This is a genomic window from Pseudomonas sp. FW300-N2A2, from assembly GCF_017351735.1.
GTDB classification, from domain to species: domain Bacteria; phylum Pseudomonadota; class Gammaproteobacteria; order Pseudomonadales; family Pseudomonadaceae; genus Aquipseudomonas; species Aquipseudomonas migulae.
Genome location: NZ_JACNDU010000020.1, coordinates 1 through 95,301, shown reverse-complemented (window position 1 = coordinate 95,301; position 95,301 = coordinate 1). Strand labels below are relative to the sequence as shown.

The following is a 95,301-nucleotide window of genomic DNA, read 5'->3' as shown; positions in this document are numbered from 1 at the left end:
TTACTTCACCACTTTCAAACTTGGCCGACCGCTTGGGCGCGGCGGCTCACTGTCCGGCGGCGGAAGATCATCATCCGGCTCGATCTCTTCCTCGTCTTCCATAGGCGATTCCAGATCGAACACCATGCCCTGACCGTTCTCCCGGGCGTAAATGCCCAGGATCGATGCGATAGGCACGTACAGGGTGTGCGGCACGCCACCGAAGCGCCCCTCGAAGCTGACCGCTTCGTTATCCATGTGCAGATGACGCACGGCGGCCGGCGATACGTTCAGGACAATCTGTCCGTCACTGGCAAAACCCTGAGGCACCTGCACCGACGGATACTCGGAATTGACCAGCATGTGCGGGGTGCAATCGTTGTCCACAATCCACTCGTAGAGCGCGCGGACCAGATAAGGTCGACTGGAGTTCATAGCGGCTCCTTAAGCCTTAGCGCATATCGCGTTCGACGCCAGACAGACTTGCCTGGAAAGCCTCACGCGCAAACGAGCGCTCCATATAATCAAGCAACGGCTTGGCGGGCCGTGGCAGTTCAATACCCAAAATCGGCAAGCGCCAGAGTATTGGTAGTAGGCAGCAATCCACCAGACTTTGTTCCTCGCTGAGGAAAAACGGCTTGTCGGCGAACAGCGGCGACACGCCAGTCAGGCTTTCGCGCAGCTCTTTACGAGCAACGACACGGGCAGCTTCCTTGGTCCGCGAATCCAGAATCAGATCCACCAGACCACACCAGTCACGCTGAATACGATGAATCAGCAAACGGCTGTTGGCACGCGCCACTGGATAAACCGGCAGCAAAGGCGGATGCGGGTAACGCTCATCCAGATATTCCATCACCACGGTCGACTCCCACAACGCCAGGTCACGATCGACCAGGGTAGGCAGGCTTCCGTAAGGGTTCACCTCAATCAGTTTAGGCGGCTGGCGGCCAGCTTCCACGTAAATGATCTCGGCGCTGACACCCTTCTCTGCAAGTACGATGCGCACTCGGTGGGAATAGTGGTCGGCGGGGTCGGAGTAACAGGCCAACCGATTGGTCACGCCCATGGCGGTCCTCCTCGCTTGTTGAAATTATCGGAAGCGGAAAAACGAGCGCGCCCAGAGGGCGTCTCCCGTAACGCCTGGGTAAACCAGACTCGTTACACCTTCAGAGACGCCCTTGGGCGCGCGCGATTAACAGCAATTGCTTGAAACTTTATCAGTGCACATCTTTCCAGTATTCGCGCTTGAGCAAGTAGGCGAATACGAAGAAGAACGCCAGGTACAGCAAGACGTAGGTACCAATGCGCTGATGCTGCAGCTTAACCGGGTTAGCCGAGTAAGCGAGGAAGGTTACCAGATTCTTGACCTTCTCATCGAACTGCTCTTCGGTCAGAGCACCGCTCTTCGGCACGATGGTCAGCTGATCGCACGCTTCATGAGTCAGCGCGGTACCGGTCAGCGGATCATATTGCTTCTTGCCGTCTTCGACGATCTGGACCTGTTTGCAACCGACGACCTGACGACCTTGCAGGCCTACCAGGACGTTCGGCATGCCCACGTTCGGGAAGACCTTGTTGTTCACGCCCCAAGGACGCGACGGATCTTCGTAGAACGACTTCAGGTAGCCGTAGAGCCAGTCCGTACCGCGAACACGAGCCACCAGGGTCAGGTCAGGCGGTGCAGCACCGAACCAGGTCTTGGCGTCAGCCGGCTGCATGCCGATGCTCATGTGGTCGCCGATCTTGGCGCCAGTGAACACCAGCTTCGACAGCATCAGATCGTGAGGAATGCCCAGATCGTCGGCAACACGCTCATAGCGCTGGAACTTGGCGCTGTGGCAGCCCATGCAGTAGTTGGCGAATGTACGCGCGCCATCCTGCATGGCGGCCTTGTCGGAAACGTCGATGTCGACCTTTTCCAACTCAGGACCACCGTGCTCGGCAGCGAAGGACAGTACAGGCAAAGCAGCAAGAATCAGTACAGCAAATAGCTTTTTCATCAGCCAGTCACCCTTTCCGGAACCGGTTTGGTCTTCTCGAGCCTGGTGTAGAAAGGCATCAGAATGAAGTAGGCGAAGTACAGGAAAGTACACACCTGCGACAGCAACGTACGACCTGGAGTCGGCGCCAGAACACCCAGCACGCCCAGAATCACGAACGAGATGCAGAACACCCAGAGCCAGATTTTGCTCAACCAGCCTTTGTAGCGCATCGACTTGACCGGGCTACGGTCCAGCCATGGCAGGACGAACAGTACAGCGATGGCCGCACCCATGGCGATAACGCCCAGGAGCTTGTCCGGAACCGCCCGCAGAATCGCGTAGAACGGTGTGAAGTACCAGACCGGAGCAATGTGCTCTGGGGTCTTGAACGCGTTCGCCACTTCAAAGTTCGGCTTCTCGAGGAAGTAGCCGCCCATTTCCGGGAAGAAGAACACGATCGAGCAGAAGATGAACAGGAACACCACCACGCCGACGATATCTTTCACGGTGTAGTACGGGTGGAAGGCAATGCCGTCCAGCGGTACGCCGTTTTCGTCTTTGTATTTCTTGATGTCCACGCCGTCCGGGTTGTTCGAGCCGACTTCGTGCAGCGCCAGAACGTGCAGCACCACCAGACCGAGAATCACGATCGGCAGGGCAACAACGTGCAGGGCAAAGAAGCGGTTCAGCGTGATACCGGAAATCAGGTAGTCACCACGGATCCACTGAGTCAGGTCGTTACCGATGACCGGGATCGCACCGAACAGCGAGATGATCACCTGGGCACCCCAGTAGGACATCTGGCCCCACGGCAGCAGGTAACCCATGAAGGCTTCCGCCATCAGCGCCAGGTAGATCAGCATGCCGAAGACCCACACCAGCTCACGCGGCTTCTGATACGAACCGTAGAGCAAGCCACGGAACATGTGCAGATAAACCACGATGAAGAACGCCGAAGCGCCGGTGGAGTGCAGCAGACGCAGGATCGAGCCGTACTCGACGTCGCGCATGATGTATTCGACGGAAGCAAACGCTTCTTCCGCCGACGGGGTGTAGCTCATGGTCAGCCAGACACCGGTAACGATCTGGTTGACCAGAACGAGCAGCGCCAGGGAACCAAAGAAGTAGAAGAAGTTGAAGTTCTTCGGGGCGTAGTACTTGCTGAGATGGTCTTCCCACATTTTGGTCGCGGGAAAGCGCGCATCAACCCAATCCATGAACTTGCTCATCACGCTTTCTCCGTATCGACGCCAATGACAATAATCTCATTGGTCTCATAGGAATGCGGGGGAACTGGCAGGTTCAAAGGCGCAGGTTGCGACTTGTAGACGCGGCCAGCCAGATCGTAGTGGGAACCGTGGCACGGGCAGAAATAGCCGCCTACCCAGTCCTTGCCCAGATCAGCAGGTGCCACTTCGGGACGGAAGGTCGGCGAGCAACCCAAGTGCGTACAGATACCGATCAGCAGCAGAACCTCTGGCTTGATCGAACGCGTAACCGGGTCGACATAGGTCGGTTGTGTCGAGTTCTTGGAGGTCGGGTCAGCCAGCTGGCCCTCGATCTTTTTCAGATTCCCCAGGATTTCCTCGGTACGGCGGACAATGAACACCGGCTGACCGCGCCACTCAGCAATCATCTGCTGGCCTGGCTCGATTTTGCTGACATTCACTTTCACCGGTGCACCTGCGGCTTTCGCCTTGGCACTGGGAAACCATGACCCCACGAACGGGACCGCAGCCCCCACCGCTCCTGCAGCACCCACCACGGATGTGGCTGCTACCAAGAAGCGACGCCGGCCTGCATTCACGCCGTCATTGCTCATTCAGTCCTCTCCCATCAGCTTTGTGGCCTGTTAAATCAGGCATCTACTAAGTAAAACTATGTACTTATAAAAATTTTGCCGAATGGTAATGAAAAGCCCCAATTCTGACAAGGTAATTACCGAAGGGCTCCACTGCCAAGCCTTGTAGTATAGGGGCTCTGCGGATGTGGCAAGTTGTCACAGAGCAATTCTTTGATAAATCGCACACATAAAAAAACGCCCAGCTCCGTGAGGAAACTGGGCGTTCTTTTTGAACGTGAAAGCGAATTAACGCTTCGAGTACTGCGGACGCTTACGCGCTTTACGCAGACCGACTTTCTTACGTTCAACTTCACGGGCGTCGCGGGTAACGAAGCCAGCTTTGCGCAGAGCGCTACGCAGGGTTTCGTCGTAGTCCATCAGAGCGCGAGTGATGCCGTGGCGGATTGCGCCAGCTTGACCACTTACACCACCGCCGATCACGGTGACGTAGATGTCGAACTTCTCGACAGTCTCAGTCAATTCCAGCGGCTGACGAACTACCATGCGGGCAGTTTCGCGGCCGAAGAAATTATCCAGCGAACGGTTGTTGATGGAGATGTTACCAGTACCCGGACGCAGGAAAACGCGTGCGGTTGCGGTCTTGCGACGGCCAGTGCCGTAATTTTGAGTCGCCGACATAATGAACTATTCCGTTAAAACTTCAGTTCTTGGGGCTGCTGAGCAGTATGAGGGTGTACAGCGCCCGCATAGACTTTCAGCTTACGATACATGTCGCGACCCAGCGGGTTCTTAGGCAGCATGCCTTTGACCGCGGTCTCGATCACGCGCTCAGGGGCTTTAGCGATCAGCTTTTCGAAGTTGATCGACTTGATGCCGCCCGGGAAACCGGAGTGGGAGTAGTAGATTTTGTCGGTGGTTTTAGCACCGGTTACACGAATCTGCTCGGCATTGATAACGACGATGTAATCGCCGGTGTCAACGTGAGGAGTGTACTCAGCTTTATGCTTGCCACGCAGACGGCTCGCGATTTCGGTGGCCAGACGACCCAGGGTCTGACCTGCAGCGTCGACGACAAACCAGTCGCGCTGTACTGTTTCCGGTTTAGCAGTAAAAGTTTTCATTCTTTATAGCCTCAGGGGCCGCCCTGTAAATTAGACGGCGGATCTTACTGAATAGTGCGTACTTTGACAAGTCAAAGGCAGCCGGATACAGACGCTTTCGGGGGCTCGGGTCGGCGCGTCCGTTCAACGGCAAGATTCTTCGGCGGCGGCGCATCACTTCCACTGCAGAAAGAGGTGCGCAATTATGCAGATTGCGAAAAATATTTCAACCTGCTTTTATGATTGTTTTGCCCAAGGAGCACCTGATGGATTATCGACAGCTAGGCCGAACCAATCTGAACGTGAGCGCCATCTGCCTCGGAACCATGACCTGGGGCGAGCAAAACAGTGAAGCTGAAGCCTTCGCACAGATTGAACGGGCCAAAAGCGCCGGGATCAATTTCATCGACACCGCCGAGATGTACCCGGTACCACCGAAAGCCGAAACCTACGCCACCACCGAACGCTACATCGGCAATTACTTCAAAAGCCGCGGTGATCGCGCCGACTGGATCCTGGCCAGCAAGATCGCCGGCCCCGGCAACACCATCGACTACATCCGCGACAAAAACCTGCGCCACAACCGCCAGCACATCTCCGAAGCCGTGGATGCGAGCCTCAAGCGTCTGCAGACCGACTACATCGACCTCTATCAATTGCACTGGCCGGAGCGCAGCACCAATTTCTTCGGCCAACTGGGCTACAAACACAAGAGCGAAGCGAACCTGACCCCGCTGGAGGACACCCTCGAAGCGCTGGACGAACAGGTCAAGGCCGGCAAGATCCGCCACATCGGCCTGTCCAACGAAACACCGTGGGGCACCATGCGTTTCCTGGCGCTGGCCGAAGCCCGTGGCTGGCCGCGTGCAGTGTCGATCCAGAACCCGTACAACCTGCTCAACCGCAGCTTCGAAGTCGGCCTGGCGGAAATCGCCATCCGCGAACAGTGCGGCCTGCTGGCCTATTCGCCGCTGGCGTTCGGTTTCCTGTCGGGCAAGTACGAAGGTGGCGCGCGTCCGCCGAAAGGTCGCCTGAGCCTCTACAGCCGCTTCAGCCGCTATTTCAATCCACAGTCGGAAGCCGCCTGCAGCCGTTATGTGGCGCTGGCCCGCGAGCACGGTCTGGACCCGGCGCAAATGGCCTTGGCGTTTGTGACACAGCAGCCGTTCGTGACCAGCAACATCATCGGCGCGACGACGCTGGAACAGCTGGACAGCAACATTGCCAGCTTCGAGTTGAAACTTTCCGATGAAGTGCTGGCGGGGATTGAGGCAATCCACAAGGATCACCCGAATCCAGCACCGTAACCCGCACTTGTAGGAGCCGGCTTGCTGGCGATTGGGACAACGCGGTTACAGCCAAAACCGCGTCGCTTCAATCGCCGGCAAGCCGGCTCCTACAGTGACCGCGCAATAATCTCTTTCATGATTTCGTTGGTGCCAGCATAAATCCGCTGCACCCGCGCATCCGCCCACGCCCGGGCGATCGGGTATTCCCACATGAACCCGTAGCCGCCATGCAACTGCACGCACTCGTCGAGCACCTTGCATTGCAGGTCCGTGCCCCAATACTTGGCCATCGCCGCCGTCGGCACATCGAGCTTGCCTTGCAGGTGCAACTCCAGGCAACGATCGACGAAGACCCGGCCAATCTGGATCTCGGTCGCCATCTCCGCCAGCTTGAAGCGGGTGTTCTGGAAGTCGGCAATCGCCTTGCCGAACGCCTTGCGCTCGCGGGTGTATTCCAGCGTCCATTGCAGCGCAGCCTCAGCCGATGCCAGCCCGCCAACAGCAACCGTCAGACGCTCTTGCGGCAATTCCTGCATCAGATACGCGAAGCCCATCCCGGCCTGGCCCAGCAGGTTTTCTTTCGGCACGCGAACATCCTGGAAGAACAGCTCCGAGGTGTCCTGCGCTTTCATGCCGACTTTTTCCAGGCGCTTGCCCTTGGCAAAACCCGGCGTGTCGGCCTCGACCAGAAACAGGCTGGTACCCTTCGCGCCTGCCTTCGGATCGGTCTTGGCCACGACAATCACCAGGTCCGCGAGATAGCCGTTGGTGATGAATGTCTTCGAACCGTTGATCACATATTCATCGCCATCGAGCACCGCCGTGGTTTTCACCCCTTGCAGGTCGGAACCGGCACCCGGCTCGGTCATGGCAATCGCGGTGACCATCTCGCCGGACACCAGTTTTGGCAGGTATTTGTGTTTCAGCGCTTCGCTGCCGTAATGCAGGATGTACGGCGCGACGATGTCGGAATGCAGGGAAAAACCGATCCCGGTCAGCCCCAGACGCCCCACCTCTTCGATCACCACCGCACTGTAGAGAAAATCCGCTCCCAGCCCGCCGTACTCTTCCGGCAGGTGCGAACAGAGCATCCCCGCCTCCCCTGCCTTGTTCCAGAGTTGGCGGTCGATATAGCCTTGTTTTTCCCATTGCCCATGAAACGGCACGGCCTCTTTTTCGAGGAAGGTTCGCACGCTGTCGCGAAAAAGTTCGTGCTCGGAACTGAACAAGGTTCTGGGGATCATGCGGCACCTGTCGTTATTGTTAGAAGGAATAGACCTTCAGAGACTAAGCCTCGCTTCCGATACAGGACACTGGACACATCCGACAAAAAATAAGACGATCCAGCCGTCTGGTGACCACTTTCCCCTATAAGAATAAAGTTGAATTATGTCTAACCAAGTCTCCACGCCCTTGCGGCGCGTCAGCATCCTGGCTATCGACCGGGTTTTCGCTTCCACCCTCATGCAAGCCAAGGATTTCTTCCACCTGGCCAGCCTGCGTTACGGCAAACAACTGGGCCAGGGCCTGACACCGGCGTTCGAAACGCGCCTGGTCAGCCCCGACGGCAAACCGGTCAACAGCTTCAGCGACGTGATCATGCCGGTGGACGGCGGCCTGGAAAACGCTGACGTCATCATCCTCCCGGCGTTCTGGGACGATTTCGAAACCCTTTGCCAACGTTACCCACAGATCCTGCCGTGGTTGCGCCAGCAGCATGCGCGCGGCGCGGTACTGTGCGGAGAGGCCACCGGGGTGTTCTGGCTCGCCGAAGCCGGGCTGCTCGACGGCAAGGAAGCGACCACTTACTGGCGCTTCTTCAATGCCTTTGCCGAGCGTTTCCCGAGGGTTTATCTCAATCAGGACAAGCATCTGACCGACGCCGACAACCTCTATTGCGCCGGCGGCACCACGTCGGCGTGCGATCTCTATATCTATCTGATCGAGCGTTTCTGCGGCGCCAACGTGGCCCAGGCCGTGGCCCGCGACATTCTCTATGAAGTGCAACGCAGCTACTCGCCGGGACGCATCGGCTTCGGTGGCCAGAAGCTGCACCAGGACGTGATCATCCTGCAGATCCAGCACTGGCTCGAAGAGCACTTCGCCGACAAGTTCCGCTTCGAAGACGTTGCGCGCGAGCACGGCATGAGCATCCGCAACTTCATGCGCCGCTTCCAGACCGCCACCGGCGACAAGCCGCTGCATTACCTGCAACGCCTGCGCATTGAAACGGCAAAGGGCTTGCTGTCCGGCAGCCGCAAGAGCATCAAGACCATCAGTTATGAAGTCGGTTACGACGATGCGAGCTTCTTCGCGCGGCTGTTCCGCCAGCACACCGAGTTGTCGCCGAACCAGTATCGGCAGCAGTTTCAGCAAGCGGCGTAAAACCCCGCAAACCCTGTAGGAGCACAGCTCGCTGGCGATGGCGTCCTTGAGATAGCCATCGCCGGCAAGCCGTGCTCCTACAGGGGATCTGCAACGCACAAAAAAGGCCTGCAATTGCAGGCCTTTTTCATTTTCCGAAATTTCCTACGGCTTATGCGCCCGGGACAGGAATTCGTGGGATTGCATTTCCAGCAGACGGCTGAGGGTGCGCTGGAATTCGAAGTTCAGGCGACCGCCGGTGTAGAGGTCTTTGAGCTCGACTTCGGCGGAAATGATCAGCTTCACGTTACGGTCGTAGAACTCGTCGACCATGTTGATAAAGCGTCGGGCGATGTCGTCGGTGGTGACGCTCATTTGCTCGACACCGCTGAGCAGCACGGCGTGGAAGATCTTGCCCAGTTCGATGTAATCGTTCTGGCTGCGTGGGCCGTCGCAGAGCTCGCGGAAGTCAAACCAGGCCACGTCATCGCAGGTGCGCAAGGCACGGATTTCGCGGTTCTCGATGATCAGCACATCGTTCTCGATGGCCGCCGTGCATTCCGGCGTCAGCGCACGGAAGCTCTTGCGCAGGCTTTCGTGAGACGCTTCATCGAGCGGGAAGTGGAACAGTTCCGCTTGCTCGAGGTGACGCAGACGATAATCGACGCCGCTGTCGACGTTGACGATCTCGGTGTTCTGCTTGATCAGCGCGATGGCCGGCAGGAAGCGCGCACGCTGCAAGCCGTCCTTGTACAAACCGTCCGGGACGATGTTCGAAGTGGCAACCAGGGTCACACCGTTCTTGAACAGCTCTTCCATCAGCGTGCCGAGGATCATCGCGTCGGTGATGTCGGAAACGAAGAATTCATCGAAACAGATCACTCGCGACTCGTCGGAGAAGCGCTTGGCGATGATGGTCAGCGGGTTTTTCTCGCCACCGAGGGTCTTCATCTCTTCGTGCACACGCTTCATGAAGCGGTGGAAGTGAGTCCGGGTCTTTTCCTTGAACGGCAGCGCTTCGAAGAAGGTGTCGACCAGGTAAGTCTTGCCGCGACCTACGCCGCCCCAGAAATACAGGCCCTTGACCGGCGCCTGTTCTTTCTTGCCAAACAGTTTGCCGAGCAGGCCCGGTTTGTTCTGCGAGGCCGCGACCAGATCGTCGTACAGGCGCTGCAAATGGCGCACGGCGGTTTCCTGCGCGGCGTCATGGAAGAATTCCGGGCGTTTCAGATCAGCTTGATATCGTTCTAGGGGCGTCATAATTCGTTAGCAAGGCAACAAAAACGGGCCGTCACTGTAGCGATGGCCCGTGGGAATGGCAATCGGCCCTTGGTCGGACCGAGCCGTTGATTATTCCTGAACCGGCGTCAGCGCAATCCGCAAAGCGTCGATGGCAACGTCACGGGCCGCAGTGTCGGCGAACGCCGGGCTATCGGCCACGCATTCGCCTTCCAGCCAGACGCTGAAGCTCAGGTCTTGATTGCGCACGTCCAGAGGCTGGCCCGCTTGCAGTTGCTTGGTCACCTGGCCAGCGGTTTTACCGTCAGCAAAGTTGCGCGACAGCAGCAGTTGCTCGCCATCGGCCGCCAGCAGGCGGAAGCGGAAACTGCCGTCGTCTTCGCGGAAGCTGACAAAACGCGCAGCTTTCGCGGCTTTCTTCTTGGTGGTCGCCGCGACTTGCGTCTGCGCCACGAAAGAACGCAAGCCGACCGCTTCGCGCAATTCGTTAAGGAAAGGCGTCGCTACGGCACGGGCCTTTTTCGCACCGATTTGCAGGATGTCTTCCAGATCAGCCGGGCGTTCAATCAGTTGGTGATAACGCTCGCGGGACTCGCCCAGTTCACTGTCGAGCAGTTGGAACAGACGATTCTTCGCCTCGCCCCAACCCAGGCCCTGCAACAATTCGCTGCGGAATTCGTCGGACTGTGCCGGGGTGGCAAAGGCCTGGAACAGCGTGAACAGGTGCGAATTGTCTGGATCTTTGGCTTCGCCCGGCGCACGGGAGTCAGTGACGATCCGCGAGATCGCGTCTTTCATCTCTTTGGCGCTGCTGAACAACGGAATGGTGTTGTCGTAGCTCTTCGACATCTTGCGACCGTCGAGACCGGGCAGCGTCGCGACGCTTTCTTCGATCAGCGCCTCGGGCATGGTGAAAAATTCTTTGCCTTGGCCAAACAGGTGGTTAAAGCGCTGACCGATATCCCGGGCCATTTCCACGTGCTGGATCTGGTCACGACCGACCGGCACCTTGTGTGCGTTGAACATCAGGATGTCCGCGGCCATCAGCACCGGATAGCTGTACAGGCCCATGGTGATACCGGCATCCGGGTCTTCGCCGGTTTCGACGTTCTTGTCCACCGAAGCCTTGTAGGCGTGGGCGCGGTTGAGCAAGCCCTTGGCGGCAACGCAGGTCAGCAGCCAGGTCAGCTCCGGGATTTCCGGGATGTCGGATTGGCGATAGAACGTCACGCGGTCCACATCCAGGCCACCAGCCAGCCAGGTCGCGGCGATTTCCAGACGCGAGCGCTGGATGCGCAGCGGGTCATCGCATTTGATCAGGGCGTGGTAGTCGGCCAGGAAGTAGAACGAATCGGCATTGCTGTCGCGGCTGGCAAGGATCGCCGGGCGGATGGCGCCGGCGTAGTTGCCCAGGTGCGGCGTGCCGGTGGTGGTGATGCCGGTGAGAATACGGGTACGAGTCGTCATGGGTAATCGCTTGTCAGACTGCAATCAATTCGAAAGACGCGGCAGGATCAGATCCTTGAGATCGGTCAGCTTGCCATGAAAAAAGTGTCCGCATTCTGCCACTTTCAGCAGCTCATGGGGACGATCGAGTTTCTCGGACCAGTCGTAGACGGCTTGCGGGTCAATGACTTCATCGGTTTCCGGCTGGATCAGGGTCAGCGGGCAGTTCACCGGCAGCAGGTCGTAACCGTTGAGCCGGGTGACAGCAGCGGCCACCATGAACAAATGTTTGAGCTGTTCACCCTGCGCTTCCAGGCGTCCGCCGAGACTTGCTGCAACAAAACCACCGAAGGAGAAACCGAACAACGTCAGCGGCAAATCAGGATGTTTGGCGCGCAGCCATGCGGCCGCTGCCTGGGCATCGTCGACTTCGCCGGTCCCCATGTCGTGCGTACCTTCGCTGGCACCGACGCCACGGTAATTGAAACGCAAGGTAATCAAACCGGCATCGCGCGCGGTGCGCTGCAGGGTCGAGACCACTTTGTTGAGCATGGTGCCGCCCTGCACCGGGTTCGGGTGGCAGATCAGCGCGATGCCGCGCGGCTGCTCGATATCCAGGTAAAGTGCTTCCAATTGCCCGACCGGGCCGTCAATCACTACAGGGGTTTCGCGCATAAGCAAGGAAGGAACTCCGTGACCTCGAATCGGGTCGACTCGTCTAGCAAATTGTCTGTGCCGATGTATTGCGAGTGAATCGCGGTATACAGCGCAGGTTCGAGCCGTTAACGTAAAGCAAAGCCGTTTATAGAGGAAGGACTCGTGGAACACTCGCTCTTAGTTTGGTTGTTGCCGACTCTTGCCCTGGTTGTGGGTGTCGCCATTGGATTCCTGATCGCTCGCCTGGTGCCGAACGCCGCGCCGAGCAGCACCCAACGTCAGCTGGATGACATTCAGGAACGTTTTGACAGTTATCAGAACGAGGTGGTTACCCACTTCAACAGCACTGCAAACCTGGTCAAGAAACTGACTCAGAGCTATCAGGAAGTGCAGGATCACCTCGCCGAGGGTGCCAACCGCCTGGCCCTGGACGAGCAAACCCGCCAACGCCTGCTGGCTTCGCTGCACGCCGACGCGGCAGCGGCCCCACGGGAACGCCTGACGCCACCGCGCAATCAGGAGCCGCCTCGCGACTACGCCCCCAAAGCCCCGAACGCGCCGGGCATGCTTGATGAGCATTACGGCCTGAAGAAGTAATCAGGTTTCGCGCGATACACAAAAGCCCTCGGACGAGTGATTGTCCGGGGGCTTTTTTGTTGCTGATCCAATAGCCCCTTCGCGGGCAAGCCCGCTCCCACAGGGATCGCGTACCTATCAAGCGACTCGGTCACTGTGGAAGCGGGCTTGCCCGCGAAGGGGCCAGAACTTTCGACACAAAAAAACCGCCCGATCTGTTTAGGATCGGGCGGTTTTTTTTACGCCTGGGGTTCAGTCAGGTGAGTAAAGGGGCTGCGTTTACTGCTGTGGATACTCTTGACCCGGAATCGCCTTGAGGTTGACCTCGACGCGACGGTTCTGTGCCCGGCCATTGACGTCGCCGTTGCTGGCAATCGGGTTATCCGGCCCGGCGCCGCGCGCCGACAGGTTGGCACCACTGACACCTTGGGACGTCAGGTAAGTCGCCACGCTCTGCGCACGACGCTGGGACAGGTCCATGTTGTGCTGACGGCTGCCGGTGCTGTCGGTGTAGCCAACGATTTCGATCTGGTTCTGGTTGAACTCTTTGAGCGAACCGGCCAGGTTGTTCAGCGGCTGATAGAAGCTGGAAGCGATGTTCGCCGAATCGGTGGCGAACGTGATGTTGCCCGGCATGATCAGCTTGATCTGATCGCCCTGGCGCTGCACTTCAACACCGGTGTTGGCCATGCTGGCGCGCAGCTTTTTCTCTTGCTGGTCGGCGTAGTAACCGTAACCGGCAGCCGAAGCACCCACTACGGCGGCGCCGATCAGCGCACCCTTGCCACGGTTATCGTGGTTGATGGCGGCACCGGCCAACGCACCCGCCAGAGCGCCGAGGCCGCCGTACTTGGCGGTTTTGCTCATGCCCGTGGAACCACCGTCGGCCTGCCCCTGGCTGCTGTCATATGGGTTGGGCGAGGCGCAGCCTGACAGCAAGGCCACAGCCGTAGCGACAATAATCAAACGCTGCTTGGTGAACATGAAGAGCTCCTACTTTTTGCATTCTGGGATGCAACGGGTCTTAGGCATTGGTTCTTTGCGGGCGTTTGATCATTTCGGGTGCAGAAAATTCCGTCGATCCCCTTAAGCCCGCACAAAAGGGTTGTCGCGCATTTCATCACCCAGACGCGTATCCGGACCATGACCGGTCACCACCGTTGCGTCTTCATCAAGGGTGTACAGGCGCTGTTTGATCGAACGCACGATGGTCGCCTGATCGCCACCCCACAAATCCGTGCGCCCTACCCCGCGACGAAACAACGTGTCACCGGCAATCAGCAGCTTAGCCTCTGAAAACCAAAAGCTCATGGAACCCGGCGTATGACCTGGCGTGTGCAACGCCACGCCGCAACCGCAGGCGAGTTCTTCATCGTCGGCCAACCAGCGATCCGGCGATGGAACCGGCGTGTATGGCACCCCGAACATCTGGCATTGCATCTCCAGATTGTCCCAGAGGAACTGATCCTCTTTGTGCAAGTGCAGGGTCGCGCCGGTTTTCTCCTTCAACTGACCGGAGGCCAGGAAGTGATCGAGGTGCGCATGGGTATGGATGATGCTGACAACCTTCAGGCCCAGGGCATCTAGCCGGGCGAGGATCAATTCGTGATTGCCGCCCGGATCGACCACGATGGCCTTCTTCGTCACCGGATCGCCGATGATCGTGCAGTTGCACTGCAACGGGCCTACGGGGAAGGTTTCGCGGATGAGGGTCGGTAGTTGGGACATCGGGGCATGCTCGATAAAAACGGGGACGGGGGATTTTCGCACACAATTGCGTCCAGCCATTGACCGCCTGTGTATCGTCACACTACGTCAGCCCAACACTCCCAATGCCTTGGCCCTCGCCACCGCCTGCGTGCGCCGCTCAACCCCGAGCTTGCTGTTGATGTGGCTGGCGTGGGTTTTAACCGTGTGCAGGGAAATGAACAGTTGATCGCTGATTTCCTGGTTCGAGCAGCCTTGGGCAATGAGTTTCAGAACCGACAGTTCGCGGGAACTGAGTTGCTCGCAGGCTTGTGAGGGCTCCGGAGCAAGGCGTGCAGCGATAACGGGGAGTCGCTCCGACAGGCTCTGCGATACCGTCGCTTTCGCGCAGTTCTGCAGTTGCTCGCGAAGCCAGTCAGGGCATTTATTCAACAAGCCATCAAAAGGCTGCAGCGCGCCGCCACTGGCCGCTTCAAGGGCCTGAGCGAAGGACTGCCGGGCTTCAGGCTCGCGGTTGTGCGCAAGGAGCAGTTCGGTTTTTTGTGTCAGCGCCATCACACTGAGCAACTGCCGACCGGTTTGCTGACCATGCTCGAGTAACGCATTCAATCGCCCTTCGGCCAGCATCGGCTGCGCCTGAATGACCTCAAGCAAAGCCTGCTGCAACTCGATATGCAGTGGCAGTTGCGGATGGAATTCCGGCGGTGCCGCAGGCGTTTCGCCGTTGTAGGTCTGGCCCAGTCGTGCGAGCCAGGCTTCTGCCAGATCGGTGCGTCCCTGGGCCAGCCAGAGTTCGCATTTGACCAGGGTGATCATCGCCAGATAGTAAATCGGCGGGACGTCCCAGATGTGCATCAGCCGTTCGGCTTCGGCGAGTTCGGCAAAGGCCTTGGCGAACTCGCCGCTGCTGCCTTCGAGCCGGGCGATCACGCAATGGCCGATCAAAACACTGATGTCGCGACAGGCTCGGGCCTCAGTCAAACCGGCCTGCAAACGCAGCCGCGCGGTCTGTGGTTGCAGGCGCAGGGCCAGCAGAAATCCTTCGTACAAGGTCAATCGAGCGCGCACGGCATACAGCCGCTGCGGCGACAACCCTTGCAGGCGTTGCAGTCCCTGACGGACTTCGTCCAGCGAGCGCAGGATTTCCCCTCGTGCCTGCAACACGCGCGCCCGGTCATAATGGGCCAGCGCTTCGAACAACGGATTACCCACCCGTTGCGCCAGTTCAAGCGAATCGCGGTTCAAACCACGGGCACGCCACAAGTCGCCGTCGGCAATGGCCAGGTTGGAAAGGGTCGAGAGACACATCAGGCGCTGGCCGTAGCGTTTCGATGGCAGGCTTTCCAGCGCTTCGGTGCAATACAGCAGCGTCAATTCGCGGTTGCCGCGCCCGCGGGCAATGATCCCGCTCAATGCCAGCCATTGCGCCAGCATGGATTTCTGCGCTGTGGCCGACGGCGCCGGCAGGAAGCGGCTCAGATGATTGGCCAACTCTTCGGCGGCGTCGAGCTGACAGGCCAGCCCCAAGGCCCAGCTGTAAAGCACGATCAACCGTGGCGTGCTGATCAGCAGGCTGTCGGGCAAGTCCATTTTCCAGCGCAGCAACATGCCGACATTCTGTTCCGCCAGCAATTGCTCTTCCGAAAGGTTCTGCACCAGGTTGGCCGCGACATCCAGATGCCCGGCGCGCAACGCCTGCTCCACCGCCTCATCGAGCAGGCCCTGGGCATTGAACCAGCGACACGCGCGCAGATGCAGGCTGGCCGCCGGCACCATCGCCTGTGAGGTTGGCCGGGTGCGCAGCAGGTCGGAAAACAGATGGTGATAGCGGTACCAGTGGCCATGTTCGTCCAGCGGTACGAGGAACACTTGGTGCGCAAGCAGAAAACGCAGGATCTCGGCACTGTCATGCGCTTCGCGAACGGCATCGCACAGCTCGCTGCAAAAACGCTCTTGAGGGGCCGTGTCATAAAGGAACGACTGCACCTCGGCGGGCAGGCAATCGATGACTTCTTCGAGCAGGTAATCGCGAATCAGCCCTTCCCCACCGTGCAGGGACTGGGGTAACGCACCGTCGGAACCCGCTTCGGAGGCCGCCAGCAACCAGAAACGCAAGCCGGCAACCCAGCCTTCACTGCGCTGGATCAGGTTTTCCAGTGCTTCGCCTCGCAACGAACTGCTGTGCCGATCGAGCAGGGTCAAGGCTTCGTCGTGGGTCAGGCGCAGATCCTGCTCATGCAACTCAAGCAATTGTCGCGACAACCGCAGCCGCGCCAGATGCCAGTCCGGACGCTGGCGACTGGTGACCATCACCAGCAAGCCGTCGGGAAGGTGATTGAGGAAAAACTGCAGGCAACGATCGAGCACCGGCCCCTGGGCCAGATGATAGTCATCAAGGACCAGCAGCAATGGCGCTGTCGGCAACAGGTGCACGGCCAACTCATCGAGCAAGCCGTCCAGCCATTCTTCAAAAGCAAACGGCTGATGCCGCTGGCGCATTTTCAGCAGCCCCAGAGACTGGCGGCCCAACTGCGGAAAAAAGTCCTGAAGGCCTTCGAGCAATCGCTCCAGAAAACGGCCTGGATCGTTGTCCCGCGGACTCAACCCCAGCCAGAGACTTTGCCAATGCGCCGGCAGCCCCTGACAGAACTCCACAGCCAATGAGCTCTTGCCAAACCCCGCCGGCGCGCTGACCAGCAGCAGCCGGCCACCGAGACCGGCACTGAGGCGCTCGCATAAACGAGGCCGCAGCACATGGCCGTCGGGCAGCGGAGGCCGATAAAAACGCCCGTCCAATGTTGCGACGGTAACGCTTGCATGGCCCGGGAGTGGGGACAGATCAGTCATGGCCGGCTCTTGTTTGAAATGCTGTTGGCGGCGTTGCAGATGTCCGCAGACTAGCGGTAAACGAAGAGGTAATGAAGGTTATTGCTACAAATGGCTACAAAAAGTCTACGAACAAAAAAAAGCCCCGAACCAGTCGGGGCTTCTTTCGAGGATGCGGCCTCTGTTCAGTTCAGGTTAACGAACCCCGGTCTGACGCAATGCCGCCGGCGTGAAGTCGCTGGTGGTGGCAGTGAAACCGAAGTTGTATGCCGACTTCTCTTCGTTCTTCATGCCCAGTGCCAGGTAACGGCCGGACTGCAGGTCGTAGAGGGCTTCCAGGGTGTACCAAGGCACTTGAACGTTGTAGTAGTTCTGGGAGTGAGCTTCCGCTACACGCCAGAGTTGATTGCGACCGTCGTAGTGATCAATGACCGCTGCTTGCCAGGTATCTTCGTCGATGTAGAAGTCACGCTTGGCGTAGATGTGACGCTGACCTTCCTTCAGGGTTGCAACCACATGCCAGACCCGACGCAGCTCGTAACGAGCCAGGTCCTGGTTGATGTGACCGGCCTTGATGATGTCGGCGTACTTCAGCTTCGGATCGTCGAGCTTGTAGCTGTCGGAGGCGATGTACATCTCTTTCTTGCCTTCGAGCTTCCAGTCGTAACGATCCGGTGCACCGTTGTACATGTCCAGGTTGTCGGAGGTACGCAGGCCGTCCGCCGCGGTACCCGGCCCGTCATAAGACACTTGCGGAGCACGACGCACACGACGCTGACCGGCGTTGTAGACCCACGCCGAACGTGGTTCCGCCACCTGATCGAGGGTTTCGTGCACCAGCAGCACACCACCGGCCAGACGTGCAGGCGCGGTCACTTCCTGCTTGAAGTAGAACAGGATGTTGCCCGGGTTCGCCGGATCGTAATCCTTCATCTTGTCGCGGAATACGAACTGATCCTGGAAGTACACCAAGCTGTACGAGCCGTTCGGCTGCGGGGTGGCCTGGGTCACCAGACGGGTCACGCTGCCACCGCGATAACGGGTGATGTGGTTCCAGATAACCTCAACGCCGCTCTTTGGAATCGGGAACGGTACGGCTGTCTCGAAGTTTTTCAGCCCGTTGCCGCCGGACACCAGCTCCGTGGCAGTGGCGTTTCTCTTGATGGCAGCGAACACGTCATCCGGCACGGTCGCGCCGCGATGGGACGGGTAAACCGGCATCTTGAAGGTTTCCGGGTAACGCTTGAACATCGCGTACTGGCCTGGAGCAAGCTTGTCCTTGTACTGATCGACGTTCTGCGCCGTGATGGTGAACAGCGGTTTTTCACTGGCGAACGGGTCGGACAGGAAACCTTTGGCGTCGGCGGTGCCGGCGTTCTTCGCCATCGGCTTCCAGGCTGGAATCGAACCGTCAGCATTGCCCGCCATCTCGGCGCCCATTGGCGTCAGGCTCTTGCCCAGCTTGTCCGCTTCGGCCGCAGGGACCGCTGCCATCACACTGGTCGCCAGCAGCGTTAGCCCCAGAACTCCAGCGTTGAACAGACTCTTTGTTGTTTTCATAGGTGTGTTCGTCCTGAAAATGCAGTGCTTAGAAGTTCACGCCGAAGCTGAGCGCAACGAAGTCGCGGTCATCCACGGTGGTGTACTTGCCGTCAAAGAAGTTGGTGTAGGCCAGGGACGCGGTGTAGGTGTTCTGGTACTCGGCATCGAGACCCAGGCTGACCGCTTTGCGACCTTCCTCGAAGTTGCCGCCAGGGCCAGGCGAGTAACCGTCGACGTCATGGGACCAGGCGATGTTCGGCTTGAAGTTCACACCGGCGATGACGTCGTTGTATTCCCAGATGGCACGAGCGCGATAGCCCCAGGAGTCAGTCGTGGTGAAGCCATCGTTTTCGCAGTAGCGGTTGACGTTGTTTTGCGGACCGCCTGCCAGGGTCGAAGCGTTCAATGCCTGGCACTGACCGTTTGGCAATGGACCTGGGCCGTAGCTCGGGTCACGCCCGTAACGGGCTTTCGAAGTGCTTTCCAGGCCGCCGACGTGAGTCCAGCCAACCTCGCCCACCAACGTCAGTCGCTCGGCACCCATCACCTGATCGAAGAAGTGAGTGAAGGTTGTCTGCAGTTGAGACACTTCCTTGCGACGATAGCCATGCTGATCCGCACCAGGCTGCCCTTGCAGCACGGAAACGCTAGGGTTCAGTGGCGTCAGGCCGGAAAAGAGGATGTCGGTGGTGTTGAGCTGTACCGGTGCGTTCGGACGGTAGCTGAACTCACCACTCCAGGCGGTGCCGGTAGGCAACGTGGTGGAGAAGCTCAGGCCATAAAGCCGAATATCTTCAGGGTATTCGATGAAGTAGCTGGAGTTACCCGCCACCACCAATGGCAGGGTTTGCGCCGCCAGTCCGTTCGCGCCACCCACGATGCCAGCCGCGGTTCCCAGCGGAATGCCCGTGCCAACCAGTGCGCCAGTCAGAGCGCCACCCAGTGCCTGTGCGTTATAGGCGCTCGCCGGAGCCCCCTTGCCGCTGAAAATCGGCGCACGGCTGTGGTAGTTCATCATGTAGGCACCGAATTCGGTGTCCAGCGGCTCGAACATGTACTTGAAGGACACGCCGAACTGGCCACTGTCACGCGCATCGCGATCCGGACCACGACGAACGATCGCGCCTTCGTCCGGGTTACCCCAGTTCACGCCCCTGGCAGCCAGCGTGTTGAGGACCGCGTTGCGCGAGGCGGCTGGCAAACGAGCGGCCGCCAACGAGTTATTGAGCCCGTTACGGGTCCGCAGCACGGCCAGGTTGTTATCGCAGCCATCGGAAATCACGTCCGGTTGCGAGAAGAACGTACCGCAGTTGTCGGTAACGGTCTGGTCCCATTCCAGTTGATAGAACGCTTCCGTGGAAAGGTTCTCGGTCAGGCTCTGGGACACGTAGAACATGTTGACCGGGATCAGGCCTTCCTTGATCTCGGCACCTGGACGGCGGAACGCGGAAACGTCGATCGGGTTGATCGAGTTGATGCCGCCGCCGATGAACGTACTCTCGCCCCAGCTGACCACTTGTTTGCCCAGACGCACGGAACCCGGCTGATCGGCAACCGAGTAGTTGTGGTAGACGAAGGCGTCGAGAATTTGCCCGCCGGAGGACTTGGCGCCTTCCTTGCGGTTGTTGTCGCTGATGTCCTTGAACGGACGGTCTTCGTCCTTGAGTTCGAAGTCATACCAGTATTTGCCCCGGACGAAGATGCCGGTGTCGCCGTATTTCAATTCAAGGTCATGGATGCCTTTGAAGATCTTCGAGAAGGTTTCCCCGCTCTTGAAGTTCAAGTGGCCGTCATCGGAGGTCTGGGACAGGCCACGACCACCGTTGTTGACGCCGATGAGGTTCTTGTTGGCGCTCTCGGTAGACCAACTGGCACCAATCGACAGGGATGAGTCGAACTGACCTTCGATTTCACCAACGTTGAAACTGACGCCGAATGCGGGCCCGGCGAGCGAAGAGGCAAGACTGACAGCCAGAGGCAGTTTTGCCCGGCGCCAGAACTGGTTTACTGATGTCATCGACGCTACTCCATGTGCATTATTGTTATGGCATTGAGTACTTTTAAAAACGCTGTGGTTGACCGGAAGCCAAGGCATTCCGAATTCACTCCAAAGTTGCATCGCCCCGTTTTGTGCGTGTGCCCCGTTCTTAAAAATCCTTGAGCGGACTATAGCCAGCAGGTAGTACTGCTTGATCCCTCTAAAGTGTGATTTGCAGCTGCCGGCCACTCTGGAACAGTCCTTTCGCCAAGCCGACACCTGTCGGCACGGGAATGATGGCTGAAAATTCTGATTTCACAAGCCAAGCGCTTGCTTGGTGGGGCTGGCGTGCCATTTCGGGCACGCCGGAAGACGCTTAAAGCGTCGAGAGGAAGGTGCTGTTGTTGGCTTGCCATTCAGTGATGTCGAGGCGAATTCGCTTCTTGTCGAGTTTGCCGACACTGGTCTTGGGAATTTCAGTAACAAGGGCGATCTGGCTCGGGATGGCCCACTTGCTCAGGTGCCCCAGTTCCACAAATGGCTTGAGGTGCTCCTTGAGTTCCCTGGCCCCGATTACATGGCCCTCGCGGATCACCAGCAAGGCAAACGGGCGCTCGCCCCACTGCGGATCGGCAATGCCCACCACTGCTACTTCGCGTACCGCTGCATGGCGACTGATCAGGTCTTCCAGGTCCAGGGAGGAAATCCATTCGCCGCCGGTCTTGATCACGTCCTTGATCCGATCGCGAATGTCGATCACGCCCATGCTGTCCAGCGTCGCCACGTCCCCGGTGTGCAGCCAGCCACCGGCCCAGAGCTCCGCGCCCTTCTGCGGCTCATTGAAATAGCCTTCGGTGAGCCACGGCGCACGCAGCACCAGTTCACCCTGGGTCTCGCCATCGGCGGGCAGGAAGTTACCGTCGGTGTCGACAATGGCCGCTTCCACCAAAGGCCCCGGCACGCCGGCCTTGATCCGGTACGTGGTGCGTTCGTCTTCGGTGCCCGCCATCAGCTCATCGTTGAGGTGCGCACAGGAAACCAGCGGGCCGGTTTCCGACATGCCGTACGCGGCGGTCAACTGAATGCCTTTGGCTTTGGCGGCTTCGTACAACGCACGATTCAATGCACTGCCGCCGATCACGATTTTCCAGCCGCCGAAGTCGGTGCCTTGCGCCGCCTTGGCGTTGAGAACCATCTGCAGGATGGTCGGTACGCAATGCGAAAAGGTGACCTTTTCCTTGCGCCACAGCTCCACCAGGTATTCGGGATCGTAGCGCCCCGGATAAACCTGTTTGAGCCCGAGCATGGTCGCCACATACGGCAAGCCCCAGGCGTGCACATGGAACATCGGGGTGATCGGCATGTACACGTCGTTGGTGCCCAACAGCCGCACGCTGTCGATGGCGCCCATGATGGTCGACACACCCATGGTGTGCAGCACCAGTTGCCGATGGGTGAAGTACACGCCTTTGGGATTGCCGGTGGTGCCGGTGGTATAGAAGGTGGTCGCGACCGAATTTTCGTCGAAATCCTGGAAGTTGTACTGCGTGCTCGCGGCCGCCAGCAACTGCTCGTATTCACCGACGAGGTTCGGCAGGTCGGCGGTTTTTTCCGGCAGGTCGGTCAGCAGCAGGGTTTTCTCGACGGTGGTCAGGTGCCCGGCAATCGCGTTGTACAGCCCGACGAATTCGCTGTTGACCAGCACGAAGCGGTCCTCGGCGTGATTCATGGTGTAGAGGATCTGTTCCGGCGACAGGCGCACGTTGATGGTGTGGATCACCGCGCCGATCATCGGAATGGCAAACATGCATTCCAGATAACGATGGCTGTCCCAGTCCATCACCGCCACGGTATCGCCGGCCTTGACGCCGGCCGCTGTCAGCACGTTGGCCAGGCGTGCGACCCGTTCGATCAGGGTCGGATAGCTGTAGCGCAATTGATCGCGGTAAATGATCTCGCGGGTTTTCTCATAGCGCGCGCCGGACATCAGCAGCCGTTTGATCAGCAGCGGATACTGGTAAGCGCCTTCGGCTGGGGGGATAACGCGAGTCTGCAACATAAGAATCCCTTTTCTGACTGCACGGTCGTGGCTGAAAGTAAGCACTCTAGTGCCCTTCCATGACAACCAAATCAGCCGAAGGAATGATTTGCAACATTCAGCAAATGCTAGCGTTGCGCCAGCATTTTCACCCGTTTGCCGAACTCTTTCCTTGTAGGAGCCAGCTTGCTGGCGAATGGGGCGACGCGGTACATCAGACACACCGCTTCGCCGGCAAGCCGGCTCCTACAAAGGGTGGTGTTCGTCGATCAATGCATTTCGGTAAACGCGAGTTTCACGCCGATGGCGATCAGCACGGCGCCCATGGTCCGGTCGAACCAGTGGCCCATGCGGGCGAAACCCGCGCGTACACGCTGCTGGCTGAACAGCATCGCCACCAGGCAGAACCAGAAAGCCGTCGCCGCCGCCAGGTAAACCCCGTAACCGGCCTGCACCGCCAATGGCGTATGCGGATTGATCACCACGGTGAACAACGACAGGAAGAACAGCGTGGCTTTCGGGTTCAGACCGTTGGTCACGAAACCCGAGGTGAAGGCGCCGCGAGCGGTGCGCTCACCCGCTTCCTTGTGCAGATCGTCAGTCACCGGCTTGGCCGGTTGCGCGCGCAGGGCCTTGAAACCGATGTACAGCAGATACGCGGCAGCCGCCCATTTCAAGGCGTTGAACAGCACGATTGACTGGGACACGATCAGGCCGATACCGAGCAGCGAATAACCGACGTGCAGGAAAATCGCCGTACCGACACCCATCGCCGTCCAGGTGCCGGCGCGACGACCGTGGGTCACGCTCTCACGCACCACCACGGCGAAATCCGGGCCGGGGCTGGCGACGGCCAGCAAGTGAATCAGGGCAACGGTCAAGAACTCTGTCCAGTACATGGGGGCTCCTCTGGGGGCTGAACGGTCGAATTATCACTTCCAGGCTGACATCGCCCTTGTGGGAGCGGGCTTGCTCGCGAAGGCGTTGTGTCAATCGACATTGATGTTGTCTGACACAACGCCTTCGCGAGCAAGCCCGCTCCCACAAGGTTCGGCGTAGGCCTGGCATTGCGTAACGATTTGTTTCATCTGGTAGGCTCGGCAGATTACGCCTTCAGTTCAATGCACAAAAGGTACAGTTGATGACGAACTCTCGCCGCGCCGTTTTCCTCGACCATCCCTCGCTGGACCTCGGCGATCTCGACCTCAGCCCATTGCGCGCCTGCTTCGATGATTTGCAACTGTTTGCGCAGACCACGCAGGATCAAGTGATCGAACGCCTCAAGGGCGCCACCGTCGCCATCAGCAACAAAATCCTGATCGACGCCGCCGCCATCGCCGCCAGCCCCGAACTGAAGCTGATCCTGATCACCGCCACCGGCACCAATAACGTCGACCTCGCCGCCGCCCGCGCCCATGGCGTGACCGTCTGCAACTGCCAGGGTTACGGCACGCCATCGGTGGCGCAGCACACGATCATGCTGCTGCTGAACCTGGCGACGCGCCTCGCCGATTATCAGAAAGCCGTCGGTGAAGGTCGCTGGCAACAGGCAAAACAGTTCTGCCTGCTGGACTACCCGATCGTCGAACTGGAAGGCAAAACCCTCGGTTTGCTCGGTCATGGCGAACTGGGCGGCGCGGTCGCACGACTGGCCGAAGCCTTCGGCATGCGCGTGCTGCTTGGGCAGATTCCGGGGCGCCCCGCCCGACCGGACCGTTTGCCGCTGGATGAACTGCTGCCGCAAATCGACGCGCTGACGTTGCACTGCCCGCTCAACGAACACACTCGCCACTTCATCGGTGCCCGCGAACTCGCCTCGATGAAACCCGGCGCTTTTGTGGTGAACACCGCCCGTGGCGGCCTGATTGATGAACAGGCGCTGGCCGACGCCTTGCGTAGCGGCCACCTCGGCGGTGCGGCCACCGACGTGTTGAGCGTCGAACCGCCGAGCGCCGGCAACCCGTTGCTCGCCGCCGACATTCCACGCCTGATCGTTACGCCGCACAACGCCTGGGGCAGTCGCGAGGCGCGGCAGCGGATCGTTGGCCAATTGACCGAAAACGCGCAGGGATACTTCAGCGGTAAGGCGCTGCGGGTCGTCAGTTGATAAACTGCGGCACTTTTTTTCAAGGAGCAGAGTATGGATCCGCGCAGTGAAGTACTGCTTCGTCAGGCCGAGTTATTCCAGGGTTCGGTGTTGCTGGCCGGTTTGCCCGCCGATGATTTGCTCGGGCGCCTGCCCGACGCCCACGGCTGGTGCTGGCACGCCGGCGATCAGGCCGCGCTGGATGCCCGTTTCACCGAGCGCAGCCATTTTGGCGTGACAGCGCCCGAGCGCGAATTCGACACCGCCGTGGTGTTTCTGCCCAAATCCAAGGACCTCACCGATTACATCCTCAACGCCCTCGCCTCGCGCCTGGCTGGGCGTGAGTTGTACCTGGTGGGTGAAAAACGCAGCGGCATCGAAGGCGCGGCCAAGCAACTGAACCCGTTTGGCAAACCGCGCAAGCTCGACAGTGCGCGTCATTGCCAGCTGTGGCTGGTCACCGTGGCCGATGCGCCGCAAGCCAAATCCCTGGAAAGCCTGGCCCAGACCTACGAATTGCCGCTGGCCGAAGGGCCACTGAAAGTCATCAGCCTGCCGGGCGTGTTCAGCCACGGTCGGCTGGATCGCGGCAGTGCGTTGTTGCTGGAACACCTGGACAAATTGCCAAGCGGCCATTTGCTGGACTTCGGTTGCGGCGCCGGTGTTTTGGGCGCGGCGGTCAAGCGTCGTTACCCGCACAATCAGGTCACGCTGCTCGACGTGGATGCGTTTGCCGCCGCCAGCAGTCGCTTGACCCTGGCTGCCAATGGTCTGGAAGCGGACGTCATTACCGGTGACGGAATCGATGCTGCACCGATGGGTTTGAGTGCGATTCTGAGCAACCCGCCGTTCCATGTCGGCGTGCACACCGATTACTTCGCCACAGAGAACTTGTTGCGAAAAGCAGCCAAACATCTGAAAAACGGCGGTGAACTTCGGCTGGTCGCGAACAGCTTCCTGAAGTACCAACCGCTGATCGAAGAGCACCTCGGCGTGTGCGCAATCAAGGCCGAAGGTCAGGGTTTCCGAATCTACCGGGCCAAACGCGGCTAGCAATTTGTACTTGCCCTATCGGATTTGCCTAGGCAGAATCCGCTCCGTCCTAGGGGAGTAGTCTCCCACGAGCGCCATGCTCGTCCGGCATACGTCAACATACTTGGTCCTCAGACCATGGCGTATGCGACCCAAGCGTCCGCATCAGACGGATCGCCAGGGTTTGACAAGACCTATGACACGAACACCTTACCCGGGGCGGGAAGGCTGTACGTGTCATAGCCGTGTCGACCCGCCCCTTAGGAAAACCCTGATGCTGGATTCACTTCTCGTTCCCACCGCAATCGTTGCCTTGGCCGAAATCGGCGACAAGACGCAACTGCTCGCGCTCATCCTTGCTGCCCGCTTTCGCAAACCGTGGCCAATCATCGCCGGCATCGTCGCCGCCACCCTGGCCAACCACGCGGCAGCCGGTGCGGTAGGTGCCTGGGTCGGCAGTTTCTTCTCGGATGCGGTGTTGCACTGGATCCTCGCCGCAAGCTTCGCTGCGACGGCATTGTGGACCCTGGTGCCGGACAAGATGGATGACGATGAAGCCAGCACCGCCCGCAAATTCGGGCCGTTCCTGACAACATTGATCGCGTTCTTCCTCGCGGAAATCGGTGACAAGACCCAGATCGCGACCGTGATGCTGGCCGCGCAATACCCGGAACTGTGGCTGGTGATTATCGGCACCACCCTGGGTATGTTGATTGCCAACGTGCCGGTGGTTTTGGCGGGTAACTTTGCGGCGGACAAATTGCCATTGACCCTGATTCGTCGACTGGCGGCGTCGGCGTTCTTCGTCCTGGCGATTGTCGCGGTGTACAAGGCGATGCAGAGCAGCGGGTGGCTGTAACGTCGTAGGTCGTTAGACCGCGTTATCGTTCATCGCGAGCAGGCTCGCTCCCACAGGTTTTTTGGCGATCACATAATTTGTGTACGGCACAAAACCTGTAGGAGCGAGGCTTGCCCGCGAAGGCGTCAGCGGCATCAACGCATATCGATCAGGACTTCCGCGCGTTCTCGTACAACGGCATCACCTTCGGAATCGCCGCCTGCAACGAAGCAATCCGACTGGACGACGCCGGGTGAGTGCTCATGAACTCCGGTGGCGAACCTTCCGAAGCCTTGCTCATCTTGTTCCACAGGGTGATCGCGGCGTTCGGGTTGTAACCGGCGCGGGCCGCCAGTTCCAGGCCGATCAGGTCCGCTTCGTTTTCGTTGGCGCGACTGTTGGGCAGCGTCATGCCGTAGTTGGCCACGGTGTCCGCCAGGGCCAGGCTGTCCTGGCCCAGACCGAGCAAGGCGCCCGCGCCCTGCTTGGCCATTTCGATGCCGTACGCCTTGGACATCGCTTCACGACCGTGCTCACGCAGGGCGTGGGCGATTTCATGGCCCATGATCGCGGCGATTTCATCGTCGGTCAGTTGCAGGCTGTCGATCAGCCCGGTGTAGAAAATGATCTTGCCGCCAGGCCCGCAGTTGGCGTTGAGCTCGTCACTCTTGATCAGGTTGACTTCCCATTTCCACTGGGCCGAATCCGGACGGAAAATCGGCGCCTGGGCGATCAGCCGATCAGCGATCACCTGGATGCGCTTGGCATCGTTGCTGGTCTTGTCCAGCACACCTTTGTTGGTCGCCTCGCCAACGGTCTTTTGATAAGACTGGGCGTACATCTGGTTGACCTCGTCCGAGGACAACATGCTGAACATGTACTGCTTGCGCTCCACGCCCACGGCTCCGCCGCTGGTGGTGTTGACCGACTGACAACCCGCGAGCAGCAGACCCGCGCTCAGAGCACACAAAACCAATCGCTTGTTCATCACAAAACTCCCTCGAAACATGCCGCGTATCCTAGGCGTCGATTTGTATCGGCGCCAGATACAACAGACATACAGACGTGGATTTCGGACAAAGCTCTCATCAACAGTAGGAAAAAATTCACATACCGCCACCCGCCACGGCCAGTCACGGCCGGCAATGATTCAATTGCGACATCGACGGCTCCAAAACAGCCATTTCGTCGCACCTCACTCATGGCCCTCGAGCCCCCTGCCGATACAGCACCGCAGAAGTCCTCTTGCGTGCGGAGCACCCATGAAATTCAAGTCCATCCAGTTTTCCGTGGCGGCCCTCGCTGGCGCCATCGTATTAAGTGTCGTGGCGGCCCTGGTGCTGTACGCGCTGTTTTCCGGCGCACGGACGCAAGACATGGTTCAGGATCGGACCCAGGCGCAATTCGAGCAAGTCATCGAGCAGCGCCTGACGTCCCTGGCGCAAACCCAGGTCAGCCAGATCCAGCGTGAACTCGAAGCGCCGCTGCTGATTGCCGGCGGACTGGTGCGGGTCAACGCCCTGATCGGCACGCCAGGCGCCGATGGCCAGCCGCAACTGAACCTGAGCCGCGAGCAATTGATCAGCCTGATCAAGGAAAACGTCGCCAAAAACCCGAAGATTCTCGGCACCTACATCGGTTGGGAAAAAAACGCCCTCGACCACAACGACGCAGCTTACGTCGACACCAAGGTCGTCGGCATCGACGCCAGCAACGGGCGTTTCCTGCCGTGGTGGTTCCGCAACGAAGACGGCAGCCTGGGCCTGGACAAACTGGTGGACGTCGACGACCAGAAAACCCTGTCTACCGGCGTGCGCGCCAGCGAGTACTACCTGTGCTCGAAAGAAACCAAAAAATCCTGCGTGATCGATCCGGCGCCCTACAAGGTCGGCGACAAAATCGTCATGCTCGCGTCCTTTATTGAACCGATCATGCTCAACGGTGCGTTCCAGGGCATCGTCGGCGCCGACCTCTCGGTGAACTTCATCCAGGAAATGCTCCTGGGCGCGAACCAGAAGTTGTACAACGGCTCGGGCGTCATGGCGCTGATCGGCGGTAATGGCCGGATCGTTGCCTACACCAAGGACCCGAGCAAATTCGGCGAGAAGGTCAGTGACATCCTCGACAGCCAGCAGATCGCCAACATGGCCAATCTGAAGCGCGGCGAAGTCACCTACACCGTCGACAAGGCCCAGGGCCGGATCGAGTTGTACCTGCCGTTCGGCATCGGCCAGACCGACGCTCGCTGGACGCTGATGCTGCAACTGCCGCTGAACGCGGTGATGGCCGACCTGCAAAAACTCCAGGCCGACCTGAACACCCAGCGCAAATCCGACACCTTCGGCATGGCCATGGTCGGTCTGCTGATCGCCGGCGTCGGCTTGCTGGTGATCTGGCTGGTGGGCCACGGCATTGCTCGCCCACTGAAACAAATGGTGGCCATGCTCGACGACATTGCCAAAGGTGAAGGCGACCTGACGCGCCGCCTGACCAGTGATCGCGCCGACGAACTGGGCTCGATCGCCAAAGGCTTCAACACTTTCCTCGCCAAGTTGCAGGCGATGATCACCCAAGTGGTGACGTCGGTGCAGAGCGTCAGCGATTCGTCGGAACACACCGCTGACATCGCCATCCGCACCAACATTGGTGTGCAAAAACAAATGGTCGAGATCGATCAGGTCGCCACGGCGGTGCATGAAATGACCGCTACCGCCCAGGACGTGGCGCGCAACGCGACCCAGGCGGCGCAAGCGGCCAGCCATGCGGATCAGGCGGCCTCTCAGGGCAAACAGATCGTGCGGGATACGTCGAACTCGATCGGCGTGCTGGCCGTGGAAATCGGCAAGGCTGTCGGCGTGGTGCAAAACCTGGCCAAGGACAGCGAGAACATCAACGCGATCCTCACCGCCATTCGCGGCATCGCCGAGCAGACCAACCTGCTGGCCTTGAACGCCGCCATTGAAGCGGCACGCGCCGGCGAGCAGGGCCGTGGTTTTGCGGTGGTGGCCGATGAGGTGCGCAACCTCGCGCAGAAAACCCAGAAGGCCACCGAAGAAATCCAGACCATGATCCAGCAGCTGCAACAAGGCACGCGCGATGTGGTGCGGGTGATGGAAGACAGCCAGAACCGCACCGACGAAAGCGTGCAGCATGCGGCGAAAGCGGCTGAAGCGCTGGATGCGATCACTCAGGCGGTGTCGGTGATCAACGACATGAACACGCAGATTGCCAGCGCAGCCGAGGAACAGAGTGCGGTGGCGGATGACATCAACCGGAACGTGATCAACATTGGGCAAGTGGCCAATGAAGTGGCGGGCGGTGCGGATGAATCAAGCGCGGCGAGTGCGGGTTTGACCAAGCTGGCTGAGCAGCAGCGGCGGTTGATCAATCAGTTCAAGGTTTAAGGATTGCCGGAAGGTCCTGCGGACCTTATCGCGAGCAGGCTCGCTCCCACAGGGGATCTGTGTAGCACACAAATTTTGTGTTCACTGAAGATCAACTGTGGGAGCGAGCCTGCTCGCGATGGGGCCAGCCCAGACAACCCATCAGCCGGGAGTCAAACACTCCGGCCCATTCAACTTCGGATCATTCACCAGATTCGCCAACACCCGCTCGCGCAACGCCGCGGGTTCACTGGCCAGTAATCCCTGCAACACATGCAACGGCGTCTCGGGATCGAGCCACGCCTCCTGTCCCGCCGCATCCAGGATCAACGGCCGACGCTGACTCGCCGCCGGTTGCGTGATCACGGCCGTGCTCAGCCACACCTGCTCCTGTACCGGATACGCCTCCCAGATCGCCGCGAAAAACAGCGTCGACCCCTCCCCCGGCGTCAGCCAATACGGACGCTTGCGGGTGCCGCCGCGCCATTCGTAAAAACCGTTGGCCGGCAACAGGCAGCGGCGCTCGCGCAGGGCCTGGCGAAACATCGGTTGCTCGGCCACGGTTTCGGCGCGGGCATGGGCCGGCGTGCGGGACAGATCGGTGAGCCACGGCGGCGTCAGCCCCCAACGGGCGCGGGCCAATTCACGCTCGCCGTCGGCGCCGGCACGCAGCATCAACACCGAATCATTGGGGGAAATATTCCACTGGGCCTGCTGATCGGCGGGGAAGCCAGGCAGGGCCGCGAAGGCGGGGTTCCAGCGAAACAGGGCATAACGTCCACACATGGGGCAACACGACTCTTGATCAAACGAACGTCAGCCTAACAGACCAGCGTACCGGGAAAGCTTTCCGGTTCATCGCCGGGCATCGGCAGCGCGGCATTGTACGCGGTGATCAACTCCCGGGCGTATTCGGCCTGATCGTTATCCACCGACAAGCCCAGCAGGCCGAAGATCGGCAATTCGCCGGTGCCGCCGAGCAAATCGCGGCCGACCAGATGCGCCTCGACGCCCTCGCTGGCCAACATGCTTTGCAGCAACTCGCCTTCCATCAGGTTTTCCGGTTCGTAGATTCGCTGCATGGACGCCCTCACTCGTTCTCGCTGAACACTTCGAGATGCCACTCCTCTCCATGAACCTGCAACACAAACTTAATTGGCCGACAACACACCTGACAGTCCTCGATATAGGTCTGATCACCCGCCGACAAATCCACAGTCGTCTCGACCTCTTCACCACAATACGGACATTCATACTCTGCAGTTTCCAGCATCGCGGTCTCCCAAGTGACTTGTGCGTATAATCGCCGGTCTATTTGCAGGGCTATTTTTGTCTGGCTAACTTTTCAGACCGTGCCCCGTTGGTTTTCGATCAAAACCTTTACTTACCCTAGCCGTTTCTAACAAGAGAGCATGATGGGCGAATTCGATGCCATCCGACCTTACGACGACAGCGAAGTCCCAGCGGTGCTGGCACGCTTGCTCGGCGACAAGGCGTTTCTAGATATCCTCACCCACTTCCGCTTCCCGCGTTTTGCCGGTGCCTTCGGCTGGATGCTCAAACCTCTTATAGCTCATCGGCTGCGCCGTGAGTTCGCCGGCATCGATTCGGTGGCCACGCTGCAGGACAAAGTCGAGTATTACGTCGACCACACCATCGAGCGCGCCACGGACGGTGTCACGTACACCGGCGTCGAGCAATTCAAGTCCGGCAGCGCCTACCTGTTCATCGCCAACCACCGCGACATCGTGATGGACCCGGCCTTCGTCAACTATGCCGTGTACCACGCAGGCCTGCCGACGCCGCGCATCGCGATTGGCGACAACCTGCTGCAAAAGCCCTTCGTCAGCGACCTGATGCGCCTGAACAAGAGCTTCATCGTGCACCGTTCGATCACCGGTCGCCGCGAGAAAATGGCGGCTTATCAGCTGTTGTCGGCGTACATCAACCACTCGATCCGCAACGATTGCGCCTCCATCTGGATCGCGCAGGCCGAAGGCCGGGCCAAGGACGGCGACGACCGGACCGAGTCGGCGATCCTCAAGATGTTCCACATGAGCCGCAAGGACGAGCCGTTCGGCGAAGTCATCCGCTCGCTGAACGTCACCCCGGTGTCGATCAGCTACGAATACGACCCGTGCGACCAGGCCAAGGCCCGCGAACTCTACATCCGCGCCACCACCGGCACCTACACCAAGGCGCCAGGCGAGGACGACGTGAGCATCGCCAAGGGCATTACCGGCTACAAGGGGCGAGTCCACGTGAACTTCGCCGCGCCGATCACCGAGCTGTTCGAAGACACCAAGCAATTGGCGGTCGAGATGGACAAGCAGATTCTCGGCGGCTACCGCTTGTTCCCGGTGCACTACCTGGCTTACGCGCAGTGGAAGGATGCCGACCCGCAGTTGCAGGTGCCGAAAGCGTCTGATGTGTTTGCTGCCGACGAACTGGCGAAAGCCCAGGAAGAATGGCAACAGCGCCTGGACGCTTGCCCGGAAGAACATCGTCCGTTCCTGGTGCTGCAATACGCCACGCCGGTGCGTAATCAGTACCGTGTGAAGGCCGGGTTGCCGCTGTAACTCCGGCCTGGATACAAACCCTGTGGGAGTGAGCCTGCTCGCGATAGCGCTGTGTCAGCCGACATCTCTGTAGCTGATACAGCGCTATCGCGAGCAGGCTCACTCCCACATTGGTTTTACGGTGTGCTCAGACCCGCGTGCTGATCCATGACACCAGCAGCGCCAACCCCAGGCAGGCGAAACCGAAGCGGTAGAAAAACCGGTTCATGCGCAAGGTCGCACCATCCAGCATCAACATTGGCTCATCGATGCGACGGCTCTGGCTCCGCGCTTCGAGGCTGGCCAACGCGCGTTGTTCGCGACGACGCGTAGCGTGCAGCAGCCAGCTGCCCGGAAAGGCCAGCAGCAAGGCGAGCAGGTTGATCAATTTGGCGGGATGGGCGGTAAACAGCGTCATCAAATGCAGCGACATCACGAACCTCGGACAAAACTGGTGTGGCGGAAGCCAGATCGACGGCCGCGGCGCGGATTCTACCGAAAGCCGTCCCTCCTGCCCGCCGCTATACGATAAATAACTCACCATTTGGCAGATTCCTGCCCTGCGTCACGGCTTCGTCATCTGAATGCGCCAATCTCTCGCCCCACCAAAACCGACATGGATACCGTCATGCTGCACGCTGAAAACCAGGATCGCCTCTATCTCATTGCTCAAAGCGACGAACAACAAACTTTGGTCGGCAGCCTTGCCTTCAACGTTCAGGATCGTCATTGGCTGGTGTATTGCGCGCTGGGCGGGCATCAACATGCGGATCTGCCGGAGGCGGATTTGCTGACAGGCGTGAGTGTGCTGGAGTTTTACTCGCAAGCCGCCTGACACCAACACCCCACCCTGTAGGAGCGAGCTTGCTCGCGAAAAACTTCAGAACAACCCGCTGAATCAGACAGCTCGCGTTATCGTTAACGTCCATCGCGAGCAGGCTCGCTCCCACAGTTGTTCGGTGTATAGGCACAAAAAAGCCCGGGGCCATTGCTGGCGCCGGGCTTTTTGATTTCAGCGAAAACTTATTCGCCGAGAATCTGACCCACGGTCGGGTCCTTGAACAGGCGCGTCAACGCATCGCTCAACACATCGCTGACCAGCTTGGTGTTGGTTTCCTGGTTCGGCGCCATGCCGAAACGCTGATCCAGGGATGCACCGTAACGACCGCTGTAGCGGCGGTTGGCGTTCTGCACGTCAGAGCGGAAGGTCGCGCCGATGGTCGCCTCGGTCACATACATGCCTTCTTTAGGCGACTGATACTTCAGCTCGGCCAGGGTCACGGTCAGTTGCGGGGCATTCGGCGCATTGTTAGTCGGGGTAAAGCCGAGCAAGCGCACGGCCGCTTCGGCCTGGGCCTGCAGCTTCGGCAGAATCTGCGCGCCCTGCACCGTGATCGCGCTGGTCTCCGGATACAGACCGCCACGGGTGCCCAGGGTTGGCGACGGACGACCGTCCACCACACGCACCACGACTGGCTGGCCATGGCCGACCGGTGCCAGCTGAGTGGTCAGCTTCGGCTCCGGACTCAGTTGTTGCGGGCTGTGGGCGCAGCCAACCAGGGTCAAACTGGTCACAGTGATCAAACCGAACAACAGGCGTTGCAACATGCTCTTCTCTCCAGAATCAGGCACAAACAGGCCGGCAGTATAGCGGTGCGCCACTGCGGGTAACTAGCGTCATGCAACGAATACCAGAATCTCAGACAAACCCCGTGGACCGCGGTTCCTGTCACACATCGTTCACCCTCCTTTCACCTGCGCGTCACGACTTGCTGACAACGTATGCGGTAAATCCCACGAGGTATTTGCCATGCGCCTTCTCGTCTCCCTGTTCACACCGCGCCCGTTGCATCGCTGCTTCGCCCTGCTCGACCGCAACGGCCATTGCCAGGCATTCAAGCAGTGCAGCCTCCAGCCGATGGGCGATGGCTGGGTCGAAATCGAAGAAATCCGCCTCAACTGGCTGCACCATCCCCTGCCCGCCAGCGCCCGTGTCAACCAGCGCCAACCCCGCGCTCGCGCTCAACAACTGCTGGCGACCTGACCAGACGCCTAATAAAAGTCATTAAACACGTCCATTTCCCCGCGTTTCTTAGATACAATCTCCCCCCGATTATAAGGACGTCTCCTGATCGGGCCTCGCAGCAATCGTCAATGCTTCGGTATTGGCACCCCGCACCGCCCACAGAGAGCCGCCCACACAGATCGAGTGAAGCTGGCGCGCTTGCTGTTCCTTGAGCAAAAACCCCACTTTTCGCGAATCTGCAGAGCTGTCATTACGCTCGGTCACTGAGCTGTTTGCCCGTTTTGCCTGTCATGTATTCCATGGCGGCGATCCATCCGGGCACGGTGCCAGGCTGGGACAGCCCTTTTTTGAGGTTCACGTCTTCAAAAGAGCGTGAAAAAAACGGGTTTTCACAACTTCACAAGAGTGTGGCGAGCAAATGAATAGTTTTGCGTCTGAACATGCACCATTAGCGTCTGAAACAGCCCAACGACACAGGACCGAGTATTCCTCGAACACCGGAGCCTGAAGCCTGTCCGCTACGGATTTGGTTGCACAAACGGATGTCTCGACCATAAGTCGAATTGCCAGTCGCGCGTTGAAATGAGTTCATTGACCTCATAAACCCGGCCGGTAGCGTCCGTCGAAGTTGCGATAAATTGCGAAGATTCGGACATGGCGACACTGCCATGGGTACCTGGGGCATCACTGACACGCCCTGAACGCCTGGCAGCCATGCCGACAATTTGGTGCTGCAGATTTTGGAGACGCGTTAAATGGCGCATAACGAAGCAGTCGACGTAGTACTGGTTGGGGCCGGCATCATGAGTGCCACCCTCGCTGTACTGCTCAAAGAGCTCGACCCCGCGATCAAGCTGGAAGTCGTCGAGCTGATGGATTCCGGTGCCGCGGAGAGTTCCAACCCGTGGAACAACGCCGGTACCGGTCACGCCGGGCTGTGTGAGCTCAATTACACGCCGCAGGCCGCCGACGGCACCGTCGACATCAAGAAAGCCGTGCACATCAACACTCAGTTTGAAGTGTCGAAGCAGTTCTGGTCCTACCTGACCAAAAAAGGCACCTTCGGCTCGTGCAAGACCTTCATCAGCCCGGTGCCGCACCTGAGCTTCGTCCAGGGCGACAGCGGGGTGTCCTTCCTCAAGGAACGCTTCAAGGTGCTGAGCAAGCACCACGCCTTCGCGGACATGGAATACACCGAAGACAAGGCAAAAATGGCCGACTGGATGCCATTGATGATGCCGGGGCGTGACGCTGGCGAAACCCTCGCCGCCACCCGTGTGATCAATGGCACCGACGTCAACTTCGGCGCGCTGACCAACCAGTTGCTCAAGCACCTGACCAGCGCACCCGATGCCCAGGTCAAGTACTGCAAGCGCGTGACCGGCCTGAAGCGCAACAACGGCGGCTGGACCGTCAGCATCAAGGACGTCAACAGCGGCAATACCCGCGAAGTCGACGCCAAATTCGTGTTCCTCGGCGCGGGCGGCGCGGCATTGCCGCTGTTGCAGGCGTCGGGCATCGAAGAAAGCAAAGGCTTCGGCGGCTTCCCGATCAGCGGCCAGTGGCTGCGTTGCGACAACCCTGAAGTGGTCAAGCATCACCAGGCCAAGGTGTACAGCCAGGCTGCCGTGGGTTCGCCACCGATGTCGGTGCCGCACCTGGACACTCGCGTGGTCGATGGCAAGAAGTCCCTGCTGTTCGGACCTTACGCCGGTTTCACCACCAAGTTCCTCAAGCACGGCTCCTTCATGGACCTGCCGATGTCGGTTCGCGCCGGCAACATCGGCCCGATGCTGGCCGTGGCGAAAAACAACATGGACCTGACCAAGTACCTGGTCAGCGAAGTGATGCAGTCGATGGAGCAGCGTCTGGATTCCCTGCGTCGCTTCTACCCTGAAGCGAAAGCCGAAGACTGGCGCCTGGAAGTGGCCGGCCAACGGGTGCAGATCATCAAGAAAGACCCGAAAAAGGGCGGCGTTCTGCAGTTCGGTACCGAACTGGTCGCGGCCAAGGACGGTTCCCTTGCTGCCCTGCTGGGCGCTTCGCCAGGCGCGTCGGTGACCGTTTCGATCATGCTGGAACTGATCGAAAAATGCTTCCCGGCCCAAGCGTCCGGCGAGTGGGCAGCCAAACTGGCGGAAATCTTCCCGGCCCGGGAAAAGGTTCTGGAAACCGATGCTGCGCTGTATCGCAAGATCAACGCGCAGAACAACATCGCGCTGGAACTGGTTGAAGAAAGCAGCGAGACACCAAGCTTCGCTTGATCGTCGCGCATAAAAAACGCCCCGTTCTCATTGAGAGCGGGGCGTTTTTTTATGCCTGTTTCACGACAAACCTGATTTTGTAGGAGCCGGCTTGCCGGCGATGGCGGTAGCTCTGACACACCGCGTTGCGCCCATCGCCAGCAAGCTGGCTCCTACAGGAACAAGGATTACTTCAGCCGCGGGCTTTTTCGATCAGTTCGATGTAGTCCGGTGCGTTGCGCTGATCCTTGATCAACGCGACGAAGTCATTGCCGTGCTCGTCCTTGCCGTCCAGATCAAAACCGGCCTCGACGAAGAACGTCAGAAACCGCTCGAAGTCGTCGATACGCAGGCCACGGTAGGCCTTGATCAGTTTGTGCAGGGACGGCGAAGTGGCGTCGACCGGTTCGAAATCGAGAAACAACTTGATCTGCTCGTCGCCGATCTCGTCACCAATCACTTGTTTCTTATCTTTACGCATTGCCGACTCCAGCTCGCAGACATTTCACGGGGCGGGCAGTTTACCCCTCACTGGCCGCCGGGCTCAACGCGGACGAACGGCCCCGGTGTGCAGATCGGCCCAGACATGACCGTTGGCGTAGCTGAGGAACTGGCAATACACCGTGTCATTGCGCAGCAAGTCGATCACCACGCGGTATTGCGCCATCGGGTAAAACAGCGTCAGGGTTTTGCTCTTGTCGTCGTAGATCGGCTTTTTCAGGCTTTTGCTTTCGCCATCGAAGTTGACCAGCACCTGATTGATGGTCGCGCCCTTGTTCAAGGATTTGCCCTTGAGGCGGATCAGCAGCGGAGACGTTACCGGGATCGGCTGTTGGGTGGACTGCCGTTGGCTGCCGACCACCACCGAATACTCGGTGACCTGCAGCAATTGTTGCTGCTCCGGTTCGGCATCACGCAGCGTCAGGTCGTCAGGCGGCAGAAACTGCCCGTGCATCAGCGCCGGCGCGGCGGCCAGCGGCAGGCTGAGGGTCAGCAACAGGGCGGCGCAGCTGCGGATCAAAAGGCTCATGACGGGCTCCGAAAGGCGGGGCCGGGCACTTTAGCATGGGTACACACCGTCCCTGTAGGAGCGTGGCTTGCCCGCGAAGGCGGTGTGTCAGTCGATAACTAAGGGACTGACACACCGCCTTCGCGGGCAAGCCTCGCTCCTACAAGGGCCGGGTATCAATCGAACTGCGCGCGCATCCAGGCCTGATACTCGGCTACGCCCGGCTCGCCTTCACGTGGCGCCCAATCAGCCAGCTCACCTTCGCCCACAGGACGATAAGGACCGGCCTTGCACTCGAACATCAGGCTGTCGGCTTCCAGCACCACCAGGCCATGAAACACACCGGTTGGCAGGTCCACGCCGACGCAGTCGCCAGCGGCCTGCAGCACTTGCTTGCGCACCACCGCGCCGGACTCGTCGAAGATCAACACGCCAAGCCGTCCCTTGAGGACCAGCAAGGTTTCAGCCTTGTTCTCCCCCAGATGCCGATGAGGCGGGATGTACGTGCCCGGCTGCAAACCCACCGCCATGCGATGGCAGGCGTCTTCCATCTGATGAAAATTGTGGTGCTGGCGTCCACGCGGATTGGCCGCTGCTTTCTCGGCCAACTCAGTGAACAGGGTTTGATCAAGAAAGCTCGGCGCGGCCATGTGCTTACATCCCTTTAACGGCAAAAATCCCGTTTGCGTTACGCCAGTAGCCTTTGTAGTCCATGCCGTAACCGAAGATGTAGCGGTCGATGCACGGCAAACCGACGAAATCGGCTTTCAGGTCCGGACGAGCCTTGCGGTCGTGGTCCTTGTCGATCAGCACAGCGGTGTGCACTTTGCGCGCGCCGGCGTGTTTGCAGAAGTCGATGATCGCGCCCAGGGTGTGACCTTCGTCGAGGATGTCGTCGATGATCAGCACGTCACGGTCGATAAACGACACTTCAGGCTTGGCTTTCCAGAAGAGGTCGCCGCCGCTGGTTTCGTTGCGATAACGGGTGGCGTGCAGGTAGGACGCTTCCAGCGGGAATTGCAGATGGGTGAGCAGCTTGCCGGCGAAGATCAGGCCGCCGTTCATCACGCAGAACACCACCGGGTTGCTGTCCGCCAGTTCTTCATTGATATGTGCACCAACGCGGGCGATGGCCGCCTCGACTTCAGCTTCGGTGTACAGGCAGTCAGCCTCTCGCATGATTTGACGGATATGCTCGAGATCAGCGGACATGGCGCTCTCCAAGGGGTGGCATTCAGGAAAAGCGGGCAAAGGTACGCATCCCGCACGGCCAGATCAAGCGTTTGTGGACTAACGTACTCTATTGTCTATAGGACAACACCCTCGGATAGATTAATCTAGGCCGGTTTTTTTGCCCGCCGCCGGAGCCTTTCCCATGCCCATCCTCGAGATCCGCCATCCGCTGATCCGTCACAAACTCGGCCTGATGCGCCGCGCAGACATCAGCACCAAGAATTTCCGCGAGCTCGCTCAGGAAGTCGGTGCCCTTTTGACCTATGAAGCCACCAAAGACCTGCCGCTGGAATCCTACGACATCGAAGGCTGGTGCGGCACCGTGTCGGTCGAGAAAATCGCCGGCAAGAAAATCACCGTGGTGCCGATCCTGCGCGCCGGCATCGGCATGCTCGAAGGCGTGCTGAGCCTGATCCCGGGCGCCAAAGTCAGCGCCGTGGGCGTGGCCCGCAATGAACAAACGCTGCAAGCCCACACGTATCTGGAAAAACTGGTTCCGGAAATCAACGAACGCCTGGCAATGATCATCGACCCGATGCTCGCCACCGGCAGTTCCATGGTTGCCACCATCGACCTGTTGAAAAAAGCCGGTTGCCGCGACATCCGCGCCATGGTGCTGGTCGCCGCGCCGGAAGGCATCGCCGCTGTGGAGAAGGCTCACCCGGACGTGACCATCTACACCGCTTCCATTGACGAGAAACTCAACGAACACGGTTACATCATCCCGGGCCTGGGCGATGCCGGCGACAAGATCTTCGGCACCAAGCAGAAGGACGCTTGAGCATGCAGCAAGAGTTCAACGATCCGCTCTGGCGCACGGTGCTGTCGGGTGCGCAGATGCTGTTCGTGGCCTTTGGCGCGCTGGTATTGATGCCGCTGATTACCGGCCTCGACCCGAACGTGGCGCTGTTCACCGCCGGTTTGGGGACGATTCTGTTCCAGATCGTCACCGGGCGTCAGGTGCCGGTGTTCCTGGCATCGAGCTTCGCCTTCATCACCCCGATCATTCTCGCCAAAGGCCAGTTCGGCCTCGCGGCGACCATGGGCGGTGTGATGGCGGCGGGTTTTGTCTACACCTTCCTCGGCCTCGCCGTGAAGATCAAAGGCACCGGTTTCATCGACCGTTTGCTGCCACCGGTGGTGATTGGTCCGGTGATCATTTCCATCGGCCTGGCCATGGCGCCAATCGCCGCCAACATGGCGATGGGCAAGGCTGGCGACGGCTCCGAACTGATTCATTACCAGACAGCCATGCTGATCTCGATGCCGGCGCTGCTGACCACGCTGATCGTTGCGGTGTTCGGCAAAGGCATTTTCCGCCTGGTACCGATCATCTCCGGCGTGCTGGTCGGTTTTGCGATGGCGTTCTATTTCGGCGTGGTTGATACCGCGAAGATTGCCGCTGCACCGTGGTTCGCGATCCCGAACTTCACTGCGCCGGAATTCAACTGGCAGGCGATTCTGTTCATCGTTCCGGTGGCATTGGCCCCGGCCATCGAGCACATCGGCGGCGTGATCGCCGTGGGCAGCGTGACCGGCCGTGACTACCTGAAGAAGCCAGGCCTGCACCGCACGCTGCTCGGCGACGGCATAGCAACCACCGCAGCCGGCCTGTTCGGCGGCCCGCCCAACACCACGTACGCCGAAGTGACCGGCGCGGTGATGCTGACCAAGAACTACAACCCGAAAATCATGACCTGGGCGGCGATCTTCGCCATCAGCCTGGCGTTCATCGGCAAGTTCGGCGCGTTGCTGCAAAGCATTCCGGTGCCGGTGATGGGCGGGATTCTGTGCCTGTTGTTCGGTTCGATTGCGGCGGTGGGGATGAACACGCTGATTCGCCACAAGATCGACCTGGGCGAGGCGCGCAACCTGGTGATCGTTTCGGTAACGCTGGTGTTCGGGATTGGCGGCGTGCTGGTCGGCACCGGCACCGGCCCGGACGACTTCGGCCTCAAAGGCATCGCGCTGTGCGCGGTGGTGGCGATTGCGCTGAACCTGTTGCTGCCGGGGAATGACAGCTGGAAGCACAAGAAGGCGGATGAGCCGTTGTTGTAAACCGTAGATTTTTGTCGCGGTTCAGGACGCTATCGCCGGCAAGCCGGCTCCTACACAGGTCGCGTGATCAACACGAATCCTGTAGGAGCCGGCTTGCCGGCGATGCTTTTAAAGCGCCAACGGCGCTCGCTCGCACAAGGCGTTCAACGCCTTCGCCCACTGCGGATCATCGTTGAGGCACGGCACCAGCACCAACTCCTCACCTCCCGCTTCGCGGAACTGTTCTTTCCCGCGATCACCGATTTCTTCCAGCGTCTCGATGCAATCGGCAACGAACGCCGGGCACATCACCAGCACCTTCCTCACGCCCATTCCCGCCAACTCATCAAGGCGCGCTTCGGTGTAGGGTTCGATCCATTTCGCCCGACCCAGCCGCGACTGAAACGACACCGACCATTTGCCGTCCGGCAGGCCCATGCGCTTGGCGAATTCCGCTGCGGTGCGCAGGCACTGGCCGCGGTAACAGGTCGCGACGACTTCCGGTGGCGCACCGGCGCAGCAATCGCCGCCACCTTCAAAACTGTGCCCCGGGTTGAGCTTCTTCAGATGCCGCTCCGGCAAGCCATGGAAGCTCAGCAACAGATGATCGAAGTCCTGCTCCAGATGCGGTTTGGCGCTGGCCACCAGGGCATCGATGTATTCCGGCTGATCGTAGAACGGCTCGAGTATCGAGAACTGCACATTGAGTTTGTGCTCGCTCACCACCCGCTTGGCTTCCTCGATCACCGTGGTCACGGTGCTGTCGGCAAACTGCGGATAAAGCGGCGCGAGGGTAATTCGCTTGTGGCCCTGGGCGGCGAGTTGCAGCAGTTTCGACTCAATCGACGGCTCGCCATAACGCATCGCCAGCTCCACCGGCCCGTGGCTCCACTGTGCACTCATGGCCTGTTGCAAGCGGCGGCTGAGCACCACCAGTGGCGAGCCCTCCTCCCACCAGATCGAGGCGTAGGCATGGGCCGACTGCTCCGGGCGTCTGATCAAAATCAGCGAGACCAGCAAACGGCGCACCGGCCATGGCAGGTCGATCACATATGGGTCCATCAGAAATTGATTGAGGTAGCTGCGCACATCCGCCACCGAGGTGGAGGCAGGTGAACCCAGGTTGACCAGAAGCAACGCGTGATCGGTCATGCAACGTCCTATTTCAGAGGCGGCTGGACAAGTCGTCCAGAGCCGCACGCAGGTCAGTGAACTGGAAGGTGAAGCCCGCTTCCAGCAAGCGCGCCGGGACAGCCTTCTGGCCACCCAGCAACAGCAATGACAACTCGCCCAGGCCCACCTTCAAGGCCAGGGCCGGCATGGGCATGAACGCCGGGCGATGCAGCACGCTGCCCAGCGTCTTGGCAAATTCGCGATTGCGCACCGGTTTGGGCGCGCAGGCATTATAAGGACCGCTGGCGCTTTTCTGATGCAGAAGAAAATCAATCAAGGCAATTTGATCCTTGATATGGATCCACGGCATCCATTGCCGACCAGTGCCCAAAGGCCCGCCCAGCCCCAGTTTGAACGGCAGCAACAGCCGCGACAAAAAGCCGCCCTCGGCCGACAGCACCAAGCCGGTGCGAACGAAGATCACGCGAATGCCCAAGGCTTCGGCACGCTGAGCGGTTTCTTCCCAGGCAATGCACAACTGACTGGCAAAATCATCGATCACCGGAGGGGAATGTTCAGTCAACTCCCGTTCGCCCCCGTCGCCATACCAGCCAATGGCAGAGCCCGAAATCAACACCTGCGGTTTCTGTTCACGGTTTTCGAGCCACGCCAGCAAGGTTTCCGTCAGGGTGATGCGGCTGCTCCACAGCAAGGCTTTACGTCGGTGGGTCCAGAGCCGGTCGGCAATCGGCGCACCCGCGAGGTTGATAATCGCATCCACCGGTTCCTGACCGAGGTCCTCGAGTCGGGCCACCGCGCGCACCTGGGCGCCACAGACTTTCGCGACTTTGGCCGGCGTCCGGCTCCAGACGGTCAGACGATGTCCCTGACTCAACCAGTGGCGGCAGAGCTGACGTCCTATCAAACCAGTACCGCCGGTCAGCAATATGTGCATGACTTCTTCCTCGCGTGGCGTTTTACCCTGATCACTAGTCTATTTTTATAAGCAGGGATCTTTGATATCGGGCAGGGTCTGTGTTTAACAATAGGCCAAGCTGTCAGAACGAGAACGCTAAAAGTTATACCGAAAAACAATATTGTACAGGTTTCAACCACGGCGTAGTCTGTACAGAAAGGTAAACGAGGCCCCTATGACTGTACCTATCGCAATCATCGGCACCGGCATTGCCGGACTCTCAGCCGCCCAGGCCCTCACGGACGCAGGGCATGTCGTTCAACTTTTCGATAAAAGCCGCGGCAGTGGCGGACGCATGTCGAGCAAGCGCAGCGATGCGGGTGCGCTGGACATGGGCGCGCAATATTTCACTGCGCGTGATCGCCGCTTTGTCACGGAAGTCCAGCGTTGGCAAGCCAAAGGCTGGGTCGCCGAATGGGCGCCGCAGCTTTATACCTACCACGGCGGCCAGCTCAACCTGTCGCCGGACGAACAGACGCGCTGGGTCGGCACGCCACGCATGAGCGCCATCACCCGTGGCCTGATTGGCGATCTGGAAGTGCATTTTGCCTGCCGCATTACCGAGGTCTATCGCGGTGAAGAACACTGGCATCTGCAGGATGCCGAAGGGTTCACTCATGGCCCGTTCAGTCACGTGATCGTCGCCACGCCAGCACCGCAAGCGACCGCCTTGCTGGCCTCCGCGCCGAAACTCGCAGGCGCCGCCGCCGGGGTCAAAATGGACCCGACCTGGGCCGTCGCACTGGCCTTCGATACTCCGCTGGATACACCCATGGAAGGCTGCTTCGTGCAAGACAGCCCACTCGACTGGCTGGCGCGCAACCGCAGCAAACCGGGGCGCGACAACACCAAGGACACCTGGGTATTGCACGCGACCAGCACCTGGAGCCGGCAACATATCGACCTGTCCAAGGAAGCCGTGATCGAGCAACTGCACGGCGCGTTCGCCGAACTGCTCCACAGCGCCATGCCTGCGCCGAGCTTCAGCCTCGCGCACCGCTGGCTCTACGCCCGCCCCGCCAGCAGCCATGAATGGGGCACGCTGGCCGATGCCGACCTGGGTCTTTACGCGTGTGGCGACTGGTGCCTGTCCGGTCGTGTCGAAGGTGCCTGGCTCAGCGGTCAGGAAGCCGCCCGCCGCCTGCACGAACACCTGCAGTGAACCGCATCAACCCGAGCAAATTGCTGCTGTCGAAATGGACAGCAGCCCACCCGCAAAACCGCGAAAAACATTTTCTGGTCATCGAGCTGTTCCGCGACGAGGAAGGCACGGTGCTGGACGTCGAATTGCAGGCAGTGCTGACCAAGCGCAATCAACGCCTGAGCTGGCAAACCCTGAAAAACAGCAACGCCTGGTTACTGGGCTGGAATTAGATCCCTGTAGGAGCCAGCTTGCTGGCGATCCAAACGCCGCGATCATTCAGGAATACCGCGTCATCGTTCATCGCCGGCAAGCCGGCTCCTACCAACACGCCAAATACTTATACAAACAATTTGACTTGTACACCTTTGAATCTATGATGAAACACATGTTGTACAGAAATTAAATCCTGTACAGGTTTGGATTCGAGGTGCTCCGATGCTCCACGCCAGCGCGAAACCGAAAATCGCCATCAGCGCCTGCCTGATGGGCGCCGAGGTGCGTTTCAATGGCGGGCACAAAGAATCGCGGCTGTGCAGCCGCACTCTCACCGAGTATTTCGATTTCGTCCCGGTGTGCCCGGAAGTCGCCATCGGCCTGGGCATTCCTCGCCAGCCCATTCGACTGGTCGGTGATGCTGAACGCCCCGAAGCCATCGGCACTGTTCACCCCGAACTGAATGTCACCCGGCCGCTGTCCGATTACGCCCGGAAGATGGCCGCCGAACTGGACGATGTCTGCGGCTACATCTTCATGCAGAAATCACCGTCGTGTGGACTGGATCGGGTCAAGGTCTACCACGCCAACGGTGCACCGGTAGACGGCGGTGGCCGTGGCATCTATGCCCAGGCTTTCTGTGCGCTGCACCCGGACCTGCCGGTGGAAGAAGACGGCCGGCTCAACGACCCGGTGCTGCGGGAAAACTTTCTCACCCGCGTGTTCGCCTACAGCGCCTGGCAACAGTTGCTGCAAGCAGGGCTGACTCGTCGCGGATTGACCGAATTTCACTCGCGCTACAAATACCTGCTGATGGCCCACAACCCGGTGCAGTACAAAACCCTGGGCAATCTGCTGGGCAACATGGGCCGGATCGACCCGAAAGAACTCGGCCCTCGCTATTTCAGCGAACTGATGGCGGCCTTGAAAAAGTGCGCCACGCGCCGCACCCACACCAACGTCCTGCAACACATCAGTGGTTACCTCAAGCAGGTCATCAGCGCTGAAGACAAACAGGAAGTGCAACACGTCATCGGCCAGTACCGCCACGGCATCGTGCCGCTGGTGGTGCCGCTGACGCTGCTCAAACATCACTTTCGCCAACACCCGGATCCATACATTGCGCAACAGGTTTACCTGCAACCGCACCCGGAAAACCTCAGCCTGCGAAACGCGATCTGATGAAAATCCCACTCGACACCAGTGCCCGCGAAGACCTCGGCGCCGACTTCAAGAAAGCCCTCGATGAAGGCTGGCTGCCAATTCGTGAAGTGGCCCGGCAGACCGGCGTCAACGCCGTCACCTTGCGCGCCTGGGAACGGCGTTACGGTTTGATCGTGCCGCAACGCACGCCCAAAGGGCATCGGCTGTTCAGCGCCGAACACGTACAACGCATCCTGACAATCCTCACCTGGCTCAATCGCGGCGTGGCCGTCAGCCAGGTCAAGCAACTGCTCGACACCCCGCAAGCCTTTGGCGAATCGGTCGAAAATGATTGGCAGGTGATGTGCAACACGCTGCTGCAAGCAGTCACTCGGCTCAACGAACGCACCCTGGATGACACAGTCAACCAGGCGATTGCGTTGTACCCGCCGCGGACTTTGTGCGAACAACTGTTGATGCCGTTGCTGGCCGAACTTGAACAACGCTGGCAAGGCCAGTTTGGCTCACAGATGGAGCGAGTGTTTTTTCACTCCTGGTTACGCAGCAAATTCGGCGCGCGCATCTACCATAACAACCGTCAACTGCGCACCGCACCGCTGCTGTTGATCAATCACTCCGACCTGCCGCTGGAACCGCATCTGTGGCTCACCGCGTGGTTGATCAGCAGCGCCGATTGCCCGGTGGAAGTGTTCGACTGGCCGTTGCCGGCGGGCGAGCTCGCACTGGCGGTCGATCACCTGCAAGCCCGTGGCGTACTGCTGTATTCCAGCAAAGCCATGAACCTTGCGCAGCTGCCGAAACTTTTCAACGGTGTCAGTTGCCCAAAAATGATTGCCGGACCAACGGTATGCATCCACCACGCCGAGTTGTCCGTAAAAACCACAGAGATTGCTGAATTGTTCCTGGCCGAAGATCCGCTATCGGCGCATCAGGACCTGGTACAGCGCGGGCTTATTTAAATGAATCGTACGGACACCACCATGCAAATGATCTGGCTGCGCAGCGACTTGCGTCTACATGACAACACAGCTCTCTCGGCCGCCGCTTCCCGGGGGCCGAGCGTGGCGGTGTACCTGTTGAGCCCGGAACAATGGCGCGAGCATGACGACGCGCCGTGCAAAGTGGATTTCTGGCTGCGCAACCTCCGTGAACTGAGCCGTGCACTTGGCGAGTTGAACATCCCGTTGCTGATTCGCACGGCCTCTCGCTGGGATGAAGCGCCGAAGGTTCTGCTCGACCTGTGCCAGCAGTTGAAGATCGACGCGGTGCACGTCAACGAGGAATACGGCATTCACGAAAGCCGTCGTGATGCGGCGGTGGCCGACGCACTGAAAACCAAAGGCGTCGACTTTTATAGCTACCTCGATCAGTTGCTGTTCAGCCCCGGCACCGTGCTGACCAAGACCGGCACCTATTTCCAGGTCTTCAGTCAGTTCCGCAAAGTCTGCTACGACCGTCTGCACCGTTCATTGCCGAGTCTCGTCAGGGCGCCAGCGCTGCAATCGAAGCTGAACATCGACAGCGATGAAATCCCTTCAAGCGTTGCAGGCTTCGACACGCCCAGCGACACCTTGCGCGCGCTCTGGCCCGCCGGTGAAGCCGAAGCCCGACGCCGTCTGGACACCTTCGCCGATGCGCAGATCGACTACTACAAAAGTGAGCGTGACTTCCCGGCCAAACCCGGCACCAGTCAGCTCTCGGCTTACCTGGCGGCCGGCGTCATTTCCCCGCGCCAGTGCTTGCATGCCGCCCTGCAAAGCAATCAGGGCGAGTTCGAAAGCGGCAAAGTCGGCGCCGTCACCTGGATCAACGAATTGCTGTGGCGCGAGTTCTACAAACACATTCTGGTGGGCTACCCGCGCGTCTCCCGTCACCGCGCCTTCCGCCCGGAAACTGAAGCCCTGGCCTGGCGCGACGCTCCTGACGAACTGGCAGCCTGGCAAGAAGCGCGCACCGGTCTGCCGATCATCGACGCGGCGATGCGCCAACTGCTTGAAACCGGCTGGATGCACAACCGCTTGCGCATGGTGGTGGCGATGTTCCTCACCAAAAACCTGCTGATCGACTGGCGTGAAGGCGAACGTTTTTTCATGCGGCACCTGATCGATGGCGATCTCGCGGCGAATAACGGTGGCTGGCAATGGAGCTCATCCACCGGCACCGATTCGGCGCCCTATTTCCGGATTTTCAACCCGCTCAGCCAATCGGAAAAATTCGACAGCGAAGGCCTGTTCATCAAGCACTGGTTGCCGGAGCTGGCCGGGCTGAACAAGAAAGACGTGCACAACCCGGCGAACCTCGGCGGGTTGTTTGGCGTGGCAGGTTATCCGTCGCCGATCGTCAATCTAAGTACATCCCGTACACGCGCACTGGCGGCGTTCAAAAACCTGCCGTCGCGACAGAACGCGGGAGGCGGTTATGAGTGATTTCCTGCGCCGCTTCGCCTGGCAGTTTGCCGAGCTGAACAAAGACAACCTGCAGCGCCTGAATGAGCTGTACGCCGACGATGTGCACTTCACCGATCCGCTGCACGAAGTACAGGGCCTCGCGCATTTGCGCAGTTATTTCAGCGAGCTCTACGCCAACGTCAGCGAGCTGCGTTTCGATTTTCACGGCTTCGACCAGATCGGCGAAGGCGAAGGTTATCTGCGCTGGGTCATGAGCTACCGCCATCCGCACCTGGCCGGCGGGCGCTTGATTCGGGTGGACGGCTGCTCGCACCTGCTCTGGAGCGACAAGGTTTATCGCCACCGGGATTACTTCGATGCCGGGGCGCTGCTTTACGAACATGTACCCGTATTGGGCCGGGCAATTGCCTGGTTGAAAAGGAGAATGGGATGAGCCTTACACCTCCACGACGATATTGGCTGACTGGCGCCAGCAGTGGCATTGGCGCCGCGCTGGCCGAGGAGATTCTGAAAACCGGCGCCCATCTGGCGGTCAGTTCACGTTCGCTGGCGCCGATGAAAGTCTTGTCGCAACGCTATCCCGGGCAAGTGCTGGTGGTGGCGGGTGACCTGACCAACAGCCAGACCGTACGCGAAATCGGCGAGCAGATCGCGCAAGACTGGGGCTCGCTGGATACGGTGATTCTCAATGCTGGCACCTGCGAATACGTCGACGTTCAGCAGTTCGATTCGTCGCTCGTCGAGCACGTGGTGCGCACCAATCTGCTGGCCAGCAGTTACTGCATCGAAGCCGCCCTGCCGCTGTTGCGCAAAGGCCTCGCGCCACATCTGGTGGGCGTCGCCAGTTCGGTGACTTACCTGCCGCTGCCACGGGCGGAGGCGTATGGCGCGTCGAAGGCCGGGCTGCGTTATCTGTTCGAATCGTTGCGCATTGACCTGGCGCCCGAAGGCATCGAAGTCACCGTAGTCAGCCCGGGGTTCGTCGAGACTCCGCTGACGGCGAAGAACGATTTCCCGATGCCGCTCAGTTGGCCGGTGGGCAAAGCGGCGCGGCACATCTTCGAAAAACTGAAGCATCGGCCACTGGAGATCGCGTTCCCGGCGCTGTTCATGGCGGCGCTCTGGCCGCTGTCGAAAATGCCCAACCGGGTGAAGCTCGCCATCGGCAAACGCATGGTCCGCAGCAGTCCGCCGATCAAGGACGTGCCGTGAACATCGCCATCATCGGCAGCGGCATCTCGGGGCTGACCAGTGCTTACCTGCTGAATCGCCGCCACGAGATCACCCTGTTCGAGGCCGATGACCGGGTCGGCGGCCACACCCACACCGTGGACGTGAAAGTCGATGGCGAGCTTCAATCCGTGGACACCGGTTTCATCGTGTTCAACGACTGGACCTACCCGAACTTCATTCGCTTGCTGGGTCAGATCGGCGTGGGTTTCAAAGCGACCGAGATGAGTTTCTCGGTCACCGATCCGGACAGCGGCCTGGAGTACAACGGCAACAACCTCAACAGCCTGTTCGCCCAGCGCCGCAACCTGCTGTCACCGGGGTTCTGGGGCATGCTGCGCGACATTGTGCGCTTCAACAAGCGCGCCCGGCTCGACCTGTCCGAGGGCCGGATCGCGGCGCACACCACGCTCGATGAATACCTCAAGGCCGGCGGTTACGGCGAGCGGTTCATCCTGCATTACATCGTGCCGATGGGCGCGGCGATCTGGTCGATGCCGATGGCCGACATGCTGAATTTTCCGCTGCAATTCTTTGTGCGGTTTTTCAAGAATCACGGTTTGCTGTCGGTCAACAATCGCCCGCAATGGCGTGTGATCGAGGGCGGCTCGAGTGCTTACATCGCACCCTTGACCGCAACCTTTAACCGGAAGATCCGCCTCAACTGCCCCGTGATGCAGGTCGAGCGCGATGCCGATGGCGTCGTGATCCACAGCAGCGCCGGCAGCGAACGCTTCGACAAAGTGGTGTTCGCCTGCCACAGCGATCAGGCGCTGAAACTGCTGGCCAAACCGAGCGATGCCGAACAGTCGATCCTCGGTGCCCTGCCCTACGCCGACAACGAAGTGGTGCTGCACACCGACACGCGCCTGCTGCCTTCGCGCACACTCGCCCGGGCCAGCTGGAATTACCGCCTCGGTGGCGCCGGCCATACGCTGGCGGCGGTCACCTACGACATGAACATCCTGCAAGGCATCCAGAGCGACACCACGTTTTGCGTCAGCCTCAACCAGAGCGCCGGCATCAGCCCGGCCATGGTGCTCGGCCGATTCACCTACGCCCATCCTCAATACAGCCTGGCGGCGGTGGCAGCGCAGGAGCGCTGGGAAGAATTGAATGGCGCGCAACACAGCTTTTATTGCGGCGCCTACTGGGCCAACGGTTTCCATGAAGATGGCGTGGTCAGCGCGTTGCGCGTGGCCCGCTCGTTCGGGGAAGTGCTGTGAACAGCGCGTTCTACAGCGGCTGGATCGCCCATCGGCGGTTTGCCCCAAGGCGCCATGAATTCCGTTACCGGATCGGCCTGCTGTACCTCGATCTCGATGAACAGGACGCCGTACTCGGGCTATCTCCGCTGTCGGGCAACCGCCGTTTCTCGCCGTTTTCGTTTCGCGAAAGCGACTACCTCAAAGCCTTCACCGGCAATGGCATGCGCCTGATCGATGCGGTGCGCGAACAGGTCCGCCAGGCCATTGGTCATGCGCCACAAGGTTCGGTCTGCCTGCTGACCCAGCCTCGCAGTTGGGGCCTGGCGTTCAACCCGGTGAGCTTTTTTTATTGTTACGAAGCCGACGGCCAACTGGCGGCAATCGTTGCCGAAGTCACCAATACCCCGTGGCGCGAGCGTTATCACTACGTGTTGCCGGCCAGGACGCCGGATGACCTGCGCGATTTCCATCAGCATTTCGCCGTGGCCAAGGCCTTTCATGTGTCGCCGTTTCTGCCACGCGATCTCGAACACCGCATGAGCTTCAGCCCCGTCGCGAAAAAACTCGGCGTGCACATGGCCGACTGGCAGGGCGAACTGAAGCTGTTCGACGCCACGCTCAACCTGAAACGCGAAGCCCTGAGTCGCGCCAGCCTGCACCGGTACCTGCGGCGCTTTCCGTGGATGACCGCAAAAACCTGCCTGGCGATTTATTGGCAAGCCCTGCGCCTGCTGTTCAAACGCGTGCCGATATTTGCTCATCAAGCTGCCGACGGCAGCTTTCAAACCGCCACCGTTCCGCCCAAGGATCGCCGCCATGAAATCCTCTAGCGTCTCGGCCAAAGCCACTCTACTCAGCACTAACGGCTTGACCGGGACGTTGCTGCGTCGCGGTGTGCTGCGGCAACTGGCGCACCTCAAGCACGGGCAACTGGTGGTGATCGAGGATGGCGAGCGGCAGGTCTTCGGCACCGCAGGCAGTCATTTGCAGGGGGAAATCCACATCCTCGACGCAGCGGCGTGGGGGCTGGTGGCGAGTAACGGTTCGATCGGCGCGGGCGAGGCATTTATCCACGGTTACTGGAGCTCGCCGGACCTGACGGCGGTGGTTCGCGTGTTTGTCAGTAACCTTGACGTACTTGATTCGCTGGAAGGTGGCCTGGCGAAACTCGGCCGGCCCTTCGTTCAAGGCCTGCACTGGCTCAATCGCAATACACGCAAGGGTTCGCAGAAAAACATCGCTGCTCACTATGACCTGGGCAACGACCTGTTCGAACAGTTTCTCGACCCGACCATGATGTATTCGGCCGCACAATTTCTAAGTCCCGAGGACAGTCTGGAACAGGCGCAGCTGAACAAACTGGAGCGGATCTGCCAGAAACTCGACCTCAAACCCAGCGATCATCTGCTGGAAATCGGCACCGGCTGGGGCAGCATGGCGCTGTACGCGGCGCAGAATTATGGCTGCAAAGTCACCACCACCACGCTGTCCAGGGAGCAGTACGCGTTTACCGCGCAACGGATCGAAACCCTCGGACTACAAGACCAGGTCACGTTGTTGCTCAAGGATTACCGCGACCTCACCGGGCAGTACGACAAACTGGTGTCGATCGAGATGATCGAAGCTGTAGGCCATCGCTTTCTGCCGACCTACTTCAAGCAGTGCGCGCACTTGCTCAAGAGCAATGGCTTGATGCTGTTGCAGGCGATCACCATCCGCGAACAGCGCTACGAGCAGGCCAAGGGCAGTGTCGACTTCATTCAGCGCTACATCTTCCCCGGCGGCGCCCTGCCCTGCGTGCAGAAAATGCTCGAGATCGTCAGCCGCGACACCGACATGAACTTGCTGCACATGGAGGATTTCGGCCTGCACTACGCGCGAACCTTGCGCCTGTGGCATGAGAATTTTCGCCGCGCCCAAGGCCGCTTGAGCGAATTGGGCTACGACGATTATTTCCTGCGGCTGTGGGAGTTTTACCTGTGCTACTGCGAAGGTGGTTTCCTGGAGCGCACCATCGGCACCGCGCAGTTGCTGCTGGCCAAACCTTCGGCGATCACCGCGCCGCTGCTCGGCCGTTTCGATGCTTGAACGCCTGGCCAACGCCGTGCTGTTCCAGCTCGGCTGGCTTGCCTGCGTGATCGGCGGCAACAGTCTGTGGTTATTGGTGGCGCTGGGCGCTTTGGTGATTCACCTGCTGTGGATAAGTCGCTGGGCGGACGAAGGCCGGCTGATTCTCAGCGTTGTGCTGCTGGGCACGACCGTCGACAGCTCATTGCGCTGGCTGGGGGTGTTCGAGTTCAACGATGTCGCGCCGCTGATTCCGCTATGGCTGATGCTGTTGTGGGCGTTGCTGGCCACGACGTTGCGCCATTGCCTGCAATGGAGCGCAACGCCCTGGTGGCTGGGCTGCTTGCTGGGCGCCGTGGGTGGGCCGTTGTCGTATTACGCGGGAGGACAACTGGCCGGGGTGCAATTCCCTTACGGCCAATTACCGACGCTGATCGGCATCGGATTACTCTGGGCGCTGCTGTTTCCCACGCTGCATTTCATGGCCCGGCGCCTGGCGTCGTCCGACACCCACGACTGAGCGTCCGTCCGGCCTTTCACACAGCACCGACCGACTGACTTACACTGCGTGCCATGAAAACCATTCCCCACACGCAAATCACCGAGCCTGCGGTCACGTGCTCGACCTGCGCGGCCTGCTGCTGCCAGCTCGAAGTGATGCTGATCACCGACACGGGCGTGCCCGAACGTTTTATCGATACCGATGATTGGGGCGGGGAAGTCATGCTGCGCCTGGACGACGGCTGGTGCGCTGCGCTGGATCGCAACACGATGATGTGCACGATCTACGAAAAACGCCCGCTGATCTGCCGGGAGTTCGAGATGGGCGCACCGGAGTGCATCGAAGAGCGCCAGGGGATTAGCACAGCGTATCGATGATCTTGAAAACACCCCGCTCCCTGTAGGAGCCGGCTTGCCGGCGATGGTGTGTCAGTCGACATCACCGTAGCTGACCCACCATCGCTGGCAAGCCAGCTCCTACAAGGGACCGCTTTTAGTCTTACAACGGCATCGTGTAGTGCAGCGCGTAACTTTCTACACCATCGTTCGGGCTGCTGAGCCCCGCATTGGAATAGTGCGTCGCACGAATCCCGACTTCATGCCCACCCGCAAAACGCAGACCAAAGCCAAAACGGTCTTCGAACTGAAAGGCACTGCCCAGTTCGTTGCCTTCAAGTTCGGTATTCGAGAACGCCGCCACGCCAACCCCGAGCTCTAGATAAGGTTTGACGTTCTGACCGGCGAACTCATAAACAAACACCGGCGAGAAAGACAGGCTGTGGTTGCTGGAAGTCTTGTCGCCTTCCCAATAGGTGTAGGCACCACTCCAGTAACCGGTCAAACGACCGACGTCACTTTGCAACCAGCTCTTGTCCCAATCGAATTGCATGCCCAATCGATAGGTCATGGTCGAATCGCTGGTCTGGCCGACCCCGAACTCCACGCCTGCCGCCTGTGCGGTAAAACTTTGCCCCATCAATGCGGCCGCAATCGCGGCCAAGCAGAATAGTCGCTTCATAGAAACATCCTTTTCCGTACGATTTCGTATGGTTTTTTTGTTGCTTACCGCAATAGAAGCCGACGCTTAATCAGAAGTTCACCCCAATTACCCATTTCCCCAAACTACCTATTGAAGCTTTGCACAACGCCAGCGGTATTCCACAGTATCGGCAAGATATTTCTGAAATGTTCCGGATCGGCACTCGTCCAGAATTGCGCTGCGCGAACTGGACCTTCAGCCAGCAATTCACGCTCGGCCAACAGCCGCTGAAGTTGTCGCGCGACGGCGGCGCCGGTATCGATCAGGCTGATGTCCTCGGGGATCATCTGCTTAAGCAACGGCTTTAGGAAGGGGTAATGCGTGCAGCCGAGAATAATCGTGTCGCAGCCTGCGGCGAGCAGCGGCCCGACATAGCGGGCCAGTAACTCACGCAGGGCGGGACTGTGCAGATCGCCGTTTTCAATCAGCTCCACCAGCCCCGGGCACGGCTGAGTGATCACCTGCACATCGGTGGCGAAACGGTCGAGCAACGCAGCGAACTTGGCGCTCTGCAAGGTGCCGGTGGTGGCGAGGACACCGACCACGCCGCTGCGGGTCGCGGCGGCGGCCGGTTTGACCGCAGGCTCCATGCCGACGATGGGCCACTCGGGGAAGTCGCGCCGCAAATCGGCAACACCGGCCACCGTCGCCGTGTTGCAGGCCAGCACCAGGGCCTTGGCGCCTTGCTGCTGAAAAAATTCGGCCATCACGCTGCAACGATGGCGAATGAATTCCGGGGTTTTCTCGCCGTAGGGAATATTGCCGCAATCGGCGACGTACAGCAGAGACTCGTTAGGCAGCAAACGCTGGACCTCGGCCAGCACCGACAGCCCACCGACCCCGGAGTCGAACACGCCAATGGGCGCTTCACGCATGTTTCGGCCCACAGACGCTGCAGCCCGGATCACGCTTGACGCGCAATTCACGGAAGCGCGAACCCAAGGCATCGATCAACAACAGGCGCCCTACCAGCGGTTCGCCGAAACCGGCCAGCAGTTTCATGGCTTCCAGTGCCTGAAGGCTGCCGACCAGTCCCACCAAAGGACCGACGACGCCCGCTTCACTGCACGTCAATTCAGCTTCGCTGCCGTGCCCGTATAAACAGTGGTAGCACGGACTGTCCGGACGGCGCGGGTCGAACACCGACAATTGCCCTTCAAGTCGAATCGCCGCGCCGCTGACCAACGGCTTGCCGGCCGCCACGCACGCAGCGTTGACCGCTTCGCGGGTGGAAAAATTGTCGGAACAGTCGAGGACCAGGTCCACTGTGGCCACCACAGCGGCCAGGGAATCTTCGTCCAGCGCGGCACGATGGGCGACCAGCTTGATCTCGGGGTTGATCGCGCTCAGGCGGCGGATCGCCGAATCGACCTTGGTCTGGCCGACGCTGTCGGTGTCGTGAATGATCTGGCGTTGCAGGTTGGTCAGGTCGACGGTGTCGAAGTCCGCCAGATGCAGCTCACCGACGCCCGCGGCGGCGAGATACAGCGCAACCGGCGAACCGAGGCCGCCGAGACCGATGATCAACACGCGGCTTTCTTTCAATCGCAACTGGCCGTCGATGTCGACGTGCTGCAACAGAATCTGCCGACTGTAGCGCAACAATTCCTGATCATTCAGCACGGCAGGCGCCCCAGGCTGATCCGTTGGTGACCGCCCAGATCGGTGCGGCTGTGGACTTCTTCAAAGCCGCGGGTCTGCAACAAATCGCGCACGGCTTCGGCTTGATCATAACCGTGTTCGAGCATCAGCCAGCCGCTCGCTTCCAGATAATCCGGGGCCTGGGCGACGATCAAACGCAGATCGTCGAGCCCGTCGACTCCAGCCACCAAGGCACTGGCCGGTTCGAAGCGCACATCGCCTTCCACCAGATGCGGATCGGCGGATGCAATGTACGGCGGGTTGCTGATGATCAGCTGGAAACGCTGACCTTCCAGGGCGCTGAACCAATGACTGCTCAGCACGGTGGCGTTGTTCAGGTGCAAACGCTGACGATTGCGCTCGGCCAAAGCCACGGCTTCGAGTACACGATCCACAGCGGTGACGCTCCACGCCGGACGCTCGCTGGCCAGGGCCAACGCAATGGCGCCGCTGCCGGTGCCGAGATCGAGGACCTTCGCGGGCGTAGCGGGCAACAATTCCAGCGCGGCTTCCACCAGCAATTCGGTGTCCGGGCGCGGGATCAAGGTGTGCGGTGCAACTTCCAGATCCAGCTTCCAGAAACCTTGCTGGCCCAGAATGTAAGCCACCGGCTCACCGCCACGACGGCGTTGCAGGTACTCGGCAAACTTCAGCGCGGCGTCGCTCGGAACGATGCGCTCCGGCCAGGTGTGCAGAAAACTGCGGGACTTGCCCAACGCCGCCGCCAGCAGCAATTCGGCATCCAGACGCGCCGTCGGCGAGTCGGGTAAATCAGCGGCGCGCAACAAACTGGCAATGATCGTCATTTAGTCACCTATCGCTGCCAATTGGTCGGCCTGGTACTCGGCCAGCAACGGTTCGATCACCGCATCGACACCGCCCGCGAGAATTTCGTCGAGGGAATACAGCGTCAGGTTGACCCGGTGGTCGGTGACCCGGCCCTGGGCAAAGTTATAGGTGCGGATGCGCTCGGAGCGATCACCCGAACCGACCAGCAACTTACGCTCGCTGGCGATGGCATTCGCCGCTGCGCTGGTCTGCTGATCATTGAGCTTGGCCGACAGCCAGGACATCGCCCGGGCGCGGTTCTTGTGCTGGGAACGTTCTTCCTGGCACTCGACGACGATACCGGACGGCAAGTGCGTGATGCGGATCGCTGAGTCCGTCTTGTTGACGTGCTGGCCACCGGCACCGGAAGAACGGTAGGTATCGATCCGCAGGTCCGCCGGATTGATCTCGATCGCTTCCTGCTCATCCGGCTCGGGCAATACCGCCACGGTGCACGCCGAAGTGTGGATACGCCCTTGGGATTCAGTGGCCGGAACCCGTTGCACGCGGTGCGCGCCGGATTCGAATTTCAGCTTGCCGTAGACGTTGTCGCCTTCGACGCGGGCGATGACTTCTTTATAGCCGCCATGCTCGCCCTCGTTTTCCGAGAGGATTTCCACACGCCAGCCGCGACGCTCGGCGTAACGCGAATACATGCGGAACAGGTCGCCGGAGAAGATCGCCGCCTCGTCACCGCCGGTGCCGGCGCGGATTTCAAGGAACACGTTGCGCCCGTCGTTCGGGTCCTTGGGCAGCAGCATGCGTTGCAGGCTGGCTTCGATCTCGATCAATTGCTCTTTGGCTTCGCGGACTTCTTCCACAGCCATTTCACGCATGTCCGGGTCGTTGTCCTTGAGCAGTGCCTGGGCGCCTTCGAGGTCGCTCTGTACTTTGAGCAACTGTTTATAGGCGTCGACAATCGGCTCGACTTCCGCGTATTCCTTGGAATAGGCGCGGAATTTGGTCTGGTCGGAAATGACCTCGCCGTCGCCAAGCAAGGCGGTCAATTCCTCGAAACGGTCCTGGAGGATGTCCAGCTTATTGAGCAGTGACGCTTTCATTGCGGTTTTTTATCCGAAAAGCTATCCGATGAGCCCTCACCGAGGGCAAAGAGTTCCTGGGCCATGGCCAGTGCGTCGAGGCGACCTTCGGCTGAGAGCTTTTTCAACTGCACGCTCGGGGCGTGCAAGAGTTTGTTGGTCAAGCCACGCGCCAGTTGCACCAGCACGTCCTCGGCGCTGCTGCCGTTGGCCAGCATGCGTTGGGCCTTCTGCAATTCTTCGTCACGCAGGCGCTCGCTTTGTTGGCGATAGGCCTTGAGTACATCCACCGCTGCCAGTTCACGCAGACGGATCATGAAATCTTCGGCGCCGACCGAAACCATCTCTTCCGCCGCTTGCGCAGCGCCTTGACGGCTCTTGAGGTTTTCGGCGACCACTTCGTGGAGATCGTCGACGCTATAAAGGTAAACGTCGTCCAATTCGCCGACTTCAGGCTCGATATCGCGCGGTACGGCGATGTCCACCATGAAGATCGGTTTGTGCTTGCGCAGTTTCAAGGCACTTTCCACCGCGCCTTTACCGAGGATCGGCAACTGGCTGGCGGTGGAACTGATGACGATGTCGCTGCGCACCAGTTCGGCCGGAATGTCCGAGAGCAACACGGCATGGGCGCCAAACTGCTCGGCCAGAATGCTTGCGCGCTCCAGGGTGCGGTTGGCGACGACGATGCGTTTTACCCCCAGTTCATGCAGATGGCGGGCGACCAGGGTGATGGTCTCGCCGGCACCGATCAGCAAGGCCTGGCTGCGTTGCAGGTCGCTGAAAATCTGTTTCGCCAGGCTGACTGCGGCAAACGCCACGGACACCGGGTTTTCGCCGATGGCGGTGTCGGTGCGCACTTGTTTGGCCGCATTGAACGTGGCCTGGAACAAACGCCCGAGCAGCGGACCGATGGTGCCGGCCTCGCGGGCCACGGCGTAGCAGGATTTCATCTGGCCGAGGATCTGCGGTTCGCCCAGCACCAGCGAATCGAGCCCGGAGGCGACCCGCATCATGTGACGAACTGCCGCATCATCTTCGTGCACATAAGCGCTCGCGCGCAGCTCGTCGAGGCTCAGATGGTGATAATCGGCCAGCCAGCGCAGCACGATGTCCGCCGAAAGGTGATCCTGTTCTATATAGAGTTCACTGCGATTGCAGGTGGAGAGGATCGCAGCTTCGCGGCTGTCGGTGAGTCGGCAGAGCTGCTGCAAGGCCTCCACCAGCTGCTCAGGGGTAAAGGCCACGCGCTCGCGGACGTCTACTGAAGCAGTCTTGTGGTTAATACCGAGTGCAAGGAAGGCCATTCAAGGTCGCTGATGGTGACGTGAAGCCGGCAATTGTCCTACTTCGACAGATTCAGAACAACTACTCGATCTCTATTGACCTGGTAGCCGATGCCCGGCTTTGCGAACATTTCTCGTTTACACAAAATTAACATGCTCCTGTAGGAGCCGGCTTGCTGGCGATGGACCTGCAGGCGCCGCATTCATTCCAGAATAAATGCGCCATCGTTCACGACCATCGCCAGCAAGCCGGCTCCTACAGGGGTTTGTCGCGTGCTTCAGGGAAAATGCCCGGCCGGTTATGTTTGGCCGAAGGCTTGTGTCATGATGATCTGACCGCAGGTTAGTCGTCCTCTTCCTATATGAATAGATCTTCCGCGTTGCTCCTCGCTTTTGTCTTCCTCAGCGGCTGCCAGGCCTTGGCACCCGTTTCGTCGGACGGTACGTCGCCGGTCGAAGACAGCACTCCGGCCCCTGAAAAGCCCAAGGTCTACAGCTCGTTCAGCGAAGAAACCATCTTCAGCCTGTTGAGCGCCGAACTGGCTGGCCAACGCAATCGTTTCGACATTGCGCTGGACAACTACGTGACCCAGGCCATCAACACCCAGGATCCGGGCATCTCCGAACGGGCGTTTCGCATCGCCGAGTACCTGGGCGCCGATCAGGCTGCCCTGGATACCGCGCTGATCTGGGCGAAAAACGCCCCGGACGACCTCGAGGCGCAACGGGCCGCGGCCGTGCAACTGGCGCGCGCCGGGCGTTATGACGACTCCATGGCCTATATGGAGAAAGTCCTTCAAGGCAAGGGCGACACGCATTTCGACTTCCTTGCGCTGTCCGCCGCGGATACCGATCAGGAAACCCGCAACGGCCTGATGAAAAGTTTTGACCGTTTGTTGCAGCGTCACCCCAACAACAGCCAGCTGATTTTCGGCAAGGCCTTGTTGATGCAACAGGACGGCGACAGCAAAGGCGCACTGACGCTGCTGGAAGACAACCCGCCGGATGACGGCGAAATAGCCCCGATTCTGCTGCGCGCACGCCTGCTGCAAACGCTCAATCGTGGTGATGAAGCGTTGCCGCTGCTGCAAAAAAGCATCAAGAAGTACCCGGACGACAAACGCCTGCGCCTGACATATGCCCGCATGCTGGTCGAACAGGACCGGATGGACGACGCCAAAGTCGAGTTTTCGAGCCTGGTTCAGCAATACCCCGAAGACGACGAATTGCGTTACTCCCTGGCGCTGGTGTGCCTGGAAGCCAAGGCCTGGGACGAGGCCAAGGGCTACCTGGAAGACCTGATCGCCCGAGAAAGCCATGTCGACTCGGCACACCTGAACCTCGGCCGTATCGCTGAAGAGCGCAACGATCCCCAGGGCGCCCTGATCGAATACGCCAAGGTCGGCCCGGGCAACGACTACCTGCCGGCACAGTTGCGTCAGGCCGATATTCTGATGAACAACGGCAAGACCGCCGAAGCGCAAAGCCGCCTGGCGGCCGAGCGTGACGAACAACCCGATTACGCGATTCAGCTGTATCTGATCGAAGCCGAAACCCTGTCCGCCAATAAACAGGGGGACAAGGCCTGGAATGTTCTGCATAAAGCCTTGCAGCAATACCCGGACGATCTGAATCTGCTGTACACCCGGGCCATGCAGGCGGAAAAACGCAATGACCTGGCGCAGATGGAAAAAGACCTGCGGCTGATCATCAAGCGCGACCCGGACAACGCCATGGCGCTGAACGCCCTCGGCTACACCTTGTCCGACCGCACGACGCGTTATGCCGAAGCCAAGGCCCTGATCGAACAGGCGCACCAGATCAATCCGGAAGACCCGGCGGTACTCGACAGCCTCGGCTGGGTGAATTTCCGCATGGGCAATCTCGACGAAGCGGAAAAACTGCTGCGCAAGGCACTGGATCGTTTTCCCGATCAGGAAGTGGCCGCTCACCTCGGCGAAGTCCTGTGGGCCAATGGCAAACAACGCGAAGCCAAACAAATCTGGGGCAAGTTCCTCAAGGAACAACCCGACAGCCCAATCCTGCGCGGCACCATCAAGCGCCTGACCGGATCAGAGACTCTTTAAGCTTATGTTTTTGCGCCACTTCATCGTTTTCAGTTTCATCGCCCTGCTCGCCGGTTGCGCGGGCTTCGGTGCCCGCGAATCGGTACAGGGTCAGGGCGACGCCGGCCTGTGGCGCGTTCACAAAGAACAACTGACCAGCCTCGACGGCTGGCAGATCAACGGCAAGATCGGTATTCGCGCACCAAAAGACTCGGGCAGCGGCACGCTGTTCTGGTTGCAGCGCCAGTCCTATTACGACATTCGCCTTTCGGGCCCCCTGGGTCGCGGCGCCGCACGCCTGACCGGACACCCCGGAAAGGTTTCGCTGGAAGTCGCCAATCAGGGGCGCTATGAAGCGCCGACGCCGGAAGTGCTGCTCGAAGAACAGCTCGGCTGGAAGTTGCCGGTGTCCCATCTGGCGTGGTGGGTCCGCGGGCTCCCGGCGCCGGACAGCAAGAGCCGCCTGACCCTGGACACCGATAGCCGCCTGGCCAATCTGGAACAGGATGGCTGGCAAGTCGAATACCTGAGTTACGCCGAGCAAAACGGCTTTTGGCTGCCCGAGCGGATCAAACTGCATGGCACCGACCTTGATGTCACGCTGGTGATCAAGGAATGGCAACCGCGCAAACTGGGGCAATGAACATGACGACCCCACGCTTGACGCTGCCCTCCCCGGCCAAACTCAATCTGATGCTGCACATCCTCGGTCGCCGTGAAGACGGTTACCACGAGTTGCAGACGATTTTTCAGTTTCTCGACTACGGCGATGAAATCACTTTCGCCGTGCGCGACGACGGTGTGATTCAACTGCACACTGAATTCGATGGCGTACCGCACGACAGCAATCTGATTGTTCGAGCCGCGAAAAAACTTCAGGAGCAATCCGGTTGTTCGCTCGGCATCGACATCTGGATCGAAAAAATCCTGCCAATGGGCGGCGGCATCGGTGGCGGCAGTTCAAATGCCGCGACGACTTTGCTCGGGCTCAATCACCTCTGGCAACTGGGTTGGGATGAGGATCGACTGGCCGCACTGGGCTTGACGCTGGGCGCCGACGTCCCGGTTTTCGTGCGTGGCCACGCGGCTTTCGCCGAGGGTGTGGGAGAGAAACTCACCCCTGTAGACCCCGAAGAACCGTGGTATCTCGTGCTTGTGCCGCAAGTATCTGTAAGTACAGCAGAAATTTTTTCAGATCCGTTGTTGACACGTAACTCTTCTCCCATTAAAGTGCGCCCCGTTCCCAAGGGAAACAGTCGAAATGACTGCTTACCGGTGGTAGCAAGGCGTTATCCAGATGTACGTAACGCATTGAATTTGTTAGGTAATTTTACCGAAGCAAAACTCACCGGAACTGGAAGTTGTGTGTTTGGGGGCTTCCCAAGCAAAGCTGAAGCTGATAAAGTCTCGGCCCTTCTTACAGAGACCCTTACAGGGTTTGTAGCAAAGGGAAGCAACGTTTCGATGTTGCATCGCAAGCTGCAAAGTCTGCTCTAAAGGAACCGATTACTGGGTAATCGTTGCAACAGATACAGGGGCGTCGCCAAGCGGTAAGGCAGCAGGTTTTGATCCTGCCATGCGTTGGTTCGAATCCAGCCGCCCCTGCCATTTTCTATACTCATCCAGGTTACCCTCAGCCTCTAGGTACTGCGCGTGTCCAAGATGATGGTCTTTACGGGGAATGCTAACCCCGATCTGGCTCGGCGTGTCGTACGTCAGCTGCATATCCCTCTCGGTGACATCTCTGTCGGTAAGTTTTCCGACGGCGAGATTACAGCCGAGATCAATGAAAACGTCCGCGGTAAAGATGTCTTCATTATTCAGCCGACTTGCGCTCCGACCAACGATAACCTGATGGAACTGGTAGTGATGGCTGATGCCTTCCGCCGCTCCTCGGCTACTCGTATTACTGCTGTTATTCCTTACTTTGGTTATGCCCGTCAGGATCGCCGTCCGCGTTCCGCACGTGTGGCTATCAGCGCGAAAGTCGTTGCTGACATGCTTACCGTAGTCGGCATCGACCGTGTTCTCACGGTTGATCTGCATGCTGACCAAATCCAGGGTTTCTTCGATATTCCGGTAGATAACATCTACGGCTCCCCCGTTCTGGTGGATGACATTGAAGATCAGCGCTTCGAAAACCTGATGATCGTGTCCCCGGACATTGGCGGCGTCGTGCGTGCACGTGCTGTTGCCAAATCCCTGGGCGTGGATCTCGGGATCATCGACAAACGCCGTGAGAAAGCCAATCACTCTGAAGTGATGCATATCATCGGTGATGTCGAAGGGCGTACCTGTATTCTGGTCGATGACATGGTCGATACCGCCGGCACTCTGTGCCACGCGGCAAAGGCTTTGAAAGAGCATGGCGCTGCCAAGGTTTTCGCCTACTGCACACACCCTGTGCTGTCCGGTCGGGCGATCGAAAACATTGAAAATTCCATGCTGGACGAACTGGTGGTGACTAACACCATCCCGTTGTCCGCAGCTGCTCAAGCCTGCTCGCGTATCCGTCAACTGGATATCGCGCCGGTTGTTGCCGAAGCGGTCCGCCGCATCAGCAATGAAGAATCGATCAGCGCGATGTTCCGTTAAGGGCCCTGCCCTTCTCGAACAGCTCGTTGACGAAAAGCGCCCCGCCCCGGCATTCCTGTCGGGGCGGGGCTTTTTTGCCCATATCGCCTTTAGCGCTGGTCGCAAACGCTGGGGCGAATGTGGTTATTTTGGAGATACAACATGAACGATTTTACTCTGAATGCTGAAGTGCGTTCCGACCTGGGGAAAGGTGCGAGCCGCCGCCTGCGTCGTCTCGCAAGCCTGGTACCAGCTGTAGTTTACGGTGGCGAAAAAGCCCCTGAATCCATCAGCATGCTGGCTAAAGAAGTTGCCAAACTGCTCGAAAACGAAGCGGCTTACAGCCACATCATCGAGCTGAACGTTGGTGGCACCAAGCAAAACGTAATCATCAAAGCTCTGCAGCGTCACCCGGCCAAAGGCCACGTGATGCACGCTGACTTCGTACGCGTAGTTGCCGGCCAAAAGCTGACCGCTATCGTTCCAGTGCACTTCATCAACGAAGAAGCACCAGCGAAGAAAGGCGGCGAGATTTCGCACGTTGTTGCTGAAATCGAAGTGACCTGCCTGCCAAAAGACCTGCCTGAATTCATCGAAGTCGACCTGGCTAACGCCGAAATCGGTTCGATCATTCACCTGTCCGACCTCAAAGCCCCTAAAGGCGTTGAGTTTGTTGCTCTGGCACACGGCGATGACAAGGCTGTTGCCAACGTCCACGCTCCACGTGTTGCTCCAGAAGCTGCTGAAGGCGCTGCAGAGTAATTCACTCTGTGATGCCGGAGTGACCCGGTAACATCGCGGACTGGAACGTAGCGAGAAAGCGGGCGAGAACGCGGAGTTTACATAATGGTAAATGAGCACTTGTCGTCCACTTTCGCCGCACACCCGGATTGCGGCGATGTTATCCACCACTCCAAAGAAGGGCCCCTATCGTGACTGCCATCAAACTGATCGTTGGCCTGGGAAATCCAGGCGCTGAATACGAACAGACCCGGCATAACGCAGGGGCCCTTTTTGTTGAGCGCATCGCGAACGCACAAGGCGTCAACCTTGTGGCGGACCGCAAATATTTCGGCCTGACCGGGCGCTATTCGCACCAGGGTCAGGATGTTCGCCTGCTGATTCCCACCACGTACATGAACCGCAGCGGCCAGGCCGTGGCGGCACTCGCCGGTTTCTTCCGCATCAAGCCTGAAGAAATCCTCGTGGCGCATGACGAACTCGACCTGCCACCGGGCGTAGCCAAACTCAAACAGGGCGGCGGCCATGGCGGTCACAACGGGTTGCGCGACATCATCGCGCAACTGGGCAATCAGAATACCTTCTACCGCTTGCGGCTTGGCATTGGCCATCCGGGCGTAGCCAGTATGGTTTCAAATTTCGTCCTGGGTCGTGCGCCACGCGCCGAACAGGAAAAACTCGATGCCAGCATCGACTTTGCCCTCGGCGTGCTGCCGGATATCCTCGCCGGGGAATGGAACCGCGCGATGAAAAACCTGCACAGCCAGAAGGCCTGACTCTACTCCTCGGGGAAAACACCATGGGATTCAATTGCGGCATCGTCGGCCTGCCTAACGTCGGTAAGTCCACCCTGTTCAACGCCCTGACCAAATCCGGGATCGCGGCCGAGAACTTCCCCTTCTGCACCATCGAGCCGAACAGCGGTATCGTGCCGATGCCGGATCCGCGTCTGGACGCCTTGGCGGCCATCGTCAAACCAAAGCGCATCCTGCCGACCACCATGGAATTCGTCGACATCGCGGGCCTCGTTGCCGGCGCCTCGAAAGGTGAAGGCCTGGGCAACAAGTTCCTGGCCAACATCCGTGAAACCGATGCCATCGCCCACGTAGTCCGCTGCTTCGAAGACGAGAACGTGATTCACGTCTCCAACAGCGTCGACCCGAAACGCGACATCGAAATCATTGACCTGGAACTGATCTTCGCCGACCTCGACAGCTGCGAGAAGCAACTGCAGAAAGTCGCACGCAACGCCAAGGGCGGTGACAAGGACGCAGTGGTCCAGAAAGGCCTGCTGGAGCAACTGATCGCTCACTTCACCGAAGGCAAGCCGGCACGCAGCCTGATGAAGAGCATGGGCACCGACGAGAAAGCAGTGATCAAGGGCTTCCACCTGCTGACCACCAAACCGGTCATGTACATCGCTAACGTCGCTGAAGACGGTTTCGAAAACAACCCGCACCTGGACGTGGTCCGCGCCATCGCCGAAGAAGAAGGCGCCGTGGTTGTTCCGGTGTGCAACAAGATCGAAGCGGAAATCGCCGAACTGGATGACGGCGAAGAGAAAGACATGTTCCTCGAAGCCCTTGGCCTCGAAGAGCCTGGCCTGAACCGCGTGATCCGCGCCGGCTACGAAATGCTGCACCTGCAGACCTACTTCACCGCCGGTGTCGAAGAAGTCCGCGCCTGGACCGTCCGCGTTGGTGCCACCGCACCGCAAGCCGCTGGCGTGATCCACACCGACTTCGAAAAAGGCTTCATCCGCGCCGAAGTCATCGCCTACGACGACTTCATCCAGTACAAGGGCGAAGCCGGCACCAAAGAAGCCGGTAAATGGCGTCTGGAAGGCAAGGACTACATCGTGAAAGACGGCGACGTGATGCACTTCCGTTTCAACGTCTAAGTTTTCAGGACGAAGCACCCGCCCAAGAAAAAGCCGCGTTTGATACGCGGCTTTTTTGTGCCTGAAATCTCGTTCACCGCAATCCTGTAGGAGCCGGCTTGCTGCGGGCGGCGTTCCGACGATCCAGACACCGCGGTTAACCAGCCAGTCCGCGTGATCGTTCATCGCCAGCAAGCCGGCTCCTACATTGGATTGGTGTGGGGTCAGGCCTTTTTGGTTCTTGGCAGGAAGATCGCCAACACGCCCAACAACGGCAGGAACGAGCACAGGAAGTACACGTATTCGATGCCGTGCACGTCCGCCAGATGCCCCAGCAACGCCGCGCCAATCCCGCCGAAACCGAACATCAGCCCGAAGAACACCCCGGCAATCATCCCGACATTACCCGGCACCAATTCCTGTGCATAAACCACAATGGCCGAGAATGCCGAGGCCAGGATGAAGCCAATCACCACGCTCAGAATGCTGGTCCAGAACAAATCAACATGCGGCAGGATCAGGGTGAACGGCGCAACCCCAAGGATCGAAAACCAGATCACCGCCTTACGCCCGATCTTGTCGCCAATCGGCCCGCCGAAGAAAGTCCCCGCCGCCACCGCCCCCAGAAACAGGAACAGATGCAGCTGCGAACTGGCCACCGAGAGGTCGAATTTCTCGATCAGGTAAAAGGTGAAGTAACTGGTCAGACTGGCCATGTAGAAATACTTGGAGAACACCAGCAGCCCCAGCACCACCAGCGCACTGGTGACCCTGCCCTTCGACAAGCCATGAGTGGCCGCCTGACCTTGCTTGAGCTTGAACAGGTTCAAGTGATTGGCGTACCAACGGCTGATCCGGTAGAGCACGAACAGCGCAAACAACGCGAACAAGCCGAACCACGCCACATGGCCCTGGCCGAACGGAATGATGATCGCCGCCGCCAGCAATGGGCCAAAGGCCGAACCCGCGTTACCGCCCACCTGGAACGTCGATTGCGCCAGACCGAAGCGCCCGCCCGAAGCCAGTCGCGCCACACGGGAGGCTTCCGGGTGAAAGGTCGAGGAACCAATACCGATCAGCCCTGCCGCCAGCAGGATCATCGGAAAGCTGCCGACCACCGACATCATCAAAATACCAATCAACGTACACACCGTACCGGCCGGAAGCAGCCAGGGTTTGGGATGACGATCGGTGTGGTAACCGACCCACGGTTGCAACAGCGAGGCCGTCAGTTGAAAGGTCAGGGTGATCAGGCCGACCTGGGTGAAGGTCAGGCCGTAGTTGGCCTTGAGCATCGGGTAGATCGACGGCAGCACCGACTGAATCAGGTCGTTGATCAAATGCGCCAGCGCCACGGCGCCGATGATGCGCATGACCAGAGGGCTGCTTTGTGACGTCGCGGATGCCGGCGTCGCGCCGGTCTGGGCATTGCTGATAGCCATGGGAGTTTCCGTACAACAGATGGGTGCACACGGGCAGGTGCGTCAATGTGCCATTTTTCAGTGCAGCAGCGCCATCCCCTTAGCCAGCTAACGAACTAATTTCCGCAAGTAATAGCGCAACGCCATGGTCTGAATCTTGCCTTGTTATCCGCTTCAACGCGGCGCCCTTACAAAGGGCACCGAGAATGGGAAGTTTCGCTACAGAGTCGGCCTACAGAGCTGGTGAGGGTGAACTTTCGAGGCCTTTAAAAAGGGCACGAGTCGCGGTCGCAACGACCTCGACGCACGCCATTGGTGCGTGGTGTCCAGAGGAGTCATGGGGCATGCAGGCTTTTTTATCTCCGGGGATCGGGTTGCTGGGGCGTTTCGGCTTCGCCCGTAAATTTCAGTTGTTGTTTCTGCTGTTTATCCTGCCACTGGCGGGTAGCCTGCTGATGATCGGCCAGGACTATCGCGCCAAACTGAACCTGATTTCCGGCGAACGTGCCGGGGTTAGGCAGCTGCTCGCGCTGGATGCGCTGGATAACCTGCTCGCCGCCCAGCGTGACCGCGCCGCGCGCTGGCGTGCCACCGAGACCAATCGCCAACCGACACCGGCCACCCTCGCCGCGATGGCGGCGTTCGATGCCGTTCAGCCGGCGGTCGCGCAAGCCACCACGGACCTTGGCAACGCGTTGCAAACCGAAGGCGCCGAGGGCGAAACCCTCACTCGCTACCAAGCGCTGCAAACCGCGCTCAACGGCCTCGACTCGAAAAGCCTGAGCAGCGTCGGCTGGTGGCCGGACGGTTACGACCGTTTCACCAACGCCTTGAGTGCCCTGCAGGCCCTGCGCGAGCAGATCGCCATGGACAATCGCCTGACCCTCGCACCGTGGCTGGAAACCTACCTGCTGACGCAGATCTCGACGCAACACGCGCCGGACCTGATCGAGCGCGTCGGCCGTCTGGCCAGCGTCGGCCAGGCGTCGGTGGTGTCCGGGCAATTCACCCTGCAAAGCCGCCTGCAATTGCGCGACCTGCGTAGCCGCATCGGCGACGCCCGCGAGCAGCTTGTCAAAACCGCAGGCCTGCTGGAAGCGCGCCTGCCCAGTGCCTTGCAGGCGTGGGCCGGGCAATACCATGACAACCTCAAACACCTCGACGCCGAGCTGAAAGTCCTCGATGACGGCGTGTTTGGCGGCAGCATCAAACTCAAACCCGAGGAGTTCGAACGCAGCCTGGACAGCCTGCTCACCGACCTCGCCTCGCTGCGTCAGCAGTCGTTGGTCTCGCTGGATCAGCGTCTGGATTACTACCATGGCTCGGCGATCCGCCAGTTCATTCTGGTGGCCGTGATCTTTGGCTGCCTGCTGCTGGCCGCGCTGTACCTGTTCATCTGCTTGCAGGCTTCGATTCGCCGCAGCGCCAGCGGCATCACGCTGCTGGCCGAAGCCTTGCGCGACGGCAATCTGAGCCTGCAAGTGCCGGTTGAAGGCCGCGACGAACTGGCGGCGATCAGCACCGCGCTCAACGTTGCGGTGGTGCAACTGCGCAATAGTCTGTTGGGGGTCGATCACGAAACTTTGCAGCTGAGTAACGCGGTGCGCACGCTCAATCACCATTCCAGTGGCGCCTTGGGCGAGGTCGAGGCGCAGCAATTGCAGATCAGCCAGATTGCGGCAGCGGCAACGCAATTGGCCGCCACTTCCCAAGGGGTTGCCCAGAGTTGCGAACAGGCCTCCGGCAGCGCTCAGCATACCCAGCGCATCGCCGCAGACAGCAGCCGTGACAGCCAGCGCACAACGGCGAGCATCCAGCAGCTCAACCAGCGTTTGAACGACACGGCGGCCGCACTCGGACGGGTCAGCGAACAAGGGCAGCAGATTCAGTTGGTGGTCGACACCATTCGCGGTGTCGCCGAGCAGACCAACTTGTTGGCGCTCAACGCGGCGATCGAGGCCGCGCGTGCCGGTGAGCAGGGCCGTGGCTTTGCGGTGGTGGCCGATGAAGTGCGCAGCCTCTCGCAGCGCACCCAATCGTCCACTGCGCAGATCGCCGGCACCGTCGACAGCCTGCGCAACACGGTGAACGAAGCCGTGAGCCTGATGGAAGCCGCCTGCGGCCAGGCGCAATCCGATGCGCAAGCAGTCACTGGCCTCGGCGAACGACTGGGGGAAATCGCCAGTGCCGTGCAGAGCGTCACCGACACGTTGGCGCAAATTGCCACGGCGGTCGACGAGCAAGCAACCACTGCCGACGAAGTCAGCGGCAACATCCAGCAGGTCGATCAGGCGGCTGTCCGCTTGCTCGAAGGCGCGCGGGCGGTGAACCTGGCGGCGGACACCTTGAGCCAGGGCAGCAAGGCCCTGAGTGCCAATACCGGGAGATTCCAGCTCGGTTGACGCCCTCCCCCGGTCCGGTTTTTCGGCTCTGGAGGATAAGCGGTTGAAAGCGTAGAGAAATATTTTAGATTTACGCTTGACGCATCTGCATTACCGGTGAATAATGCGCGCCACTTGGCTACATAGCTCAGTTGGTTAGAGCATAGCATTCATAATGCTGGGGTCCGGGGTTCAAGTCCCTGTGTAGCCACCAAGTACTAAAAACGGCTTACCGAAAGGTAGGCCGTTTTTTTATGCCCGGAGAAAAGTGCACGGATTCTTTGGCCAACACATACACGGGCATGTGTCGTGCGCGAACTCTTTACCCGACACAAAACCTGTAGGAGCCGGCTTGCCGGCGATGGCGTCCTGACAGGCAATACAAACCCTCAGCCGGACCACAACGCCTGTCACGAACGCATCGCCGCCAGCGCCGACAACCCCCGCTCCCATATCTGCCACGTACGCAACCAGACCATCGCCTGCCAGTCGCTGTCGGCAGGATAGAACTGTTCCAGCAGATTCAGTTTGATCTCGCGCCCCACGGCATCGCCGGGATTGCCGTGCAGATGCAGCCAATGATCGTCACGCAGATGACGATGAACCTCGGCCCCCGGATACGTCCCGCACTCAATCACGAAGGGCATCAGGCGCACCTGCGGCAATGCATCGATCAGCGCCTGCGAGGTGTAGCCGGTTGCCGTCGCGGCCACGCCGGTTTCGCTCAGCGTATCGGCACCGGTCAGCAGCGTGTAGAGCCATGGCCCGTAAATGGCCTGCGCCTCTGGCAACGCCGGGTAAGCCGACTCGGTGATGGTCAGCAACATCGGATGGCCGTACTCCCCGGCGCCGGTGTGCAGGTCAAAGCACATCGCTACCTCGGCGTGGGCGACATGCTTTTGCAGGATCTGGTGCAACGTACGGTTCGACCAGGCCGGTGCCCGCCCGCCATAAAACAGACCATCGGGATGACTGTGCTGGCCGCCCTCGACAATCGACATCACCGCCGGCCAGCCGTGATCGTGGATCTGCTGGTTGAGCAGCGCATCGGCGCGATCACGCTCGGGGCCTGCCAACTCAGTGCAGGCATAGATTTCATGCAGCGCGGCGTAGGCCCGGTTGTCCGGCAGTGGATGTTCAAAGTTCAGGTGATTGCGGTTCAGGTCGATGTTGTCTTCGTTGACCCGGCGCAGCCACGCCGTGCCCCAGGGATTGATCAGATGAACGAACACCACGGCGACATCGGCCGGCAGTGAACGCTTGCCCAACTCCTGCATCCATTTGATCTGACAGCCCGAACCATAGAAACCTTCGACCCCGTGAGTGCCGCTCAACGCGATCAGCAAGCGTTTGGCGCCCGGATCACCGAGCACCGCCACATCGGTGCTCAACGGCTCACCGAACGGCCCTTTGAGCGGGTGCGGGTACTCAGTCAGCGTCGCGCCGGCCGTGGTCGCTGCGGCCAGAAACTGTTCACGCTGGGTGCGATAACCGGGCTGGGTGGGAAAGTCGGTCTGCATGTCTGCCTCTTGTTTGTTTTCTGGCCTGCCTGTTGCCCTCGACCCTACAGAAAATCCGTCAATGGATGAAGGACAAAACGTCCTGTGGTTTGCGTCGCTTCCTGTCGGCCGATAAAGTCCCCTGAACTTTTCCCACGGACGGAGTGCCCCGCGTGTTCTCAACCCTTCATTTGAGCCGCTATCGCCTGTCAGCCCTTTCGCTGACTGCCAGTGCATTAATCCTCGCGGCGTGCAGTGCCCCGCCCTCCTCGACCTTACCGGTCGCACCGGAAACCGCCTCGGGCTATCGCACCGACCTGCAAACCCGCCACGCCTCGAAACACATGGCAGCAGCAGCCAACCCACTCGCCGCCGAAGCCGGACGGGCGATGCTGCGTCAGGGTGGTTCAGCGATTGATGCGGCAATTGCGATGCAAGCAGTGCTGACGCTGGTCGAGCCGCAATCGTCGGGGATCGGTGGTGGCGCGTTGATTGTGTTGTGGGATGGCAAAGCCGTGCGCACGTACGACGGTCGCGAAACCGCACCGGCCGGCGCCACCGAGAAGCTGTTCCTGCAGGCCGATGGCAAACCGATGCCGTTCACTCAGGCGCAGATTGGCGGTCGTTCGGTCGGCACACCGGGCGTGTTGCGGGCGCTGGAACTGGCCCATCAAAAACACGGTCGCCTGCCCTGGGCGCAGCTGTTCGAGCCGGCGATCAAACTCGCGGAACAAGGCTTCGCCATCTCGCCGCGCCTGCATCAGTTGATTGCTTCGGATTCGTCCATGCAACGCTCGCCGGACATGATGGCGTACTTCCTGAATGCGGATGGCAGCCCGAAAGCCGTCGGCACCTCACTGAAAAATCCGGCACTGGCCGCCGTATTCAAACGCATCGCCAAGGAAGGTCCCGATGCGCTGTACAAAGGCCCCATCGCGCAGGAAATCGTCGCCAAGGTTCAGGGCCACGCCAACCCCGGCACGCTGTCGCTGAACGACCTCAACGGTTACACCGCCAAGGAACGCGCGCCGCTGTGCACCGATTACAAACGCTGGCAGGTCTGCGGCATGCCGCCACCGTCGTCGGGCGGAATCGCCGTGGCGCAGATTCTCGGCACCTTGCAGGCGCTGGAAGCCCGCGACCCGCGTTATGCCCTGGCGCCACTGAAGCCAGTCAAAAGCACCCAACCCGCCGGCATCGAACCGGCCCCTGAAGCCGTGCACCTGATCTCCGAAGCCGAGCGCCTCGCCTACGCCGATCGTGCACAGTACGTCGCCGACAGCGACTTCGTGCCCGTCCCGGTCAAAGGCCTGGTGGACCCGACCTATCTGGCCAGCCGCGCCACTCTGATCGGTGATCGCAGCATGGGCACGGCCAAACCCGGCACGCCGCCGGGCATTCAGGTCGCCTACGCGCCGGACCGCTCGCCACTGCGCATTTCCACCTCTCAGGTGGTGGCGGTCGATGACCAGGGCGGTGCAGTGTCGATGACCACCACGGTCGAATCCGCGTTCGGCTCACACCTGATGGTCCAGGGCTTTCTGCTCAACAACCAGATGACCGACTTCTCGTTCATCCCCGAAGAAAACGGGCAAAAGGTCGCCAACCGCGTCGAACCCGGCAAACGCCCGCGCTCCTCCATGGCGCCGACCCTGATCTTCGACCGCCAGAGCGGCGAATTCCTCGCCACCATCGGTTCTCCCGGCGGCTCGCAAATCATCGAGTACGTGGCCAAATCTACCCTGGGCCTGCTCGACTGGAACCTTGACCCGCAAACCGCCATCAACCTGCCCAACTTCGGCAGCCGCAACGGCCCGACCGAACTGGAACGCGGGCAGTTCAGCGCTGAGCTGATTCAGGCGCTGAAGGACAAGGGGCACAACGTGAGCGAGATAGACATGACCAGCGGGACGCAGGCGATTCTCCGGGTCAGGGATGCACAGGGTAAGGTTTCGCTGGCGGGTGGAGCGGATCCGCGTCGGGAGGGGGAAGCGTTGGGGGATTGAGTCCTGCGCAATGCTGAAAGCCGGATGCTCCTGAATCCGTTGCAGGAGCGAGCTTGCTCGCGAAAAACGTCTGGAGAACGCGGTCATTCAGATAGCACGCGTTATCGTTGACGATCTTCGCTGGCAAGCCAGCTCCTACAGGGAAATACGTCGTTTGAGAGGCTGAGCCTGAACAATCGCACGCAAACTAACGAGAAATCTTCAACACCTGCCGTGCCTTGTGCTTCTCCAGCGCCAGCTCGATCAGACGACTGACCAGCTCGCTGTACGTCATGCCCGTGGCCTGCCACAGCTTGGGGTACATGCTGATGCGGGTGAAACCGGGCAGCGAGTTGATCTCGTTGATCAGCACTTCACCGCTCTCCGTCAGGAACACATCGACCCGCGCCAGCCCGGAGCAGCCCAGTACCTGAAACGCCTCGACGGCCAGGGCCCGAATGCGTTCGCTGGCTTCGGTACTGATGTCAGCCGGAACCACCACTTGCGCGGCCTGTGCGTCGATGTACTTGCTGTCGTAGGAATAAAACCCGCTGCGCACGACGATTTCGCCACAGCCACTGGCAATAGCGTCTTCGTTGCCGAGCACCGCGCATTCGATCTCGCGACCGCTGACGGCGGATTCGACCAGCACTTTCTCATCGAAACCGAGGGCCAGTTCGACCGCTGCCGTGTACTCGGCCTCATCGTTGACCTTGCTCACACCCACCGAAGAGCCCTGATTCGCCGGTTTGACGAACAGCGGCAGCCCGAGTTTGCCCCGGACCTCGGCGAACCCGGTGCGCTTGGCGGTTGCGCGGGTCAGGGTCACGAACGGCGTCACCGCCAACCCGGCATCGCGCAGCAGGCGTTTGCTGATGTCCTTGTCCATGCACACCGCCGAGCCCAGCACATCGGAGCCGACAAACGGCAGATCGGCCATGCGCAGCAACCCTTGCAGGCAACCGTCTTCACCCAGCGTGCCGTGGACGATCGGGAAGATCACATCAACGTGGCCCAACAGCTCCTGACTGGAAGTCTCCACCAATTGCTGACGGGTTTTGCCCGGCACCACGGCCAGTTCGCGGTTGGATTGGTTGAGGGCGATCAGCGCCGGGTTTTCCTGGTTGAGCAGGAAATTCGACGGGTCGTTCAAGTGCCAATGACCCTGCTTGTCGATACCGATCAACACCGGATCGAAGCGCGAACGATCCAGTGCGTCGACGATGTTTTTCGCCGATTGCAGCGACACTTCGTGCTCCGCCGAACGGCCGCCAAAAATAATGCCTACCCGCAGTTTGCTCATTCAGAACTCCTCAGCGACTGGCCACCAGATGCGCACCGAACAACAGGTAGCAACTGCCGGCAAAGCGATCCAGCCATTGGCGCGAACGGTCGTACACCCGCGCCATCCGACGGCTGGAGAAAACCAGTGCCACGCTGCAATACCAACTGAACGACAACGTCGCCATGGTCATTACGGCCAGCGCCAGCAATGTCGGGGGCACCGTCGCGGGCATGGCGGTCGCGAAGATCGTCGCCACGAACAGTGCGGATTTTGGGTTGGTCATGTTGCCCAGAAAACCCTGGCCATACACCGACCACAATGTGCGCCCCGCGCCGTCAAGCAAGCGGCTGTCGCCCGCAGCAACCGGCGGTTTGCGCTTGAACTGCTTCAAGCCGAGATAGATCAGGTAACAACCACCGGCAATCTTGAAACTCAGGTAAAGCGTCGGCGCCGCGCTGAACAGCGACTTGATACCCAACCCGCCCGCCAGCCCCCAGAGCACCGTGCCGGTGGCCACGCCCAGCGCAGCCACCACGCCGTGACGTTTGGATTGACTGGCTGCCAATTGCGCGATGTTGAAGAAGTTCGGCCCCGGCGTCACCACCGCAACCGTCCACAACAACGCCAGCGACAACAACGGAGCGGCGTAGCTCAGGTGGGATATTTCCATAATGGGGGTCGCCTTCTTGGCTGCAGAGGATGCGCAACACATTGCAACATTTGCCCTCGGTTTTCTACTCACGCGAGACCTTCCATCCGCCAGCAGACAGACGACCGGTCACTGAGCTAACGTGTTCTGCATCAAGCTCAAGATAACGATCACCATGGCCCGACACCCGCCTCGCAATGACTGGTTCCACCGCGCACCCGACGTTTCCGGCCTGCAGCGTTTCGAAGCGTTTTTTGCCGGTCACGGCTACGACTTGCACCGCCACGACACCTACGCCATCGGTCACACCCTGGCCGGCGTGCAGAGTTATCAGTATCGCGGCGCCTGGCGCCACAGCCTGCCCGGCGGGACGATGGTGCTGCACCCGGACGAAGTCCACGATGGCGAGGCTGGGACCGAGAGCGGGTTCCACTACCGGATGATGTACATCGAACCGGCGCTGATCCAGCAGATGCTCGGCGGTCAGCCGTTGCCGTTCATCAAGAACGGGTTGTCGACCGACCCACGCCTGTTCGCCGCCACCCAAGTGCTGCTGCGCAGTCTCGATTGCCCGCTCGAACCGCTGGAAGAACAGGACGCGCTGTTCGATCTGGCGCAAGCCTTGAACACTGTCGGCGGAGTGACCACCAAGCGCCCAAGCTTCGACTATGTGGCAGCGGAACGCGCGCGCGAGTACATGCACAGCGCCCTGGATCGCACCGTGACCCTGGATGAACTGGCGCACCACAGTGGTCGGGATCGCTGGAGCCTGTCACGGGATTTTCGCCTGTTGTTCGGCACCAGCCCTTATCGATACCTGACCATGCGTCGCCTGGACCTGGTCCGTTCGCTGCTGATTCAGGGCCAGTCGCTGGTCAGTGCCGCGCTGATCGCCGGCTTCACCGATCAGAGCCACATGACCCGCCAGTTCAGCAAAACCTACGGCTTGTCACCGGCGCGCTGGATGAAAATGCACCGGCGCTGAGCCACGCACAATCGTACAAGAAGCGCGCCGTTGCGCTGGTTACCGTGGTTCTACGATCAACCACGAGAGCTGCTTCATGAAAGCTTACGAAAGCCTGAACTTCGCCGAAAAAATCTCACGAATCGACTCGCACTGGACACCGCGCGTCATTGCCGAAATGAACGACTACCAGTTCAAGGTGGTGAAACTGCTGGGGGATTTCATCTGGCACGACCACCTCGATACCGACGAAGCCTTCATCGTGCTCGAAGGCCAGTTGCGCATCGATTTTCGTGATGGTCACGTGCTGGTGAACGCCGGCGAAATGTACGTGGTGTCCAAGGGCATCGAGCACAAGCCGTTCGCCGAGCAAGAGGTGAAACTCCTGCTGATCGAACCCCGGGGCGTGTTGAACACCGGCGACAAGGGTGGCGAGCGCACGGCGGAGAATGACCTCTGGGTCTGAAGTCTTACGGCTGCAAGGCTTTGCCGTCCACCGGATCACCGATGGTCAGGAAATGCCCGCCCGCCACGTGGTGCAAGGTGCGTAACGCATCGTGCCCCTCGAAGTGCCAGCGACCGTCGCTGAACACGCGCTCGTCCGCCTGGGCCGCAATCACTTCGGCCAGGAACAGATCGTATTGTTGGTGGTTGTTCGGTTCCGGCAGCAACCGGCATTCGAGCCAGGCCACGCAACCTTCGAGCATCGGCGCATCGATCAACTCGCCGCTGAAGGTCTGCAAGCCATAGGTCTGGAACTTGTCCCGGCCCTGGCCTTGAGTCAGCTCCAGGCCCGAGGTCGAGCCGACGGTTTGCGCGATATCGGCCTGGGCAGCGCAAGGTACGTTCAACACGAATGTGCCCGACGCTTCCAGCAGGTGCCGGGTCCAGGTGGACTTGTCCAGCACCACGGCAATTTTCGGCGGTTCGAAATCCAGTGGCATGGCCCAGGCCGCCGCCATGATGTTGCGCTGCCCGTCATGGGCCGCACTGACCAGCACGGTCGGCCCATGGTTGAGCAGGCGATAAGCCTTGGACAAGGGAACCGGGCGGCGATGGGAAGCGCTCATGGGATCTGCTCCTGGGAAAAGAGCCGATTGTAGCGATATCCGCCCGGTTCGCAGGCATCAAGTCGTTAGCTGGTTGGCAAACTGCCCGACCGCGTTCACCACTTTCTGCGCGCCGTCCTGAATCTCGACAATAACCGTGCCCGCCTCTGCCGCCAGCGCCAGCCCCTGCTCTGCCTGAGTTTTGCCGTCGGTCATCAGCGACACCGCATTACGCGCCATGTCCTGGTTCTGACGCACCACCAGGACAATTTCATCGGTGGCCTGACTGGTGCGCGAAGCCAATTGCCGGACCTCGTCCGCGACCACGGCAAAACCACGACCCTGCTCACCGGCACGGGCCGCTTCGATCGCCGCGTTGAGTGCCAGCAGGTTGGTCTGTTCGGCGATGCCGCTGATGGTTTTGACGATGGTGCCAATCACCAGCGACTGCTCGTTCAAAGCCTCGATGCCCTCACCGGCCGTTTGCATGTGCTTGGCCAGGTCGCGCATCACGTTCACCGCTTGCGTCACTACTGCCGTGCCGCGCTGGGCGCTTTGATCGGTTTGCTGCGAGGTGCCGTAGGCAATGTTCGCCGCTTCAGCGACGGCCAGCTCCTGATTGACCTGATCGGTAATCACCGTGGCGAACTTCACCACTTTGTAGAGTTTGTTATTGGCGTCGACCACCGGGTTGTAGGACGCCTCCAGCCAGACCGTACGCCCGTGGCTGTCGATGCGTTTGAAGCGGCCGGCCACGAATTCCCCGGAATTCAGGCGACGCCAGAAGTCCTGATACTCGGCACTGGTGTGCTCCTGCGCTTCACAGAAGAGACGGTGATGTTTGCCTTTGATCTGCGCGAGGCTGTAACCCATGCCGTTGAGGAAGCGGTCGTTGGCCGACAACACGTTGCCAGCGAGGTCGAACTCGATCACCGCCGTCGAGCGCACCAGCGCGCCGATCAGGTTCTCGTGTTCACGGGATGCCTCGATGGTGCGGGTCAGGTCACTGGAGTAAATCGAGAAATGCTTGATCCGCCCGTCCCCGGAGCGCACCGGCTGCACAATCGAACGCAACCAGGCCTCTTGGCCATCGCCACGCAACAAGCGCACCGCACCGGCAAAGTGCTCGCCTCGGGTCAGCGCAGCCTTGAAGCGGTGATGGAATTCGTCGGACTTCACGTGAACAGGAACGATGTCTTCGATAGGACGATCGATCAGGTCGTGGCTCTTGTAGAGCATCTCGCTGAGAAAATTCTGATTGACCGATTGAATCCGCCCGTCGGGATCCAGGGTCAGGACCAGCATCTCGCTTTCCAGACTTTCCTTCACTTGCTGAAGGCTGGAGAGTTCTTCGCGAAGAGCCGACAACTCTTGCTTCAAGCGTTTGTTGAACATGGGAAAGCACCGATGGACAGAGATAGAAAGCGGCATGCAGCCTAGCCATCGGCCTTGGGGATGTTTTCTGAAGAGTGTTTCAGGGTTGTCCTACAAAAATAGTTGTCTTGGACGCAGCGCCACCTTCAATCAGATGGCGCCAGCCGCCGGGCAAGTGCCTGTGCTCGACGTACGCGCGCCGAAATACAGTGCGCTGCTCACGCCCACCGCGCCCATCACCGCGCAGAAAATCACGCAGATCCAAGGGCTCCACGGCATCAGACCGATCAGCAACAGCGGCGTGATACTCGCCCACGCGGCGTAGGCAATGTTGTACGTGAAGGAAATCCCCGAGACGCGAATCCGCGCCGGGAACAGGCTGACCATCACCGACGGCACCGCGCCGACCACGCCACAACTCAGGCCGGCAATCGCATACGCCAGACCGATCCAGTTGCCGCCGATGATCAGGCAGGTATAGAGCACGCCGATGCCCAGCGGCAGCAGCAGGCTGTACAGCATCACGGTGCGCCAGGCGCCGATACGGTCGACGAGCAATCCGGCGAGCACGCAGCCGATGTTCAGGAACACGATGCCCAATGCGCTCAGGCCGAAGGTGTGGCTGGCGGTCATGCCGAAGGTTTTCTGCATCATAGTCGGGGTGATGACCACAAACACCACCACGGCTGAAGTCAGCACGCAGGTGAGGATCATCGCCGGCAAAATGGCCAGGCGATGCTCACGCAGGACCGTGCGCAGTGGCAGTTCGACGGCGGCATCACGCTTCGCCTGCATCGCCATGAACACCGGGGTTTCATTGAGCCAGCGGCGCAGCCAGACGCCTATCACGCCAAATACGCCGCCCAGCAGGAACGGGTAACGCCATGCGAAATCGAGGATCTCCGCCGGGGTGAACGCCTGTGCCAGAAAGGTCGCTGTCAGCGCGCCGATCAAGTAGCCAAAGGTCAACCCGGCCTGAAGGAAACCCAGTGCATAACCGCGATGCCCGGCCGGCGCGTGCTCGGCGACGAACACCCAGGCGCTCGGCACTTCACCGCCGACCGCCGCGCCTTGCAGTACCCGCAGGACCAACAGCAGCAAGGGTGCGAAATAACCGATCTGGGCGTAGGTCGGCATGATGCCGATCAGCAGGCACGGCAGCGCCATCATCAGAATGCTCAGGCTGAAGACTTTCTTGCGCCCCAGTCGGTCGGCGAAATGCGCCATCAGAATCCCGCCCAACGGCCGTGCCAGATAACCGGTGACAAAAATCCCGAAACTTTGCAGCAGGCGCAGCCATTCGGGCATTTCCGGCGGGAAGAACAGCTGACTGAGGGTCAGGGCGAAAAACACGAAGATGATGAAATCGTAGATTTCCAGCGCGCCGCCGAGGGCCGCAAGGCCGAGGGTCTTGTAGTCCGAACGGCTGAACGGTGCCGGGCGCGAATCGTTAAGGGCAGTCATCAAAAGAACTCTGGCATGGGCAAAAAACCAAGGCGCCCATGGTCTACGCAAACGCGCCAGCGGACAACCCGTTAGACCATAGTCCCGTATCGGTAAAACTTCGTCACAAATCCTGACCGATTGATTTACTGTTGGCGCCTGTCCAGACGGGCGTTGCAGCCAGTGCCGATCAAAAACTGTAGGAGCGAGCCTGCTCGCGATGGACTCGAGATCGCCGCGTTTAACCAGTAAACACGCGTCATCGTTAACGACCATCGCGAGCAGGCTCGCTCCCACAATAAAAACGGTGTTAGGCCTCTACGGCCCTGAAGACCACAACAATCATAAAAATTCGAGGTACTCCCGTGGCCGCTGATATCGAAGATACCCGCTCCGCCCGTTTTGCCCTGCGCTGTTCAAGTTTTGCCGAACGCTGGTTTCCTGATTCCTGGGTGTTTGCTGCCCTGGCGGTGATCATCGTCGCCGTGGCCACCCTGTTCATGGGCGCAAAACCCACCGATGCCGCGATGGCCTTCGGTGACGGGTTCTGGAGCCTGATCCCGTTCACCATGCAGATGGCGTTCGTGGTAATCGGTGGTTATGTAGTCGCCAGCTCGCCGCCCGCCGTCAAGCTGATCGACCGTCTGGCGCGCATCCCCAAGAACGGCCGTTCCGCCGTGGCGTGGGTGGCGCTGATTTCCATGGTCGCGTCGCTGCTGAACTGGGGCTTGTCGCTGGTGTTCGGCGGCTTGTTGGTGCGCGCCCTCGCCCGCCGCGTCGACCTGAAAATGGATTATCGCGCCGCCGGTGCTGCCGCCTACCTGGGCCTTGGCGCGGTGTGGGCCCTGGGCCTGTCGTCGTCCGCCGCGCAGTTGCAGGCCAACCCGGCCAGTTTGCCGCCGTCGATTCTGTCGATCACCGGGGTGATTCCGTTCACGCAAACCATCTTTCTCTGGCAGTCCGGCGTCATGTTGCTGGCGCTGATCGTGATCTCGCTGATCATTGCCTACGCCACCGCCCCGGGCCCGAACTCGGCCCGCGATGCCAAAGCCTGCGGCATCGACCCGAGCTTCAACCTGCCACCGCTGCAACCGCGCACTCGCCCCGGCGAATGGCTGGAACACAGCCCGCTGCTGACGATTCTGCTGGTGCTGCTGGCGGCCGGGTGGCTGTTCCACGAGTTCTCGACCAAACCGGCGATCAGTGCGATTTCCGGGCTGAACACCTACAACTTCCTGTTCATCATGCTCGGTGCCTTGCTGCACTGGCGCCCGCGCAGTTTCCTCGATGCGGTGTCCCGCGCGGTGCCGACCACCACCGGCGTGCTGATCCAGTTCCCGTTGTACGGCTCGATCGCCGCGCTGATGACCACGGTCAAAGGCACTGATGCGCAGACTCTGGCGCACCACATCTCGACCTTTTTCGTACAGATCGCGTCCCACGACACCTACGCACTGCTGATGGGCGTGTACTCGGCGATCCTCGGCTTCTTCATCCCGTCGGGCGGCGGCAAGTGGATCATCGAAGCGCCGTACGTGATGCAAGTGGCCACCGACCTGAACTACCACCTGGGCTGGGCCGTGCAGATCTACAACGCCGCCGAAGCCCTGCCGAACCTGATCAACCCGTTCTACATGCTGCCGCTGCTGGGCGTGCTGGGTTTGAAGGCGCGGGACTTGATCGGGTTTTCGTTCGTGCAACTGCTGGTGCACACGCCGCTGGTGCTGTTTCTGCTGTGGGCGCTGGGGACGACGCTGACGTATACGGCGCCGGTGATGCCGTAATGCAAAAAGGGGCCGATATTTCTATCGGCCCCTACTTCTCGTTCGGCCTCTTCTGTTTCAGTATGTCTTCGCCCGTTCTCGAGGGCCCACACGCTGAAAAGGATCTGAGCATGTTCAAACTCGCAGCACTCACCCTTGCCGCCCTGACCCTGAGCACCGCCGCCCAGGCGGATGCCGATCTGAAGCTGGGCAGCACCGAGCGCGTCACCCGGCTGTTCGCTTACCCCAACAATTGCAACGTGATCTGCTTTCGCAACTGGACGCTGGAGCAAACCGTCGAGCATTACCTGACGCAGAGCGTGCAGCGTGATGGTTACAGCGATGCGAAGGTGCAGGTCAAAACCGATAACAATCAGCTCTATGCCGCAATCACCGGTGTGCCCAGGGGCTATGAAAAGCCGTTGGCAGCGCTGCTCGATGCCGGCGATCTGGCTTATACCGGCGCCAGCAAGCTGAATGCCGACGGCAAGTGGGCTTACAGCTGGTACTTGTTCCTGCCGCTGGGCATGGCCCTGGAGAACCGCAGAAGTGTCGAGCTGCTGCACTTCCCGCCGGATTACTCGCTGACTCAGGCCCAGGACTATCTGGAGTCCAAGACCACCGATCGCTGGGCCACGCTGCTGACGATCAACGGCATCCCTGCCGATCAGACACCGGCTTTCCAGACCATCATCGACATCGCGCCGATCGCCGCGCCGTCCAACGCCGGCAAGGATCTGGAAGGCGTCTACGACTACTTCAAGGACTACCAGTCCACCATGGTCAAGGAAGTCAGCCAGAACGCCAGCGGTGCCGCGTTGCCGATGGTCGCGTTCGGTGCGCCGGTGCGTAACTGGATCAAGCAGCAATACGGGCCGACCGTAAACGTGCTGGGCCTGGCAACCATCAGTCCGAAAGAAGGGGTGAAAGTGCCGGTGCTGGGTTCCAACCACCCGAGCTACATCTGGTACGCCGCCGACCCGGACAGCTACACCGGCAAAGATGCCCAGGCCCAGGCCGACGCAGCGGGCCTGAAAGTCATGGGCCAGGACTTGAGTGCCGCATGCTGGCAGGCCGCAATGGGCCGCGACCTCGACAGCAATCCAGACATTGAGCTGAGAAGTTGCACCCAGACCTGGCAAGTGGCCCAGGCAGTTAAAACCTGCGAACTGTTCTACACCTCGATCCGCAACCTGACGCCTGGGCAAGCCACGGCCAAATGCGCGACGACGCCGATCAAGGCTCAACTCAAACAGCTCAAGGTCCCCACGCCTGCGACCGCAGTGCCTGCTACGCATCTGTAAAAAACTGAACGGCGTTCCTGCGTGAGCCTTGGCTGACGTGGGAACGCGCGCTTTTCCTCTGTCAGTTATGACAGTAGACCGGTGGTTTTTTTTGCGAGAGTCTTGAGGCGTACCCATGTGCTGCAGGGCTGACAGGATGTCAGCTGACGGAGGTCGCAGCGCCCCGCCGACAAGGATTGTGATGAAACCCCACGCTGAGCAAGGAATCACCTCACCGCCATTCAATGGCATCTATCCGTTTATGGAATTGCCCCCTCGACTGGGATTCCCTACCACGGAAGACTTTCAAATCATCAACAATGCTCAGGGAGAGCCGATCGCTGTCGCCGCTTTGCGCGAATTCCCTCGGCTCAGCCGAATCTGCCGTATTTCCGGGCATTTGCTGCCCTATCGCTGCCGACGCACTCGGCAAATGGCGCCGGGCATTCATGTCTATGACCCGCGCTTCTGCGGATTGCTTAACCACGCCTGCGACCCCAACGCCTTTCTCGACATGAGTGAACTGTGGTTATGGGCGCTGAAGGACATCAGAAAAGGTGATCGGCTGACGATGGATTTCGCCACGACGGAAGACAGGCTGCAGCGGCAGTTTGCCTGCCGCTGTGGTTGTACTTGCTGCCGTGGCTGGATCACCGGCTACGACGAATCGCCGAATGCCGATGGCCAGTTGTTCTTCCAGAATTGGCGCCGATGACGCCGGGGGCTTTTACAGCGGCTCGAATGGACGCAGGCGGTACTGCGGCGGCAACTGCTCGAAACCACTGATGGTGGCATTCAGGCTCTTCCACCGACCGTCCTTGATGCCGTAGATGCAGCCGTGAATCGACAGTTTCTGCCCGCGGTGCCAGGCGTTTTGCACAATGCTGGTGTGCCCGACGTTGGCCACTTGCTGGATCACGTTGAGCTCGCAGAGGCGGTCGACCCGCTCTTCTTCGGTTGGCAGTTTGGAGAGTTCTTCGCGCTTTTCGTAGTAAAGGTCACGAATCGACCGCAGCCAGCCATCGATCAAGCCGAACTGGCGATCCTGCATCGAAGCACGCACGCCGCCGCAGCCATAGTGGCCGGTAACGAGGATGTGTTTGACCTTGAGCACGTCCACCGCGTACTGAATCACCGACAGGCAGTTGAGGTCAGTGTGCAGCACCACGTTGGCCACGTTGCGGTGGACAAACAGGTCACCGGGCAGCATGCCGACAATCTCGTTCGCCGGTACGCGGGCGTCGGAACAGCCGATCCAGAGGAATTCCGGCGTTTGCTGACGCGCCAGTTTGGCGAAGAAATCAGGATCTTCTTTGGTGATCGCGTCAGCCCAGCGCTCGTTGTTATCAATCAGATCTTGTAAGTCGTTCATGCAATGAAGCCTCGAGAATGATGCGCTGCTTTGACAGACAACCGTCCGTCGGGGTCACGCGCAAGATGCAGATTGCCGATGAGGCATATTACCGGTGTTCCCTGCCGGCGGAATTCCGGGCAGCCCAGTGGGTCTACCGTAGTAAGGCTCACAGTATGAGGAATTACCATGAATGATTCACGACGTCCGTACGATGCGGCGCAACCCGAGCCCATCGACGACAACGAAGACCGCATGGGTTCGCTGCAGGAGCTGGATTTCGAGGAGGAAGAACCCAGCGCGAAAATCGGCGACGAACTGACGCAAACGGAACGCGAGCGACTGATACCGCGCGCGCGCGTGCGTGAAGCCGGCATGACCGGCGCCTCGACCGCTGATCATGAATCCACCGATGATGACATGAGCCCGGAAACGTTGATCCGTGAAGACGGTGCGCGGGATGCGCATGAGGCCGGTGACGATTACCGGGCCGATTGGGATTTGAGCATCGTCGATGAAGATGACATCGGCGGGGGTAATGGGTTGGATGAAGAAGAACTGGCGCGGCTGGATCCGCTGGATGGGAATCGGTGATCGTGGGTGTCAATGAGGACGCCTTCGCGGGCAAGTCGGATCGCCGCCCGCTCGCTCCTACGTTTGCAATGCAATTCCCTGTAGGAGCGAGGCTTGCCCGCGAAGCTTTTGAGGCTCAATCCACCAGGGTGCAGGCCATGACCACCGCATCTTCGCGCCCACCCACCGCCGGATAATAATCCCGACGCCGGCCAATCTCGTTGAACCCGTACCGCTCATACAACCGGAACGCCGAGCGATTGCTGTCGCGCACTTCCAGAAAACATTCCCGCGCCTCAGCCTTGTAGGCAATCGACATCAGGTGCTCCAGCAGCGTCAAACCCAGGCCGCGGCCCTGATTTTCCGGTTTGACGGTAATGTTCAGCAGGTGCGCTTCATCCAGAATGATCTGCACCACTCCGTGCCCGACCTGCTGTGAACCTTCGAACATCAGCCAGATCTGGTACTTGCCCAGCCCATCGAGAAAAATTCCGCGGGTCCAGGGATGGCTATACGCCGCGAATTCAATTTTCAGGACAGCGTCCAGGTCCGCCTCGGTCATCGGGCGAAACGATACAGCGTCACTCATTCGATTCTTTCCAGCGCGCCATCAGCCGACGCATGGCTTGCCAGACATCAGCCTTACGCTGTGGCTCTTCCATTAATAATTCCAGGCCCGGCAGGGCCCAGACCGCGCCCAGGCCTTCGACCTGAAGTTCACGATTGAAGGATTCGGCGTTGGCCTCGCCGGCAAAACGCACCGCCGGCAGGCCGATCAGCCACACGCAGACGCACGGTGCGTCTTCCAGCCGGGCCGAGAGAAAACCTTGTACGAAGTCACGAGCCGCTTCCGGGCCTTGATCCATGGTGCCGCGAACCAACAATGGCCAGCGCACCGGTTCGCCGACAATTTGCGGGCTGTCCGGCAGACCGGCGGCGCGCAACATGTCCTTGAGCAGCAGATAGGCGGGATCACGGGTCTGGAAGGTTTCGCCTGTGGGTAACTCCACCAGCAGCAGGCACCGACCGGCACGCAGCAATTGCAGGGCGAAACGCGGTGGCGGCACGACCGGCGCCTTGACCGCGACCGGTGCCTCTTCTTCTTCGACCTTGGCGTTGGTGCGCGTGCTGGCCAACGATGGCCGCGGCACCTCGATTTTTACCCGTTCGGCCGGTTTGACCACAGGTTCCGCAGGCGCATCGGCCACTGGAGCCAGCGCCACCGGGGCGACGACCAACGGCTCCGGCATTTCCAGCAGCTCGGGCCGCGAAGGCGCGGCAAAGGGCAATTCGGTACGCGGCAGCCAGTTGACCACCTGCATGGCGGTCAAATAAGCGCGGCGACGGGACTCGATTAGCAAAGGTCGGCCACTTGTGGATAACTAAAGTGCGCTGATTCTACCGCCCTTCGCTCAAGATCGCCCGCGCTTGATCGATACTCTTTCCCTTAGAAACAGCTACAGCCCGTCCCGAGAGTGAATCGCATCGGTCCCGATGCAGTACAATCGCGGCTTTTAATCGCCAACCAGCCGGCCATTCCGATGATCGAACCCAAGCGCGTCTTGCGCGCCCTCGCTGAACACTGGGCACTTCTGGAGCCACTGTGCGAGCACTTCGACCAAGGCACACTGAGCCTCAACGAACTGCGCACGCAACTGGCCGCCCAGCAACTCGACAGTACGCCGCAGGACATCACCAGCCTGCTGGACGTGTGGATCCGCCTCGACATTCTGGTTCCCGTGGCAAAAAGCCCGAACCGTTTCGAGCTCAACGCCCAGATCCACGACTTCCTCGCTTACCTGCGCCGTGAGCACCGCCTGGGCCTGTGCCTGGAAATCGAAGCCTATTTGCGCCACCTCGAACGCCTGGCCGGTTACATTCAGGACGCCTTCGACATCCGCGACGGCCACGACCTGGCGCGCCAATTGCGCCTGCTCGACATGCGTGTGCGCGATGTACTGAAGAAACTCGCCAACGACGAACAGGCCCTGGTGGCCGTCGCCGAACGCGCCAAGACCAGCGACCGACAGATTCCGCTGCGTCAGCGTTACGCCGAAGTACTGGCGACCTGGGACGAATACGTCGAGCCGATGATTCAGTTGGTGAACGCCGACGGCGCCTTCGAACAAGGCGTGCGCAAAGTCGAAAACGTCCTGTTGAAGATGCTCACCGAGCAGCAACGCCTCGGCCACCTGGTCGACGACGACATGCTGCTGCGCACCCACGCGCGCATCCTTGAAATGCAGACCAGCGCTCAATTGACGCTGCGTCATGCTCGCGAACTGCTGCTGCCGCTGCGTGAAGAAGCTCGCCGGCACAACGCCGTGACCCGTGGCGCAGCGCTGGCCTTGTCGGCCATCCGTCGCAAAGGTATCGACGCGGTGCCACAAGCGGCGATGCCGATGTTCACCCGGCCGCAAAGCACCTTCCTCGGCAGCGCCAGTCAGGTCGAAGCCTACGTCTACGCGCTGGCCCGTTTCGAGCCGAAACCGGCGCGTTTCCCCAAGGCCCACAAGACCCAGAAAGGCGAAGCGCCACGCGCACCACGTACCGTTCGCGAAATGCTTGAACGTTGTGAAGACGCCCTGCCGATGCCAGACCTGATGACCTGGCTGCTGGAACAGGAACCGAACGGCGCCACCGACGAATTGCTGTACTGGTTCTCGCGCCTGTCGCGGGAAAAACGCTTCAAACGCGAGCGTCTGGAACGCCGCGATTACCACACTCACGAGCACCAGGTCAGCCTGCGCTCCTTCGCCCTGCTCTCGGCCGGCCCAGATGCCATCGAGAATTCTGCGAGCATTCCACATGCATCTTGATCTATCCGAACTGTCCCAGCTGGCACCGATCTTTCGCGAGCTGTTCAAGGGCTACCACGTCAGCCGCCGCGACCCGGAGCTGTACGCGCAACTGTCGAACTTCCAGGACCAGTACCGCACGCTGTTCAAGGCACTGGGTTTTGAACTGGTTTGCGACACCCGCGGTTTCTACTACTTTGTGCCGGACCTCGCCGCTGCGGCGGTGAACAAGACCGCGCAGCGTCTGGCGCTGTTCACCTTCATCCTCGTCGAGCATCTGGCCGATCAGGGCCGTGACCCGATTGCCGTGCTCGATGGCGGCAGCCTCGGTCGCGATGAATTGCCATCGTTGCTGGAAAAGTACCGCGACCTGTTCATCCAGGCCGAAGTGCAGACCGTCGAAGAACTCGAAGAAAAAATCATGCGCCGCATGACGCAGCTCGGGTTTGCCGGCGAAGAAAACGGCGTCTACCGTTTCCTGCCGCCGATGCACCGTTTCCTCGACGTCTGCCTGTCGGTTCAGCAGGACCGCGACTTGGCCGCCAGCCTGCACAGCGTGCTGCCGCTGCCGGTTCCGGTGCTGATCGACGACGACAGCGACGAAAAACTGCTGCAAACCGATGATCCACTGGACCTCAGTGACTTCGCTGAAGAAAGCGAAGAAGACGCCCTGGCCCGCGCCATTGCCGAAGAACAGGAGACCGACGCATGAGCAAGGAACGCTACGGCATTCGCCGCTTTGCCCTTTTGAACACCGCCGGTTACAGCCTCGGCCTGTTTCCGCTGGAAGAACCGTTGTCGGTCTACGGCGCGAACAACCTCGGTAAATCCGCCTCGATCAACGCGTTGCAGTTCCCGATTCTGGCGCGCATGTCGGACATGAGTTTCGGCAAGTACAGCCTGGAACAATCCCGGCGTTTCTACTTCGCTTCGGACACCAGTTACATCCTGGTGGAAGTCTCGCTGCCCCACGGTCCGCACGTGATCGGCGTGGTCGGTCGTGGCCCGGGCGGTGGTTTCGGTCACCAGTTCTTTGCCTATGCCGGCAAACTCGACCTGGCCCATTACCAGAAAAACGACACCTGCCTGCGTCAGAAAGAGCTGTTCACCAACCTTGAGCGCGAAGGCCTGAAAGCCTACGAACTCAAGCCGGATGAACTGCGTCGTTTGCTGGTCGGCGGCCACACCTCGATTCCGCTGGACCTGACCCTGATTCCGCTGCGCTCCACCAGCGAGCAGAGCCTGAAGACCTTCCGCGCGCTGTTCATCAACCTGCTGCACATGCGCGAAATCACCGCGGCCAAGCTCAAGCAATTGTTCCTCGATGCTTTCGAGCACAGCCTGCGTTCCGGCAGCGTCGATTACATCGCTGCGTGCGAAGAAGCCTTCCGCGATGTACGACGCATGGAGCAGGACTACAACTCGCTGGTCACCGCCGGCCCGCTGGTTGAAGCGCTGGCCGCAGGCGTTGCCCAGCGCAATATTCTGCGCGGCAAACTGCACCGGATCTCGCCGCTGCTCGATTCGTTGCTCGGCACCTGGTCGGACTATGCCAGTGCACGCAAAGAAGAATTGACGATTCAGGCCGAACATTACCGCAACGAGCAGGACGCGCTGCAAAACGATCAGCGCGGCGGCACGCAGGAGCTGATGCGTCTGGAGCGGGAAATCACCGGTATCCAGCGTTGGCTCGGCGAGTTGTCGGTGCTCAAGCATCGCTTCGCGTTGGTGACTGACGTCAAGGTCCTGGAGCAGCAATTGCTCGCGGCCAAGGACGCGCACGATGAACTGGCCGGTGCGCTGGCGCAGTCGCGGCAGTTCTCTGCCGAAGACCTGGAAGAGCGTCTGCGCGATCTGGAAAAACGCCTGAAATCGGTGAAACAGCAACTCGATCACGCCGACAACAACAGCTACGCTCGTCTGCGCGAAGAGTTTTCGCAACAGGATGTCGAGCGTCTGATGCGCCTGTTCAACAGCGCGCTGTTCAGCCTGCCGTTGGGCGAGCATGGCATCACGCTGGACGAGGACGGTCAGTGGGTCAAATCCATGGAGCTGATCCTCGACGGCTTCAAAGGCGAGCGCTTCGAAGTGCCGGGCCTGTCCATCGACATCTCGCACATTGAACCCCCGGCGTTGCAGGCCCTGGCGGACCGCGCCGCGTTGCGCGATCAGAAAGACCGCCTGGAAAAAGAACTCAAGCAACTGAAAACCCAGGCTGCCGTGGTCGCCGACCGCGCAGCGAGCAAGACCCAGACCGAAGCGCTGTACCAGCAAGTGCTGGACGCGCAGAAAGCCCTGGAAGATTTCCGCCGCACGCAAACCCTGAGCGCCGAGGAAGACGACAAGCTTGAGCAACTGGCGCAGATGGAAGCGGCGCAGGAAGAACTGAAGCGCTCCAGCGACGCGTTCACCGAACGCGTCCAGCAACTGTCGGCCAAGCTGCAACTGGTCGGCCGGCAGATCGGCGACATGGAAGCCAAGCAACGCACCCTCGACGACGCCCTGCGCCGCCGTCAGTTGTTGCCGGCAGACCTGCCGTTCGGCACGCCGTTCATGGACCCGATCGACGATTCCATGGACAACCTGTTGCCGCTGCTCAACGACTATCAGGACAGCTGGCAGGGCTTGCTGCGCAGCGATGGCCAGATCGACGCGTTGTACGCTCAGGTGCGCCTCAAGGGCGTGGCCAAGTTCGACAGCGAAGACGATATGGAGCGTCGCCTGCAACTGCTGATCAACGCGTATGCACACCGCACCGACGAAGCCCTGACCCTCGGCAAGGCACGCCGCGCCGCGGTTACCGACATCGCCCGGACCCTGCGTAACATCCGCAGCGACTACGACAGCCTTGAGCACCAACTGGCGCTGTTCAACCGCGAGATCAACAAGCGTCAGGTCTCCAACCTGCAGAGCTTCCGCATCGTGCTTGCGCCGAACAAGGAAGCGCTCAAGCACATCGACCAGATCATCCACAGCGCCGGTCAGTACGAAGAAGGCGAAACCCTCTCCGTGTTCGACCTGAGCCAAAGCGCCGATCAAGACAACAAGAACGAAGAAGCCAAGGAATACCTGGCGCGCCTGGTAGCGGCGAACCACAACCAGCTTGGTCTCAAGGACTTGTTCGAACTGGCGTTCGAGATCACCAAGGTCAACGGTCAACCGGTGATCCACACCGACATCGACGGCGCTGCGTCCAACGGCACGACGATGACCATCAAGGCGCTGACCAACATGTACTTGTTACTGCACTTGATGGACCGCGACCAGGCCGGTCGCGTGCGCCTGCCGTACTACCTCGACGAAGCGGCGGACATCGACGAGAAAAACCAGGCAGCGTTGCTGGAAACCAGTCTGCAACTGGGCTTCGTGCCGATTCTGGCGAGTGTGAAGCCGCAGGTCTGTGCCAGTGTGGCGATTGACCTGGAAGGCGGTAGCGGGCCGAACGGGATCTACATCGATGAGGCGGACTGGAAGTACATCCGTCGTCACGATGAGGTGAAGGCTGTGGTTAATGTTGAAGCGGATGAACCGGAGCTGGATGCGGTCTGATTTGCATTAATCGAAGGCAATAAAAAAGGCCGCGATCCAATCGCGGCCTTTTTTTGTCTGGTGGTTATGTGTTGGCTATCCGGACCTCTTCGCGGGCAAGCCTCGCTCCTACAGGTTCGGTGCTGATCTGTAGGAGCGAGGCTTGCCCGCGAAGGCGCCCTCCCAGGCGCCAACAGATTATTTACCGAGCGAGATCTTCGGCGCCCAGGTCAGCCATTCATCTTCAAACTTGTCGAACAACGGGAAAGTTTGCTCCGCTCGCGCCGGGTTACCCATGCGATCCCCATCCGGCGTGGCGAAAGCAATACCGCCCTGAATCAGCGTCTCCAGCGATTCGGTACGAACCGTCGCGCCTTTGAACAAACCGTAATCGAAACCGAAACCGCTGGTGTTCCAGAATCGCGTGCCGCTGCGCACCAATGGCGCGTACTTCGGCTCGATCAGGATGTGTATCAACACACGGTCAGCCGTCTGGCCCAGCTCATACCCCGTCACCTTGCCCACGGTGACTTCGCGATACGTCACTGGCACCCCGGTTTTCAACGAACCTCGGCGAGCGGCGCTGAGAACCAGACTTAACCCGGCTTCCTGTTTGGCGGTTTCAGGAGGATTGGCCAGCGCTACGAAGTTATTCTGCGGCCCGAGGTTTTTCGCTGCCGGCTGCACTTCGATGTATTGACCGGTCACCAGGGTTTCCAGGTTCGACGTTTTGAGCAGACCCAGCTCGGGCTTGACCACCCAGAACTGACTGCCGGCCCGAGCGATACGCTCCGGCACTTCGGTGATCCGCGCGGTGAGCATCACCGATTGCAGGTCATCCGTGAGGTCGACGTCTTCAATCTTGCCAACATCCAGGCCTTTGAATCTCACCGGAGTGCCGCTGCGCAAGCCATCGGCGCGATCGACCTTGATCGTGATCACGGCGCCTTTCTGGTTGGCTTCGTCATGGCTGGCGAACAAACGGAAACGCGGGATTTTCTTTTGCAGCGGGGCTTTGGCCAGCGGGGTTTCGAAGGCGATACCGCCGGCCATCAGGCTTTGCAGCGATTCACTTTTGACCTGGATTCCGCCAGTCAATCCGCCCGTGAGCGTAATGCCACTGGCATTCCAGAATCGAGTCGAGGCGTTAACCAGCCCTTCGTATTCCTTCTCGATGTGTACGCCAATCACCAATTGTTTTTTGGTGCGCGAGAACTGATAGCTCTGTACCGAACCGACCTTGACCTGCTTGTAGAGAATTGGACTGCCGACTTCCAGCGAACCAAGATTTTCGGTGAACAACACCAGGTGCAGACCCGGCGAACGCAAATCCAGCGGCGGCGCCTTGGCCCGTGCCACGAACTCACGTTGTGGTGCTGCGCCTTTATCGCCGGGACGCACAGCGATGTAGTTACCTTTGACCAGCGCTTCAAGCCCGGTGATACCGGCCAGGGAGATCGACGGTTTGACCACCCAGAATTGAGTGCCTTCGACCAGGTAATCTTCGGCCAGAGGATCAAGGGTCAGTTCAGCGGTAGCACCGGACAGATCAGGATCGATCTTCAGCGCTTTCAGATTGCCGACCTGAATGCCTTTGTACATTACCGGCGTACGACCGGCCTGCAGGCCTTCGAAATCGCTGAGTTTGACCTTGACCCGTATACCGGCCGCCGCCGCATCGAAGTCTTCATAGAGACGGAACGGCAGGCTCGGATCGGTGGGCGGGCTGTCCCTGCGGTTTTCCGGCGTGGCAAACGCGATACCACCGGCGACGATGCTGGCCAGGGACTCACTGCGCACTTTCACACCGGACAGGTTGGCGTCGATGCTGATGCCGCTGGCGTTCCAGAAACGTGTGTGTTTGCGTACGAGCTTGGCGTAGGTGGGTTCGATGAACACTTTGAGCTCAACCGTGCTTTGGTCTTCGGACAGCAAGTAACTTTTGATCTGTCCTACTTTGATCTGCTTGTAGAACACCGGGCTGCCACGGTTCAGCGAACCGAGGCGGTCAGCCTTGATGGTCAGGTGCAACCCGGGCTGGGCATCCGACAGCGGCGGTTCTTCAGCCAGGGCCTTGAACCGGCGTGTGGGCTCGCCTTCCCCCGGACTGATCGCGACGTAGTTACCGGAAACCAGGGTTTCCAGGCCCGTGATACCCGCCAGGGTCACGCTCGGCTTGACGAGCCAGAAGCGTGTGCTGGTCCGCAGGTATTGCTCCACGTCCTTGTTCATTTCAACGGTGGCGATCACCCCTTTGGAGGCGCCTTCATCATCGAGCGTGAGGGTTTTCACCTTGCCGACCGACATGCCTTTGTAGACCACTTCGGTCTTGTTGGCCTGAATGCCTTCACCGCTTTCGAAACGCACCTGAATCTCGATGCCGGTCTCGTTGTAGGCACGCCAGCCGAGCCAGCCGCCGATGATCAAGGCGATCAGGGGCAACACCCAAATGGCTGACCAGTTCGAGGCCGGTCGGGTTTTCGCTGTGGGCAAATCAGTCATGGTCGTCGTCCGACTCCGTGTTATCCCAAATCAGTCGGGGATCGAAAGTTACTGCGGCAAGCATCGTCAGAATCACCACACTGGCGAAAGCGATGGCGCCAAGATTGGCTTCGACACTGGCAAGCCGTCCAAAATTCACAACCGCCACCAGGATGGCAATCACAAAGATATCGAGCATTGACCAGCGACCGATGAACTCGATAAAGCGGTACATCCAGATCCGTTGACGAGCCGAAAGCGGCTGGTGGCGCTGCACGGAAAACAGCAGCAAGGCGATGCCCACCAATTTGAACGTGGGCACCACGATACTGGCGATAAACACCACAGCGGCGATGGGAAGCATGCCGTGTTGAACCAGTTGGATCACACCGGACATGATGGTGCTGGGATCGCCCTGACCGAGGGAACTGACCGTCATGATCGGCAGTACGTTGGCCGGAATGTAGAGAATCGCTGCCGTGATCAGCAACGCCCAGGTACGAGCGAGGCTGTTGGGACGGCGGGCGTGAACCAGCGCACCGCAGCGGGTGCAGACCTGCTCGTCGGTGTCAGCTTCCTGCTTGTTCAATTCATGGCATTCGGCGCAAATCAGAATGCCTGCATCAATCGCCCGCATGGGCATCCTCTCCTGATAAAGCCTGCCAGATCTGATGGGGCGACATCACGACCTCCAACCAGACCTGGACCAACAACAAACTGATAAAGCACGCCAGGCCGAGACCGATGGTGATTGCTGCCATATCTGCCAGTTTGACGATCGCCACCAGCACGCCCATGAGGTAGACCTCGAGCATCCCCCAATCGCGTAGATGGTGATAAATCCGATAGAGCAACAAACCGTAACTACGGCCGATATCAAAACGAATGCTCAGCAGCACGGCCAGTTGGCAAAGCAGTTTGAGCAACGGGATCCCCATGCTGCACAGGAACACAATCACTGAGACGCCTTGCATTCCGGTATCGAACAGGCCGACAACGCCACTCCAGACAGTATCTTGCGACGACTGCCCGAGTAGATTGAGCTGCATGATGGGTAAAAAGTTCGCCGGGATGTACAACAACAGCGCGGAGATGACCAAGGCGAGACTGCGTTGCACAACATTGTGCCGATGGGCATAGAGCTCGTAACCGCAGCGCGGACACAGGGCTTTCTCGCCATGGGCGAGCTTGGGCTTGCGCATCAGCAAGTCGCACTCATGGCACGCCACCAAGTCGTCCAGCGGTAATTCTGACAGCCCGGGGGCGTCAACCGGATCTGACATAAAGGCACTGACTCCGAAAAAGTTGGACCTATTCTAGTGTCCTGAGTCGAAAATAACTGTGCAAATTTGTGCTCGTCTGGAGTGTACTTTTTTCCAGG

At 59.8% G+C, this 95,301-nt stretch carries 91 protein-coding genes, 2 tRNA genes, 2 pseudogenes and 1 riboswitch; of the genes and pseudogenes, 45 read left to right on the top strand and 50 right to left on the bottom strand.

All coding sequences use genetic code 11. The annotated features are described in order from the left end of the window. The 7 genes from J4E42_RS21445 to rplM form a co-directional block, all read right to left on the bottom strand. The gene (locus J4E42_RS21445; RefSeq protein WP_008037283.1) at positions 1-414 is read right to left on the bottom strand and encodes a ClpXP protease specificity-enhancing factor; all 414 of its coding nucleotides are present in this window, start codon (positions 412-414) and stop codon (positions 1-3) included. Positions 415-430: 16 nt separating this feature from the next. Next, positions 431-1,048 carry a glutathione S-transferase N-terminal domain-containing protein gene (locus J4E42_RS21440; protein ID WP_007905304.1) on the bottom strand — a complete coding sequence of 206 codons (618 nt, stop codon included), beginning with the start codon at positions 1,046-1,048 and terminating at the stop codon, positions 431-433. A 151-nt stretch (positions 1,049-1,199) separates the two neighbouring features. After that, positions 1,200-1,982 carry a cytochrome c1 gene (locus J4E42_RS21435; RefSeq protein WP_008025956.1) on the bottom strand — a complete coding sequence of 261 codons (783 nt, stop codon included), beginning with the start codon at positions 1,980-1,982 and terminating at the stop codon, positions 1,200-1,202. Further along, a complete protein-coding gene (locus J4E42_RS21430) occupies positions 1,982-3,193 on the bottom strand; it encodes a cytochrome bc complex cytochrome b subunit (RefSeq protein ID WP_007943720.1) in 1,212 nt (403 codons plus the stop codon). Before J4E42_RS21430 ends, J4E42_RS21435 begins: the two co-directional genes overlap by 1 nt. Next, on the bottom strand, positions 3,193-3,786 hold the full coding sequence (gene petA / locus J4E42_RS21425; RefSeq protein ID WP_008025954.1) for a ubiquinol-cytochrome c reductase iron-sulfur subunit: 594 nt from the start codon (positions 3,784-3,786) through the stop codon (positions 3,193-3,195). Before petA ends, J4E42_RS21430 begins: the two co-directional genes overlap by 1 nt. Positions 3,787-4,053: 267 nt before the next feature. Next, the gene (rpsI, locus tag J4E42_RS21420) at positions 4,054-4,446 is read right to left on the bottom strand and encodes a 30S ribosomal protein S9 (protein WP_003228056.1); all 393 of its coding nucleotides are present in this window, start codon (positions 4,444-4,446) and stop codon (positions 4,054-4,056) included. 14 nt (positions 4,447-4,460) lie between these two features. Further along, positions 4,461-4,889, bottom strand: coding sequence for a 50S ribosomal protein L13 (rplM, locus tag J4E42_RS21415; protein WP_007905295.1), 429 nt, complete (start codon positions 4,887-4,889; stop codon positions 4,461-4,463). Positions 4,890-5,134: 245 nt separating this feature from the next. Between rplM and J4E42_RS21410 the strand changes: the two genes are divergently transcribed. Next, on the top strand, positions 5,135-6,175 hold the full coding sequence (locus J4E42_RS21410; RefSeq protein ID WP_207286098.1) for an NADP(H)-dependent aldo-keto reductase: 1,041 nt from the start codon (positions 5,135-5,137) through the stop codon (positions 6,173-6,175). A gap of 89 nt (positions 6,176-6,264) precedes the next feature. On the opposite strand, the gene J4E42_RS21405 is transcribed toward J4E42_RS21410, so the two are convergent. Further along, a complete protein-coding gene (locus tag J4E42_RS21405; RefSeq protein WP_192228963.1) occupies positions 6,265-7,401 on the bottom strand; it encodes an acyl-CoA dehydrogenase family protein in 1,137 nt (378 codons plus the stop codon). Positions 7,402-7,645: 244 nt separating this feature from the next. Between J4E42_RS21405 and J4E42_RS21400 the strand changes: the two genes are divergently transcribed. Next, complete coding sequence (locus J4E42_RS21400; RefSeq protein ID WP_177318159.1) at positions 7,646-8,542, top strand: GlxA family transcriptional regulator; 897 nt, start codon at positions 7,646-7,648, stop codon at positions 8,540-8,542. 144 nt (positions 8,543-8,686) lie between these two features. On the opposite strand, the gene zapE is transcribed toward J4E42_RS21400, so the two are convergent. From zapE to J4E42_RS21385, 3 genes are all read right to left on the bottom strand, one after another. Continuing rightward, positions 8,687-9,781: a cell division protein ZapE gene (gene zapE / locus J4E42_RS21395; protein ID WP_008025947.1), complete on the bottom strand. Its 1,095-nt coding sequence runs from the start codon at positions 9,779-9,781 to the stop codon at positions 8,687-8,689. A 90-nt stretch (positions 9,782-9,871) separates the two neighbouring features. Further along, the gene (locus tag J4E42_RS21390) at positions 9,872-11,227 is read right to left on the bottom strand and encodes a tryptophan--tRNA ligase (protein WP_008037280.1); all 1,356 of its coding nucleotides are present in this window, start codon (positions 11,225-11,227) and stop codon (positions 9,872-9,874) included. A 24-nt stretch (positions 11,228-11,251) separates the two neighbouring features. Further along, positions 11,252-11,881 (bottom strand): alpha/beta hydrolase, encoded by a 630-nt coding sequence (locus J4E42_RS21385; protein ID WP_207286097.1) that lies wholly within the window; start codon positions 11,879-11,881, stop codon positions 11,252-11,254. 144 nt (positions 11,882-12,025) lie between these two features. On the opposite strand from J4E42_RS21385, the gene J4E42_RS21380 reads away from it, so the two are divergent. Further along, a complete protein-coding gene (locus J4E42_RS21380) occupies positions 12,026-12,460 on the top strand; it encodes a YhcB family protein (protein WP_008025941.1) in 435 nt (144 codons plus the stop codon). 258 nt (positions 12,461-12,718) lie between these two features. On the opposite strand, the gene J4E42_RS21375 is transcribed toward J4E42_RS21380, so the two are convergent. From J4E42_RS21375 to J4E42_RS21345, 7 genes are all read right to left on the bottom strand, one after another. Continuing rightward, complete coding sequence (locus J4E42_RS21375; protein ID WP_008037276.1) at positions 12,719-13,423, bottom strand: OmpA family protein; 705 nt, start codon at positions 13,421-13,423, stop codon at positions 12,719-12,721. Between the two features lie 102 nt (positions 13,424-13,525). Further along, positions 13,526-14,167: an MBL fold metallo-hydrolase gene (locus J4E42_RS21370; protein WP_207286096.1), complete on the bottom strand. Its 642-nt coding sequence runs from the start codon at positions 14,165-14,167 to the stop codon at positions 13,526-13,528. A gap of 87 nt (positions 14,168-14,254) precedes the next feature. Further along, entirely contained in the window at positions 14,255-16,993 is a 2,739-nt protein-coding gene (locus J4E42_RS21365; protein ID WP_008037274.1) for a LuxR C-terminal-related transcriptional regulator, read from the bottom strand. Positions 16,994-17,167: 174 nt separating this feature from the next. Beyond that, entirely contained in the window at positions 17,168-18,532 is a 1,365-nt protein-coding gene (locus tag J4E42_RS21360) for a DUF1329 domain-containing protein (RefSeq protein WP_008037263.1), read from the bottom strand. 28 nt (positions 18,533-18,560) lie between these two features. After that, entirely contained in the window at positions 18,561-20,531 is a 1,971-nt protein-coding gene (locus J4E42_RS21355) for a DUF1302 domain-containing protein (RefSeq protein WP_008037261.1), read from the bottom strand. A 337-nt stretch (positions 20,532-20,868) separates the two neighbouring features. Further along, positions 20,869-22,551: a fatty acid--CoA ligase gene (locus tag J4E42_RS21350; RefSeq protein ID WP_207286095.1), complete on the bottom strand. Its 1,683-nt coding sequence runs from the start codon at positions 22,549-22,551 to the stop codon at positions 20,869-20,871. A 248-nt stretch (positions 22,552-22,799) separates the two neighbouring features. Further along, the gene (locus tag J4E42_RS21345; protein ID WP_008025927.1) at positions 22,800-23,429 is read right to left on the bottom strand and encodes a LysE family translocator; all 630 of its coding nucleotides are present in this window, start codon (positions 23,427-23,429) and stop codon (positions 22,800-22,802) included. A 242-nt stretch (positions 23,430-23,671) separates the two neighbouring features. Here J4E42_RS21345 and J4E42_RS21340 point away from each other — a divergent pair, with 242 nt between their 5' ends. The 3 genes from J4E42_RS21340 to J4E42_RS21330 all read left to right on the top strand — a co-directional run bounded on the left by J4E42_RS21340 (position 23,672) and on the right by J4E42_RS21330 (position 26,507). Beyond that, positions 23,672-24,637: a 2-hydroxyacid dehydrogenase gene (locus tag J4E42_RS21340; protein WP_008025925.1), complete on the top strand. Its 966-nt coding sequence runs from the start codon at positions 23,672-23,674 to the stop codon at positions 24,635-24,637. Positions 24,638-24,670: 33 nt separating this feature from the next. Then, positions 24,671-25,669: a class I SAM-dependent methyltransferase gene (locus tag J4E42_RS21335; protein ID WP_008025924.1), complete on the top strand. Its 999-nt coding sequence runs from the start codon at positions 24,671-24,673 to the stop codon at positions 25,667-25,669. 40 nt (positions 25,670-25,709) lie between these two features. Further along, positions 25,710-25,833: riboswitch (yybP-ykoY riboswitch) on the top strand. Positions 25,834-25,922: 89 nt separating this feature from the next. Further along, on the top strand, positions 25,923-26,507 hold the full coding sequence (locus tag J4E42_RS21330) for a TMEM165/GDT1 family protein (protein WP_008037256.1): 585 nt from the start codon (positions 25,923-25,925) through the stop codon (positions 26,505-26,507). Positions 26,508-26,655: 148 nt separating this feature from the next. On the opposite strand, the gene J4E42_RS21325 is transcribed toward J4E42_RS21330, so the two are convergent. Beyond that, positions 26,656-27,474, bottom strand: coding sequence for a M48 family metallopeptidase (locus tag J4E42_RS21325; RefSeq protein WP_192228959.1), 819 nt, complete (start codon positions 27,472-27,474; stop codon positions 26,656-26,658). A gap of 274 nt (positions 27,475-27,748) precedes the next feature. Here J4E42_RS21325 and J4E42_RS21320 point away from each other — a divergent pair, with 274 nt between their 5' ends. Continuing rightward, positions 27,749-29,890, top strand: coding sequence for a methyl-accepting chemotaxis protein (locus tag J4E42_RS21320; RefSeq protein WP_008037252.1), 2,142 nt, complete (start codon positions 27,749-27,751; stop codon positions 29,888-29,890). A 141-nt stretch (positions 29,891-30,031) separates the two neighbouring features. Here the strand turns inward: J4E42_RS21320 and J4E42_RS21315 are convergent, their stop codons facing one another. The 3 genes from J4E42_RS21315 to J4E42_RS21305 are packed head-to-tail and all read right to left on the bottom strand — an operon-like array spanning position 30,032 to position 31,142. Next, entirely contained in the window at positions 30,032-30,655 is a 624-nt protein-coding gene (locus J4E42_RS21315; protein WP_008025916.1) for an SOS response-associated peptidase, read from the bottom strand. Positions 30,656-30,690: 35 nt separating this feature from the next. Then, positions 30,691-30,951, bottom strand: coding sequence for a putative signal transducing protein (locus J4E42_RS21310; RefSeq protein WP_008025915.1), 261 nt, complete (start codon positions 30,949-30,951; stop codon positions 30,691-30,693). Between the two features lie 8 nt (positions 30,952-30,959). Further along, on the bottom strand, positions 30,960-31,142 hold the full coding sequence (locus J4E42_RS21305; RefSeq protein WP_008037248.1) for a CPXCG motif-containing cysteine-rich protein: 183 nt from the start codon (positions 31,140-31,142) through the stop codon (positions 30,960-30,962). A 139-nt stretch (positions 31,143-31,281) separates the two neighbouring features. On the opposite strand from J4E42_RS21305, the gene J4E42_RS21300 reads away from it, so the two are divergent. Then, positions 31,282-32,448, top strand: a complete 1,167-nt coding sequence (locus J4E42_RS21300; RefSeq protein WP_032828604.1) for a 1-acyl-sn-glycerol-3-phosphate acyltransferase — start codon at positions 31,282-31,284, stop codon at positions 32,446-32,448. A gap of 127 nt (positions 32,449-32,575) precedes the next feature. On the opposite strand, the gene J4E42_RS21295 is transcribed toward J4E42_RS21300, so the two are convergent. Further along, on the bottom strand, positions 32,576-32,860 hold the full coding sequence (locus tag J4E42_RS21295; RefSeq protein WP_192228956.1) for a hypothetical protein: 285 nt from the start codon (positions 32,858-32,860) through the stop codon (positions 32,576-32,578). Positions 32,861-33,055: 195 nt separating this feature from the next. Here J4E42_RS21295 and J4E42_RS21290 point away from each other — a divergent pair, with 195 nt between their 5' ends. After that, the gene (locus tag J4E42_RS21290) at positions 33,056-33,262 is read left to right on the top strand and encodes a hypothetical protein (RefSeq protein ID WP_008025908.1); all 207 of its coding nucleotides are present in this window, start codon (positions 33,056-33,058) and stop codon (positions 33,260-33,262) included. Positions 33,263-33,450: 188 nt separating this feature from the next. Here J4E42_RS21290 and J4E42_RS21285 read toward each other — a convergent pair whose 3' ends face one another. Next, positions 33,451-34,035: a YajG family lipoprotein gene (locus tag J4E42_RS21285; protein WP_192228955.1), complete on the bottom strand. Its 585-nt coding sequence runs from the start codon at positions 34,033-34,035 to the stop codon at positions 33,451-33,453. Between the two features lie 202 nt (positions 34,036-34,237). Here J4E42_RS21285 and J4E42_RS21280 point away from each other — a divergent pair, with 202 nt between their 5' ends. Together J4E42_RS21280 and mqo are read left to right on the top strand one after the other, a co-directional pair. Beyond that, positions 34,238-34,471, top strand: a complete 234-nt coding sequence (locus J4E42_RS21280; RefSeq protein ID WP_008025904.1) for a hypothetical protein — start codon at positions 34,238-34,240, stop codon at positions 34,469-34,471. Between the two features lie 737 nt (positions 34,472-35,208). Continuing rightward, positions 35,209-36,717, top strand: a complete 1,509-nt coding sequence (gene mqo, locus J4E42_RS21275) for a malate dehydrogenase (quinone) (RefSeq protein ID WP_008025902.1) — start codon at positions 35,209-35,211, stop codon at positions 36,715-36,717. Between the two features lie 172 nt (positions 36,718-36,889). Here the strand turns inward: mqo and J4E42_RS21270 are convergent, their stop codons facing one another. The 4 genes from J4E42_RS21270 to J4E42_RS21255 form a co-directional block, all read right to left on the bottom strand. Continuing rightward, positions 36,890-37,177 carry a PA4642 family protein gene (locus tag J4E42_RS21270; RefSeq protein ID WP_008037237.1) on the bottom strand — a complete coding sequence of 96 codons (288 nt, stop codon included), beginning with the start codon at positions 37,175-37,177 and terminating at the stop codon, positions 36,890-36,892. Positions 37,178-37,240: 63 nt separating this feature from the next. Continuing rightward, positions 37,241-37,726, bottom strand: a complete 486-nt coding sequence (locus tag J4E42_RS21265; RefSeq protein WP_008025899.1) for a hypothetical protein — start codon at positions 37,724-37,726, stop codon at positions 37,241-37,243. A gap of 155 nt (positions 37,727-37,881) precedes the next feature. Next, positions 37,882-38,355 carry a WbuC family cupin fold metalloprotein gene (locus J4E42_RS21260; protein WP_008037236.1) on the bottom strand — a complete coding sequence of 158 codons (474 nt, stop codon included), beginning with the start codon at positions 38,353-38,355 and terminating at the stop codon, positions 37,882-37,884. Between the two features lie 4 nt (positions 38,356-38,359). Next, a complete protein-coding gene (locus J4E42_RS21255; RefSeq protein WP_090180149.1) occupies positions 38,360-38,917 on the bottom strand; it encodes a hypoxanthine-guanine phosphoribosyltransferase in 558 nt (185 codons plus the stop codon). 163 nt (positions 38,918-39,080) lie between these two features. Between J4E42_RS21255 and upp the strand changes: the two genes are divergently transcribed. Both upp and J4E42_RS21245 read left to right on the top strand, forming a co-directional pair. Next, positions 39,081-39,719 carry a uracil phosphoribosyltransferase gene (gene upp, locus J4E42_RS21250; RefSeq protein WP_008025893.1) on the top strand — a complete coding sequence of 213 codons (639 nt, stop codon included), beginning with the start codon at positions 39,081-39,083 and terminating at the stop codon, positions 39,717-39,719. Between the two features lie 2 nt (positions 39,720-39,721). Further along, positions 39,722-40,996: a uracil-xanthine permease family protein gene (locus tag J4E42_RS21245; protein WP_008025891.1), complete on the top strand. Its 1,275-nt coding sequence runs from the start codon at positions 39,722-39,724 to the stop codon at positions 40,994-40,996. Positions 40,997-41,104: 108 nt separating this feature from the next. Here the strand turns inward: J4E42_RS21245 and hemH are convergent, their stop codons facing one another. Beyond that, positions 41,105-42,127, bottom strand: a complete 1,023-nt coding sequence (gene hemH, locus J4E42_RS21240; protein ID WP_207286094.1) for a ferrochelatase — start codon at positions 42,125-42,127, stop codon at positions 41,105-41,107. Between the two features lie 13 nt (positions 42,128-42,140). After that, positions 42,141-43,043, bottom strand: a complete 903-nt coding sequence (locus tag J4E42_RS21235) for a TIGR01777 family oxidoreductase (RefSeq protein ID WP_207286093.1) — start codon at positions 43,041-43,043, stop codon at positions 42,141-42,143. 196 nt (positions 43,044-43,239) lie between these two features. Here J4E42_RS21235 and J4E42_RS21230 point away from each other — a divergent pair, with 196 nt between their 5' ends. From J4E42_RS21230 to J4E42_RS21175, 12 genes are all read left to right on the top strand, one after another. Next, complete coding sequence (locus J4E42_RS21230) at positions 43,240-44,226, top strand: NAD(P)/FAD-dependent oxidoreductase (RefSeq protein WP_008037229.1); 987 nt, start codon at positions 43,240-43,242, stop codon at positions 44,224-44,226. Beyond that, positions 44,223-44,438 (top strand): TIGR02450 family Trp-rich protein, encoded by a 216-nt coding sequence (locus J4E42_RS21225; RefSeq protein ID WP_008025883.1) that lies wholly within the window; start codon positions 44,223-44,225, stop codon positions 44,436-44,438. The genes J4E42_RS21230 and J4E42_RS21225 overlap by 4 nt, the downstream gene beginning before the upstream one ends. Before the next feature lie 205 nt (positions 44,439-44,643). Further along, positions 44,644-45,603 (top strand): DUF523 and DUF1722 domain-containing protein, encoded by a 960-nt coding sequence (locus tag J4E42_RS21220; protein ID WP_207286092.1) that lies wholly within the window; start codon positions 44,644-44,646, stop codon positions 45,601-45,603. After that, entirely contained in the window at positions 45,603-46,544 is a 942-nt protein-coding gene (locus J4E42_RS21215; RefSeq protein WP_008037224.1) for a MerR family transcriptional regulator, read from the top strand. Before J4E42_RS21220 ends, J4E42_RS21215 begins: the two co-directional genes overlap by 1 nt. Positions 46,545-46,565: 21 nt before the next feature. Then, positions 46,566-48,011 (top strand): deoxyribodipyrimidine photo-lyase, encoded by a 1,446-nt coding sequence (gene phrB / locus J4E42_RS21210; RefSeq protein ID WP_207286091.1) that lies wholly within the window; start codon positions 46,566-46,568, stop codon positions 48,009-48,011. After that, entirely contained in the window at positions 48,004-48,426 is a 423-nt protein-coding gene (locus tag J4E42_RS21205; protein WP_008037220.1) for a nuclear transport factor 2 family protein, read from the top strand. The genes phrB and J4E42_RS21205 overlap by 8 nt, the downstream gene beginning before the upstream one ends. After that, on the top strand, positions 48,423-49,205 hold the full coding sequence (locus J4E42_RS21200; protein ID WP_192228947.1) for an SDR family oxidoreductase: 783 nt from the start codon (positions 48,423-48,425) through the stop codon (positions 49,203-49,205). The genes J4E42_RS21205 and J4E42_RS21200 overlap by 4 nt, the downstream gene beginning before the upstream one ends. Next, positions 49,202-50,449 carry an FAD-dependent oxidoreductase gene (locus tag J4E42_RS21195; RefSeq protein WP_207286090.1) on the top strand — a complete coding sequence of 416 codons (1,248 nt, stop codon included), beginning with the start codon at positions 49,202-49,204 and terminating at the stop codon, positions 50,447-50,449. The genes J4E42_RS21200 and J4E42_RS21195 overlap by 4 nt, the downstream gene beginning before the upstream one ends. Then, a complete protein-coding gene (locus J4E42_RS21190) occupies positions 50,446-51,261 on the top strand; it encodes a DUF1365 domain-containing protein (RefSeq protein WP_008025869.1) in 816 nt (271 codons plus the stop codon). Before J4E42_RS21195 ends, J4E42_RS21190 begins: the two co-directional genes overlap by 4 nt. Then, positions 51,248-52,519, top strand: a complete 1,272-nt coding sequence (locus J4E42_RS21185) for a cyclopropane-fatty-acyl-phospholipid synthase family protein (RefSeq protein ID WP_207286089.1) — start codon at positions 51,248-51,250, stop codon at positions 52,517-52,519. Before J4E42_RS21190 ends, J4E42_RS21185 begins: the two co-directional genes overlap by 14 nt. Beyond that, complete coding sequence (locus J4E42_RS21180; protein WP_008037214.1) at positions 52,512-53,018, top strand: DUF2878 domain-containing protein; 507 nt, start codon at positions 52,512-52,514, stop codon at positions 53,016-53,018. The genes J4E42_RS21185 and J4E42_RS21180 overlap by 8 nt, the downstream gene beginning before the upstream one ends. A gap of 53 nt (positions 53,019-53,071) precedes the next feature. Then, positions 53,072-53,377, top strand: a complete 306-nt coding sequence (locus tag J4E42_RS21175) for a YkgJ family cysteine cluster protein (RefSeq protein ID WP_008025864.1) — start codon at positions 53,072-53,074, stop codon at positions 53,375-53,377. Between the two features lie 121 nt (positions 53,378-53,498). On the opposite strand, the gene J4E42_RS21170 is transcribed toward J4E42_RS21175, so the two are convergent. The 6 genes from J4E42_RS21170 to hemA form a co-directional block, all read right to left on the bottom strand. Further along, on the bottom strand, positions 53,499-54,017 hold the full coding sequence (locus tag J4E42_RS21170; RefSeq protein ID WP_192419158.1) for an acyloxyacyl hydrolase: 519 nt from the start codon (positions 54,015-54,017) through the stop codon (positions 53,499-53,501). A gap of 104 nt (positions 54,018-54,121) precedes the next feature. Continuing rightward, positions 54,122-54,913, bottom strand: coding sequence for a glutamate racemase (murI, locus tag J4E42_RS21165; protein ID WP_008037212.1), 792 nt, complete (start codon positions 54,911-54,913; stop codon positions 54,122-54,124). Beyond that, complete coding sequence (locus J4E42_RS21160; protein WP_008025859.1) at positions 54,906-55,661, bottom strand: molybdopterin-synthase adenylyltransferase MoeB; 756 nt, start codon at positions 55,659-55,661, stop codon at positions 54,906-54,908. The genes murI and J4E42_RS21160 overlap by 8 nt, the downstream gene beginning before the upstream one ends. After that, positions 55,655-56,485, bottom strand: coding sequence for a peptide chain release factor N(5)-glutamine methyltransferase (gene prmC / locus J4E42_RS21155; protein ID WP_207286088.1), 831 nt, complete (start codon positions 56,483-56,485; stop codon positions 55,655-55,657). The genes J4E42_RS21160 and prmC overlap by 7 nt, the downstream gene beginning before the upstream one ends. Continuing rightward, on the bottom strand, positions 56,486-57,568 hold the full coding sequence (prfA, locus tag J4E42_RS21150) for a peptide chain release factor 1 (RefSeq protein WP_008025856.1): 1,083 nt from the start codon (positions 57,566-57,568) through the stop codon (positions 56,486-56,488). It abuts the gene before it with no gap. Then, positions 57,565-58,854, bottom strand: a complete 1,290-nt coding sequence (hemA, locus tag J4E42_RS21145; protein WP_008025854.1) for a glutamyl-tRNA reductase — start codon at positions 58,852-58,854, stop codon at positions 57,565-57,567. The genes prfA and hemA overlap by 4 nt, the downstream gene beginning before the upstream one ends. 341 nt (positions 58,855-59,195) lie before the next feature. On the opposite strand from hemA, the gene J4E42_RS21140 reads away from it, so the two are divergent. From J4E42_RS21140 to ychF, 8 genes are all read left to right on the top strand, one after another. Further along, positions 59,196-60,920: a tetratricopeptide repeat protein gene (locus tag J4E42_RS21140; protein ID WP_008025853.1), complete on the top strand. Its 1,725-nt coding sequence runs from the start codon at positions 59,196-59,198 to the stop codon at positions 60,918-60,920. Positions 60,921-60,924: 4 nt separating this feature from the next. Further along, a complete protein-coding gene (lolB, locus tag J4E42_RS21135) occupies positions 60,925-61,542 on the top strand; it encodes a lipoprotein insertase outer membrane protein LolB (RefSeq protein ID WP_207286087.1) in 618 nt (205 codons plus the stop codon). Between the two features lie 2 nt (positions 61,543-61,544). Continuing rightward, positions 61,545-62,396, top strand: a complete 852-nt coding sequence (gene ispE / locus J4E42_RS21130) for a 4-(cytidine 5'-diphospho)-2-C-methyl-D-erythritol kinase (RefSeq protein WP_032828609.1) — start codon at positions 61,545-61,547, stop codon at positions 62,394-62,396. A 36-nt stretch (positions 62,397-62,432) separates the two neighbouring features. After that, positions 62,433-62,507, top strand: a tRNA-Gln gene (locus J4E42_RS21125). A gap of 45 nt (positions 62,508-62,552) precedes the next feature. Continuing rightward, positions 62,553-63,494: a ribose-phosphate pyrophosphokinase gene (locus J4E42_RS21120; protein ID WP_003208392.1), complete on the top strand. Its 942-nt coding sequence runs from the start codon at positions 62,553-62,555 to the stop codon at positions 63,492-63,494. A 141-nt stretch (positions 63,495-63,635) separates the two neighbouring features. Beyond that, positions 63,636-64,235 (top strand): 50S ribosomal protein L25/general stress protein Ctc, encoded by a 600-nt coding sequence (locus tag J4E42_RS21115; protein ID WP_008025849.1) that lies wholly within the window; start codon positions 63,636-63,638, stop codon positions 64,233-64,235. A 170-nt stretch (positions 64,236-64,405) separates the two neighbouring features. Next, positions 64,406-64,990 (top strand): aminoacyl-tRNA hydrolase, encoded by a 585-nt coding sequence (gene pth, locus J4E42_RS21110; protein ID WP_008037207.1) that lies wholly within the window; start codon positions 64,406-64,408, stop codon positions 64,988-64,990. 23 nt (positions 64,991-65,013) lie between these two features. Further along, complete coding sequence (gene ychF / locus J4E42_RS21105) at positions 65,014-66,114, top strand: redox-regulated ATPase YchF (protein WP_207286086.1); 1,101 nt, start codon at positions 65,014-65,016, stop codon at positions 66,112-66,114. 203 nt (positions 66,115-66,317) lie between these two features. Here the strand turns inward: ychF and J4E42_RS21100 are convergent, their stop codons facing one another. Beyond that, positions 66,318-67,535, bottom strand: a complete 1,218-nt coding sequence (locus J4E42_RS21100; RefSeq protein WP_008037203.1) for an MFS transporter — start codon at positions 67,533-67,535, stop codon at positions 66,318-66,320. A gap of 323 nt (positions 67,536-67,858) precedes the next feature. Here J4E42_RS21100 and J4E42_RS21095 point away from each other — a divergent pair, with 323 nt between their 5' ends. Next, positions 67,859-69,916, top strand: a complete 2,058-nt coding sequence (locus J4E42_RS21095; protein ID WP_008025845.1) for a methyl-accepting chemotaxis protein — start codon at positions 67,859-67,861, stop codon at positions 69,914-69,916. Between the two features lie 116 nt (positions 69,917-70,032). Next, positions 70,033-70,109 (top strand) — tRNA-Met (locus tag J4E42_RS21090). Positions 70,110-70,305: 196 nt separating this feature from the next. On the opposite strand, the gene J4E42_RS21085 is transcribed toward J4E42_RS21090, so the two are convergent. Beyond that, complete coding sequence (locus J4E42_RS21085; RefSeq protein ID WP_207286085.1) at positions 70,306-71,415, bottom strand: DUF2817 domain-containing protein; 1,110 nt, start codon at positions 71,413-71,415, stop codon at positions 70,306-70,308. Positions 71,416-71,567: 152 nt separating this feature from the next. Here J4E42_RS21085 and ggt point away from each other — a divergent pair, with 152 nt between their 5' ends. Beyond that, entirely contained in the window at positions 71,568-73,400 is a 1,833-nt protein-coding gene (ggt, locus tag J4E42_RS21080; RefSeq protein ID WP_207286084.1) for a gamma-glutamyltransferase, read from the top strand. Between the two features lie 187 nt (positions 73,401-73,587). Here the strand turns inward: ggt and ddlA are convergent, their stop codons facing one another. Continuing rightward, positions 73,588-74,682, bottom strand: coding sequence for a D-alanine--D-alanine ligase (gene ddlA / locus J4E42_RS21075; protein ID WP_207286083.1), 1,095 nt, complete (start codon positions 74,680-74,682; stop codon positions 73,588-73,590). Between the two features lie 10 nt (positions 74,683-74,692). Next, a complete protein-coding gene (locus J4E42_RS21070; protein ID WP_008037197.1) occupies positions 74,693-75,334 on the bottom strand; it encodes a LysE family translocator in 642 nt (213 codons plus the stop codon). A 154-nt stretch (positions 75,335-75,488) separates the two neighbouring features. Between J4E42_RS21070 and J4E42_RS21065 the strand changes: the two genes are divergently transcribed. Then, positions 75,489-76,298, top strand: coding sequence for an AraC family transcriptional regulator (locus J4E42_RS21065; RefSeq protein WP_207286099.1), 810 nt, complete (start codon positions 75,489-75,491; stop codon positions 76,296-76,298). Positions 76,299-76,374: 76 nt separating this feature from the next. Then, a complete protein-coding gene (locus J4E42_RS21060) occupies positions 76,375-76,743 on the top strand; it encodes a cupin domain-containing protein (RefSeq protein ID WP_207286082.1) in 369 nt (122 codons plus the stop codon). Between the two features lie 4 nt (positions 76,744-76,747). On the opposite strand, the gene J4E42_RS21055 is transcribed toward J4E42_RS21060, so the two are convergent. From J4E42_RS21055 to J4E42_RS21045, 4 genes and pseudogenes are all read right to left on the bottom strand, one after another. After that, positions 76,748-77,347: a flavin reductase family protein gene (locus J4E42_RS21055; RefSeq protein ID WP_008025833.1), complete on the bottom strand. Its 600-nt coding sequence runs from the start codon at positions 77,345-77,347 to the stop codon at positions 76,748-76,750. 57 nt (positions 77,348-77,404) lie between these two features. Next, a pseudogene (locus tag J4E42_RS29765) lies at positions 77,405-77,839 on the bottom strand (methyl-accepting chemotaxis protein); the annotation flags it as partial. Positions 77,840-77,998: 159 nt separating this feature from the next. Then, positions 77,999-78,631: pseudogene (locus J4E42_RS29760) on the bottom strand (PAS domain-containing protein); the annotation flags it as partial. A 219-nt stretch (positions 78,632-78,850) separates the two neighbouring features. After that, positions 78,851-80,164, bottom strand: a complete 1,314-nt coding sequence (locus J4E42_RS21045) for an MFS transporter (protein WP_207286081.1) — start codon at positions 80,162-80,164, stop codon at positions 78,851-78,853. A gap of 344 nt (positions 80,165-80,508) precedes the next feature. On the opposite strand from J4E42_RS21045, the gene J4E42_RS21040 reads away from it, so the two are divergent. The 3 genes from J4E42_RS21040 to J4E42_RS21030 all read left to right on the top strand — a co-directional run bounded on the left by J4E42_RS21040 (position 80,509) and on the right by J4E42_RS21030 (position 83,904). Further along, positions 80,509-81,927 carry a short-chain fatty acid transporter gene (locus tag J4E42_RS21040; RefSeq protein WP_008037184.1) on the top strand — a complete coding sequence of 473 codons (1,419 nt, stop codon included), beginning with the start codon at positions 80,509-80,511 and terminating at the stop codon, positions 81,925-81,927. A gap of 110 nt (positions 81,928-82,037) precedes the next feature. After that, positions 82,038-83,210, top strand: coding sequence for a hypothetical protein (locus tag J4E42_RS21035; RefSeq protein ID WP_207286080.1), 1,173 nt, complete (start codon positions 82,038-82,040; stop codon positions 83,208-83,210). Positions 83,211-83,391: 181 nt separating this feature from the next. After that, the gene (locus J4E42_RS21030) at positions 83,392-83,904 is read left to right on the top strand and encodes an SET domain-containing protein-lysine N-methyltransferase (RefSeq protein ID WP_032832343.1); all 513 of its coding nucleotides are present in this window, start codon (positions 83,392-83,394) and stop codon (positions 83,902-83,904) included. 12 nt (positions 83,905-83,916) lie between these two features. Here the strand turns inward: J4E42_RS21030 and can are convergent, their stop codons facing one another. After that, a complete protein-coding gene (gene can, locus J4E42_RS21025; protein WP_008025819.1) occupies positions 83,917-84,561 on the bottom strand; it encodes a carbonate dehydratase in 645 nt (214 codons plus the stop codon). A 168-nt stretch (positions 84,562-84,729) separates the two neighbouring features. Between can and J4E42_RS21020 the strand changes: the two genes are divergently transcribed. Beyond that, positions 84,730-85,134 carry a serine kinase/phosphatase gene (locus J4E42_RS21020; RefSeq protein WP_207286079.1) on the top strand — a complete coding sequence of 135 codons (405 nt, stop codon included), beginning with the start codon at positions 84,730-84,732 and terminating at the stop codon, positions 85,132-85,134. Positions 85,135-85,249: 115 nt separating this feature from the next. On the opposite strand, the gene rimI is transcribed toward J4E42_RS21020, so the two are convergent. Next, positions 85,250-85,702, bottom strand: coding sequence for a ribosomal protein S18-alanine N-acetyltransferase (gene rimI / locus J4E42_RS21015; RefSeq protein WP_008025817.1), 453 nt, complete (start codon positions 85,700-85,702; stop codon positions 85,250-85,252). Further along, complete coding sequence (locus tag J4E42_RS21010) at positions 85,695-86,435, bottom strand: hypothetical protein (protein ID WP_008037180.1); 741 nt, start codon at positions 86,433-86,435, stop codon at positions 85,695-85,697. The genes rimI and J4E42_RS21010 overlap by 8 nt, the downstream gene beginning before the upstream one ends. Positions 86,436-86,654: 219 nt before the next feature. On the opposite strand from J4E42_RS21010, the gene mksB reads away from it, so the two are divergent. From mksB to mksF, 3 genes are read left to right on the top strand one after another with little or no spacing between them, the layout of a single operon-like run. Beyond that, positions 86,655-87,932: an Mks condensin complex protein MksB gene (gene mksB, locus J4E42_RS21005; RefSeq protein ID WP_207286078.1), complete on the top strand. Its 1,278-nt coding sequence runs from the start codon at positions 86,655-86,657 to the stop codon at positions 87,930-87,932. Further along, entirely contained in the window at positions 87,922-88,623 is a 702-nt protein-coding gene (gene mksE, locus J4E42_RS21000) for an Mks condensin complex protein MksE (protein ID WP_008025812.1), read from the top strand. Before mksB ends, mksE begins: the two co-directional genes overlap by 11 nt. Continuing rightward, positions 88,620-91,460, top strand: a complete 2,841-nt coding sequence (gene mksF / locus J4E42_RS20995; protein ID WP_207286077.1) for an Mks condensin complex protein MksF — start codon at positions 88,620-88,622, stop codon at positions 91,458-91,460. The genes mksE and mksF overlap by 4 nt, the downstream gene beginning before the upstream one ends. A gap of 177 nt (positions 91,461-91,637) precedes the next feature. Here the strand turns inward: mksF and J4E42_RS20990 are convergent, their stop codons facing one another. The 3 genes from J4E42_RS20990 to J4E42_RS20980 are packed head-to-tail and all read right to left on the bottom strand — an operon-like array spanning position 91,638 to position 95,203. Further along, entirely contained in the window at positions 91,638-93,941 is a 2,304-nt protein-coding gene (locus J4E42_RS20990; RefSeq protein ID WP_192228932.1) for an intermembrane transport protein PqiB, read from the bottom strand. Beyond that, on the bottom strand, positions 93,934-94,557 hold the full coding sequence (locus tag J4E42_RS20985) for a paraquat-inducible protein A (RefSeq protein ID WP_192228931.1): 624 nt from the start codon (positions 94,555-94,557) through the stop codon (positions 93,934-93,936). The genes J4E42_RS20990 and J4E42_RS20985 overlap by 8 nt, the downstream gene beginning before the upstream one ends. After that, entirely contained in the window at positions 94,544-95,203 is a 660-nt protein-coding gene (locus J4E42_RS20980; RefSeq protein ID WP_008037175.1) for a paraquat-inducible protein A, read from the bottom strand. Before J4E42_RS20980 ends, J4E42_RS20985 begins: the two co-directional genes overlap by 14 nt. Positions 95,204-95,301 lie beyond the last annotated feature (98 nt).

What these genes read in the sequence shown, in the direction of transcription:
- phrB (WP_207286091.1), top strand. Translation starts at nt 46,566, where the DNA reads ATGCAAATGATCTGGCTGCGCAGCGACTTGCGTCTACATGACAACACA.
- upp (WP_008025893.1), top strand. Translation starts at nt 39,081, where the DNA reads ATGCCCATCCTCGAGATCCGCCATCCGCTGATCCGTCACAAACTCGGC.
- can (WP_008025819.1), bottom strand. Translation starts at nt 84,561, where the DNA reads ATGAACGACTTACAAGATCTGATTGATAACAACGAGCGCTGGGCTGAC.
- J4E42_RS21180 (WP_008037214.1), top strand. Translation starts at nt 52,512, where the DNA reads ATGCTTGAACGCCTGGCCAACGCCGTGCTGTTCCAGCTCGGCTGGCTT.
- zapE (WP_008025947.1), bottom strand. Translation starts at nt 9,781, where the DNA reads ATGACGCCCCTAGAACGATATCAAGCTGATCTGAAACGCCCGGAATTC.
- J4E42_RS21010 (WP_008037180.1), bottom strand. Translation starts at nt 86,435, where the DNA reads ATGCAGGTGGTCAACTGGCTGCCGCGTACCGAATTGCCCTTTGCCGCG.
- murI (WP_008037212.1), bottom strand. Translation starts at nt 54,913, where the DNA reads ATGCGTGAAGCGCCCATTGGCGTGTTCGACTCCGGGGTCGGTGGGCTG.
- J4E42_RS21200 (WP_192228947.1), top strand. Translation starts at nt 48,423, where the DNA reads ATGAGCCTTACACCTCCACGACGATATTGGCTGACTGGCGCCAGCAGT.
- J4E42_RS21345 (WP_008025927.1), bottom strand. Translation starts at nt 23,429, where the DNA reads ATGTACTGGACAGAGTTCTTGACCGTTGCCCTGATTCACTTGCTGGCC.
- J4E42_RS21350 (WP_207286095.1), bottom strand. Translation starts at nt 22,551, where the DNA reads ATGTTGCAGACTCGCGTTATCCCCCCAGCCGAAGGCGCTTACCAGTAT.
- J4E42_RS21385 (WP_207286097.1), bottom strand. Translation starts at nt 11,881, where the DNA reads ATGCGCGAAACCCCTGTAGTGATTGACGGCCCGGTCGGGCAATTGGAA.
- J4E42_RS21115 (WP_008025849.1), top strand. Translation starts at nt 63,636, where the DNA reads ATGAACGATTTTACTCTGAATGCTGAAGTGCGTTCCGACCTGGGGAAA.
- ispE (WP_032828609.1), top strand. Translation starts at nt 61,545, where the DNA reads ATGACGACCCCACGCTTGACGCTGCCCTCCCCGGCCAAACTCAATCTG.
- J4E42_RS21260 (WP_008037236.1), bottom strand. Translation starts at nt 38,355, where the DNA reads ATGGCCGCGCCGAGCTTTCTTGATCAAACCCTGTTCACTGAGTTGGCC.
- J4E42_RS21055 (WP_008025833.1), bottom strand. Translation starts at nt 77,347, where the DNA reads ATGAGCGCTTCCCATCGCCGCCCGGTTCCCTTGTCCAAGGCTTATCGC.
- hemH (WP_207286094.1), bottom strand. Translation starts at nt 42,127, where the DNA reads ATGACCGATCACGCGTTGCTTCTGGTCAACCTGGGTTCACCTGCCTCC.
- prmC (WP_207286088.1), bottom strand. Translation starts at nt 56,485, where the DNA reads ATGACGATCATTGCCAGTTTGTTGCGCGCCGCTGATTTACCCGACTCG.
- J4E42_RS21030 (WP_032832343.1), top strand. Translation starts at nt 83,392, where the DNA reads ATGAAACCCCACGCTGAGCAAGGAATCACCTCACCGCCATTCAATGGC.
- J4E42_RS21300 (WP_032828604.1), top strand. Translation starts at nt 31,282, where the DNA reads ATGATGGGCGAATTCGATGCCATCCGACCTTACGACGACAGCGAAGTC.
- J4E42_RS21220 (WP_207286092.1), top strand. Translation starts at nt 44,644, where the DNA reads ATGCTCCACGCCAGCGCGAAACCGAAAATCGCCATCAGCGCCTGCCTG.
- J4E42_RS21280 (WP_008025904.1), top strand. Translation starts at nt 34,238, where the DNA reads ATGCGCCTTCTCGTCTCCCTGTTCACACCGCGCCCGTTGCATCGCTGC.
- J4E42_RS21405 (WP_192228963.1), bottom strand. Translation starts at nt 7,401, where the DNA reads ATGATCCCCAGAACCTTGTTCAGTTCCGAGCACGAACTTTTTCGCGAC.
- mksE (WP_008025812.1), top strand. Translation starts at nt 87,922, where the DNA reads ATGCATCTTGATCTATCCGAACTGTCCCAGCTGGCACCGATCTTTCGC.
- mqo (WP_008025902.1), top strand. Translation starts at nt 35,209, where the DNA reads ATGGCGCATAACGAAGCAGTCGACGTAGTACTGGTTGGGGCCGGCATC.
- J4E42_RS21070 (WP_008037197.1), bottom strand. Translation starts at nt 75,334, where the DNA reads ATGGAAATATCCCACCTGAGCTACGCCGCTCCGTTGTTGTCGCTGGCG.
- J4E42_RS20980 (WP_008037175.1), bottom strand. Translation starts at nt 95,203, where the DNA reads ATGTCAGATCCGGTTGACGCCCCCGGGCTGTCAGAATTACCGCTGGAC.
- J4E42_RS21045 (WP_207286081.1), bottom strand. Translation starts at nt 80,164, where the DNA reads ATGACTGCCCTTAACGATTCGCGCCCGGCACCGTTCAGCCGTTCGGAC.
- J4E42_RS21360 (WP_008037263.1), bottom strand. Translation starts at nt 18,532, where the DNA reads ATGAAAACAACAAAGAGTCTGTTCAACGCTGGAGTTCTGGGGCTAACG.
- J4E42_RS21085 (WP_207286085.1), bottom strand. Translation starts at nt 71,415, where the DNA reads ATGCAGACCGACTTTCCCACCCAGCCCGGTTATCGCACCCAGCGTGAA.
- J4E42_RS21215 (WP_008037224.1), top strand. Translation starts at nt 45,603, where the DNA reads ATGAAAATCCCACTCGACACCAGTGCCCGCGAAGACCTCGGCGCCGAC.
- J4E42_RS21060 (WP_207286082.1), top strand. Translation starts at nt 76,375, where the DNA reads ATGAAAGCTTACGAAAGCCTGAACTTCGCCGAAAAAATCTCACGAATC.
- J4E42_RS21095 (WP_008025845.1), top strand. Translation starts at nt 67,859, where the DNA reads ATGCAGGCTTTTTTATCTCCGGGGATCGGGTTGCTGGGGCGTTTCGGC.
- J4E42_RS21365 (WP_008037274.1), bottom strand. Translation starts at nt 16,993, where the DNA reads ATGACTGATCTGTCCCCACTCCCGGGCCATGCAAGCGTTACCGTCGCA.
- hemA (WP_008025854.1), bottom strand. Translation starts at nt 58,854, where the DNA reads ATGGCCTTCCTTGCACTCGGTATTAACCACAAGACTGCTTCAGTAGAC.
- J4E42_RS21310 (WP_008025915.1), bottom strand. Translation starts at nt 30,951, where the DNA reads ATGCAGCGAATCTACGAACCGGAAAACCTGATGGAAGGCGAGTTGCTG.
- prfA (WP_008025856.1), bottom strand. Translation starts at nt 57,568, where the DNA reads ATGAAAGCGTCACTGCTCAATAAGCTGGACATCCTCCAGGACCGTTTC.
- J4E42_RS21355 (WP_008037261.1), bottom strand. Translation starts at nt 20,531, where the DNA reads ATGACATCAGTAAACCAGTTCTGGCGCCGGGCAAAACTGCCTCTGGCT.
- J4E42_RS21305 (WP_008037248.1), bottom strand. Translation starts at nt 31,142, where the DNA reads ATGCTGGAAACTGCAGAGTATGAATGTCCGTATTGTGGTGAAGAGGTC.
- J4E42_RS20985 (WP_192228931.1), bottom strand. Translation starts at nt 94,557, where the DNA reads ATGCGGGCGATTGATGCAGGCATTCTGATTTGCGCCGAATGCCATGAA.
- ddlA (WP_207286083.1), bottom strand. Translation starts at nt 74,682, where the DNA reads ATGAGCAAACTGCGGGTAGGCATTATTTTTGGCGGCCGTTCGGCGGAG.
- J4E42_RS21265 (WP_008025899.1), bottom strand. Translation starts at nt 37,726, where the DNA reads ATGAGCCTTTTGATCCGCAGCTGCGCCGCCCTGTTGCTGACCCTCAGC.
- J4E42_RS21295 (WP_192228956.1), bottom strand. Translation starts at nt 32,860, where the DNA reads ATGTCGCTGCATTTGATGACGCTGTTTACCGCCCATCCCGCCAAATTG.
- J4E42_RS21035 (WP_207286080.1), top strand. Translation starts at nt 82,038, where the DNA reads ATGTTCAAACTCGCAGCACTCACCCTTGCCGCCCTGACCCTGAGCACC.
- J4E42_RS21410 (WP_207286098.1), top strand. Translation starts at nt 5,135, where the DNA reads ATGGATTATCGACAGCTAGGCCGAACCAATCTGAACGTGAGCGCCATC.
- J4E42_RS21320 (WP_008037252.1), top strand. Translation starts at nt 27,749, where the DNA reads ATGAAATTCAAGTCCATCCAGTTTTCCGTGGCGGCCCTCGCTGGCGCC.
- J4E42_RS21205 (WP_008037220.1), top strand. Translation starts at nt 48,004, where the DNA reads ATGAGTGATTTCCTGCGCCGCTTCGCCTGGCAGTTTGCCGAGCTGAAC.
- mksB (WP_207286078.1), top strand. Translation starts at nt 86,655, where the DNA reads ATGATCGAACCCAAGCGCGTCTTGCGCGCCCTCGCTGAACACTGGGCA.
- J4E42_RS21245 (WP_008025891.1), top strand. Translation starts at nt 39,722, where the DNA reads ATGCAGCAAGAGTTCAACGATCCGCTCTGGCGCACGGTGCTGTCGGGT.
- J4E42_RS21330 (WP_008037256.1), top strand. Translation starts at nt 25,923, where the DNA reads ATGCTGGATTCACTTCTCGTTCCCACCGCAATCGTTGCCTTGGCCGAA.
- J4E42_RS21185 (WP_207286089.1), top strand. Translation starts at nt 51,248, where the DNA reads ATGAAATCCTCTAGCGTCTCGGCCAAAGCCACTCTACTCAGCACTAAC.
- J4E42_RS21325 (WP_192228959.1), bottom strand. Translation starts at nt 27,474, where the DNA reads ATGAACAAGCGATTGGTTTTGTGTGCTCTGAGCGCGGGTCTGCTGCTC.
- J4E42_RS21020 (WP_207286079.1), top strand. Translation starts at nt 84,730, where the DNA reads ATGAATGATTCACGACGTCCGTACGATGCGGCGCAACCCGAGCCCATC.
- J4E42_RS21230 (WP_008037229.1), top strand. Translation starts at nt 43,240, where the DNA reads ATGACTGTACCTATCGCAATCATCGGCACCGGCATTGCCGGACTCTCA.
- J4E42_RS21065 (WP_207286099.1), top strand. Translation starts at nt 75,489, where the DNA reads ATGGCCCGACACCCGCCTCGCAATGACTGGTTCCACCGCGCACCCGAC.
- J4E42_RS21285 (WP_192228955.1), bottom strand. Translation starts at nt 34,035, where the DNA reads ATGTTGCAACGCCTGTTGTTCGGTTTGATCACTGTGACCAGTTTGACC.
- ychF (WP_207286086.1), top strand. Translation starts at nt 65,014, where the DNA reads ATGGGATTCAATTGCGGCATCGTCGGCCTGCCTAACGTCGGTAAGTCC.
- rimI (WP_008025817.1), bottom strand. Translation starts at nt 85,702, where the DNA reads ATGAGTGACGCTGTATCGTTTCGCCCGATGACCGAGGCGGACCTGGAC.
- J4E42_RS21255 (WP_090180149.1), bottom strand. Translation starts at nt 38,917, where the DNA reads ATGTCCGCTGATCTCGAGCATATCCGTCAAATCATGCGAGAGGCTGAC.
- lolB (WP_207286087.1), top strand. Translation starts at nt 60,925, where the DNA reads ATGTTTTTGCGCCACTTCATCGTTTTCAGTTTCATCGCCCTGCTCGCC.
- J4E42_RS21370 (WP_207286096.1), bottom strand. Translation starts at nt 14,167, where the DNA reads ATGTCCCAACTACCGACCCTCATCCGCGAAACCTTCCCCGTAGGCCCG.
- J4E42_RS21375 (WP_008037276.1), bottom strand. Translation starts at nt 13,423, where the DNA reads ATGTTCACCAAGCAGCGTTTGATTATTGTCGCTACGGCTGTGGCCTTG.
- rpsI (WP_003228056.1), bottom strand. Translation starts at nt 4,446, where the DNA reads ATGTCGGCGACTCAAAATTACGGCACTGGCCGTCGCAAGACCGCAACC.
- J4E42_RS21340 (WP_008025925.1), top strand. Translation starts at nt 23,672, where the DNA reads ATGACGAACTCTCGCCGCGCCGTTTTCCTCGACCATCCCTCGCTGGAC.
- J4E42_RS21315 (WP_008025916.1), bottom strand. Translation starts at nt 30,655, where the DNA reads ATGTGTGGACGTTATGCCCTGTTTCGCTGGAACCCCGCCTTCGCGGCC.
- J4E42_RS21175 (WP_008025864.1), top strand. Translation starts at nt 53,072, where the DNA reads ATGAAAACCATTCCCCACACGCAAATCACCGAGCCTGCGGTCACGTGC.
- petA (WP_008025954.1), bottom strand. Translation starts at nt 3,786, where the DNA reads ATGAGCAATGACGGCGTGAATGCAGGCCGGCGTCGCTTCTTGGTAGCA.
- J4E42_RS21100 (WP_008037203.1), bottom strand. Translation starts at nt 67,535, where the DNA reads ATGGCTATCAGCAATGCCCAGACCGGCGCGACGCCGGCATCCGCGACG.
- J4E42_RS21390 (WP_008037280.1), bottom strand. Translation starts at nt 11,227, where the DNA reads ATGACGACTCGTACCCGTATTCTCACCGGCATCACCACCACCGGCACG.
- J4E42_RS21435 (WP_008025956.1), bottom strand. Translation starts at nt 1,982, where the DNA reads ATGAAAAAGCTATTTGCTGTACTGATTCTTGCTGCTTTGCCTGTACTG.
- J4E42_RS21430 (WP_007943720.1), bottom strand. Translation starts at nt 3,193, where the DNA reads ATGAGCAAGTTCATGGATTGGGTTGATGCGCGCTTTCCCGCGACCAAA.
- J4E42_RS21445 (WP_008037283.1), bottom strand. Translation starts at nt 414, where the DNA reads ATGAACTCCAGTCGACCTTATCTGGTCCGCGCGCTCTACGAGTGGATT.
- J4E42_RS21335 (WP_008025924.1), top strand. Translation starts at nt 24,671, where the DNA reads ATGGATCCGCGCAGTGAAGTACTGCTTCGTCAGGCCGAGTTATTCCAG.
- J4E42_RS21235 (WP_207286093.1), bottom strand. Translation starts at nt 43,043, where the DNA reads ATGCACATATTGCTGACCGGCGGTACTGGTTTGATAGGACGTCAGCTC.
- J4E42_RS21140 (WP_008025853.1), top strand. Translation starts at nt 59,196, where the DNA reads ATGAATAGATCTTCCGCGTTGCTCCTCGCTTTTGTCTTCCTCAGCGGC.
- mksF (WP_207286077.1), top strand. Translation starts at nt 88,620, where the DNA reads ATGAGCAAGGAACGCTACGGCATTCGCCGCTTTGCCCTTTTGAACACC.
- J4E42_RS21290 (WP_008025908.1), top strand. Translation starts at nt 33,056, where the DNA reads ATGCTGCACGCTGAAAACCAGGATCGCCTCTATCTCATTGCTCAAAGC.
- rplM (WP_007905295.1), bottom strand. Translation starts at nt 4,889, where the DNA reads ATGAAAACTTTTACTGCTAAACCGGAAACAGTACAGCGCGACTGGTTT.
- J4E42_RS21270 (WP_008037237.1), bottom strand. Translation starts at nt 37,177, where the DNA reads ATGCGTAAAGATAAGAAACAAGTGATTGGTGACGAGATCGGCGACGAG.
- J4E42_RS20990 (WP_192228932.1), bottom strand. Translation starts at nt 93,941, where the DNA reads ATGACTGATTTGCCCACAGCGAAAACCCGACCGGCCTCGAACTGGTCA.
- J4E42_RS21440 (WP_007905304.1), bottom strand. Translation starts at nt 1,048, where the DNA reads ATGGGCGTGACCAATCGGTTGGCCTGTTACTCCGACCCCGCCGACCAC.
- J4E42_RS21170 (WP_192419158.1), bottom strand. Translation starts at nt 54,017, where the DNA reads ATGAAGCGACTATTCTGCTTGGCCGCGATTGCGGCCGCATTGATGGGG.